Genomic DNA, 115,343 nt, shown 5'->3' with positions numbered 1-115,343 from the left:
CCGGGCCGCAGCTACCCCACGGGACCACCATCGTCGCGCTGAAATATCCCGGCGGCGCGGTGCTCGCCGGCGACCGGCGCTCGACGCAGGGCAACATGATCGCCGGGCGTGACGTCAAGAAGGTGTACATCACCGATGACTACACCGCCACCGGCATCGCCGGCACCGCCGCGATCGCCGTGGAGTTCGCCCGCCTCTACGCCGTGGAACTCGAGCACTACGAGAAACTCGAAGGCGTCCCGCTCACGTTTGCCGGCAAGGTGAACCGGCTGGCGATCATGGTGCGCGGCAACCTGGCCGCCGCCATGCAGGGGCTGGTGGCGTTGCCGTTGCTGGCGGGCTACGACATCCACGCGGCCGATCCGGAAAGCGCCGGCCGTATCGTCTCGTTCGACGCGGCCGGTGGCTGGAACTTGGAGGAGGAGGGCTACCAGTCGGTGGGCTCGGGCTCGATTTTCGCCAAGTCGTCGATGAAGAAGTTGTACTCGCAGGTCACCGATGCCGATTCGGCGGTGCGCGTTGCGATCGAGGCGCTCTACGACGCGGCCGATGATGATTCCGCGACCGGCGGGCCGGATCTGGTCCGCGGTATCTATCCCACGGCGGTCACCATCGGCGCCGAGGGGGCGCTCGAAGTGCCGGAGAGTCGCATCGCGGAACTGGCTCGCGAAGTAATCGAAAGCCGTTCGCGCGTTGACACTTTCGGCCCCGATGGTGGTGAGAAGTGAGTTTCCCGTATTTCATCTCGCCCGAACAGGCGATGCGCGAGCGCAGCGAACTCGCGCGTAAGGGCATCGCGCGGGGCAAGAGCGTGGTCGCCCTGGTCTACGCCGGCGGCGTGCTCTTTGTCGCGGAGAACCCGTCGCGGTCGTTGCAGAAGATCAGCGAACTCTACGATCGCGTGGGCTTTGCCGCCGCGGGCAAGTTCAACGAATTCGACAATTTGCGCCGTGGCGGAATCCAATTCGCCGACACCCGCGGCTACGCCTACGACCGCCGCGACGTCACCGGGCGCCAGCTGGCCAACGTCTACGCGCAGACGCTGGGCACCATCTTCACCGAACAGGCCAAGCCCTACGAGGTGGAATTGTGCGTCGCCGAGGTGGCGCACTACGGCGAGACGAAACCGCCTGAGTTGTACCGGATTACCTATGACGGATCGATCGCCGACGAGCCGCACTTCGTGGTGATGGGCGGCACGACCGAGCCGATCACCACCGCGCTCAAGGAGTCTTACGCCGAAAACGCCAATCTGCGCGAGGCCACACGCATCGCGGTGAAGGCGTTGCGGGCCGGCAGCGAATCCTCGAACGGGGACCAGTCCACCCTGGACGTGGGCAGCCTGGAGGTCGCGATCTTGGACGTCAACCGGCCGCGACGGGCCTTTCGGCGGATCAACCGCGCCACCCTGGAAAATTTGCTGCGCGAGCTGGATTCGAATGGGTCCGAAGGCGAGGGCGAACAGTCGGATTCGGACGGCGGACCGTCCGGCTAGACCCGGCCCGAAGTGGATCGGCGGCTTCCCGCCGCCGGTACTGGTGGGCTTGGTGGTGCTCAAGGTGCTGGTGAGCTCTCAAGTCGTCAGTGTGTGCGCCGGATCCTCCGTTGCCGCAATGGTCCCGGGGCGGCCCGGAAAAGGGCGTGCGAAAAACTTCGTCGGATCGATACGCGCGGCTTGCCCACCGCCGCGCTCGCACAACCAGTACGCTCGATTACGTGCAGCGGCGAATCATGGGCATCGAGACCGAGTTCGGGGTCACCTGCACATTCCACGGCCATCGGCGGCTCAGCCCGGACGAGGTGGCCCGCTACTTGTTTCGCCGCGTCGTGTCCTGGGGCCGCAGCTCCAACGTCTTCCTGCGTAACGGCGCCCGGCTCTACCTCGACGTGGGAAGCCACCCCGAGTACGCCACCGCCGAGTGCGACAGCCTGGTGCAGCTGGTCACCCATGACCGCGCCGGCGAATGGGTGCTCGAAGACCTGCTCATCGACGCCGAGCAGCGGCTCGCCGATGAGGGCATCGGCGGCGACATCTACCTGTTCAAGAACAACACCGATTCGGCGGGCAACTCATACGGTTGCCACGAGAACTACTTGATCGTGCGGGCCGGCGAGTTCTCCCGGATCTCCGATGTCCTGCTGCCGTTTCTGGTCACGCGCCAGCTGATCTGCGGCGCCGGCAAGGTGCTGCAGACCCCCAAGGCCGCAACGTTCTGCCTTTCCCAACGCGCCGAGCACATTTGGGAGGGTGTTTCCTCGGCCACCACCCGCAGCCGGCCGATCATCAATACCCGCGACGAGCCGCACGCCGACGCCGAGAAGTACCGGCGGCTGCACGTGATCGTCGGCGACTCCAACATGTGCGAAACCTCCACCATGCTCAAGGTGGGCACCGCCGCGCTGGTGCTCGAGATGATCGAAGCCGGGGTGCCGTTCCGGGATTTCTCGCTGGACAACCCCATCCGCGCCATCCGTGAGGTCAGCCACGACATCAGCGGCCGCCGGCCGGTGCGGCTGGCGGGCGGGCGTCAGGCCAGCGCGCTGGACATCCAGCGGGAGTACTACGGCCGCGCGGTCGAACACCTGCAGACCCGGGAGCCCAACGCCCAGATCGAGCAGATCGTCGACCTGTGGGGCCGCCAGCTCGACGCGGTCGAGAGCCAGGACTTCGCCAAGGTGGACACCGAGATCGACTGGGTGATCAAGCGCAAGCTGTTCCAGCGCTACCAGGATCGCTACAACATGGAGCTGTCCGACCCGAAGATCGCCCAGCTGGACCTGGCCTACCACGACATCAAACGCGGGCGCGGCGTCTTCGATCTGCTGCAGCGCAAGGGGCTTGCGACCCGCGTCACCACTGACGAGGACATCGCGGAGGCGGTTGACAATCCGCCGCAGACCACCCGGGCGCGGCTGCGTGGTGAGTTCATCAGCGCCGCCCAGGCGGCCGGCCGCGACTTCACCGTCGACTGGGTGCACCTCAAGCTCAACGACCAGGCGCAGCGGACCGTGCTGTGCAAGGACCCCTTCCGCGCGGTCGACGAGCGGGTCAAGCGGCTGATCGCGAGCATGTAGCCGCCGTCGGCTCACCGCCCGCCACGCCGGCCCTACGGCACGTCTTGGCGCTGAAGTGCGCATCGCAAACGCGCCAGCGCGGGCGCTTGCAGGTTTGCGAATCGGTGTTGCCCTCCCAACTCGAGACTGAGGTGGTGATGGGGAATAGTGCGACGCGGTGCGCCGGTGGAAGCGCCGGGCGCCGACCATCGAATAATCTGGTCCCGATGGCGACGTCAAAAGTCGAACGGTTGGTGAACCTGGTCATCGCCCTGCTGTCCACCCGCGGGTACATCACGGCGGAAAAGATCAGGTCGAGCGTGGCGGGTTATTCGGACAGCGCTAGTGCCGAGGCGTTCTCCCGCATGTTCGAACGCGACAAGAACGAGCTGCGCGACCTCGGCATCCCGCTCGAGGTCGGCAGGGTCTCGGCCTGGGACGCATGTGAGGGCTACCGGATCAACCGCGACGCCTATTCGCTCGCACCCGTCGACCTGACCCCCGACGAGGCGGCCGCGGTGGCCGTCGCGACCCAGCTGTGGGAGTCGCCCGAACTGATCACCGCCACCCAGGGCGCCCTGCTCAAACTCCGCGCGGCCGGGGTCGACGTCGATCCGGACGCGCCGGTCGCGATCGCGTCGCCGGTCGGAGTGCCGGGTCTGCGTGGCTCGGAGGACGTTCTCGGAATCCTGTTGTCCGCGATCGACTCCCGACAGGCCGTGCAGTTTCCGCACCGGCCGTCGCGGGCCGAGTCGTACGCCACCCGAACCGTCGAGCCGTGGGGCGTCGTCACCGAGAAAGGCCGCTGGTATCTGGTGGGCCACGACCGCGACCGCGACGCCACCCGCACCTTCCGGCTCTCCCGGATCGGTCCCGACGTCATGCCGATCGGCCCGCCGGGCGCCGTCACCGTGCCCGAAGGGATTGACCTGCGCAAGATCGTGGCCCAGACGGTCACCGACGTTTCAGCGGCGCCGGCCGGCGGGCCCGCCCGGGTATGGGTGGCCGACGGGCGGGCCACCGCATTGCGCCGCGCCGGCAGGCCCGTTGGCGAACGGCGGCTGGGTGGGCGCGACGGCGAGGTGATCGAACTCGACATCCGATCCACCGACCAGCTGGCCCGTGACATCGCCGGTTACGGCGCCGACGCCCTGGCGCTCGAGCCGCAGTCGCTGCGCGACGACGTGCTGGCCCGGTTGCGGGCCCATGCGGGCGTGTCCGCATGACCCCCATCTCCACCCGCCTGGTGCGGCTGCTGAACATGGTCCCGTACTTTCAGGCCAACCCGCGCGTGACCCGGGCCAAGGCCGCCGCCGATCTCGGGGTATCGGCCAAGCAACTCGAGGACGACCTCAACCAGCTCTGGATGTGCGGCCTTCCCGGCTACTTCCCGGGGGACCTCATCGATTTCCAGTTCTCCGGGGACACCATCGAGGTGGCGTTCTCCGCCGGTATCGACCGCCCACTCAAGCTCACCTCTCCGGAGGCCACCGGCCTGCTGGTGGCGCTGCGGGCGCTGGCCGACATTCCCGGTGTCGTCGACCCCGAAGCCGCGCGCAGTGCGATCGCCAAGATCGAGGACGCCGCGGGGGCCGTCGGATACGACGCCACGCACGCCGCGACGGTCGTCGACGAGCCCGCGCCGGCGGAGAGTCGGGCCGCCGCCGCGGTGCGCGCGGCCGTGCAGTCCAAACACGCGCTGGCCATCGATTACTACTCCGCCTCGCACGACACGCTCACCAGCCGCGTCGTCGATCCCATTCGGGTGCTGCTGATCGGCGGCCACAGCTACCTGGAGGCCTGGTCCCGCGAGGCCGAAGGGGTCCGGCTGTTCCGCTTCGACCGGATCGTGGACGCCAGCGAGCTCAACGAGCCCGCCGCGCCGCCGGAGCCGGTGCTGCACGCGCCGCCCGACACCTCGCTGTTCGACGGGGATCCGTCGCTGCCGTTCGCCACGCTGCGGGTGGCGCCCGCGGCGTCCTGGATGTTCGAGTACTACCCGATGCGCGACGTGCGCGAGTTGCCGGACGGATCCTGCGAGGCGGTCATGACCTACGCCTCCGAGGACTGGATGACGCGGCTGGTGCTGGGGTTGGGGCCCGCCGTGCAGGTTCTGGCGCCGGGGTCGCTGGTGCGGCGGGTGCGGGATGCCGCGGCGGCCGCCGTGACGTCCTATGAAGCCCTCAGCTCATAAAAGTCCAGGCGATATGGCCCACCGCGGCGTGGCGCGGGCCCACCGCCGCGTGGCGCTACTGCGGTAGCATCGGGTGAACGTCTGGAGGTAATCAAAGTGGGCAGTCTTAGTCCGTGGCACTGGGCGATCCTCGCGGTCGTGGTGATCCTGCTGTTCGGCGCCAAGAAGCTCCCCGATGCGGCGCGTTCCTTGGGCAAATCGATGCGGATCTTCAAGTCGGAGATCCGGGAAATGCAGAGCGAGACCAAGGCGGAAACGTCGGCCCTGGGCACCCCGGGTGACGCGTCCGCGGCGAACCCGACGCCCGTGCAGTCGCAGCGGGTCGATCCCCCGGCGCCCAGCGAGCAGGGGCACAGCGAAGCACGCCCGGCGTAGCCGCCATCATCGTCGCGGTGCCCGAGCGCCCCTGACCGAGCCCTAGACGAGCATCGTGAAAACATTCAAGGTTTCAGCGCGCACTTCCGGCGTGCTGAAACGCCTCAACCCACGTAACCGACGCAGTCGCACCAACCCGGACGCGACCATGTCGCTGGTCGACCACCTCACCGAGCTGCGCACCCGGCTGTTGATTTCCCTGGCGGCGATCGTGCTGACCACGATTTTCGGGTTCGTCTGGTATTCGCATTCGATCTTCGGGCTGGAAAGCCTCGGTGAATGGCTGCGTCATCCCTACTGTTCGCTGCCGCAGTCGGCGCGCGCGGACATCAGCGCCAACGGGCAATGCCGGCTGCTGGCTACCGCGCCGTTCGACCAGTTCATGCTGCGGCTGAAGGTGGGGCTGACGGCCGGGGTGGTGCTGGCCTGCCCGGTGTGGTTCTACCAGCTGTGGGCGTTCATCACGCCCGGGCTCTACCAGAAGGAGCGCCGCTTCGCGATCGCATTCGTGGTCCCGGCCGTCGTGCTCTTCGGCGCGGGCGCGGCGCTGGCCTACTACGTGCTGTCCAAGGCGCTGGGCTTCTTGTTGACCGTCGGCAGCGACGTGCAGGTGACCGCCCTGTCCGGCGACCGGTATTTCGGGTTCCTGATCAATCTGCTGGTGGTGTTCGGCGTCAGCTTCGAATTCCCGCTGCTGATCGTCATGCTCAACACGGTGGGGCTACTGACCTACCAGCGGCTCAAGTCGTGGCGGCGTGGTCTGATCTTCGCGATGTTCGTGTTCGCGGCCGTATTCACGCCAGGATCCGATCCGTTTTCGATGACCGCGCTCGGGTTGGCGCTGTCCGTGCTGCTCGAGTTCGCCATCCAGATCACCCGGCTTCACGACAAGCGGAAGGCCAAACGCGAAGCCCAGGCGGTGATCCCCGACGACGAAGCATCGGTCATCGATCGGCCCACCGCGATACCGGAGCCCTCGGTCACCGCCGGGCAACACGACGATGTCACCTGAACCGTCGATACCGCACGAGGTGGCGGAGCTGGTCGAGCTCACCCGGTTCACCGCGGACCTGCCCTTCGCGCTCGACGGCTTTCAGCGTCGGGCGTGCGCGGCGCTCGAACGCGGCCACGGGGTGCTGGTCTGCGCGCCGACCGGGGCCGGCAAGACGGTGGTCGGCGAATTCGCGGTGCACTTGGCGCTGGCGGCCGGTGGCAAGTGCTTCTACACCACGCCGTTGAAAGCGCTGAGCAACCAGAAGCACACCGACCTGACGGCGCGCTACGGCCGCGACCGCATCGGCCTGCTCACCGGGGACATGTCGGTAAACGCCGATGCGCCCGTGGTGGTCATGACGACCGAAGTGCTGCGCAACATGCTCTACGCGGATTCTCCTGCGCTGCGGGGACTTTCGTACGTAGTGATGGACGAGGTGCATTTCCTGGCCGACCGGATGCGGGGGCCGGTGTGGGAAGAAGTGATCCTGCACCTGCCCGACGAGGTGCGGGTGGTCAGCCTGTCGGCGACGGTGAGCAACGCCGAGGAGTTCGGCGGCTGGATCCAGACCGTGCGCGGCGATACGACGGTCGTGGTCGACGAGCACCGACCGGTGCCACTGTGGCAACACGTGTTGGTGGGCAAGCGGCTTTTCGACCTCTTCGACTACCGGAATTCGGAAGCCCCCGCGCAACCGGGTGCCGCTCGCGAGCCGCGCGTTAACCCGGATCTGTCGCGGCACATCGCGCATCGCCGCGAGGCCGATCGCATGTCGGACTGGCAGCCGCGGCGAAGCGCCGGACGCGGGCGTTCGTCAGCGGGGTCCGGCAGGCCCCGCTTCTACCGCACACCGGGGCGCCCGGACGTGATCGCGACCCTGGATTCCGAGGGGCTGCTGCCGGCGATCACGTTCGTGTTCTCGCGGGCCGGCTGTGACGCCGCCGTCCAGCAATGCCTGCGTTCGCCCTTGCAGCTGACCACTCAGGAGGAGCGCGCGCAGATCGCCGAGGTGATCGAGCATCGCTGCGGCGATCTCGCCGACTCCGACCTGGCCGTGCTCGGCTATTACGAGTGGCGGGAGGGGCTGCTGCGTGGTTTGGCCGCCCACCACGCCGGCATGTTGCCCGCCTTCCGGCACACGGTCGAAGAGCTCTTCACCGCCGGGCTCGTCAGGGCCGTGTTCGCCACCGAGACCCTGGCGCTCGGGATCAATATGCCCGCCCGCACCGTGGTGCTCGAGCGGCTGGTCAAGTTCAACGGCGAGCAGCACATGGCGCTGACGCCGGGGGAGTACACCCAGCTGACCGGGCGCGCCGGGCGGCGCGGCATCGATGTCGAGGGCCATGCGGTGGTGCTCTGGAATCCCAACGAAGAAACCACCGAACCCGCCGCGGTGGCCGGGCTGGCCTCCACCCGCACCTTCCCGCTGCGCAGTTCGTTCGCCCCGTCGTACAACATGACGATCAACCTGGTACGCCAGATGGGGCCCGAGCAGGCACATCGGTTGCTCGAGCAGTCATTTGCGCAGTATCAGGCCGACCGCTCCGTCGTCGGGCTGGTGCGTGGGATCGAGCGGGGCAGCGCGATGCTCGGCGAGATCGCCGCCGAGCTGGGCGGACCCAAGGCGCCGATCCTGGAATACGCCCGGATGCGTGCGCGCATCTCCGAGATGGAGCGGGCGCAGTCACGTGCCTCGCGGTTGCAGCGACGGCAGGCGGCCACCGATGCGCTGGCCGCGCTGCGCCGGGGCGACATCATCAACATCACCCAGGGCCGGCGCGGTGGACTGGCCGTGGTGCTGGAATCGGCCCGCGACAGTTCCGACCCGCGCCCGTTGGTGCTGACCGAAAACCGCTGGGCGGGAAGGATTTCCTCGGCCGACTATTCGGGCGTGTCCGCACCGGTCGGTTCGATGTCACTGCCCAAGCGGGTCGAGCACCGGCAGCCACGGGTCCGACGTGATCTGGCCTCGGCACTGCGGTCGGCGGCCGCCGGGCTGACCATTCCGGCCAGGCACCGCGGCGGCCGCGGGGACACCGACGGCGCCTTTCATGACCCGGAGCTGGCGTCCCTGCGCGAACAGCTGCGCCGACACCCGTCGCACAACACGGCCGGCCTGGAAGCGCAGGTCCGGCAGGCCGAGCGTTACCTGCGGATCGAACGCGACAACGCGCAACTGGAGAAAAAAGTTGCGGCGGAGACCAATTCGCTGGCCCGAACCTTCGATCGGATCGTCGGGCTGCTCACCGAGCGGGGGTTCATCGAGGGGCGTGACGGTGATCCCCGCGTCACCGACGACGGGCGCCTGCTGGCGCGCATCTACAGCGAAAGCGACCTGCTGGTCGCCGAATGCCTGCGCAGCGGCGCATGGTCGGGGTTGAAGCCGGCCGAGCTGGCGGCGGTGGTCTCCTCGGTTCTGTACGAAAGCCGAGGCGGGGACGGGCCGGGTGCGGGGTTCGCGGCCGACGCCCCCACCCAGCAATTGCGGCGGGCGCTGCAGCAGACGTCGAGGCTGTCGATGGCGCTGCGCGCCGATGAGCAGACGCACCGGATCGCCCCGAGTCGCGAACCCGACGACGGCTTCGTCAATGTCATCTACCGCTGGGCCAGGACCGGTGATCTGGCCGCGTCGCTGGCGGCGGCCGATCCGGCCGGCACCGGCTCACCCCTGCTGGCGGGCGATTTCGTGCGCTGGTGTCGGCAGGCGCTTGACCTGCTGGATCAGGTGCGCAACGCCGCCCCGGATGCCGAGTTGCGGGCCACCGCGAAGCGGGCGATCACCGACATTCGGCGCGGCGTCGTCGCAGTTGACGCCGGGTAGGCTGGGCCGCAGCTACCGTTAAGCGCTGATAGTTCATGCCGAGATACAAGGGGCTGAGGAGAAAGATGAGCGGACCGCAGGGATCGGACCAGCAGTGGCAACCGCCCGGCCAAGGTCAAGGCGGCGACCACTCGTCGGACCCGGCCCAGGTGGCGCCGACCTGGCAGGACCAGTCGACCCAGGAGGCGTCGTGGCAGGCCCCCGCCTACACCCCGCCCGCCGAGTACCCGCAGTACCAACAGCCGGCTGAGCAGCCCTATCCGCAGCAGTACCCCCAGCAGCCGGGCTACGCGCAGCCCGGGCAGTACGGTCAGCCGGGCCAATACGCCCAGCCGGGCCAGTACGGTCAGCCGGGGCAGTACGCGCAGCCCGGCCAATACCCGCAGCCCGGCCAGTATCCACAGCCGGGCCAATACGGTCAGTACGGCCAGTACGGTCAGCCGGGCCAGTACCCGCAGCAGTACCCGCCCTATGAGCAGCCCGGCAAGAAGCGACCGGCCGGGCTGATCGCCGGTGTGGGCGGCGCGATCGCGTTGCTGCTCATCATCGTCGTGCTGGTGCTCGGTTTCTGGCAGCCCGGATTCTTCGTCACCACCAAGCTGGACGTCAGCAAGGCGCAGACCGGGGTCCTGCAGGTCCTCAGCGACGAAACCAACGGCTACGGCGCGAAGAACGTCAAAGACGTCAAGTGCAACCACGGTCAAAACCCGACCGTCAAGAAGGGCGCCACGTTCGACTGCGACGTCAGCATCGACGGTGCGTCGAAGCACGTGACAGTGACCTTTCAGGACAACAAGGGCACCTACGAGGTCGGCCGTCCCCAGTAGCGTCCCGGGTTCGCCGGGTTCCTCAGGTCGGCAGCGCGTCGAGCGCTTTCTGCAAGCGGGCGATCGACGAGCCCACGCCGAGTTCGGTTGCCAGCGTGGCGGTTCGTTGCGGGTCGGCGGCGACCAGCGGTAGCTCGTCGCTGGCGGTCGAGAAGGTGACGGGCGCGTCGGTGGCCACGCGCACCACCTGGCAGGCCGCCTCGATGTAGTCCAGTGCGCCCAGCAGTTTCGCCCGCAGGCCCTTCGCCATCTTCGACTTCGGGTCGTGGGCGACGGCCAGGATCTGATCCAGCGAACCGTGCTGGGCCAGCAGCGTCGCCGCGGTCTTCTCACCGACGCCCGGGACCCCCGGCAGCCCGTCGGACGGATCGCCGCGCAGCAGCGCGAGTTCGGCGTAGGCGGGCCCGGCCCGCCCCACCGGCACGCCGTAGTGTTCGGCCACCTCGGCGGGCCCGAACAGCGTGGCTTTGCTCAGCCCGCGGCCGAGGTAGAGCACCCGCACCGGGACCGGATCGTCGGACACCACCTGCATCAGGTCGCGGTCACCGCTGACCACCACCACCGGGTCGTCGCGTTCCCGCGCCGCCAGCGTGCCCAGCACGTCGTCGGCCTCGAAGCCCTCCGCCCCCGCCGTCGGAATCCCGAAGGCGTCAAGCAGTTCGGCGATCATGTCGATCTGGGGCGTCAGGCCGTCCGGGACCTCCTCGACGTCCGGTTCGCCCCGCGGCTCCGCCTCGGCCACGCGGTGGGCCTTGTAGGACGGCACGAGGTCAACCCGGAACTGCGGCCGCCAATCCAGGTCCAGGCAGACCACCAGCCGGCCGGGCCGCTGCTGGGTGATCACCACGGCGACGGAGTCGATGAATCCCCGAACGGCGTTGACGGGCCGGCCGTCGGGGGCGGTGATCGAGGACGGGACCCCGAAATACGAGCGGAACCACATGCTGGCGCCATCGAGCAGCACGAGCGGTGGGCGCATGCGGACTATGGTCTCATGTCGCCGCCGGGCAATCCCGCGTCGCTGCCGGGTAATCCCACGTCGCCGAACGTCGACTCGTTGTCGACCAACGGGCCAAATCGGCACAACAAGTCGACGTTGGATCCACCCGGTTAGCCTGGCTGCCATGGAGTCGCATCGCTTCGACGCAGCTGTGTATGCCCGCCGACTGGCCGCGGCCGCCGCGGCGGCGACGGCCGCGGATCTGGCGGGGCTGGTGATCACGCCCGGGTATGACCTGCGCTACCTGGTGGGGTCGCGCGCCCAGACGCTGGAGAGGTTCACCGCCCTGGTGTTGCCCGCATCCGGTGACCCGACGGTTGTGGTGCCGCGGCTGGAATTGGCCTCGCTCAAGGGGTCGGTCATCGCCGAACTCGGTCTGGCCGTGCGTGATTGGGTCGACGGCGACAATCCCTACGATCTGGTGGGCGCCGCGCTGGGCGGTGCCCCCGTCGCGACCGCCGTGACCGATTCCATGCCGGCGCTGCACTTGTTGCCGCTGGCCGGTGTGCTCGGCGTATTGCCCGTTCTGGCCACCGACGTGTTGCGCACGCTGCGGATGGTCAAGGAGGAATGCGAAGTCGACGCGCTACGCAAAGCGGGGGCGGCCATCGATCGAGTGCACGCCCGGGTGCCGGAGTTTTTGGTGGCCGGCCGCACCGAGGCCGACGTCGCCGCCGACATCGCGGACGCCATTGTGGCCGAAGGACATTCGGAGGTGGCATTCATCATCGTCGGGTCCGGGCCGCACGGCGCCGACCCGCACCACGGGTATTCGGATCGCGAACTACAGGTAGGTGACATCGTCGTTGTCGATATCGGCGGCGCCTATGAACCCGGCTACAACTCTGACTCGACGCGCACCTACAGCATCGGTGAGCCGAATCCCGAGGTATCCCAACATTATTCGGTCCTCCAGCGCGCTCAGCGTGCGGCTTACGAGGCGGTCCGCCCCGGAGTGACGGCCGAGCAGGTCGACGCCGCCGCCCGCGATGTGTTGGCCGCGGAAGGGCTCGCCGAGTATTTCGTGCACCGCACCGGGCACGGGATCGGCCTGTCGGTTCACGAAGAGCCCTACATCGTCGCCGGAAACGACCTGCCGCTGACGGCGGGCATGGCGTTTTCTATCGAGCCGGGCATCTACTTCCCGGGCCGTTGGGGAGCGCGCATCGAGGACATCGTCGTCGTGACCGACGACGGCGCCCTGGCCGTCAACAACCGGCCGCACGAACTGATCGTGGTGCCCGTGGCCTGAGGCTGTGGCCGAACGAATTGTGACGGCGAGGTGACCGTGGCTAGCTTGGCGGCACCGATCATGGGGTGAGTAGCGGCCACGTGCGGGCCTGCGCGAAAATTCCGCACGTGGCTCCCTTGGCCGTTGATCCGGAGGCGATGTACGCCGCGGGTAGTGCCGTGGTTGCGGCCGGTGATGGTCTGGCCGCGAGTCTGACGGTGTTGACGGCGGGCTTTTCGGCGCATACGGGCTTGGATGCCGCCGGTACGACGTTCGGTCTGGCATATCAGGATGCCGCAGAGCAGCTCTTGAAGGCGGCGGCGGCGGGCGTCAACGCGTGCCGACAATGTGGGGCCCGCATACGGCAAGGCGCAGCGAACTATTCGAGGGTCGAAGCGGCCTCGACGCTGGGTGGCGGTGCCGGCGTCCTGCAGGCACCGTCCGAACCGCCCAATTTCACGCCGCCCGGACCCCCAGGGACGTGGGGTAAAGGGGAGCCGCCGCCATTGCTTTGGGCGGTAGTGGAATCCTTCGTCGACGATGTGTGGCCGGACGGCGACGTCGCCGCGCTGCATGCGGCCGCGGCCCGGTGGCGCAGTTTCGGCGCGACGGTGAGCGGCATGAAGAATGCACTCAGCGCTTCGAAGTCGCTATTCGATGGGCAACACATACCCGAAGGCGACAAGATCGATGATGCTCTGTCGAAGGTCGGCGACTGCCTTGCGCAAATCGGCGAGCAGTCCGGAAAGCTCGCGACGAATCTCGACAAGTTCGCCGACGAGGTCAATCAAGCTCACCACCATATTCGCGATCTGCTGAACCGGCTGGGGTCATTATCCGACCTGGGACATGACCTGATGTTGATCGTCAAAGGCGACGCGCTCGACGAGATCAAAAAGATCGCCCAAGACATCGACGGCGTGCTGCACGACTTGGGGCGCGAAGCCCGCGCCGGTGAGCAGATGGTGAAAGGCGGGATGCAGGTCGTCGACGGCCTCATCGTCAAACTCGAAAAATATACGCGGGGCCAGCTCAAGGATTTTCTGGGTGAGGCGGTCGGAAACCAGGTGGCGACAGTGTTCGACACGTGGCTGAACGCGAACGAGGGTGTCCTCAAGGGCGCGGTCGGTATGGCGGTCAGCATGGGCGACCTCCTCCCGGTGTGGGGTGCGGTCGATCCCGACGGGTATGCCGCCACCTGGACGGGGTTGGCGAAAAACGTGTGGAAGGGAAGTCTGTTCAACGCCGTTCTCAACCCCAAGGAGGCCGGGGATACAGAACTGCAGCAAATCAAATCCCTTCTGCATCTTGAAGATTGGAGAAGAGACCGGCCGGGGTTAGGCGCTGGTGAAAACCTCTTCGACTTGGCCACGTTGCTTATACCCGGGGCCGGCGAAGCGGGCGCTGCGGTGGACGGTGCTGGGGCCGCCACTCGTGGCGCCGAGGCGGAGGCTGCGGCCGGGCGTGCCGGTGCGGCCGAAGGGCTTGGCGGGCTCGCCCGCGCACGCGCTGGGTTGACCGACATCACCAGGGCGGGCGGCGATCTGACCAAGAACCTCGAAGGAGTCACCAAGGACCTGCCGAAGGTTGAGCCTCCCAGTGGGACTCCGGTGGCAGTGCCAACCGGTAAGCCGATTGAGGCGCCGGTCGAGTCGGCACCGCGCCCGGCGGATGCGGCGCCGGACGTACCTCAAACGTCGGCGAAGGCACCGCATGAACCCGCATCGGTACCGGCGGAGGGTCCGCGTGAGCCGGCATCGGTGCCTGCTGGCGCCCCGCACGAACCCGCGTCGGCACCGGCCGTCGGTTCGCCCGCCGCTGCCGGCGAGCGCTTGCCATCGGCACTTTCGCAACCGTTCGACCATTCGCCGTCGGTATCGCCCAGCGGATCTCCCAGTGAGGCCGCGCCTTTGACTGCCCACGCACCGGCGCCTTCGCCGGCATCCCCCCATTTCGCGGCTCCCGAAGGTCATCCGGCCGAAGTGCCGATGTCGGGCAATGGCTGGCACGGACCTGGCGAGGGTGGCCCTCCGGGTGAACACGCGCCCGGGGAGCCACACGGCGGAGATCCAAGCGGACATGGCGATGGTGATGCGCCGGGCGATCGGTCAAACGGCGAAGGTTCGCCTGGCCAGGACGTAGATGACGGCGGCACAGGTGAAACACCCGACGGAAATGGCGGTGCTCATGAACAGCCAACGCCAGTAAAGATCCCCGGTGTCGACTACCCCTTACCCACGTCGGGTGCCTTGGGCGTGTTGGACCATCCCGGGGCTGAGCTTCAGCGGTTGGCTGACGGTGGTATTCCGCGCAGCATCCTTGACGGTTATGAACCGTTAGCTGGCCGGACCGTAGAAGAATTCAATCGAGAATTCACAATCAAGAGTGTAAGCGGCGAAAGAATTTGGGACTGGGACGTTCAAGCACCAAAGAACGGATTCGCAGGAATCCCGTTTGAGAGTAATCATATTCCAGTCGATCTCCACTTGGACCGCGTAGGCCCTAACGGGGGAGGTTTCCTGTCACCTGAAGGCGTTCCATTGGCAGAGCGTGCGACGCCGCCCGGATTGGCTGCCCAATACCATGCATTCGAGGGCACTGGCCGCGAAATACCTCCAGGCAAAGATTGGGTAGTGCAACATGGCCCGGCTAAAGAAGCATTTGGGCAACCTGGTGGTGGCGACCAGTGGATCGTATTTGACAAATCAACTGGACGGCCAGTGCCAGTTGATGAGTTGATTCAGAGGCGACTTCTGAAAGAAATAACGCCGCCGAAATGATACGCTATTTATCGACGCCAAGGAGCTACGGGTGACTTTAGAAAAAGACGACCCTGATATTGCCGAACTGATTGCCCGGTACAACGCTTGGCGGCGTATATATGGGTACGCAGGGGAAGCGTCTCCCGATGAAGCAGCTTGGGAAGACGGCCGCTTATCTTTTCGCTTCGGCTTTCCCTACCCGGACTGGTGGGCGTACATACTTGAAGGTACTGGTGGCGACTACAGAGTGCTCCGGGCGTCGACTGAACGTAGTGAAGTTCCCGTCGAAACCCCCAAAGGAAGCTTTTCACAAGTTCGCGATGCCGGAAAATTCCTGATTTATGAAATAGCGGAGTCGCTCCGAATTAGTTGCAGATTGGAACCGCTCAGCTGGAAATGGGATGACGAAGGCCTTGATCCGCAGGTAGACGCACAGATTGCAAGTGATCGAGTGGTCAAGTATGTGCTCCGAAGTAATCCAGATGCATACTTTATTATGACGCGCGGTGATATGCCCTACAGTCACATCCTTCCGCTTTCTTATGATGAGCTAAACGCGTATCTTCTTGATGGCTTTCCGGACAGTGTTATCACACGAGTAAACGCCGAAATGGGCTGACAGGTGCGTACTACTCGCCCCGGTCCAACAGATCCGACGACCCCAGCAGCCGCTCCACCTGAACCTCGATGACTACCCGTCGCGGGTTGGGGCGGGGCGTGCGGTAGCGCTGGGCGTAGCGCAGCTCGGCGTCGCGCACCGCGTCGACGTCGCTATTGACCTTGGATCGGCCCTCCAGCGACAGCCACCGCGCGCCGTCGACCTGGCTCAGCACGGCCAGCCCGCCACGATCGGCGTTGACCGCCTTCTGTGAACCGCCGGTGGTGATGACCCGCGCGATGTGCGTCCTGGGGTCGAAGGTGAAACCTACCGCCACCACGTGCGGCGAATTGTCGGCTCGCAGCGTGGTCAGCATGGCCAGATGGCGTTCCGACAGAAACGCCAGGGCCTCGTCGGTGAGCCGGGTAGTGGTATTCGCCATCATCGCTCACGCTAGCGCAGGTAATAATCGCAGCCGTGGACGACACGAGCGCGGGCCCGATACTAATCCTGGGTGGGCGCAGCGAGATCGGGGTGGAGCTGGCGCGACGCCTCGCGCCGGGGGCGACGGTCGTGCTGGCCGCGCGGAACGCCGATCGGCTCGCCGACCAGGTCAGCGCGCTCAAAGCCGCCGGTGCGACCGCGGTCGACACCAGGGAGTTCGATGCCGACGACCTGGCCTCGCACGCCCCGCTGGTCGCCTCGGTCATCGCCGACCACGGACCCATCGGCACCGCGGTCCTGGCCTTCGGAATCCTGGGCGACCAGCCCCGCGCCGAGACCGACGCCGCACACGCGGTCGCCGTCGTGCACACCGACTACGTCGCCCAGGTCAGCATGCTCACCCACCTGGCCGCCGCGATGCGTGCGGCCGGGCGCGGCCAACTGGTGGTGTTCTCCTCGATCGCCGGTGCGCGCGTGCGCCGGGCCAACTACGTCTACGGCTCGGCCAAGGCCGGCCTGGACGGTTTCGCGAGCGGCCTGGCCGACGCGCTGCACGGCACCGGGGTGCGGCTGCTGATTGCGCGCCCGGGATTTGTCATCGGGCGTATGACGGAAGGCATGACGCCCGCGCCGCTGCCCAGCACGCCCGCGCGGGTGGCCGCCGCGACCGCGCGTGCGCTGGCCAAAGGCCGACGCACCGTGTGGATCCCGTGGGCGCTGGGGCCCGCGGCCGCCGTGATGCGATTGCTGCCGCAGTTCGTGTGGCGCAGGATGCCGCGATGATCGGCGCCGGCGACGATGCGGTGCGAAGCGACGAGGAGTGGCGCTCATGATCGTCGTGGTCGGCATCGGCGCAGACGGGATGGCCGGGCTCGTCGAAGCATCGCGAGACGAACTCCGAAGGGCCACGGTAATTTACGGCTCCAAGCGGCAACTCGACCTTCTCGACGACACGGTGCCGGCGCCCCGACGGCAGTGGCCTTCACCCATGCTGCCCGCCCTGCAGACCCTGCTCGACGACCACGCGGGCGACGTCCACGTAGTGGCCAGCGGCGATCCGCTGTTGCACGGCATCGGCGGCACACTGACCCGGCTGTACGGCCCCGAGAAGGTGCGGGTGCTGCCGCACGTGTCCTCGGTGACGCTGGCGTGCGCGCGGATGGGCTGGAGCGTCCACGACACCGAAGTGATCAGCCTGGTCACCGCGCAGCCGCACACCGCCGTGCGCCGCGGCGGCCAAGCGATCGTGCTGTCGCAAAGCAAATCCACACCCGCCGAGCTGGCCGCGCTGCTCAACGCACACGGCCGCGGCGATTCGCGGTTCACCGTTCTCGAAAGACTCGGCGGCCCAGACGAACATCGCCGCGACGGCACCGCCCGCGACTGGGCCGACGGCGCCCCGCGAGGCATCGACGACCTCAACGTGATCGCCGTGCGCTACCTGCCCGACGAACGCGTTTCGCCCGCGCCCGACGACGCATTCACCCACGACGGCCAAATCACCAAACAGGGAATGCGCGCGGTGACGCTGGCCGCGCTGGCACCGCGCCCCGGTGAGCGGTTGTGGGACGTCGGCGCGGGCTCGGGCAGCATCAGCGTCGAGTGGTGCCTCAGCGGACAGGGTTGCGCCGCGGTCGCTTTCGAACGCGACGAACGACGCCGTCACAACGTCGAATTCAACGCCGCGGCTTTCGGCGTCGGCATCGACGTACGCGGCGACGCCCCCGACGCTTTCGATGGCGCCGAGCCGCCGTCGGCCATCTTCATCGGCGGCGGACTGACCCGGCCCGGTCTGCTCGACGCCTGCCTCGACAAGCTGCCCCCCGGCGGGCGGCTTGTCGCCAATGTGGTCACCACCGAGTCGGAAGCCGTGCTTACACAAGCGTATACGCGTTTAGGCGGAAAGCTGCGACGTTTCCAGCACTATCACGGCGCGGCGCTGGGCGGCTTCACGGGCTGGCACTCGCATTACCCGGTCACCCAGTGGGCGGTGACCAAATGACGGTGTACTTCATCGGCGCGGGCCCGGGCGCCGCCGACCTGATCACCGTCCGCGGCCAACGGCTCCTGCAATCGTGCCCCGTGTGCCTGTACGCCGGGTCGATCATGCCGGACGACCTGCTTACCTTCTGCCCGGAGAACGCGAAAATCGTTGACACCGGCCCGTTGACGTTGGAGCAGATCATCACCGAACTCAGCCAGGCGCACGCCGCCGGGCATGACGTGGCGCGACTGCACTCCGGTGACCCGTCGCTCTACAGCGCGCTGGCCGAGCAGTGCCGCCGCCTCGACTCGCTGGGTATCGACTACGAAATCGTGCCCGGCGTACCGGCTTTCGCCGCGGCCGCGGCCGCCCTGAAACGTGAGCTCACCGTCCCCGGGGTTGCGCAGACGGTGACGCTGACCCGGGTGGCGACCCTGTCCACAGCCATGCCCCCCGGCGAGGAGCTGGCTGCGCTCGCCCGGTCCGCCGCCACGCTGGTCCTGCATTTGGCGGCCGCCCAGATCGACGCCATCATCCCGCAGCTTCTCGCGGGCGGCTACCGGCCCGAAACGCCGGCCGCCGTCGTGGCTTTCGCGAGCTGGCCGCGGGAGACGGTGCTGCGCGGCACACTCGCCGACCTCGCCGCGCAGATGCATGAGGCCAACATCACCAAGACCGCCGTCATCGTGGTCGGCGACGTTCTGACCGCAGGGGAATTCACCGACAGTTACCTGTATTCGGCGGGGCGAGCCCGGGGGAGCAGGCACTGATGCGGGTCTTGCTGCTCGGCGGCACCGGCGAGGCGCGCGCACTGGCGAAAGCCCTGCACCCCCGCATCGACGTCATCAGCTCCCTGGCGGGCCGGGTACCGGATCCGGCCTTGCCCGTCGGAGCGGTGCGCAGCGGCGGCTTCGGCGGCGTGGATGGCCTGCGGCGCTGGCTGCACGACGAACGCATCGACGCCGTCGTCGACGCCACCCACCCGTTCGCGGCCACCATGACCGCACACGCCGCCGCCGTGTGTGGCGAATTACGGATCCCTCATCTAATCCTGGCGCGCCCGGCGTGGGATCCCGGCGCCGCCACCGTCGTCGAGTCGGATGTTTATGCAGCTGAAACCGTTGCACGGCAAGGCTATCCGCGTGTGTTTCTCACCACGGGGCGTTCGGGAGTTCCGGCGTTCGCTGACAGCGACGCGTGGTTTTTGATCCGGGCGGTCACCGAACCGGACAGCTCCTCGCTGCCGCGTCATCACCGGCTGGTGCTCTCGCGCGGCCCGTATGGCTACGACGACGAATTCGCGCTGCTGCGCGGGCACCGCATCGACGCGCTGGTCACCAAGAACAGCGGCGGGCAGATGACGCGGGCGAAGCTGGATGCGGCTGCGGCGCTGAATGTTCCGGTGGTGATGGTGGCGCGTCCACCGTTGCCGGCCGGCGTGTCGACCGTCGGCACCGTGGCCGAGGCCGCCGAATGGGTTGGCGCGCTAGCCCGTTAGGTCGCCGAGCTCGCCATCGGCCAGCAGCGCATCGCGGGCACGCGCGACCCGCGACCGGATGGTGCCCACCGGGCAGCCGCACACCGCGGCGGCGTCGGCATAGGGCAACCCGAGCAACTGGGTGAGCAGAAGCGCTTCCCGCTGTTCGGGGTTGAGGCCGGCGATCATCGTCGTCACCTCAACCAGGTCTTCGAATCCGCGGGCGTGGCGGTCGCCGCGCACGACGTGTTCGGGATCGGCGCCCAGCGCAGTGCGCGGCCGCGATTGCAGGTGGCGGATGTGATCGGCCACCACCCGGCGCGCGATGGAGAGCAGCCACGTCCGGGCGCTCGAGCGTCCGGAGAACCGCTCGACGGCGCCGATGGCGCGCAGGAAAGTCTCCTGGGTCAGATCGTCGGCGTTGCCGGCATCGGACAGGTAGGCGACGAACCGCCACACGTCTTGCTGGGTGGCTTTGATGAACGCCTCGAGCGCTCGCGCGTTCCCGCGTGCGGCTGACAACGCGAGCTCGGTCACGGCCTCGTCGTCGCTCGGCGCGATCATGCTCAACCACCTTAGTGCCGCGGGTTTCCCGATCCTACGACGGGTCGTCGTAGACGATGCGGTGTGGTCGAGGGCCGCGTGATTGATCGGCCGCAGATGTCCGCGTCGCCGACCGCTGGGGGAGTCGGCCGCCCAAGCTGGGAAGTCGGCGTCGGCCGAGCCGTCGGAGCCGTGCCGTCGGTGCGAACCCACCCGCTCGCGCGCCACCAGCAACGCGAATGCCAGGCCCAACAGCAGGGGCATGTGGCTGGCGATCCTGGTGGCCGTGACCTGTCCCGCGAAGGCATCGACGAGCACATAACTCAGTAGCGCAACGGAATACACGCCCGTGATCGCCGCCACCCCCGACGCGGAGGCGGGCCAGACGCCGGCAGCGACCATCGCCAAACCCAACGCCAGCAACCACGCCGTGGACTCATGCATCAAGTGCTCGCCCGACATCGCGCCGTGCATGTGACCGGACACCATGCCGAAATCGACCCCGCTGATCTGGGCGGCGGCGACCGCCACCTGGAACAGACCCACACCGATCAACCCCCACCGCCGGTAGTGCGACCGCAGCCAGCGCATCCAGGCATGGTGTCCGGAGGGCTGCTCGCCGATGCTGGCCATAATTTTGTCGACCAGGTCGGGTCCCTCGCCGGGCGTAACCGAGGCCAGCCGACGCGTCTGTGCCGCCGCCCCGATCAGCCAGGAGCGGCAACTGCGGCAGGATTCAAGATGGGCATCGACCTGCTGCGCGAGCACCTGGGGGCGCTCACCATCCAATCGAGCCGACAGCGCTTCACGCGCAACGTCACACCGCATCCCTGCATCGTTGCGCATGGCCCGTCCGCGCGCAAAGACTCCCCGGATTTGGCGCCGAACGAAATGGCGGGGAACTAAACGACGGCGGCAACCGACCTCTGGCCGTAAGCATCGCCAGCCCATCCACGAGATTCACCGAAGAGGTAGTCGTGTTCCTGCCCGAAGGCCCCCGACGATGATCGCCCCGATCTGGGCCGCGTTTCCGCCCGAAGTGCACTCGACGTTGCTCAGCAGCGGCCCCGGCCCCGCCCCACTGCTGGCCGCCGCGACGGCATGGTCGTCGATGAGCACCGACTATGCGACCGCGGCATCCGAACTCAGCGGGTTACTGGGCACCGTGCAGGCCGGGGCGTGGGACGGCCCCAGCGCCGAGCAGTACGTGGCCGCGCACGTCCCCTACCAGGCCTGGCTGCTGGAGAGCGCGGCCAAAAGCTCAGCCGCGGCGAGCCTGCACGAGACCGCGGCCACCGCCTACACCACCGCGCTGGTCGCCATGCCGACGCTGGGCGAACTCGCGGCCAACCACGCGGTGCACGGCGCGTTGGTCGCCACGAACTTCTTCGGCATCAACACCGTTCCCATCGCCGTCAACGAAGCCGACTACGCGCGCATGTGGGTCCAGGCCGCCACGACGATGACGACCTACCAGGCCGTCAGTGAATCCGCGCTGGCGGCGGTCCCGCAGAGCACACCCGCGCCGCAGATCATGGTGGCGGGCGCGGAGGCAAACAATGCGACGACCGCGGCCGCGGATTCGCCACCGCAGCAGACTTACCCGTCCTGGATGGACCAGCTCACGGCGTGGCTGAAGCAATACACCCAGAACTTCGCCTGGCCGGTTTCCAAGGACCTCAACCCCGGGGGATGGCCGTTTCCGCCGGTGCCGTGGGTCAACAGTCTCGCCGCGTTCTTCGGGCAGCTGGGACTGTCACCGGCCCTGTCGACCGCGCTCGGCTGGGCCATCTTCCACACCCTGATGATCTTCTGGCCGTTCATTCAGCTTGCGATCCAAATGGCGGTGGTGCTCGCGCCGGTCGTCGTTGCCGCCATCGGCGCGGCCGCGGCCGGCGGGGCGGCCGCCGCGATCACCGCGATCAGTGTCGGGATCCCGCTGGCAACGGCCCCGCCCCTGCCGGCCGTGGCAGCGGCACCGGCACCCGTGGCCGCTCCGGCGCCGATCATCAGCAGCGCGCCCGCGACTGTGAGCCACGTGCCGACACCGTCCACCGCCCCCGCGACGACGGTCGCCGGTTCGGCCGGCGGCGGACCGGTCGATGGGGGACCCGGCGTCGGCTTCGGCCCGACGGCGACCGACGGAATCGGCGCGAACCTGTCCAACGCCCTCTATGCGGTGGGGCTGTCGGGACTCTCGGCGCGCGGCAGCGCGAGCAGTCGATCGCGTCGTAAGTCCGAGGAGCCGTCGCCCGACGACGTCGACGCGCCCGCCGCCGCAGCCGGGGCCGCCGAGGCCAAGAGGAAGGCGCGGGCCCGTCGGCGCCGCGGCGGAACCGCCACCGAACGCGCCTATCGCTACGAATTCATGGACCTCGACGAGGACCCGGATCCGGGCGTCGGCACCGACGACCCGCACGCCGCCCGGCCCTCCGAGGACAGCGCGGGTCCGCTCGGATTCGCCGGTGCCGCGGCCAAATCCGGTGCCGCCCAGGCCGCCGGGTTGGCAACGCTGACCCGTGACGGGCTGGGCGACGGCTCCAGCGTGCCGATGATGCCGAGCACCTGGGACCGCCACTAAGCCCTACGACGATGCAGCCCGCGTAGCGGGGTGTGGAGGAATAGGGCAATCAGGCTAAGCCCTACGACGATGCAGCCCGCGTAGCGGGGTGCGGAGGAATAGGGCAATCAGGCTAAGCCCTACGACGATGCAGCCCGCGTAGCGGGGTGCGGAGGAATAGGGCAATCAGGCTAAGCCCTGGTTCAGGTCTGGTAGCGCCGGGGCGTGAAGACCCGGTCACTGGAATCGTCTGAGTACCACTGGGTTTGCGAGGACCCAACGATCAGCAGGCAGCGCATGTCGATCTCAGCCGGATCGAGATCGGCCAGCCGGACCACGCGGACGTCTTCGTCGGCGCCCGACACATTGCGGCCGATCACCACCGGCGTGCCCGGTTCGCGGTGCGCCAGCAGAATGTCGCGCATCGCGCCGACCTGCCAGGTCCGCGTCTTCGACGCCGGGTTATAGATCGCCAGCACCAGATCGGCGGCCGCGGCGGCCTGTAGCCGCGCGGAGATCACCTCCCACGGCTTGAGCCGGTCGGACAGCGAGATCACCGCGTAGTCGTGGCCCAGGGGCGCGCCGACCCGGCTGGCCACCGCCTGGGCGGCGGTCATGGCCGGAATCACCCGAATCTGTACGCCCGGCCATTGTTTGGCCTCTTCCAGCACCGCGGTCGCCATCGCGAACACCCCCGGGTCGCCCGACGACACCACCGCCACGGCCCGCCCCTGCTCGGCCAGCACGCAGGCCAGCCGCGCGCGCTCGGGTTCGTCGCGGTTGTCGCTGGGGTGATGCTGCTGGCCCTCGCGAGCCGGGACGCGGTCCAGGTAGCCGCCGTAGCCGATCAGGTCGGTCGCCGTGGCCAGCTCCCGCCGGCTCTGCGGCGTCATCCAATCCATGTCGCCGGGGCCCAGGCCCACCACCGCGACGCTGCCGGCCGCCGGCTCTTTCGGGGACCGCCCCGGCAGCCGGCGGCCGCCCGGCAGTATGGCCAGCGAGAAGTACGGCACGCTGGTCTCATCGACCTCCGCCGCGGGCAGGATACGCTGGCCGGCGCTGCTGGCGCGCTCGACGTAAAACGCGTCGCCGAGCTGTCCGGATGCCGAAAGTGCTTCCCGTACATCGTGATACGAACGCCCCAACTTGAGGACCACGGCGGCGTCGGCGTCGGCGAGCCGGCGGGTCAGTTCGGCGACCGGCAAGGTGCCCGGCAACACCGACAGCACCTCGTCGCCGGCCACCAACGGTGTCGCGATGGCCGCCGAGGCGGCGCTCACCGACGTCACTCCCGGGACGATGACCGCGTTGAACCGCTCCGTCAGCCGGGTGTGCAGATGCATGTACGAGCTGTAGAACAGCGGGTCGCCCTCGGCCAGCAGCGCCACGTTGCGCCCGGCGTCCAGGTGCGCGGCGATGCGTCGCGTGGCCTCGGCGTAGAAGTCTTCGAGCGCGCCGGCATAGCCGCCCGGGTGGTCGGTGACCTCGGTGGTCACCGGATACACCAGGTGCTCCTCGATCTGGCCGGGTCGCAGATACCGTTCGGCGATCCCGCGCGCGATGCTGCGGCCGTGCCGGGCGCTGTGATAGGCGACCACGTCGGCCTCGCCGATCACCCGCGCGGCTTTGACGGTCACCAGCTCCGGGTCGCCCGGCCCCAGCCCGACGCCCCACAGTGTCCCCCTTTGGGCGCTTCGCGCGGTCCCTTGTGCGCTCATTCGGTGTCGCTCGCGATCGCGTTGACGGCGGCGGCGGCCATGGCGCTGCCGCCGCGGCGGCCCTGCACCACCAGATACGACATTCCGCGTGGGCGGTCGACGAGCTCCTGCTTGGACTGGGCCGACCCGACGAATCCCACCGGCCCGCCCAGCACCCCGGCCGGCGGGGAAAGCCCTTCGTCGATCAGTTCGAGCAGCCGGAACAGCGCGGTCGGCGCGTTGCCGATGGCCAGCACGGCGCCGTCCAGCCGGTCCGCCCACAGCTCTACCCCGGCGGCCGAGCGGGTGGTGTGTCGCCGTGTGGCCAGGTCGGCCGCCCGCGGGTCCGCCACCAGCGACACCACCTCGTTGCCCGCCGGCAGCCGAGCGGTGGTGATCCCGGCGGCCACCATCGACGAATCGCACAACACCGGGGCACCACGCCGCAGGGCCGCGCCGACGCGCTCGACGACATCGTCGGTGAACGCGACGTGCTCGGCGACGTCGACCTGGCCGCAGGTGTGGATCAACCGGACGACAACCCGCGCCACCTCGGGGGGGAATCGAGCCAGATCGGCTTCGGCGCGGATGGTCGCGAACGACTGGCGATAGATCTCCGCGGCATCGCGGATGTAGTCGAGCACCCGCTCACCCTAAGGGTTGTCAGGTTCGCAGCATCCGGTATCCGTCGCCGGTGGCGACCAGCACCTGACCGGCGGGTGGGCTGCCGCAGGCGCGTTCGCAGCCCACGAAGTGCCGATGCACCACAACGTCGGCATTCAACGCCTGTGCCGCGTCCGCGCGCACATCCGCGGCCGAGCGCACGCAACCGGGGCTGCCGGTGCAGGCGCTGACGGTCAGCCAGGGGGAGTTCTCGTCGAACACCAGTCCCAATGGCGCCAGCACGCGTAGCGCGGTGTCGGCGACGGCTTCGTCGAGATCGCATACCAGCACCGATCGCCACGGTGTGACCACCAGTGGCGCCTCGATGGCCGCCAGGTATTCCGCGACGCGCGCGGGCAGGACACCCAGCGGCACCGCGGCGCCCAGCGTGACGCGGCCGTCGTCCTGATCGATCCAGCCCACGGGGGCCTTGGTGACGGCGGGAAACGGTGTCGCGCCCGGTTCGGCATCAGGTAACAGTCGGCGGAGGTCATCCAATTCCTGTACCCGCCAAGCTGTTTCGCGCACATCCACGAAGCGGGTCGCCAGGGTGATCAGCGTCTCGACCACCTCGCCGGCGGCCAGCCGGACGCCGGTGTCGCGTCCGGCCAGCAACAGGGCGTAACCGCCCGCCGACGCGTGCACGCCGATATCGGCGCGCAGCCCCGACACGTCGGCGCGCCCGTCGTCGAGGCCGAACAGGAAGCGGCCGCCCAGGTCCGCGAGTCGCGGCGCGGCGCAGATCGCGGCGTCCAGCTCGCCGACCCGGCTCCGCACGTCGACGTCGCCCCCGGCGCGCCCCGACAGCGGTGACGCGACGATGTTGCGGACGCGCTCATGGGTGGTCGACGGCAACAGGCCCGCGGCCGCGAGCGCCTCGGCGACCGCGGTCACGTCGGTGAGCCCGCGCAACTGGACGTTGCCCCGCGCGGTGAGTTCGAGCGTTCCCGACCCACACCGGGTGGCCGCGGCGCTCAAGGCCGCCAGCTGGGCGGCGGTGATCATGCCCCCGGGCAACCGCACCCGGGCCAGGGCGCCGTCGGCGGCCTGGTGCACCTGCAGCGCACCCGGGCAAGCGTCGGTGTCGCGCGTCCTGGCCACCCGTCCACGGTACGGCTACCGGCCGGACACGGCGGCCGGCTGCGGGGATGCGCGTCGACACCGCAGTACTAATTGAGGCGGCAAGCGCTAGCGGATACGCGATCGCTGTCGCGGTTCACGGCATGCTGCGGGATCGGCGCGGCGCGGGCACACTCGTGCCCGTGGACACGGTGGAATACGCGCCCGGACGCTTGGCCGACGTCTTCGGCGACTCCCGACGACCCACCGTCCTGCTGTGGCACGGCATGCAGACCGATGCCCGCGCGGCCTTCAGGCCCCTGGCTGGCATGCTCAGCGAGCGCGGTGCGGCCGTGGTGGCGCCGGACTGGAATTCCCACGCCGACGACGGGGGCAGGGCGGATCTGTTGGGATCGCTCAACTTCACCCGCGACTTCGCGGGCGCGGGCAACGGCATCGTGCTCGTCGGGTGGTCCATGGGCGGTTGCGCCGCAGCGGGTCTGACGCTCAACGCGGCGCGGTTCGACGTCACCCTCGTCCACACCGTGTGCCTGGCCGGCGCGTTCATGGTGCCCGACCCGCTCTCCGGTCAGGCGCCGGCCGACACGCTATCGGCCGGCCGCGCGGGCACGCCGTTCACCCTGCTGCACGGGTTGGCCGACGACGCCGTCCCGGTGAGTGTCAGCAGGGAGTTCGCTGCCGGCCTGAAAAGGGTTGGGTGGCCGGTCGGGTTGGTGGAGCTCGACGCCGACCACGGTTCCATCGCCGGTGCCGACTACGACCCGGTGGCGGATCGCTACGAACCCGGGACGAGCGGGGAGGCGCTGCGGATCGCCGGGGAAGTCGCCACGCGGGTTGCGGCTCTGATCGGTCGCTGATCGCCGACGCGATCACGCGCCCGCGAGGCTCAAACCCGGCGCGGGACGCTACCCAGTTCGCGTAACCAGCCCTGGCGGGCCGCCTCATGGACTTTGGCGTTGAACTACCTGAGGATTCACGACGACCCGATGCGTTGTGCGTAAGTCTGGCGCCTCTCGCGTTCCCGACAGTCGTGCGCGACCCCACCCGTGCTAGGTGCCACCGGCGCTGTGCCGCAAGAGTTTTGCGGCGTCGAGAAAAAGCGCGAGTAAAGTGACTTCGGTGGCCGTGGCTTCGTCGAATGACCGGATGATCGCCGGGGTCGCCGCTGCCTCCGTTGCGCTTGGTGTCGCCCAACTGGCCGGCATCCCGTTCGGCGCGCGGGCTGATGCCCGCGCCGCCGTGGGTTCCGCGGTCGTCGACCTGACACCGGGCCCCGTCAAAGAGTGGGCCATCCAAACACTCGGTCCGCTCGACAAACCCTTCCTGGCCGTCGTCGTGCTCGTGGTGATCGCGACGATCGCGGCGATCGCCGGGACCCTCGAGACGCGGCGCCGCCCGTTGGGCAGCGCCGTGATCGCCGCGGCGGGCGTCCTTGGCTGCATTGCCGTGCTGTCCCGACCAGGCGGCACCGCACTCGACACGATCCCCGCCGTCGCCGGCGCCGCGTGCGGCGTAGGGGTGCTGCGGGTGCTCAGCCGGCGGTTCGGGCCCGAGCCGGACGACGACGCGGACGACCGGGAGCAGGCAGATCCCGGCCGGCGCAGGTTGGTCATGTACGGGTTGCTCGGACTTGGCGTCGTCAGCGGGGTAGTGGGGGTACTCGTCGCGCGGCTGGCGCATTCGGTGGAAGCCGACCGTGAGAGGTTCGCCCTGCCCCGACCGCGGTCCTCGGCGCGCCCGATACCCGCCGACGTGCAGCCGAAAGGCGTTGCGTTGCCAAGTTTTATCACTTCAAGTGCTGACTTCTACCGGGTCGACACCGCGCTGAGCGTTCCCCAGCTCAGCCGCGGTGACTGGCGCCTCCGTATCCACGGGATGGTGGATCGCGAGACCACCTACAGCTTCGACGACCTCGCCCGCTTCGACATCGTCGAGACGGTGACCACGCTGACATGTGTATCCAATCCCGTTGGCGGAGAACTTATTTCAACGGGCATCTGGACGGGCTACCGGCTGGCGGACCTGCTGGCGGCGGCCGGTGTGCACCGGGACGCGGACATGGTGCTCTCCACCTCGATCGAGGGATTCACCGTCGGCACCCCCGTGCAGGCTCTCACGGATGGCCGCGACGCGCTGCTGGCGGTCGGCCTCAACGGTCAACCGCTGCCGGTCGAGCACGGCTACCCGGCCCGCATGGTGGTGCCCGGACTCTATGGCTACGTGTCGGCCACCAAGTGGGTGGTGGATTTGGAGCTGACCCGGTTCGACAGGGCCAGGGCCTACTGGACGCGGCAGGGCTGGGCGGCGCAGGCGCCGATCAAGACGGAGTCGCGGATCGACGTGCCCAGGGGCGGCCAGAAGGTGCCGGTGGGGCCGGTGGTGTTCGGCGGCGTTGCGTGGGCACAAAATCGTGGTGTGCGGGCGGTCGAAGTCCGCATCGGCGACGGCGGTTGGGAACCGGCCGAACTGGGTGCGAGTTATTCCAATGAGACATGGCGATTGTGGAGCTTCCCGTGGCAGGCGAAAAGTCCCGGAAGCGAAACCATCACCGTGCGGGCGATCGACAATACCGGTGCCGTCCAAACCGAAGAGCGCGCCAATCCCGTCCCCGACGGTGCCACCGGCTGGCACACGGCAAACTTCGCCGTCGTGCCGGCGTAGCACCCTATTTCGACCTTAGTTTCCGCCAACTGATCACGGCGATCGTTACCCCTACGAGCGCGGTGATCGGCCCGATGACGGACCAGGTGGTGGTGTTGCTCATCGGGCTGCCGCCGAGCACCCCGAATCCCTGCAGTGCCCAGATCACACCAAACAACGCGACGATCAGCCCGACCGCGAAGGCGACGACGAATCCTCTGCTCATAGGGGGACCCTACGTGCCGATTCGGCCGTTCGATGCCGCTGCGGTACGAATGACAGGTGGCTGAGCCGACCATCCTGCTGCTGTCGACATCCGATACGGACCTGATCAGTGCCCGCTCCAGCGGGAAGAACTATCGGTGGGCCAACCCATCGCGGCTGTCGGAGGACGAACTGCCCGACCTGCTGGCCGACGTCGCCATCGTGGTGGTGCGGATCCTGGGCGGTTACCGGGCCTGGCAGAGCGGCATCGACACCGTGATCGCCAGCGGCGTGCCCACGGTGCTGGTCAGCGGCGAGCAGGCCGCCGACGCCGAGCTGACCGGCCTGTCGACACCGGCGGCCGGCATCGCGGTACAGGCGCATATCTATCTGGCCCACGGCGGCGTCGATAACCTACGCCAGCTGCACGCCTTCCTCTCCGACACCGTGCTGATGACTGGGTTCGGGTTCAGCCCGCCGGTGGTGACGCCGACGTGGGGCGAGCTGGCGCGGCCGAAGGCCAGCGATACCGGGGGCCCGACGATCGCGGTGCTGTACTACCGCGCTCAGCACCTGGCCGGCAACACCGGCTATGTCGAGTCGCTGTGTCGGGCTATCGAGCATGCCGGCGCGCGGCCGGTACCCGTCTACTGCGCGTCGCTGCGCACCGCCGAACCCGAACTGCTGCAACGACTGAGGGACGCCGACGCGATGGTGGTGACCGTCCTGGCCGCCGGCGGACTGAAAGCCGCGACGGCGTCCGCTGGCGGCGATGACGACAGCTGGAACGTCGAACACCTTGCCGCCCTGGATATTCCGATCCTGCAGGGACTGTGCGTGACCAGTCCGCGTGCCCAGTGGTGCGCAAATGACGACGGGCTGAGCCCGCTTGACGTCGCCAGCCAGGTCGCGGTGCCCGAGTTCGACGGCCGCATCATCACGGTTCCGTTCTCCTTCAAGGAGATTGACGAGGACGGCCTGATCTCCTACGTCGCGGACGCCGAACGATGCGCCCGTGTCGCGGGGCTGGCGGTGCGGCACGCTCAGTTGCGCCACGTCGCCCCCGCCGACAAACGGGTCGCCCTGGTGTTCTCGGCCTATCCCACCAAGCACGCCCGGATCGGCAACGCGGTGGGGCTGGACACGCCCGCGAGCGCCGTCGCGCTGCTGCAGGCGATGCGCGACCGCGGGTACCGGGTCGGTGACCTGCCGGGCGTCGAGGCGAACGACGGCGACGCTCTGATACACGCGCTGATCGAGCGGGGCGGCCAAGACCCGGACTGGCTCACCGAGGGGCAATTGGCGGGCAACCCGATCCGGATGTCCGCCACGGACTACCGCGCGTGGTTCGCGACCCTGCCCCCGGAATTCACCGACGCCGTCGAGACGCACTGGGGACCGCCGCCGGGGGAGCTGTTCATCGATCGCAGCAACGATCCCGATGGTGAAATCGTCATCGCCGCAATCCAATCGGACAACCTTGTGCTGATGGTGCAGCCGCCCCGGGGCTTCGGGGAAAACCCGGTCGCCATCTACCATGACCCCGACCTGCCGCCCAGCCACCACTACCTGGCCGCCTACCACTGGCTGGACGCCGGATTCGGGTCGCACGCGGTGGTGCATCTGGGCAAACACGGCAACCTGGAATGGCTGCCGGGCAAGACGCTGGGCATGTCAGCGGCCTGCGGACCCGATGCCGCGCTGGGCAGCCTGCCGCTGATCTACCCGTTCCTGGTCAACGACCCCGGCGAGGGCACCCAGGCCAAGCGGCGCGCGCACGCCGTGCTCGTCGACCATCTCATCCCGCCGATGGCGCGCGCCGAAAGCTACGGCGACATCGCGCGTTTGGAGCAGCTGCTCGACGAGCACGCCAACGTCGCCGCGCTGGATCCGGGCAAGCTACCCGCCATCCGCCAGCAGATCTGGACTCTCATCCGGGCCGCGAAGATGGACCACGATCTCGGGCTGACCGAGCGTCCCGCCGAGGATTCGTTCGACGACATGCTGCTGCACGTCGACGGCTGGCTATGCGAGATCAAGGATGTCCAGATCCGTGATGGCCTGCACATCCTGGGCCAGAAGCCAACGGGGGAGGCCGAACTGGACCTCGTGCTGGCGATCCTGCGCGCCCGCCAGCTGTTCGGCGGCGAGCACGTCCTTCCCGGCTTGCGGCAGGCGTTGGGTCTGGCCGAGGACGGCACCGACGAACGGTCGGCGGTCGACCGGGCCGAGGCCGCCGCACGGGAGTTGGTTGCCGCGCTACAGGCCTCCGGCTGGGATCCCGATGCGGCCGAGCGGCTCACCGACAACACGGAGGTCGCGTCGGTGCTCCAGTTCGCCGCGACCGAAGTGGTGCCCCGGCTGGCCGGCACCTCCGCCGAGATCGACCAGGTACTGCGCGCCCTGGACGGACGGTTCATCCCGGCCGGCCCCTCGGGGTCACCGCTGCGCGGGCTGGTCAACGTGCTGCCCACCGGGCGCAACTTCTACTCCGTCGACCCCAAGGCGGTGCCGTCCCGTCTGGCCTGGGAAGCCGGTGTGGCACTGGCGGATTCGCTGATCACCCGCTACCGCGAGGACCACGGGCGGTGGCCGCAATCGGTAGGGCTGTCGGTGTGGGGCACCTCGGCGATGCGCACCGCCGGTGACGACATCGCCGAAGTCCTTGCGCTGCTGGGTGTTCGGCCGGTGTGGGATGACGCGTCGCGCCGGGTTGTCGACCTCGCCGCGATTCCCTTGGCCGAGCTGGGCCGCCCGCGCATCGACGTGACGGTGCGGATCTCCGGCTTCTTCCGGGATGCCTTCCCGCATGTGGTGACGATGCTCGACGACGCGGTGCGGCTGGTCGCCGGCCTCGACGAGCCCGCCGACGACAACTACGTACGGGCCCACGCCCAGGCTGATCTGGCTCAGCACGGCGATCAGCGCCGTTCGACCACAAGGATTTTCGGCTCCAAACCGGGCACCTACGGCGCCGGGTTGCTGCAGCTCATCGACAGCCGCAACTGGCGTGATGACGCCGACCTCGCCGCGGTGTACACCGCGTGGGGCGGGTTCGCCTACGGTCGCGACCTGGACGGACGCGAGGCGGTCGACGACATGAACCGCCAGTACCGGCGTATCGCGGTGGCCGCCAAGAACACCGACACCCGCGAACACGACATCGCCGACTCCGACGACTACTTCCAATACCACGGCGGCATGGTGGCCACCGTGCGGGCGCTGACCGGCCAAGCGCCGGCGGCCTACATCGGCGACAACACCCGGCCCGATGCGATCCGCACCCGAACCCTGTCGGAGGAGACCACGCGCGTGTTCCGGGCCCGGGTGGTCAATCCGCGCTGGATGGCGGCGATGCGCCGGCACGGATACAAGGGCGCGTTCGAGATGGCCGCGACCGTGGACTATCTGTTCGGCTACGACGCGACGGCTCAGGTCATGGCCGACTGGATGTACGAACAGCTCACCGAGCGCTACGTGTTGGACCCGGAGAACCGGAAATTCATGGCGGAGTCGAATCCCTGGGCGCTGCACGGCATGGCCGAACGACTGCTGGAGGCGGCCGGCCGCGGCATGTGGGCGCAGCCACAACCGGAGACCCTCGACGGGCTGCGCCGGGCGCTGTTGGAAACCGAGGGCGATCTGGAAGGCTGATCGACACGTGTTCGAAGCCCGGCACCGAACGTGCGGCTGGCCGCACCCTCGGCACCGAACGTGCGGCTGGCCGCACATTCGGCACCGCTGAAACGTCAGATGAAGTCCGACCCGCCGTCCACGTTGACCGTCGCGCCGGTGACATAGCCATTTCGCCGTGATGCCAGGTAGGCGGTGATGGAGGCGACCTCTTCGGGAAGGCCGGCACGGCCGAGGTCGCAGGGCTGGTGAAAATTGTCGTCGATCCAGGTCATGACGTCGACCGGATTGGTGGCGTCCAGACCGTCGGCGGCGAGGATGTCTTTGAGCACCTCGGTGAAGCTGGCGGTCACAATGGTCCCCGGGCACACGCAGTTGACGAGGATACCGTCCTTGGCAAGGCTTTTCGACAGATTCTTGGTGACGCTGGCCAGCGCCGCCTTCGATGCTGTGTAGGCAACGATCCGGGGGTTCTGGCGCTGAATCGAATGCGCGGACAGCGTCACGATGCGGGCCCAGTCCGCGGAGCGCAGCAGCGGCAACGAGGCGCGAATCGATCGAACAGCCGACATCGTGCCGAGGGCGAACGCCTCGTCCCATTGTGTGTCGTCCATGTCCTCGAAATAGCCGTCGCCCGGCCCAATGGTGTGGACGAGGCTGTTGAGTTGCCCCCAACGGTCGGCGACTGCGGCGAAACCGTCGGCGATGGATGCGGGATCAGCCATATCCACGCTGATTCCCACGGCATCCGGGGCACCGGCCTCGCGGAGCGACGTCACGGCGGCATCGAGCGCACCTTGGCTCCTGGCCATCACCGCCACCCTGGCCCCTTCGGCCGCAAGGGTTTCGGCGATCGCCAGCCCCATTCCCTTACTGCCGCCGGTGACCACGGCCGTCGATCCCGCAAGACCCAGATCCATCGCCAATCCCTTTCGATCACGTCAACACAACTGGTCGATCACCTCAGCCGCCACGCCTAGCCCGCGCAGGCAGAACCGTTGAATGCTCCGGCGTAGATCGTCGCGATCACCAGCGCCCTTCGCCCATTGCTGGTCGATTCCCGCCCACACCACCCCGTGGATGAACTGGGCGTGGTTCACCGGATCGACCTGGTGAAAGGCGCCGTCCAGTAGGCCGCGTCGAATTGCGTCGCGCAGCGGTGCGAGCATCTGGGCGTATGCGGGCTGAACCACACCGGGGGACGCGAAGATCTGCGATTGAGCCTCCAGCGACAGGCGCCGCAGATCGTTTCCGATGCCCTCGTCGAATGCCAGGTCGAGTCTTCCATCGATCCATGCCGCGACTGCCTCGACTTGTGTTGCGGCACCGGCCATTCGACGCCTGAGCCGCCGCATTTCGGTGCGCGCGCTCTCCAAGAAGACCGCGGCAACCAGTTCGTCCTTGGAGCCGAAATGCCGATAGAACGCTCGCGTGCTCAACGCGGCCCGTGTCAGGACCGCGGCGATGCTGAGCCCTTCGACTCCATGCTCGCGCAGCGTTGTCGATGCCGCGGCCAGGATCTGGCGGCGAACCGTCGGATCAGGACCCAGCTTCTCGCGTCGCCGCGTGCGGGGAGCGCTCACCCAATCACGCCGTCGCGTCGTAGCAGGCCAGATAGTCCGCAAACCGCTCGCGAACGCCTTCGGGTGTCAGGCCGTAGTCGGCCAGGTCATAGTCATGTGCGCCGCGGGAGCCCGGTCGGTGCTCCGCGGCCCAACGCTCGACGGAAGAAAGGGTGCCGTCGGTGAAAGGCAAGCCCAGGGCGTCATAACTGGTTTGCAACGTGCCTACCGGATCGGACTGCAGATCGGCGAACGAGACGTCGGCGAAACGGTCGTCGCCCATCCGGCCGCGGAAATCCATAGCACGCCGCACGCCTTCCGCCCAGCTGTCGACTTGCTCGGCGCCGAGTTCTTTGTCATCGGTGCGGTCGCTGCTCCAGCTGCGCACATATCGGATGAGGCTGCACACGGATCCCATCACCATGGCCGGATCGCGATGGCTCCAAAGGAATTTTGCGTTCGGGTACGCCTCGACCAGTGCATCGAGGGCGAACATGTGCACCGGAGTCTTCAAGTGCCACAGCACCGGCGGGCAATGCCATTGCAACAGCTTGAGCACTCGCCGATGGAAGGTGTAGGTCCCGCGCATGTCACAGCCCATCAGCCACGCGAGGTATCCGGGCGCGCGAACGGCGCCGTCGAAGTGGAAGGTGCGGAAGCTCATTCCCATGAGGTCTTGGCATTCGGTCGGGGCAGTGGGCTCGGAGTTATACAACGTCTTCATCAACGGGAACATGTCGTCGAGCATCTTCAGGCCGGCCTCGGCCTGTGCGATCCTGGGGTCGCTGTGCTGGGTCGCGGCCTCCGGCGGCGGGGCTGGTGCCTGGGATTCCCACATCCGAAGTGAGCGGAACTGGGGATCGGCGGCCACCAGTTGGCTCAGGGCTGTGGTTCCGGTGCGGGGCAACCCGATGACAAAGACGGGGCCACCGACCACCTGGTCGTCGATCTCGGGATGTTGCCGGTAGGTGTCCTCTACCTTGAGCCGCTGGATCAGGGCGTTGCTGACGGTGGCGTGCTGGATGACCCGGCCCATCTCGTTGAGACCGGCCTCGACGTTCAGCGCCTCGACGATGCGCTCGAGTCCCTCGCGGTAGTAGGGCGAGCCGAAGTTGTCGAGACCCGTTGCCGCGCGGGCCCCATCCTCCAACTCGTCGGCGTCGAATGTCATCTCCCGAACCTTTCGTGCACGGCCCAGGCACGTGCCGCGAGGGCCGATCTGCGCTCTTCGCGACTGACTCTTTTTGTATCCGAGGGCAATTCCGTGTCGAGATCGGGGAAGGGCACGAGTCGCGTCGTCGGTGTCGGCGCCGTCTCGGTCCGCACGCAACGAAGGATGATCGGGCCGTTACTGTGGCCGGCGGTGTCGAGCCAATTCGCCACACCGGGATCGCGTTCACAGAGCACCACACGCACCAAACCATCGGAATCCACCACGGCCTGATGGGCATTCAGGCTCGACTGGTGGCGCCCGTAGTGAATCGTCTCCCACCACGGATTGCCGATGGAAAAGCTCCAGTAAATGCCCTCTGGCGGTTCCACTTCCACGATGAGCGCCTCGTCCGGCCGCAGCTCCCAGCGGCCGATCACCGGCCTGTTCTCCGCCGCCGCCCCCATATCGGAGCGGTCGATGGGGGGCAGGAAACCGTTGGGCGGTGCGGCGGCGCCAAATTGCAGAAAGAATGTCAGGTTGTCGCGAACGAAGTCACCGAGGGCGACCAGCTGCCTGGACGCCGCGACGTCCGCTTCGACCGGACGGATGGTGGCCGCCATTGCGTCACCGAGCCGCTCGATGCGCAGTGACGATGCCACCTCGACATCCCAGTCGTAGAAAAAGTGCCGCACGGTCAACGTGGGGTGCTCACCGTCGATGCGCATCCAATTGCCCGCTCGCCCCGTCTGTTCCGAGGCCGACAGCACCACCTCGAAGTTCCCGTCGGCATCCGTCTCGAGTTCGTCGACCAGCTCGTTCGCCGTTGCCGCGATGCCGTTCATCGTCTGTAGCCCGACGTAGCGTGCGGTGCCGCGGTTGCCGAACAGTCGATAACTTTCCCCGCCGCGAAGCACGGCACGGGTGTAAAGGCAGTCCGGGCACTCCATTCCCCAAGTCACGATGTCATCGGTGCTGGTGCGTTGAACGCGCAACATCGGATCCGGATCGAACCGCAACACTTCGTCTATGCCGGCGGCGAGCAGAACCAACAGATGCCGGATTCCGGCGGCGCGGTCGACCCGATTGTGATTCACCGGGTCGGATTCGACGATCTGTGCTGCTTCGCGCAGCCGAGTGAGCAGATGTGACCATGCCTGGCTCAGGTTGGCGCTATCGGATTCGGTCGACAACGCCGCCTCGGCGATGGAGAACGGCAGCCACGCCAGCGGCTTGTTGGGATCGCTCACGACTCCTGCTTCGATCGGTGTTCGAAAGCTCTTAAGTGAAAATATTATTTTCGTTTAAGGTGTCATGACTATGTCAGCTGGGTGCTGAGAATGTCAACGTTGAGTCCGCGCAGCGGTAGGTTGACACCGTGACACCGACCTTCGCCGATCTCGCCAAGGCGCAATACATCCTGCTGACCACGTTCACCAAGGACGGCAAGCCCAAGCCGACGCCGATCTGGGCGGCCTTGGACCAAGACCGACTCCTGGTCATCACCCAGGAAAAATCGTGGAAGGTCAAGCGAATCCGCAACACGCCCCGCGTCACGCTGGCCACCTGCACCATGAACGGCCGCCCGACCAGTGAGGCCGTCGAGGGGACCGCCGTCATCCTCGACAAGTCGCAGAACGCCGCCGTCTACGACGCGGTCGGCAAGCGTTACGGCGTCGTGGGAAAAGTGTTCAACTTCTTCAGCAAGCTGCGCGGAGGCATGGAGAACAACGTGGGGCTCGAGCTGAAAGCGGTTTGAACCCAGGGCGCCACGGCCACCTTCCTCATCCCGACCCCACACCGCGACTTCGACCCGACCGAGGTCGCGGTCAGCTGGAGCATGCTGACCCCTTCGCTCGCGCAGTCGACGCAGTTGGCTACTAGTGTCGGCGCCGAGCCTCCGCAATCAGCAATAGAGGTAAATCTCGATCATCGGTACCGGATTGTTCGGTGTTCTACCCTCGGTTGGATATGCGTTCGCCCGCAATGGCGCAGGGTAAGCCCGTGTAGGCCACCGCCTTCGCCGTTGCTGCAGCGCTGTGGCGCATAGTCGTGCCGTATCACGCCCCAAAGCTTTTTCTCCACGTTGCTGCCGAAGGCCTCTGACGAGACTGTCAGCTGAACGTTCAGTGGCCGGGCGGATGCGGGGCCGCTGCGCACCTTGGTTGCCTAGATTCAGGGAGCCGCTGGGGCGCTTCAGCTTCGCGTTGAGCGCCCGCGAGTGGTATGGGGGGCGCCCAGATCGCCCGCCCTCGACGAGCCCACCTCCGCTGGCGTCCCACCTAGCGTCGCGGGCTGCCGGCGGGTGTGCCTGTGGAATCGAAAGGCTCCGTGCGGCAAGGGCTCAGTGGGCGTGGAGACGCCGAGATGGCCCCGGGGGGTTGCCCGAGATGGCATCCCTTGCTGGGCATCGCCCTGTCCACTAACCCCCATCGCAGGCCGGCCGTTCTATCGAGCGCGGCTCGGAGCCAGGCTGCGGGAGATCGCCGCATCCAGTGAGAAGGCGACGTCGAATTGGAATCACATTGATCTCGATGGCCAAGCTGTCGCACTGGCGACGTTCGGCATCCACCCCGCGTACGCCCTCCATGCCTTGATCGGCGGCAACTCGGAGGAGAACGTTCCCGAGCGGATCACCAAACTGCTGTGGTCCGGCTTCGCCGGAACGATGGCCAACTGAAACGGCGGGTGCCCAGGAGTGCCCAACCGCGTTCAAGCGCTAACTGCGGCCTGCTTTGAACTAAGGACATGAGCGATGCGGGAGATCAACATCTGGTGGTTTCGCCATCACCACGGAGTTGTCGCCACCCCCTTCGTTGCCATGAGCTGGCATCCAAACGGCCATCGGAGAAAACAATGCCCCATTTGACGGGCGGCGCCACTCACTTTCGCGCATTATCACCGTTGCAATGGTCGTTGCCGATCGCTGCCAACAGCCAATCGAGTCCGGTTTCGAAGTGCTTTTCCGTGGTCCACGCACCGAAATCGGCCGCGAGTTCATGGATATGAGGGAAGTCGGATTCGGGCAGTGCCTGCAACGCGGTCAGGTGATTACTGGGGTTCGCAGCCGTGCGCGCTCGCTGCTGCACGGTGAAGCCGAATGTGTAACTCTGCAGTGCCGCGACGGCCGCGATGGCTGTGTCAGGCGCGAATCCTGCTCCACGCAAGACCGCGAGCATCTGCTCGGCTGACCGCATCGCGCGGACGGTGCTGACAGGCTGAGTGGATAGCACAGCAGTCAGCCCCGGGTGGCCGAGTAGGGCGCGATGGATCGCCAGGAAAGCGTGCCGCAGTTGCGTATCCCACGGCTGACCGGAGTCAGTATCGGTCGTGACCGACCCCAGTGCCCGGTCAATCAGTCCGTCCACGATCTCCTCACGGGTGTTCACGTGTCGGTAGAGACCGGTGGCAGATGCGCCGAGTTCCTCGCCGATGCGGCGCATCGTGACAGCTTCCAGCCCATGTGCGTCGGCCACGCGCAGCGCCGCGTCGATGATCAGCTTCTTGTTGAGTTCGCCCCGCCGAAGGGCACGGCTTGACTTGGCCACCAAGCTAGCGTACACATGTTCGCGTGGCGCACTTGCGTACACCTGTTCGCAACGACAGAGAGGTGTCCGGGATGGCCGAGGTGCATGCGGCGGGCGAGCGCGATGCACTGGTCACCGGCGCCAATACCGGGATCGGGTTGGCGTGTGCCCTGCGGCTGGCGCGTTCGGGATTTGCGGTTACGGCAACCGTGCGATCCGAGGATAAGGCGCGTGCGGTCCACGACGCGGCCCGTGGCGTCGGAGTCGAAGTTGATACCGAGCTGCTAGAAGTGACTGATACTGCGGCCTGCGCGCGGCTCATCGCACATCGGCGACCGTCGGTTCTGGTTAACAACGCCGGTATCAACGCAGTCGCCGCCATCGAGGAGACTTCTGATGAGGACCTGCTGTCCATCCTGGCGGTCAACACGGTGGCGCCAATACGTCTAGCCCGGCTTGCGGTGCCGCACATGCGGGCGCGCGGCGGTGGACGGATCGTCAACGTGTCCTCAGCCGAAGGCCGGATCATGCTGCCGTTGCTGGGCGGCTACCAAGCATCCAAACATGCGCTCGAAGCGATGACTGCAGCGCTGCGGGTAGAGACCGCACGAGATGGAATCCGTGTCAGTTCGGTTCAACCGGGCAACGTCGATACCGCCATCTACGACAAGGGTTTCTGGGTCGATGAGCACTTCCATCAAGGCTCGCGCTACGCATGTGCCTATGAACGGCTCAAGAACCTGATGCGTGCTAACGGTCGGACGCAGTCGTCTCCGGACGCGGTAGCGGAAGTCATTGTCAAAGTTGTCACGACCCCGCACCCGAAGGCTCGGTACCTGGTGGGGCTCGATGCTCGGGCGCTCACCGCAACACACCAGCTCGTCCCCGCCCTATTACGAGAGCGGTTATACCGAAAAGTATTCGCGCTCTAAAGGATCTAGGTAGGAGAAATCGCGTATGAGTCGGTTTTCGTTTGTCGACGAAGGTGCCCACATTCCAGGGGACGACCACCTGTGGCAGGAAAGCCAAATCTTTATCTGGTGGGACGAGCGCCAGCAGATCGGCGGACTCCAGCGAGTTGGCCATATACCCAACCAACACAAGGCGAACTACTGGCACGGGCTGATGACTGGGGAAGGGTACCGCTACCTCACCGACGTACACGGATTGCCGCTTACAGCCGACGACCGTGATGCACGTGGCCTCGCATCCGGCGGACAAAGCATGCGGGCGCTCGATGAGCGGAGAGGTTCAATCGATTTCGCCGACGACAACACGGAGCTACACCTGCGGTACCAGGACTTCTACCCGATGGACGAGGTATGGGAGCAAGGCACAGGTGGGCACGTCGAAGCCGAGATGGCGGCAGCGCACTTTGAGACTTCCGGCCGAGTTACTGGCAACGTACGGATAGGCGAGCAAATCATCGATGTTGACGGGATGTTCCACCGCGACCATTCATGGGGACCTCGAGATTGGGAGTACCTGACCGGGCACCGGTGGGTAGTCGGAACAGCCGGTCCCCAATTCTCATTCTCATCGGCGACCATGCTGGGTAACCAGGACCTGGTTTCTGGCGGCTACGTCATCCGAAACGGCAAACGATACCAAGCAGAACTCCTCGATATCGTGATCGGGATCGAGCCCGACAACGTCACGGCGCGCAACGCCACGGTCACCTGGCAGCTCGCCGGCGGCGAGACAGTCATCATCGATTGCGAGCCAGTCGGCGGCTGGATGTTCGGTCACGGCAACTACCTGGAATCCGATCAACTTGGTCATTTCCAGGTCCGCGGCGAGGATATCACCGGATGGTGTGATATCGAGATGTCGATGAACCACCGGTTGCACAACCAGCCGGTGCGGCTCGCGGTCGCCGCGGCGCTGAAGCAGGGCGTCACCCAGGCAAGGGACCGCGTCGGCCTTTTCGAGGTGCTGGCTCGATGAGCAAGACTATGGCCGCCCCGGCAATGGTGGATTCGACGGAACATCTGACCGCCGAGTGGTTCACCGCGGCACTGCGAACCGGGGAAGTGATAGACACCGTGACGTCTGTGTCCAAGGCACGCGCAGAGGTGTTCGGCACCGGGCAGTTTGGGCTAGTCGTGCGCGCTGAGCTAGATTATCGGCCGACCGCGCACGACGCTCCCCGGTCGCTGATCGTCAAGTTGCCGTCATCGGATAGCGGCAGTCGGCAGCTGGGGACCGCCATGGGAGCCTATGAGGCCGAGGTCCGGTTTTACCAAAAGATCCTTCCGCGGGTTGCAGTTAGTGCACCGCGGCTGTATTGGGGTGACATCGATCCCGCTACCGGGCGTTTCACGTTGTTGATCGAGGATCTCTCCGCGGATTGGCGAGTCGGCGACGTGGTGCATGGCGGCACGTTCGAGCAGGCCCGTGCCGGGGTGGCCGAGCTGGTAAATCTGCACGCACCATTCTGGGGCGATCAGCGACTTGCTGCCTACGGCTGGCTTGCCGATCCTGGCCGCACACAATTTCTCTTCGATCAGATGCCAGCTGCACTGGCGCCGTTCCGGGAACGGTTTGGGCCGCGAATCAGTTCCGAGCATCTGCGGTTGGTGGAGCAGCTCCTGCCGCAGGCCCCCGAGTATCCCGTCCGCGCTTGGACCCGGCCGCACTCACTTATGCACGGTGACTACCGGCTGGACAACCTGCTATTTCAAGATACTGGCACCGGCTTGCGTGCCGCAGTCCTAGATTGGCAGGCGGTACGGTTGGGTCCGCCTCTGATCGACCTGTGCATGTTCTTAGGTAGCTGCTTTACTTCGGTTACTCGGCGCGAACACCAGGACGAGCTACTGCATCAGTACCACGATGGCCTGCTCAGCGCTGGCATCACGGACTTCTCGTTCGCTCAGTGCTTGGGCGCCTTGCGTGCAGGCTCGCTATATCCGTTCCTACTGCTTGCTGGTGCGTCCGTCATGATCGAGCAGACGGAGCGTGGCGATGCCATGTTCGCTGCCATGATCGAATCTAGTGCCGACCTGGTTCAGGACCTCGACGCTGCCACCGTACTCGGCGAATGAAACCACAATCCACATGACGAATCGACCCCGACCGATTAGGTGCTCGTGAAAAATATCGTTTCCAATCAACGCCGTGCTGACGGCATCCTCCACGGCCTCGATCCGAATGTGTCGCGCAGTTCCCTGCAGGGCTGGCTCGCCCGGATCCACCCTAGCGGGTGCGCACCGGCGGCCGGTCCTGTCCGAGTTCCGGCAGCATCCGGATCCACCAAAACAACTTTGCTGGTCGATGCCTCGATGCCTCGTGGCCCGGGGATACTCGGGAACTGGTGGTCCCGATCAAAAACGAGCCCGCGGGCCACTACCACTGCGACCTGTGCGAGGCCGAGTACCGGATCCTGCTCGACGACGGCGAGACATTATTCATCGACTGCGAGCGGTGGGGTGGGTGGATCGGCCATCGTCAGTGTCTGGGGTCCGACCAGATCGCTCGCCTTGAGGTTCGTGGTACCGACATTCAGGGCTGGTGCGACATTGAGGTGTCGATGAACCATCGCCTGCACAACCAGCCCGTCCGGCTCGCCGTCGCCGCTGCGCTGCAGCACGGGTTCTCCCAGGTGCGCAACAACATCGACCTCTTCGAGAAACTCGTCACGCAATGATCGACCTGGGCAAGGTCGGTGTATGGGCGGCCGGGCTGCGGTTCGCCGACCCCGGCGCGACCCGCGCGTGCGCAGCCGAACTCGAGGAACTTGGCTTCACTGCTCTGTGGCTTCCGGGCGGGGCTAATCCCGGCACTCTCGACGCGGCGCAGACGCTGCTCGATGCGACGCGCTCGATACCCATCGCCACCGGCATCGTGAACATCTGGATGGAAGACGCCACCGATCTCGCTGCGCAGGCCGCGAGGATCCAAACCACCCATCCGAGCCGACTCCTGCTCGGCGTCGGCGTCAGCCACGGACCCGTGGTGGGCGAGCAGTACCATCGCCCGCTCGCAGCAATGCGCGACTACCTCGACCGCCTCGATGGCGCGCCGGTACCTGTCCCGATCGAGCGCCGAATCATCGCTGCGATCGGCCAGCGAATGCTCGCGCTTGCCCGCGAGCGTGCCGGCGGGTCGCACCCCTACCTCATGCCCCCCGAGCACACCCATCGCGCCCGCGAGGCATTGGGTTCTGGCAAACTACTGGCCCCTGAGCAGACGGTGGTCCTCGAGACTGATTCAAACACCGCCCGCGCCGCCGGCCGGCAGTTCCTCGCCACCTATATGCAACTACCCAACTACGCAGACAACTGGCGTCGCGTCCTCGGATTCGACGACACCGATTTCGCCGATGGCGGCAGCGACCGGCTCGTGGACGCCCTTATCGCCTGGGGCGACGAGGAGACAGTCCTGCGTCGTGTCGAAGCCCACCTGCACGCCGGTGCAGACCACGTGTGCATTCAGGTGGCCGCACCGTGGGACCACGTGCCCATGGAGGAACTGCGCCGACTATCGGCGGCGCTCGTAGCCAAAGGAGCTGACTGATGTTTACCTCGGGAGACGCCATTCGCGCGATGTACGAAGCGGCTCTGGCCGGCGACACGGACGGTTTCTTCGGATACGTCCATGACGACCTCGAACTCTTCGAACCACCCTGCCTGCCCTACGGCAAGACCTACCGAGGCAAGGCCGGATTCGCTGAGTTGTTCCACGCCGCGACGCAGGTCCTCGACCTGCCCACGATGACCATCGAGAGCGTCATAAGCGAAGGCGAGTCCGTCGCAGCGGTCATCTCATGCAACCTACTGCACACCGGAGCCACCGCAACGATCCTCGAACAGTGGACAGTCCGCGACGGTCAGGTGATCTGGGGTCGGGTTTACTGGCACGACCCCACCCTTGCCACCGGGATCAGTGCCTGATGGGGTCCCGGCTAGCAGGAAAGGTCGCTCTGATCACCGGGGCGGCTGGCGGCCTGGGTCACGCGATGGCTCGCGCGTTCGCCGGCGAAGGCGCCAGCGTCGCGGTAGCCGACATCACCGGCGGCGAACGCGAGGTCGTCGCCGAACTCGGCGATGCCGCCCTCGCGATCCACTGCGACGTCAGTATCGAGGAAGACGTAGCTGCCATGGTCCAAGCGACGATCAACCGGTTCGGACGACTCGACATTCTGTGCAACAACGCAGGAATGGACGGCACCCTGGTGGGTACCGCTGAGATGTGCAGTGACAACTTCGATCGCGTTGTCGCGGTGAACTTGCGCGGCGTGTTCCTCGGCCACCGGTACAGCATTCCGGCCATGATGGCCGGTGGCGGCGGTTCGATCATCAACACCGCCTCGATCGCTGCACTCGGCGGCGTACCAGGCGCCGCCGCCTACAGCGCCACGAAGACAGGAATTCTCGGTCTGACGCGGGTCGCAGCGGTCGAGTATGCGGGTTCGGGAGTTCGCGTCAACGCGATCTGCCCCGGCCTGATCGAGACCGCCATGGTTGCCGGAGTCGGGTTGGACCACCCCATCATGAAAGCCGCCATCGCCGCGACCCCGATTGGACGCCTGGGCCGCCCCGAAGAAGTTGCTGCCACTGCGCTCTTCCTGGCCAGCGACGAGTCATCGTTCATCACCGGTATTGCAATGCCGGTCGACGGCGGATATGGGGCCATCTGACGACCGACAGTGAGTCATCCGAGAGCGCCGTGGCACACGCGAACGATCGGACGACGCCTCCTACAGCGTGGTCCGTCAGAGCGGAGGGGTCGACGCCGCGGACCTTTGGAAGTAGCCATACCGCTCCCGCGGTGAGTGCCAGTTTCAAACGGTAGGAGACCACCGGATCACGTGCCTGCCGGTACGGTTTGCGGCGATCGAGTGTGTGGGCCTTGCGGTACCGCAGGAAGGCGACGACAGTGCTGCTTCGGACCAAATCGCCACCGAGCCCGACCTCCCGGGAGGGGGACCCGCTTGGTGGTCGCTATGCGACTTGGGGCTGGTGGGTCGTGGTCCACTGTAGAGCGAACTCGGCCCGGGGTGAGTTCTCCGTGGGCGGAGTGGGGTCGGTTGATGTTGTAGTCGCATCGCCGGTCTTCGATGATCACGCGGGCTTCGAGCAGCGAGTCGAAGCGCCACGAGTTGAGCAGTTCATCACGGAGCCTGCCGTTGAATGACCCGATTCAGGCGTTCTGCCACGGCGAGCCGGGATCGATGAAAAGTGAACCGGCGCTATTGAATCGGCACCAATCACTGATCACGTGGGCCACGAACTCGGGACCGTTGTCGAAACGCACGTAGCGCGGCGCCCCATGTTTGAGGGCTAGGCGATCCAAGGCATCGACGACACCGTCGGCGTCGCTGGATCGATCAATGTGGATCAGGAGGGCTTCGCGGGTGAACTCGTCGATCACGTTCAACATTTTCACGGTGCGGCCGTCGGCGGTGGTGTCGAACTGAAAGTCCATCGCCCAGATGACGTTCGGACGGATCGGTGACATCGCGCCGACGGCGACACCGACACACCGGCGACGGTTTCAGGCGCATCGTGGAGCGGTGGATGCCCACCACAGGCTCGGCGTTGCGAGACCCCGAACCGGTCGCGCCGCACCTGCACGGCGCAGCGCTTGCGGTTCGGGGTTAGAAGTTTCCCGCCGAGATGCCCTTGAGCATGTCGATGTCGAGGGCCTGGTTGGCGACGAGCTTTTCGACGGCCTCGAGTTCCTTGAGCCGTTTGGCGTCGTTGGCCTTCAGGCCGCCGTACCGGGCAAGCCAGCGATCCCACGTCGACTCGGCGACTTTCGGACGTCGGCACACCTCATTGAGCTTCTGGCCGGCCGCGAGGAGTTCGTTGCCCTCGGCGAGCTCGCGGATGATCTGATCCGGCGTATGCCGCCGGCGCTTGTTCGATGCCATGTCGTTGTCGATTCTTCCCGCCCAAACACGTGGGCAACAGAGTGCACGACAACTGGACCACTAAGACGGACTCACCTCACCGCCTCCTGTGCTGTTGGCCGTTCCGTCCGGCCGCTGCCGTGGTCAGGGCGCGTGTCCTGGGGGGAACCCCAACTTGTCGTCGCGCGTCATGTACGCGGACCTGTTGGTGGCGAACGGAACTCGCGGGCCACTACACGCCCGGTCGGTGCCGTCACCGCAGAGGCCGCTGGTGAAGTAGGAGCGGTTCATGGTGTCTTGCGGCCATGTGACCGGGTGCGTCACCCACCACGCTGCGGGGACCGTATAGAGCAGGAAGGTGAGAGCGTGCACCGCGAACAGTACAGCCAGGACACGCGTTGCCGCGATGCGGCGCGGCGTGCCCCTCAGGCGCTCGGCACCCCGTTCGGCGAGGGTGTATCCGCGGTCATCGCGAAAGTAACGCAGTGCCGACAGGCCGGTGAACATCAGCCCGATCGGGACCATCTCTTCCACGGCGAACTTGTGGTAGGTGTTCGGGAACAAGACCCCGTGCCCGCCGGGGTAGGACCAGAAGCCCAACGGCATCCAGATCAAGCCTTCGGCAACCAAATCGACAAGGCACATCGCTGCGAAGCAGACGATGATCTGCTGCCAGACCTGGATGTTCTGCCAACGCTTTTTGACGGTTCGCATCACCCACGTTCCGAATACGACGCTGACGAATAGAAAGTAGACGTAGGAGGCGCCAATGAATACGATCGGCTCGGCGATCGTGTGGCCCGGGCCGCCGTAGGAGACCCATCCCGGAACGTCCTGCACCCACGAGCCGAAGTTGATCAGGTTCGTGTTGTAAGTGAACCAGTTGACGTAGTACGTCGAGAACGGGTCCTGGAACCACACCGTCGCGAATCCGATGATCAGCAACCCGTCGGTGGACGGCCTTCCATCACGCCGCCACGGCCGCACGACGAAGCGCCAGATGACGAACGCGGCCAGCAGAATGCCACCGACCTCGAACGCCCGCAGCGCGACGATCATCCAGCCCGGAGCCGGGGTCGGCCCCGGAGGGACTCGCTTGAAGTTCGGGCCAGTAATCCACCTCCCCCAAACATAAACCATGAGCAGGGCGACCAGCAGCCCGCCGAATGCCATCAGCTTGATCGGCGGTGTTCGCGCAGCATCGGCCGGAAGCCTGCCCCGCGGGGGCGAGCCCTTGCCTGTGGACGTGCCGCCTCTCGGCCGCGCCAAACGCTCGGTTGTCATGCAGATCACAATAATGCATTTACTATGTGCGTAACAACTATGTTTTAGGCGCTGCCCGGTGCGCGCGGTGGCGAGAGAATTCCACACTCGTGACCACAAATGTGTGAATGAGACACTGGTATGCGTGTCCGACGACTCCACGCCGCGCCGTCGTCGTACCCAGCGTGAACGCGTCGCCGAGTCCACCAGCCGGCTTGTTGCGGCCGCTATCCAACTGATCGCCGAGAAGGGCTTCTCCAACACAAGCATCGCTGAGATCGGCGAGCGGGCAGGCTACAGCCGCTCGATGGTGCAGTCTCGGTACCGGACCAAGGAGATGTTGCTCGAGTCGCTGCTTCGCGAGGAGTACGAGAGCCGGCTGCTGGATGCGCAGTCGACTGCGGGCACCGGACTCGAACAGTTATTAGGCCAGGTGGACCGCCTCCACAACGAAGTGGTGATCAATCCCGAACTAATGCGAGGCTTCTACGCCCTGTGCTTCGAATCCATCACACCGGTCCCCAGCCTGCGCGCCTGGATCACCGACTGGCTGGAACGCTACGAAGCCGCCACCGAGCAGGCGATCCAGACCGGCATTGCCGACGGATCGATCCGCCCTGACATCGACCCCCGCAGCGAGGCCCGCGCGTTCGTCGCCTCCGGGCTCGGTTACGCGTTCCGGTGGATGGTGGCTCCGACGATCGGCTACGAAGCACTGCTGCGCCAATGGCAAGGCGACGTCCGTAAAAACCTCCAGGCAGCTCCGAGCAGCCCTGCGGGTTAGCCGGCGGGGCAGGCATCGCGACGGCAGGGGACTCAGCCGCACTGAAGTGAGCGAGTATATGACCGTCGCACGAGCGCAGCGACGCTACGCCTTTGCTTCCGTTGCCAGATGCTCGCCGAAGAACGCGAAAACACGGTGCCAGGCGTCCTCGGTCGCGGCCTGGTCGTAGCCGAAACCGGTGATTCGAAGCAGGCCCTGGGCGGGCAGCTCGTTGGCGAAGCTGTGCCCGGCGCCGGGATAGACCTTCACATCGGCGGTGATGTTCTTGTTGGCGATGGTCTCGCGCAGCTTCTCGGGCGCGCCCCGTCCCAGCGGGTCACGGCCGCCGAGGCTGGCCACAATCGGGCATGCTCCGTCGAGCGTCTTGTCGAGGTTGCGGGGCAGGGGAGTGCTGTAGAACGGCGCGGAGGCTCCGAAACCCTTGGGAGACATCACAAGTGCGAACTGGCCGCCCATACAAAAGCCCGCGATGCCGACCTGGCCGGAACATTGCGGCATGCCTTTGAGGTGGTCGCGGGCGGCCAGGATGTCGTCGATAGCTCGGCCGCGCTGTGTCTGCAGCTCCTTCATGACCCGGGTGATGCAGCGGATGCGGCCGCCGCGGGCGTACATGTTCGGGGTGAGCGCCAGATAGCCCGCCCGGGCGATGCGGTCGTTTGTCGACTGCTTGTCGCGGCCGTAGCCGAACGCGTCGTGGATCACCACCACTCCCGGCCATGGGCCTTCTCCCGCAGGAGTACTCAGTAACGCATCGATCGGTCCGCCGGGGGTATCGATCTGAATCGTCGTCATAGCGTCATCTAACTGCAATCGCGAGGGATCGCACCACGGGAACTTGGGCGCGGTCCGCGGACGTTGGCCTGGCATGGTGTCGCGGCTGTTGCTCATTTATGCCGTCGTCGAACTCGCGGTGATCTTCGCGTTGGTGTCGACGATCGGATGGGGTTGGACCCTGCTGGTGCTGTTGGCGACGTTCGTGCTCGGGTGGGGCATCGTGGCCCCGATGGCGGGCTCGCACCTCATCCGCCGGATCGGCCAATTGCGTTCCGGGTTGACCGAACCACGCAACGCGGCCGGCGATAGCGCGCTGGTCAGTTTGGCCGCGCTTCTCGTTCTCGTTCCCGGGCTGGTGAGCACGGCGTTCGGCTTGTTGCTGCTCATCCCGCCGGTACGGTCGGCCGCCGCTCCCGGATTGGGCGCCATGGCGGTGCGCACGCTGCAGCGGCGAATGCCGGGGATCAGCTACGCGACCGCTTTTCGCGCCGACTCCCATCCGGCGTCCTCTCCGACCGGGGCTTACCCGGGTGATGGACGCGGCCACGGCGACTACATCGACGGCGAGGTCATCGATGTCCAGGACGTCGAGCCGCCCGTTCGGGCCCGACGCTTCGACGGGCGCTGAGCCGCCGGTCGGGCCGCACCGTGCACACCCGCTGACCGTTATCGCCATCCGAACAGTTGCACGTAGTTTTGGCGTGTGTCCCATAGTCCCGCTCGCCCCCTCGCCGCTGCGCGGCTGGGAGGTACCTCCTCCTCAGGCCGCTTCACGGCCTGCATCGTCGCGGGACGTGACCGATAGCCCCGCCCCGGTGACCCTGCTGGTCAACGGCCGGGTGCACAGTCCCGCCCAACCCGATGCGACCGCGATGGCGGTCCGCGGCGGCGTCATCGCGTGGCTGGGTAGCGACGAGGTCGGCCGCAGCATGTTCCCCGATGCCGAAATCGAAGACGTCGACGGTGGTTTCGTGGCGCCGGGATTCGTGGACAGCCACATCCATCTGACCGCCACCGGGCTGACCCTGAGCGGGCTGGACCTGCGCCCGGCCGGATCGCGTGCGCAATGCGTCCAGATGGTTGCCGACTACGCCGCCGCCCACCCGGGCCAACCGGTGTGGGGGCATGGCTGGGATGAGACGTCGTGGCCGGAGAACGCGCCGCCCAGTACCGGTGACCTGGACGCCGTCCTCGGTGATCGGCCCGCCTACCTGGCCCGCGTGGACGTGCACTCCGCGCTGGCTTCGACGGGGCTGCGACAGCTCGTTGCGGAACTCCCGACGGCGGCCGGTTTCAGCGCCGTGCGGCCGCTTGTCGGCGACGCACACCATCTGGTCCGGGCCGTCGCCCGGGACTTGCTGACGGCCGAACAGCTCACCGAAGCCCAAGCCGCGGCACTCGAGGCCGCCGCGGCGGCCGGCATTGTCGCGGTGCACGAATGCGCCGGACCCGAGATCGGCGGGCTCGACGACTGGCTGCGGCTGCGTGCCGTCGATCACGGTGTCGAGGTCATCGGATACTGGGGTGAGCCGGTGAGCACCGCCGCCGAGGCTCGGGAGTTGATGGACGCGACCGGAGCCCGCGGGCTGGCGGGTGACCTGTTCGTCGACGGGGCACTCGGATCGCGCACCGCCTGGCTGCACGAGCCGTATGCCGACTCGCCGGACCACACGGGAACCTGCTATCGGGACCTCGGCGCCGTCGAGGCGCACCTGCGGGCATGCACCGAGGCCCAGATCACCGCCGGATTCCACGTCATCGGCGACGCAGCCGTCGCCACGGTGGTGAATGCCTTCGAGCGGGTCGCCGCGGATCTCGGGCCGGTTGCCGTCGCCCGCTGCGGGCACCGCCTCGAGCACGTCGAGATGGTCAACGCCGATCAAGCCGCCAAACTGGGTCGGTGGGGCGTCATCGCCAGCGTGCAGCCCAATTTTGATGCGCTATGGGGCGGCCCCGACGGCATGTATGCGCGGCGGCTCGGCGCCGAGCGAGGCAGTCGGCTCAACCCCTTTGCGCTGTTAGCATCCCAAGGCGTGCCCCTCGCGCTAGGTTCCGACGCCCCGGTGACGGGCTTCGACCCGTGGGTGAGCGTGCGCGCCGCGGTCAACCATCGCACCACGGGCAGCGCGATCTCGGCGCGGGCCGCGTTTGCTGCGGCCACCCGCGGCGGGTGGCGGGCGGCCGGTGTCCGCGACGGTGACGCGGGCACATTGGTGCCGGGTGCGCCGGCGTCGTACGTCATCTGGGATGCCGGCGAGCTGGAGGTGCATGCGCCGCGCGACACCGTGCAGCGCTGGTCCACCGATCCGCGTTCCCGAGTGCCCGCATTGCCCCGCGTGGGCCCCGACGATGCCCCACCGCGGTGCCGGCGGACCGTGCATCGGGGCGCTGTCATCCATGGCTAGGCACTGGCGCGGCGGCGAACCCCCGGACCAAGACGAATCCCCGGACCAAGACGAATCCCCGGACCACACCGCTGCGGCCGACCCGATCAGCGACGAGGCCGAATCGGAGCGCGACGAAGAACCCGCCGCCGTTCACGCCGCGGAACCGGAACGGCCCGACGAGCGCGCGCGGCTGACCGATCGAGCGGAGACCGCGCCGCGGCGGGCGGTGACGGGGCTGACGGCCGCACTGATCGGCAGGCTGCCCGCCGCCCAGGCCGCGCTGCTGCCCCGGCTGACCCGGTTGATCTGCGCCGTGGTGGGCGGCCTGCTGCTGTGCGCCAGCTTCCCGACGCTGAACTGGTGGTGGGGAGCCGTCGTCGCCGCGGCGTTGCTGGGGTGGGTGCTGACTCACCGCGCCACGACGCCGGCGGGTGGGCTGGGCTATGCGTTCCTCTTCGGGCTGGCGTTCTACCTGCCGCTGCTGCCGTGGGTCGGGCTCCTGGTCGGGTCCGTCCCGTGGATCGCGCTGGCGACCGTGTCGGCGCTGTTTTCCGCCGTCTTCGGTCTGTTGGCCGTCCTCGTGCGCCGCCTCCCCGGCTGGCCCATCTGGTTCGCGCTGGTGTGGGCGGCCGGGGAGTGGCTGAAGTCGGTGTTCCCGTTCGGTGGCTTCCCGTGGGGTTCGGTGGCCTTCGGCCAGACGCACGGGCCGTTCCTGCCGCTGGTGCAGCTCGGCGGCGTCGCGCTGCTGTCGATGGCGATCATGCTGGTGGGTTTCAGCGCGACCGCCATCGCGCTGGAGATCCTGAAGTGGTGGCGCTCGGGTCATCCGGTGCGCGGCGACGCCGACCGGGCCGAAGCCGAGCCGCCACCGCCCGCGGTGGTGCTGCCCGGCGTCTGCATCTGTCTGGTGTTGTTCGCGTCGGTCATCGTCTGGCCGCAGGTGCGGCACGCCGGCACCGGCTCGGGTGGCGAACCCTCGGTAACCGTCGCGGCGGTACAAGGCAACGTGCCGAGGCTGGGCTTCGAGTTCAACGAACAGCGACGAGCGGTGCTCGACAACCACGTCCGGGAGACGCTGGCGCTGGCCGACGACGTGCGCGCCGGGGCCGCCCCACAACCGCAATTCGTGATCTGGCCGGAGGACTCATCGGACATCGACCCGCTCGTCAACCCGGATGCGGCGCTCGAGATATCGCAGGCCGCGGCGGCGATCGGCGCCCCGATCCTGATCGGCAGCGTGCTCGAAGTCCCGGGGCGCCCTCCGGAGGATCCCCGCTACACCAACACCATGATCGTGTGGAATCCGGCCACCGGCCCGGCCGAACGCCACGACAAGGAAATCGTGCAGCCATTCGGTGAGTACCTGCCGATGCCGTGGCTGTTCAAACACCTGTCGGGGTACGCCGGCCGCGCCGGAAGCATGGTGCCCCGCCCGGGTAGCGATGTGGTGCACATGGCAGGGGTGCCGGTCGGGGTCGCCACCTGCTGGGAAGTGATCTTCGACCGAGTCCCGCGACACGCTGTCCTGGGCGGCGCCCAGCTGCTGGCTGTGCCGGCCAACAACGCCACCTTCAACAAGACGATGAGTGAACAGCAGCTGGCATTCGCCAAGGTCAGGGCCGTCGAGCACGATCGCTATGTGGTGGTCGCCGGCACGACGGGGATCAGCGCCGTGATCGCGCCGGACGGTGCCGAGTTGGCGCGCACCGACTTCTTCCAGCCCGCGTATCTGGACATGCAGGTGCGTCTCAAGACCAAGTTGACGCCGGCAACCCGCTGGGGGCCGTTGGTGCAGTGGATCATGGTCGCGGCGGCCGGGGCGGTCATTTTGGCCGGGATACGGCACAATGGATGGTTCCCGCGTCCGATTCGTCTCAGGTCCAGATCCTCGGGTCGATCGACACGTCCTTCCGAAAAGGCCGGTGCGACCCCGGGCACACACCCGCCCGACGAGCACGACTCAGACACCGCCGCCGACGAGGGCGGGGATCGCACGCCGGCAGCTGACGGCGGGTGACGACACTCCGTCCCGCCGGGACGGCCGACTTTCTTTTTGATTTCGGGCCACACAGAGGAGCTACATGACCACCGGCCAGCCGGCGCCCCACGCCCCGGGCAATCGTCCCAGCCAGCGTGTCTTGGTGATCATCCCGACCTACAACGAGCTGGAGAACCTGCCGGTGATCCACCGGCGGCTCAAAGACGCCTGCCCGCAGGTGCACCTGCTCATCGTGGACGACAGCAGCCCCGACGGCACCGGCCGGCTGGCCGAGGAGCTGGCGGCAGCGGACTCCGGCCGCACCCACGTCATGCACCGCACCGCCAAGGACGGCCTGGGCGCGGCGTATCTGGCGGGCTTCGCCTGGGGATTGAGCCGTGACTACTCGGTGCTGGTCGAAATGGACGCCGACGGCAGCCACGCGCCCGAACAGCTGCACCGCCTGTTAGACGCCGTCGACGACGGCGCCGATCTGGCCATCGGCTCGCGCTACGTCGACGGCGGGACGGTGCGTAACTGGCCGTGGCGCCGCTGGGCGCTGTCCTGGACCGCCAACACCTATGCACGGCTGGCGCTGGGCATCGGGGTGCACGACATCACCGCCGGTTACCGCGCCTACCGCCGCGAGGTCCTCGAGGCGATCGACCTCGACGGCGTCGACTCCAAGGGTTACTGCTTCCAGATCGATCTGACCTGGCGCACCATCTGCAACGGCTTCACCATCGTCGAAGCGCCCATCACGTTCACCGAGCGCGAACTCGGCGTGTCCAAGATGAGCGGTTCGAATATCCGCGAAGCGCTGGTCAAGGTCACCCGATGGGGTGTCGAGGGCCGCAGGTCAGGTGCGCGGGCCACTCCGGCCACCGGGGCCGACAACCGCACCTGAATCGCGGGTCAGCCCCGACGGCGGGTCTTGATGATCTCGAGGCGCTCCTTGAGCAGCTCTTCGAGTTCTTCGACCGAGCGGCGTTCCAGCAGCATGTCCCAGTGCGTGCGCGGTGGCTTCACCTTCTTCGGCTCGGGCAGGTCGCCCTCAATCAGGGTGCCTTCCAAGCCGTTGCGGCACAGCCAGGTGCCGGGGATTTCGGCGTCGTCGGCGAAGGGGACCTCGAACTCCTCGCCGTTCTCGGTGCGGTACTTCGCGAGCTGACGTGGCGCCAAGTCGTGGTTGCGGTCGGTCTCGTAGCTCACGGCCCCGAGGCGACTGCCTCTCAGTACGCGATCAGCCATGTGTGCTACTCCTTTAAGTCGTTTCGGAGCGCTGCGGCTCCTGTAGTGCAATTCTCTCTCGATCAGCAACGCTGTGGCGATCTGCGCAGTTCCCCGGCGAAAAGCCGGTATACGCGACGCGACCCTCAATGATACCGGGATCACCAAACAATCCCGACTAAAGTCGGCAGTCGTGAGCCGCCGTACCCACCCGCAGCCCTGCCGCTGGTGCGGTCGAGACGTCACCGACGTGGCAATGGGCCGTCGCCGCCAGTACTGCCGGCAGTCGTGCCGGCAGCGGGCCTACGAGCAACGGGCCTCGTTGAACCGGCACGGCGCCGCAGCCGTCCCCGACGATGCGGTGGTGCTGTCGGCCGACGACGCGGCCGACCTCTCGGATCGCGTCTACCAGGTGCGGTGCGCGGCCGAGGACGTCGCCACCGCACTCGAGGAAGGCGCCGAGGCCACCGAACTCCGCCAGTTGTGCGACGTGCTGATCCACGCCGCCCGGGCCGCCGACGGCTGGCGCCGAGCGGGTGTCTGACGGCGTCGCTCGGCCCCCGCGCCCGGACCCGACCGGCCAGCCGGAAACTTCCACGACATGCGCCTGACCACCAGCTATGGCTAGCCGGGTACAGTCGCGCCATGGACCATGGGGCACGTCGACGGCGGACCCGTGTCCAGCGAGCTCACTGGGCGCCCCGCGCCGCGACTTGCCTGCGCGGGGCGCCGCGCATGTCCAAGCCGGTCCTTCTGTAGCGGCCGGGAACAGCGGACGTTTTGAAATCCAGTCGGAGTTGGCCATACTCACCAGCAATATTCTTGGGTCGGAGAGCAGCACGACGCTGGTCGAACGAAACACGGCGTCGCCTCGTGCAGCAAATCCCGTGAATCGGCGACAACCGCATCCGGCGGGACAAGACGGCCAGACACTAGGTGAGGGTTAGGGCGAGGTTTAGTGATGGTGGACCAACTCCAGCATGCGACCGAAGCGCTGAGGAAAGCGCTGGTCCAGGTTGAACGCCTGAAGCGCACCAACCGCGCGCTACTGGAGCGCTCGAGCGAGCCGATCGCGATCGTCGGTATGTCCTGCCGCTTCCCCGGTGGTGTGGACAGTCCTGAGTCGCTGTGGCAAATGGTCGCCGACGGCCGCGACGTGGTCTCGGATTTTCCCACCGATCGTGGCTGGGACCTCGGGGCGCTGTACGACCCGGATCCCGACGCGCGCCACAAGTGCTATGTGAACACCGGAGGTTTCGTCGACAACGTCGCGGACTTCGACCCCGCCTTCTTCGGGATTGCGCCCAGTGAAGCCCTGGCGATGGATCCCCAGCACCGGATGTTGCTCGAGCTGTCGTGGGAAGCGTTGGAACGCGCCGGGATTGACCCCACCGGGTTGCGCGGCAGCGCCACGGGGGTGTTCGCGGGGCTCATCGTCCAGGGCTACGGCATGCTCGCCGAAGAGATCGAGGGCTACCGGCTGACCGGCATGACCTCCAGCGTCGCCTCGGGGCGGGTGTCGTATGTGTTGGGGCTGGAGGGTCCGGCGGTGTCGGTGGACACTGCGTGTTCATCGTCGTTGGTGGCGTTGCACATGGCGGCGCAGTCGCTGCGCTCGGGGGAGTGCGATCTGGCGCTGGCCGGCGGCGCGACCGTCAACGCCACGCCGACGGTCTTCGTGGAATTCAGCCGGCACCGGGGATTGGCCCCCAACGGGCGGTCCAAGGCGTACGCGGGTGCGGCCGATGGCGTCGGGTGGTCCGAGGGCGGGGCGATCCTGGTCGTCGAGCGGCTCTCGGATGCGCGGCGGCTGGGTCATCCGGTGTTGGCTGTGGTGCGGGGCTCGGCTGTCAATCAGGATGGTGCCTCCAACGGGCTGACCGCGCCCAATGGTCCTTCGCAGCAGCGGGTGGTGCGTGCGGCGTTGGCCAATGCGGGGCTTGCGGCGGCCGAGGTGGACGTCGTTGAGGGGCATGGCACCGGAACCACTTTGGGCGACCCGATCGAGGCGCAGGCGTTACTGGCGACGTACGGGCAAGAGAGGGGTTCGAGCGAGCCGCTGTGGCTGGGTTCGATCAAGTCGAATATGGGCCACACGCAGGCCGCGGCGGGTGTGGCCGGTGTGATCAAGATAGTGCAGGCGATGCGCCACGAGGTGTTGCCGGCGACGTTGCATGTGGATGTGCCGAGTCCGCATGTGGATTGGTCGGTGGGTTCGGTGTCGTTGCTGACTGAGGCTCGGCCCTGGAAGTCTGAGCGCCCGCGCCGGGCCGGGGTGTCGTCGTTCGGGATCAGTGGCACCAACGCGCACGTGATCATCGAGGCAGTTCCCGTCGAGCCGGTGCGGGAAACCGGACCCAAAGCGCCGGTGCTGCCGTGGGCGGTCTCGGCGAAGACGGCCACGGCGCTGTCGGCGCAGGCGGCGCGGGTGGCCGAATATCTGCGCGCCCATGATGAATTGGACGTAGCGGATGTGGGCTGGACGCTGGCCGGCCGCTCGACGTTCGAGCACCGGGCCGTCGTGGTGGCCGGCGACCGGGAACGGTTACTGGCCGGCCTGGACGAGCTGGCCAACGACGACCCGGCCGGGTCCGTTATCCGGGGTACCGCGACGCCGGCCGGCAAGATCGTCTTCGTATTCCCCGGCCAGGGCACGCAATGGCTGGGCATGGGTATCGAATTACTCGATACCGCACCGGTTTTCGCGCAGCAGATCCAGGCATGCGAAGAGGCCTTCTCGGAATTCGTCGACTGGTCGCTGATCGAGGTACTGCGTGGCGCACCCGGTGCCCCGGGGATGGACCGCGTCGACGTCGTGCAGCCGGTGCTCTTCGCGGTGATGGTGTCGCTGGCCGAACTATGGAAATCGGTCGGGGTCAGTCCGGATGCCGTGATCGGCCACTCGCAAGGCGAAATCGCCGCGGCCTATGTCGCCGGCGCGTTGTCGTTGCGGGATGCCACCCGGGTGGTCACGCTGCGTAGCAAGCTGCTGCGGTCACTGGCCGGACCCGGGGGCATGCTCTCGATCGCCTGCAGCACCGAGCGGGCCCGGGAGTTGTTGGCGCCCTACGGTACTCGAGCCAGCATCGCCGCCGTCAACGGCCGGTCGGCCGTCGTGGTCTCGGGTGACGTGGCGGCGCTCGACGAGCTCGTCGGTTTCTGCACAGATCTCGAACTGCGGACCCGGCGGATCGACGTGGACTACGCCTCGCATTCGGTCGAGGTCGAGGCGATCCGCGGTGACCTCGCCGAGGTGCTCTCCGGCATCGAGCCGCATTCCTCGCGCATCGCGTTCTTTTCCACCGTGACCGGAAGCCGCTTGGACACAGCGGGATTGGACGCCGACTACTGGTACCGCAACATCCGGCAGACCGTGCAGTTCGACCAGGCGGTGCGCAGCGCGAGCGAGCACGGATACCGGGCGTTCATCGAGTCCAGCCCGCATCCGGCCTTGGTGGCGGGGATCGAGGACACCGTCAACGACCAGGCCGGCGGTGGCGCCGAGGCATCTGAAGCCAAAGTCATTCCCACCCTGGGCCGCGACGACGGCGGACTCGACAGGTTCCTGACCTCGGCTGCCACCGCGTTCGTCGCTGGCGTCACCGTGCAGTGGCGCGGCGCGCTGGACGGAGCCGGCTTCGTGGAGCTGCCCACGTATGCCTTTGACCGCCGCCGGTTTTGGCTGTCCGGCGAAGGCGTCGCGGGCGACGCCACCGGCCTCGGGCTGGGAACCAGCGAGCACCCGCTGCTGAGTGCGGTCGTCGAACTGCCCGCCTCGGGTGGGGTGGTGCTGACCGGCCGCTTGTCGCCCAGTCTGCAGGGCTGGCTGACCGATCATGCCGTGTCCGGTACGGTCGTGTTCCCCGGCGCCGGGTTCGTAGAGTTGGCGATCCGCGCCGGTGACGAAGTCGGGTGTTCGACGGTCGACGAACTGACTCTGCAAGCACCATTGATGTTGCCCGCCAAAGGCTCCGGGTCGGGATCGGTTGCCGTGCAAGTCGTGGTGGGTGCCGCCGAAGAATCCGGTCAGCGGGCGGTGTCGATCTTCTCGCGCCCCGACACCGGGTCCGGCTGGATGTGCCACGCCGAGGGAACGCTGAGCACCGGCTCGGTCGAGCCGAGCGCGGATTTGTCGGCGTGGCCGCCGTCGGGCGCCGTCGCGGTCGACCCGGCAGACGGCTACGAGCAATTGGCGGCGCGCGGTTACGGATACGGCCCGGCCTTCCAGGGTTTGACCGCGGCATGGGTACGCGGCGACGAGGTGTTCGCCGAGGTGCGGCTGCCCGACGCCGCCGGAAGCGTCAACGGGTTCGGTGTGCACCCGGCATTGCTCGACGCGGCGATGCACGCGCTGATCGTCGGCCAGCAAATCACCGCGCACACCGACGAAGTCGTGTTGCCGTTCTCGTGGCAGGGCGTGTCGTTGCACGCCGCCGGCGCGTCGGCGGTGCGTGCGCGCATCGCGCCGGCGGCGGCAGCGTCGGCGGCCACCAGTGCAGTGTCGATCGAGCTGGCCGACGGGCTGGGATTGCCGGTCCTGTCGGTGCGCGCGATGGTGGCGCGCTCGGTGAGCGAGCGGCAGCTGCGCGCGGCGGTGTCGGCCTCGGGCCCGGACCGGCTCTTCGAGGTGGCGTGGTCGCCGGCGACAACGACCACCGGCGGTACGCCCGCTCACGAAGTATTCGAATCCGTTGCCGGCGAAGATGATCCGGTCACCGGGTCGTATCGACGTACACGTGAGGCGCTGGCCGCCGTGCAGTCGTGGCTGACCGAGCGTGACTCCGGTGTACTGGTCGTCGCGACCCGGGGCGCAATGGGATTGGCGGGCGAGGACGTTCCCGATCTGGCCGGCGCGGCCGTGTGGGGGCTGGTGCGGTCGGCGCAGACCGAGTATCCCGGCCGGATCGTGCTGGTGGATTCCGATGGCGCGCTGGACGATAGCGCGATGGCAACCGTTCTCGGGGTCGGTGAGCCGCAGGTGCTGCTGCGGGACGGCAAGGCCTACACCGCACGAGTGCACGGCAGCCGGGCGGTCGACGGCATCATGACGCCACCCGAAGACCGACCCTGGCGGCTGGGAATCAGCAGCGCGGGCACCTTCGAAAACCTGCAACTCGAACCGGTTCCCAACGCGGACGCTCCGCTGGAGCCGGGCCAGGTTCGAGTGGCCATGCGCGCCATCGCCACCAACTTCCGCGACGTCATGATCACCCTGGGCATGTTCACCCACGAGGCGCTGCTCGGTGGCGAAGGCGCCGGCGTGGTGGTCGAGGTCGGGCCGGGAGTCACCGAATTCGCGGTGGGCGATTCGGTATACGGATTCTTCCCCGACGGCAGCGGCACGCTGGTGCCCGGTGACGTCCGCCTGCTGCAGCACAAGCCCGCCGACTGGTCCTACGCCGAAGCCGCCGGTATCTCAGCGGTTTTCACCACCGCATACATGGCGTTCATCCACCTGGCCGAGGCCAAGCCCGGGCAGCGCGTGTTGGTGCACGCCGCCGCCGGTGGCGTCGGGATGGCCGCGGTTCAGCTGGCCAGACATCTGGGCCTGGAGGTGTTCGCCACCGCGAGCCGCGGCAAGTGGGACACGTTGCGGGCCATGGGCTTCGACGATGACCACATCTCGGATTCGCGCAGTCTCGAGTTCGAGGACAAGTTCCGCTCGTTCACCGGCAGGACCGGCGTGGCTGGGATGGATATCGTGCTGGACTCGCTGGCCGGGGAGTTCGTCGACGCCTCACTGCGCCTGGTCGCTCCCGGCGGCATGTTCCTGGAGATGGGCAAGACCGACATCCGCGACCCTGGCGCGGTGGCCCAGGAATACCCGGGTGTCCGCTACCGCGCGTTCGACCTCTTCGAGCCCGGCCGGCCCCGGATGCATCAGTGGATGCTCGAGCTCGCCGGACTGTTCGACGCGGGGGTTCTGAAACCCTTGCCGGTGACAACATTTGACGTGCGACGCGGTCGCGCGGCGTTGCGGTATTTGAGCCAGGCCCGCCACGTCGGCAAGGTGGTCATGACTATGCCTTCTGGGCCCGGTGCCGGCCCAAGTGCCGGGCTGGCCTCGGGCACGGTGCTGATCACCGGCGGGACCGGCATGGCGGGCTCGACGTTGGCCCGTCACCTGGTGGCGCACCACGGCGTCGAGGACCTGGCGCTGCTGAGCCGGCGCGGGCCTGGCGCGCCGGGATCCGCCGCGCTGATCACCGAGCTGGAAGCGGCCGGAGCCCGGGTGCGAGTGATCGCCTGCGATGCGGCCGACCGGGCCGCACTGGCCGCGGTGATCGCCGAACTTTCGGCGCGACGGCCGTTGTCGGGCGTGATCCACGCGGCAGGCGTGCTCGACGACGCGATGGTCACCTCGCTGACACCCGAGCGAGTCGACGCGGTATTGCGGGCCAAGGTCGACGGGGCCTGGAACCTGCACGAGCTGACCCGTGATCTGAATCTGTCGGCGTTCGTGATGTTTTCGTCGATGGCCGGGCTGGTGGGCTCGTCGGGGCAGGGCAACTACGGGGCGGCGAACACGTTCCTCGACGGCTTGGCTGCGCATCGGCGCGCGCACGGGCTGCCGGCGATATCGCTCGCGTGGGGGCTGTGGGACCAGGCCAGCGCCATGACCGGCGGACTCGACGCCGCCGACCTCGCCCGGCTGGGCCGCGACGGCATCTTGGCGTTGTCCTCGGACGAGGCGATGGAACTGTTCGACACCGCGTTGATCGTCGACCAACCCTTCCTCGCGCCCGCCCGCATCGATCTCGGCGCGCTGCGCGCCCACGCGGTCGCGGTACCGCCGATGTTCACCGACCTGGTCAACGCGCCGACCCGCCGCCGGGTCGACGACTCGCTGGCGGCCGCGAAATCGAAATCGGCTCTGGCGCACCGCCTGGACGGACTGCCCGAATCCGAGCAGCACGCCGTGCTCCTGGATCTGGTGCGCTCCCACATCGCCACCGTGCTGGGCAACACCACCGCCGAGGCGATCGACCCGGACAAGGCTTTCCAAGAGCTGGGCTTTGACTCGCTGACCGCGGTCGAGATGCGTAACCGGCTCAAAACCGCGACCGGACTGGCGCTTTCGCCCACACTGATCTTCGACTACCCGACGCCCAATGGCCTGGCGGGCTACATCCGCACCGAGCTCGCCGGGGTCCCGCACGAGATCAAGCAGGCCCCGGTCGCCCGCGCCACCGAGGACGATCCGATCGTGATCGTGGGCATGGCGTGCCGCTATCCGGGCGGGGTGAATTCCCCCGAGGATCTCTGGCAGATGCTGGCCGAGGGGCGCGACGTGCTCTCGGAATTCCCGAGCGATCGCGGCTGGGATCTGGTCGGCGTGTACAACCCCGATCCCGACGTTCCGGGCACCTGCTACACCCGCACAGGCGGCTTCGTCGATGGCGTCGCGGACTTCGACCCCGCCTTCTTCGGGATACCGCCGAGCGAGGCGCTCGCCATGGACCCGCAGCAACGCATGTTCCTCGAGCTCTCCTGGGAAGCGTTGGAGCAGACCGGAATTGAACCCGGTGCGTTGCGCGGCAGCGCCACCGGCATGTTTGCCGGCGTGTACACGCAGGGCTACGGCATGGACGCCGCGCCCACTGCGGAGGGCTTCCGGCTCACCGGCCAATCGTCGAGCGTCGCCTCGGGGCGGGTGTCGTATGTGTTGGGGCTGGAGGGTCCGGCGGTGTCGGTGGACACTGCGTGTTCGTCGTCGTTGGTGGCGTTGCACATGGCGGCGCAGTCGCTGCGCTCGGGGGAGTGCGATCTGGCGCTGGCCGGCGGCGTCACGGTCAATGCCACGCCCGACATCTTCGTCGAATTCAGCCGGATGCGCGGGTTGTCCGTCGATGGCCGGTGCAAGGCGTATGCGGGGGCCGCCGATGGCACCGGGTTCTCCGAAGGTGGCGGCATGCTCGTGGTGGAGCGGCTGTCGGATGCGCGGCGCCTGGGTCATCCGGTGTTGGCCGTGGTGCGGGGCTCGGCTGTCAATCAGGATGGTGCCTCCAACGGGCTGACCGCGCCCAATGGTCCTTCGCAGCAGCGGGTGGTGCGTGCGGCGTTGGCCAATGCCGGGCTTGCGGCGGCCGAGGTGGATGTCGTTGAGGGGCATGGCACTGGGACCACGTTGGGTGATCCGATCGAGGCGCAGGCGTTGTTGGCGACTTATGGGCAAGAGAGGGGTTCGAGCGAGCCGCTGTGGCTGGGTTCGATCAAGTCGAATATGGGCCACACGCAGGCCGCGGCGGGTGTGGCCGGTGTGATCAAGATGGTCCTGGCGATGCGCCACGAGATATTGCCGGCGACACTGCATGTCGATGAACCCAGCCCCCACGTCGATTGGTCGTCGGGTTCGGTGTCGTTGCTGACCGAGGCGCGTCCTTGGAGCGCAGCGCGCCCGCGGCGCGCCGGGGTGTCGTCGTTCGGGATCAGTGGCACCAACGCGCACGTGATCATCGAGGCAGTTCCCGTCGAGCCGACGCCAGAAACCGGACCCAAAGTGCCGGTGCTGCCGTGGGCCGTGTCGGCGAAATCGCCGTCCGCGTTGAGGTCTCAGGCCGCCCGGGTGGCGGCCCACCTGCGAACCCACCCCGAACTGGATATCGCCGATGTGGGGTGGACGCTGGCGGGCCGGTCGATCTTCGAACAGCGGGCCGTCGTCGTCGGCGGCGACCGGGAGAGCCTGTTGACTGGGCTGGACGAGTTGGCCGGGGACGACCTGGCCCCCTCGATCGCTCGCGGCGCCGCGACGCTCGGCGGCAGGACCGTTTTCGTCTTCCCCGGCCAGGGCTCCCAACTACTCGGTATGGGTAAGGGATTGCACGGCGCGTATCCGGTGTTCGCCGAGGCCTTCGACGCCGTCCTGGCCGAACTCGATCAGCACCTGCTGCGGCCCCTGCGCGACGTCATGTGGGGCCAGGACGAAAGCCTGCTGAATACCACCGAATTCGCGCAGCCGGCGCTGTTCGCGGTGGAGGTTGCGCTGTTCCGCTTGCTCGAATCGTGGGGCGTGCGCCCCGACTTCGTGATGGGCCACTCGATCGGCGAGCTGTCCGCCGCCCACGCCGCCGGAGTCCTGTCGCTGAAGAACGCCGCGGTCCTGGTGGCCGCGCGGGGCCGATTCATGCAGGCGCTGCCGGCGGGCGGGGCGATGATTGCCGTGCAGGCTACCGAGGAAGAGGTACGGCCACTGCTGGTGCCTGAGGTCGGCATCGCGGCCGTCAACGGGCCTGCCTCGGTAGTGATTTCGGGAACTGAAGGCGCGGTGACCGCGATCGCGGACCGGCTTCGCGCCGACGGACGCCGCGTCCACCAACTCGCCGTCTCGCACGCGTTCCACTCTCCGCTGATGGACGCGATGATCGACGAATTCGGAACTGTCGCAGCGGGGCTCGCCATCGGCAAGCCCGTCATCCCGATCGTGTCGAACGTGACCGGGGGATTGGCCACCGATGACTTCGGAACCGCGGCGTACTGGAAGCGGCACGTCCGCGAGGCAGTGCGATTCGCCGACAGCGTGCGTTTCGTCCATTCGGCCGGCGCCACCCGCTTTCTCGAAGTCGGGCCCAGCAGCGGCCTGACCGCGTCGATCGAAGAGACGCTGGCCGACAACCCGGTGACGACGATGTCGGCTCTGCGCAAGGACCGCCCGGAGCCGGTAGCCCTGGTCGACGCCCTGGCGCAGGGGTTCGTCTCCGGGATGGACGTGGACTGGCGCGGTGCGATCGGCAAGGCAAATCTCGTTCAGTTGCCCACGTATGCCTTTGACCGGCGGCGCTTTTGGCTCGCGCGTGACGGCGCCCCGGCCGATGCCGCGGGGTTGGGCCTGGCGGCCGGCGAACACGCCTTGCTGGGCGCGGTGGTGGAACTGCCCGCGTCGGGCGGTGTGGTGTTGACCGGCCGGTTGTCGCCGAGCACCCAGGGCTGGCTGGCGGATCATGCCGTCGGCGGTGTCGTGCTGTTCCCCGGGGCGGGGTTCGTCGAGTTGGCGATCCGCGCCGGCGACGAGGTGGGCTGCGGAGTTGTCGAGGAGCTGAATCTGGCGGCGCCGCTGGTATTGCCGACCGGTGGCTCGGTCGCGGTTCAGGTGGTGGTCGGCGGCCCTGACGATTCGGGTGCGCGTGCGGTGTCGGTGTTCTCGCGGGCCGAAGGCGGCTCGGGCTGGTCGTTACACGCCGAAGGCGTGCTGCGCGCCGGGTCGGTGCAGCCAAGCGCGGATCTGTCGGTGTGGCCGCCGGTGGGTGCGGTCGCGTTGGATGTCGGCGACGGGTACGAGCAACTGGCCGAGCGCGGCTACGGATACGGGCCCGCATTCCGTGGCCTGACGTCGATGTGGCGCCGTGGCGATGAAATCTTCGCCGAAGTCACCCTGCCCGCCGACGCCGGGGTGTCGGTGTCCGGGTTCGGGGTCCACCCGGTGCTGCTCGACGCGGCGTTGCACGCGGTCATCTTGGCGTCCAACGAATCCGACGGCTTGGGCGTCGACCAGGGCTCGATGCTGGTCCCGTTCTCCTGGCAGCAGGTGTCATTGCATGCAGCGGGAGCGGCGGCGGTGCGCGCGCGGATTGTGCCGGTGAGCCCCGCCGGATCGTCAGCGGTGTCGATCGAATTGGCCGACGGGTTGGGGCTGCCGGTGCTCTCGGTGGCTTCGATGGTGGCGCGTCCGGTGACCGATCAGCAGCTACTGGCCGCGGTGTCGCAGTCGGGTCCGGACCGGCTCTTCGAGTTGATCTGGTCCGCGCAGCCGTCGTCGGCGGTGCAGCCGGTATCGGTGTCCGCTTGGGGCGCACCGGTATCCGGCGAGCCCGACAACGCCGAGGGCGAACGATCGGCGGTGCTGTTCGAATCCGCCCCGGTGGCCGGTGACGTCGTGACGGAGGTCTATGCGGCGACGCGCGCGATGCTGCCGGTGCTGCAGTCGTGGTTGGCCAGCGACGAGTCGGGAACCTTGGTGGTGTCAACCCGGGGCGCGATGGCGTTGCCGGGGGAGGACGTCACCGATTTGGCCGGCGCGGCGGTGTGGGGGCTGGTGCGGTCGGCGCAGACCGAGCATCCCGGTCGGATCGTGCTCGTCGACACCGATGCGCCCCTGGATCCGGACACGATCGCAGCCGTTTTGGCGGTCGGCGAGCCGCAGGCCTTGCTGCGCAACGGGATGGTCTACACCGCCCGGGTGCTCGGCAGCCGCGCGGTGGGCGGTCTCCTGCTGCCACCCGACGACGGGCCATGGCGGCTCGGCATGAGTAGTTACGGCACCATCGAGAACCTGCGGCTGGAGCGGATTCCCGATGCCGACGCGCCGTTGGAGCCCGGTCAGGTGCGGGTTTCGCTGTCGGCAATCGCAGCCAACTTCCGTGACGTCATGATCGCGTTGGGTCTCTATCCCGATCCAGACGCGATCATGGGCATCGAGGCCGCGGGTGTGGTCATCGAAACTACTCCCGAAACTGCCTCGCAGGGCAGACGTTTCGCGGTCGGCGACCGCGTCATGGGGCTGTTCCCGGACGGTACGGGAACGATCGCCAAGACCGACCAGCGACTGCTCGTCAAGGTGCCCACCGGATGGTCACACACCGCCGCCGCGACGGCCTCGGTGGTGTTCGCCACGGCGCGCTACGCGCTGGTGGACCTGGCCGACGCCAAGCCCGGTCAGCGGGTGCTGGTGCACGCCGCCGCCGGTGGCGTGGGAATGGCCGCCGTCCAGCTGGCCCGCCAGATTGGTCTGGAAGTGTTCGCGACGGCCAGCCACGGTAAGTGGGACACGTTGTGGGCCATGGGCTTTGACGATGACCACATCTCCGATTCGCGCAGCTTGGAGTTCGAGGACAAGTTCCGGGCGGTCACCGCCAGGACGGGCACGGCTGGGATGGATATCGTGCTCGACTCGCTGTCCGGTGATTTCGTCGATGCCTCCCTGCGGCTCGTCGCCCCCGGCGGGGTGTTCCTGGAGATGGGCAAGACCGACATCCGTGACCCCGAGGTTGTCGCCCGGGACCACTCCGGTGTGCGCTACCGCGCCTTCGATCTCTTCGAAGCCGGGCCGGACCGGATTGCGCAGATGCTCGACGAGCTGGCGACGCTGTTCGGCGACGACGTGCTACATCCGTTGCCGGTGACCAGGTTTGACGTACGCCGCGCGCCGGCGGCGTTGCGGTACCTGAGCCAGGCCCGCCACGTCGGCAAGGTCGTGATGACTCTGCCGTTTGGCCCGGGTGGTGAGCTGGGTGAGGGCACGGTGCTGATCACCGGTGCGACCGGGATGGCCGGTTCGGCGTTGGCACGCCACGTGGTGGCCCGCCACGGCGCGCGCAACCTGGTGCTGGTGAGTCGGCGCGGTCTGGATGCGCCGGGGGCCGCGGAGCTGATGACCGAGCTGTCGGCCGGCGGGGCGCAGGTACAGGTAGTCGCCTGTGACGCGGCCGACCGTGAAGCGCTGGCCAAGGTGCTCGCCGATATCCCGGTGCAGCGGCCGCTATCCGGCGTGTTTCACGCGGCAGGGGTGCTCGATGACGCGGTGATCTCGTCGCTGACGCCGGAGCGCATCGAGGCGGTGCTGCGTGCCAAGGTCGATACCGCCTGGAATCTGCACGAGCTGACCCGCGACCTCGATGTGTCGGCGTTCGTCATGTTTTCCTCGATGGCCGGGCTGGCCGGAGCGTCAGGGCAGGCCAACTACGCGGCCGCGAACTCGTTCCTGGACGGGTTGGCCGTGCACCGGCGAAGGCAAGGGCTACCCGCGGTGTCGCTGGCCTGGGGGCTGTGGGATCAGGCCAGCGCCATGACCGGTGCGCTTGGCGCGGCCGATCGTGCCCGTTTTGGCCGCGACGGGATTGTCGCGATGTCTTCCGATGAGGCGCTGGAGTTGATGGACACCGCGCTGATCGTCGACGAGCCGTTCATGCTGCCCGCCCATATCGACCTGGCGGCGCTGCGGGTCAAGTTCGACAGCGGAACCCTGCCGCCGATGTTCGTCGATTTGATCAACGCGCCGACCCGGCGTCAGGTCGACGACTCACTGGCGGCGGCGAAATCCAAATCCGCTCTGCTGCAGCGCCTCGAAGGGCTTCCGGAAGATGAGCAGCAGGCCGTGCTGCTGGATCTGGTGCGCTCCAACATCGCCACCGTGCTGGGCAGCGCCAGCCCGGAGTCGATTCACCCGGACCGGGCCTTCCAGGAACTCGGATTCGACTCACTGACCGCGGTCGAGATGCGCAACCGGCTGAAATCCGCTACGGGACTGCCCCTTTCACCGACGCTGATCTTCGATTACCCGAACTCGGCCGCGCTGGCCGGCTACATGTATTCCGAACTCGTCGGATCGTCGGAGCAGCAGACACCGGCCGCCGCACCCGGGGAGGCCGAAATCCAGCGGGTGGTGGGATCCATTCCGGTCAAGCGGCTGCGCCAAGCCGGTGTGCTGGAACTGTTGCTCGCGCTGGCAAGCGAGGCCGAGGGCGCCACGCAGCCGGCGGCCGCCGCGATGACCACCGAAAAGGACATCGCGGACATGGACCTCGACGCTTTGGTCAATGCTGCGCTGCTGGATGACGACGACGAATGACCATTTGCCGCGCCGGCGACGATGCAGAGCGTAGCGATGAGGAGGAGCGGCGCAATTGGGGGCGCCGGCGACGATGCAGAGCGTAGCGATGAGGAGGAGCGGCGCAATTGAGTGAGGCCATGCAGTGAGGATCGCGGTCACCGGGGCCAGCGGCGTGCTCGGCCGCGGCCTCGCCGCCCGGCTGCTCAGCGAGGGCCACGATGTCACCGGGCTCGCCCGCCACCGTCCCGAAAGCTGGCCGAGTGCAGCGGAGTTCGTCGGCGGCGACATCCGGGACACCGCCGCCGTCAAGCGCGCCCTCGTCGGCGCGGACGTCGTCGCGCACTGCGCCTGGGCGAGAAGTCGCGACCGGGACGAGCGGATCGGCCACGAGGTCAACATCGCCGGCACCCGCAACGTGCTCGACGCGATGGCCGAGACCGGTGCCAGGCGGATCGTTTTCGCCTCCTCGGCGCACGTCTACGGCGGGGGAGGCACGCCGAAGACCGAACGCGACGCTATGACCCCGTTCGCCGCCGACGGCCACTTCAAGGCCCGCGTCGAACAGATGCTTGCGGAATCGGCAACGGAATGGGTCGCGATCCGCAGCGCGCTGATCCTCGGCCGAAGCGTCGACAACTGGGTGCGCCGCCTGCTCGCATTGCCGGTGCTGTCCGACCGGACGGGCGGTCGCCCCATGCAGGTTGTCCACCTCGATGACGCGCTGAGGCTGTTCAACCGCGCGATCGTGGAGGATGGAATCGGCAGCGGCCCAGTGAATCTCGCCGCCCCCGGCGAACTGACCTTCCGCCAGATCGCTGCAGCCCTCCACCGCCCGGTTGCGTCGCTGGGCTTTGAATCGGCGAAGCTGCGCCTGGTACAGGATGCTCCACTCATGGACATCTCGCGGCTGCGCGAAGGGTGGGGATTTCGGCCGGCCTGGGAATCCACCGAATGCGTCGAGGATTTCGCGCTGGCGGTGCGCGGGCGGGTCACAGTGGGGAAGCGGGTGCTAGCGCTGCCCTGGCGGCTCGCCAACATCCAGGACCTCCCCTCGGTCGACACGCCCAGCGACGACGGGGTGAAGCCCGATTGGGCCGGCGCGCCAGGGGATAACGGGGAGTTCGACACGCCGATCGACCCTCGGTTCCCCACGTTTTTGGCCACGAACCTGTCCGAGGCGCTACCCGGCCCGTTCTCGCCGGCGTCGGCATCGGCGACGGTGCGCGGGCTACGCGCCAGCGCCGTGTGCGTCGCCGAGCGGTTGCGGCCCGGGGGCATGATCCAGCGCGAGATCGCCATGCGCATGGTGGCGGTGTTCGCCCACCGGCTCTACGGCGCCATCACGACCGCCCATTTCATGGCCGAAACGGTGCCTTTCGTCAAGCCGTCGACGGTCGTGAGCAACAGCGGGTTCTTCGGCCCGAGCATGGCGGCCCTGCCGATCTTCGGCGAGGAGCGCCCGCACTCCGAAACCAGCCGCATCCGCAAGCGACTCCGGACCGTTCGCAACATCGGGGTGTTCGGCATCAACCTGCTCGGCCTGTCCGCCGGCGCGCCGTTGGACACCCGCGATTTCGTTGCCGACGTCGATCGCCTGGAACGTCTGGCCGACGGCGATCTCACTCGGCTCGACGATCGCCGGCTGCTGAGCCTGATCTCGTTGGCGCGCGACCAGGTGGTGCACGGCTGGGTGCTGGCGGCGGGCTCATTCCTGTTGTGCGCGGCGTTCAATGTGCTGCTGCGCGGTTTGTGCGGGCGAGACATCACCGCGCCCGGCGGGCCGGAATTGGTCAGCGCGCGTTCGGTGGAGGCAATGCAGAGATTGGTGGCCGCCGCGCAGCGCGATCCCAAAGTCACAGCGTTGCTTGCTGAACCGGGGGACCGGCTGGACAAGCTGGCCGTGGAGGCACCGGAATTCCATGCCGCGCTGCTGGCCGAGCTGGCGCTCATCGGACACCGAGGTCCGGCCGAGCTCGAGATGCTGTCGACCAGTTATGCGGACGACCCCGAGTTGTTGGTCCGGATGGTGACCAGGGCGATGAGCGCGCCGACGGCACCGGAGCCGCGGCACCCTCGGATTCCTTTGCGGGCCAAGCCCGTTGCGGCTCTGGCCACGCAGCAACTGCGAGACCGCGAAGTCCGCCGCGACAAGGTGGTGCGGGCGAACTGGGTGCTGCGCACGCTGCTGCGCGAATACGGGCGTAGGGCGGTCGAAGCCGGGATCTTCGGAGCCCCCGAAGATGTCTTCTATCTGCTCGTCGACGAACTCGACGCGCTACCCGCAGACGTCGGCGGTGTGGTGGCCCGCCGCCGGGCCGAGCAACGCCGCCTGGCCACGGTCGTCCCACCGACGGTGTTCAGCGGAAGCTGGCGGCCGAGCGCGACCTCGTCGCCGACGCTCAGCAGCGGGGGCACGCTGCGGGGTGTCGGCGTGTGCGGGGGACGGGTGCGCGGCCGGGTGCGGGTCGTGCGGCCGGAAACCATCGACGACCTCCAACCCGGTGAGATTCTCGTCGCGGAGGTCACCGACGTCGGGTACACGGCGGCGTTCTGCTATGCCGCCGCCGTCGTGACCGAACTCGGCGGCCCGATGTCACACGCCGCGGTGGTGGCCCGCGAATTCGGATTCCCTTGCGTGGTGGACGTTCAGGGGGCCACCAAGTCATTGCCGTCGGGGGCTCTCGTCGAGGTCGACGGGGCGACGGGCGAGATCCACGTGCTGGAACTGGCCCCACACGACGGTGCCTCGTCGCCGGGCGGCGGTCGCGACGTCTAAGAGCCGGCCGCAGCGTCGAATTCGATCAGCAGATCGAGCGGTCCGCTCAGCCCCAGCATCGGTTTCCAGCGTGATTCGGTGACCCGGTGCGGGTTGGTCATGCGCCGGGCAAGGACTTTGAGGGCTCCGGCAAGTTCGGTTCGGGCCAGATTGGCGCCAAGGCAATAGTGGGCGCCGCCACCGAAGGTCAAGATGGGCGGCGGGTCGACGCGGGAGATGTCGAAGCGGTCCGGGTGGGAATAGACCTCCGGATCACAGTTCGCCGCATAGGTATTCACCGAGATGAAGGTCCCGGCCGGAAAGGTGTGATCGGCGAAGGTGACGTCGTCGAGGACCGTGCGGAGCGTGGTGCATACCGCCGGCGAATGCCGCATGCATTCCTCGACGGCTTGCATCGCGAGGCCGGGATTGTCGCGGAGCATCGCGAGCTGGTCGGGATGATCGCACAGCGCATGCATGGACGCGGCCAGCTGATTGCGTGTGGTGTCGGTGCCGGCGCTCAGGATGCTGAACGCCAGTATGCGCATCTCCGCGTTGCTGAGTCGGTCACCGTCATCCTGGGCCCGAATCAGTTCGGAGATCAGGTCGTCGGTCAGCCGACTACGCCGCTCGGCGATCATGTCGTCGATGTAGGCGTCGAACTCGTCCCAGGCCCGCATGACGACGTCCTGTTCGTCGAGCAGGTTGGAGTCCAACCGCACGATCTTGAAGATGTCCTCCGCCCACAGTGAAAAACGCTCCCAGTCCTGGGGAGGTGCGCCCAACAGCGCGCAGATGATCGGGATCGGGTAGGGCCGGGCGATGTCGGTGACGAAATCACACCGGCCGGCGTCGGCGACGCGATCGACCAACTCGTTGATCACCGTGTCGATGGTGCCTTCCATGCGCGCGGACGCCCGCGGCGTGAAGGCCTTGGACACGAGGCCGCGCAGCCGGCGATGCTCCTCGCCCTCCATGCCCAGGATGGTGCCGAGCACCCTGTCATAGAGCGGGCCGGAGGTTATCCCGCGAGCGGTCATGTGCATGCCGGGCGGAAACACGAACCGGGGATCGCGAAGTATCGCGCGGGCGAGCTGGTAGCCGAGCACCTCCGGTCCCAACGGCCCGAGGGCGATCGGCGACCGCTTGCGCGCCTCGTGGATGCGCGGGGCGACCTCGTGCACCGTCTCGGTGAGGTCGTAGTCCAGCGTCGGGAGTCCCGCGTCGAAGACGCTGGGCGCCATCGGCAGGTCGGCCAGATCGAGCTCGGGAATTCCCCGCGAGTCACGAGGTTGGGCCATGTCGTCTCCAATCACGGAATGTTGGTCGCCAGGAATGTCAGTGGCAGTCCCAGGATCGACACGTCGTTTTCGTCGAGATAGGTGCCCTCGCCCTCCATGCGCTGCCGGAAACGCGTTGTCGCACCGTAGCGCTCGGCGACGGCGTCGGCCCCGGAGGCTTCCGGGACTCCGATGACCACGGTGAACACGCCGTCGCCGTGGCGTTCGAGGAACTCGGTCACCGAAACGGCGACCTCCCCGGTCGACCCCGGGATCGGGCTGATCAGCTCGATGCCCCGATTCCAGTCGAGGTGGATGTCCAGGCCGAGCTCGGCCAGCTGCAGCGGCTCGAAGACGAAGCCCAGATCGCTGAACATTTGTGCTACGGCCGCATGTCGGTGCGGTGCCACGGCGAACACGACGTGATGGAGCGAGGGTTCGTGTGGTGTCGTCATGTTGTCAGGACTCCGCGCGGAAGTAGCAGCGGCAGGTCGGTGTAGGTGACGATGCCGGGGGGCGCGGCGACCACGGCCGGTATCGCGGTGATCGCCGGCACGGCGGTGATGGTGAGGCCCAACATGATGTAGTCGTCCAAGGTCGTGCCCTCGAAGTCCGGCGGCGGCAGGAAGCTCAGCGTGGTCTTGATCGTCGGCCGGCCCCGCACCTCGACGGTGTAGCCCATGTCCAGCGGCCAATCCGGTTCCAGCGCTTGTCCCTTGCGCCATTGCCCGCCGATCTCGATGATCTCTCGGCCGGCCACAATCCCTTTCCAGCGAACGTGGATTCCCGCGACGCAGCCCTTCGCGATGATCCAGTCCCCGGGCAGGTGCAGATCCTCGGTGGTCTGGGCGTACTCCGCTTCACAACGGACCTCGTCGAGCTCGACGCCGAGGGCGTCGGCGAGCAGCAACACGCCGTCGCCGAAGATGCCGGATCCTTTCTCGGTGACAGCCGGTAGGTCCGGATGGTCGACGGGATAGCCGAATCCCATGGGGATTTCGGTCGCCGGCGAGTTATAGATCGTGGTATCAAAGGACTCCAGTACCGACACCTTGTCCACCCGCTCCGAGAGGCCCGCCGACACGATGGCGAAGAGCTGGATGAAACCGGGGTTGATGCCGCTGCCGAAGATGCTCGATCCACCCATGTCGCACGCCCGCGCGATGCGCTCCCGTCCCGCACCCAGGAAGTGACCGGTGATGAACCCGGCCGTGCCCACGACGTTGATGCCCGCGCCGAGGATGTGGACCAGCTCGTCGACGTCGGCGAACATCGGGTTGTAGACAATACAGTCCGGCTTGAGTGCGAGCAGCCCCTCAATATCGTTGGTGGCCTTCACCTCCAGGGATTCGATCCCGCACAGCTCGCCGACGTCGCACCCGGCCTTCTCCGGCGACCAGGCATAGCATCCGACGAGCTCGAGCGTCGGGTTTGCGGCGATCGCCTTGACCGAACTCTTGCCGACGTTACCGGTCGTCCACTGGACGACCCGATAGGTCAACGGGCCGGCCCCGTCATGGGTGCGGCACCGCCTGCTGTGGCGAAGCTTGCCGAGCCAGCCTTTCGTCGTGGATCCTGACGAGCTCGCGGAATCCCAGCCGGTGGTACTTCGGTATCGGCTGGATGCCCCAGACGTCCTGTGCGGTGGCCTTGCCTTCGGCGCCCTCCGGCGGCCCGAACGGCGGGTAGGGGTACTTGCACTCCAAAGTGTCGTTGGAGTATCTGATCTTCAGCAGCTCACTACAGATCTCGGTGAGGCTCAGCGTCGGATACCCGTAGTACACCGCCATGAACGGCAGCGTGAAGGCGCCCTCGACCACCAGAGCCACCAGGCACACCAACACGGCGCGCTTGATCCATTTATGCATTCGCGCGTAGTACGGCGTGGTCCCCGGCTCGAGATCGGTGGGCGCGTCTTTGTCTTCGGTGGTTGGTGCGGTCATGGCGCTGTTCCTTTTAGTCGGAGAAGATTTCGCGATTGACGGTGTGCAAGTACGGGATGGCGAGGAACGGGGTGATGTAGAAGATGTCGTAGAGCCACCAGCCGATGACCGGGAACACGACGCCGGCGTAGCGCACGTCGGCGAACATCGTCATGTTGAACACGTAGGCGGACCAGATCACCACGCCCATCCAGCAGGTGACGACCATCCACTGATGACCCCAGCGCTTCATCTGTAAAAACCCGATGGCCGCGGCCACCCGCATCGAGAAGACGGTGAGGATCAGGCCTGCCACATAGGCTTTCTCGCCCGGGCCCGCCGCGCCGCCGACCCACAGCTCGTTGTAATGCCAGAAATAGCCGGCGTCGAACATGTTGCCCCACCCGACCATCAGCACTCTGTTGATCAACGTGTGGTTGGCGACCAAATCCAGCGCCCAACCCAGGCTGTTGAGCATTCCGTCGATCAGGACCAGATAGCCGATCAGCGTCACGATCATGGGCCGAACCGACAGGCCGGCGCGCAGGGCTTGGCGCTGCAGCCATACCCCGCGCATGAAAATGGGAAATCCGATGAGGCCCGGCGCCCACATGCCCATCAGGGCGGCGCCGACGATCATCCACTTGTCGGCGTGGCGCTGAGCCCGGCGTGATGCGTCGTGGTGGTCGTCGAGGCTGGGCGAGCCGTTGGGTCGGTCCGGTGCAGCTCCCGAATTCCGTTTCAGCAACGGCACATTCACAGGTCCCACCACCCCCGCGCAAACGACATGTAGAGCTGGATTCCGAACATCACCAGCAGGTAGCCGTAGATGAAAATTTGGAAGACGATGAGCGCCCTTTTGCGCTTCTCCTCCTGTCGGTCCATGCCGGTTGCTCCTTTCTAAGAAGTGCTCGAGGTGTTCGAGGTGGCCAGGCTGGCCGCCGCGACTTCACGCAGACCATCGGTGACGGCGCCGTCTGTGCTCAGCGGCGCGAGTATGCAAGCGTCGGCCGCTTCCAATTCGGTTGCGCCGGCGGCGATCAATTGAGCGGTGGTGACCAGCACCCTGGTCGACGGCGGTTCGAAGTGGAAGGCGTCGTCGGCGGTGCGGATCGCCACCGCGCAGCCGACGAGCCGCCGGGCGGCGGCCAAGGGGATTCCGGATTCGGCGACGATCACGTCGGCCTCGCGGTCCGGCGGCAGGTACTGCATCGTCAGCGTGACGAACCGCTGGCGGAACGACGGTTTGAGCTCCTTGAGTGAGCTGCGATAGGCCGGATTGTACGAGCACACCAGCATGAACTCCTCGGGCGCGCGCACCACCTCGCCGGCGCGGTCGAGGTACAACGAACGGCGGTGATCGGTGAGCGAATGCAGGATCGCCAACGAGTCATGGCGAGCTTCGACGACTTCGTCGAGATAGCAGATCGCGCCGGCCTTGACCGCCCGGGTCAGCGGGCCATCGGTCCAGACGACGTCGCCGCCGGTGACCATGAAGCGGCCGACGAGGTCGGAGCTGGTGAGGTCGTCGTGGCAGCTGATCGTGACGACGGGTCGTTGCAGCAGTGAGCCCATGTGTTCGACGAACCGGGTCTTGCCGCACCCGGTCGGTCCGGTGAGCATCACCGGTATGCGTCGCCGGAAGGCCTGCTCGAACAGCTGAACTTCGTTGGCGTTGGCGAAATATGTGTCGGTGGTCATCTCTTCCTCAGATGGTCGGCGTTCACGCGGCGACCAGTTCCCGATGGACATGGGCCAGTACCCGGGGCAACTCCTCGATGCGCCGGATTCGTTGCGATCGGCGGGGCCCGAATACCTCGGGAAGGGGATCGACTCGGGTCGGTCCCACACCCACGTAATACATCGACACACCGGCGTCGTTGGCCTCCTCGACGGCGTGTGCGGCATCGGCCCAGGCGTACCGGCCCTCGTAGCCTTCGTCGGAGATCAGCCCGTCACCGATGACGATCACCAGGCGTCGCTCGGAGGGCTGGGTGAGCAGCCGGTTGGTCAAATGACGAAGTGGCGCACCGAGTCTGGTGTAGCCGCGGGTGGACAGGCCCAGCCCGCTCGGCGGCACGAACCGGCGGTCTTCGAAGTCCTTGAGGCACCGCACTTCGACCCGATGTCGGGTGTTGCCGGTGAACACGAACACACCGTGGCGTTCGCGGGCGAGCGTCATGGCGCGCGAAAGCGCGTCGGCGCAGGCCAATTCGAGCTGGAACACGCGACCGCCGTGCACCCCCAACGACGAGCTGCCGTCGAGCAGCAGTGCGGTGGTGACGTCGCGGCTGCTGGGCAACAGGTCGCGGAATACCCTCGGCTCCTTGGCCGCACCGGTCGTCAGGTCGATGTAGTGGTTGACGTATTGGTCGACGTCGAGGTCGGAGCCGTCTTCGAGACGGTTGGTCATCGCCCGGTGGGTGTGTTCTTCGAACCACTTGCGGACGTCGACGGCCACCGGCACAGGACGGCGGGTGTGTCGGGTGTCGGCGTGCTCGATGACGGCGACGTGATCGTGCATGAATCGCTGTGTCCACATGTTCCATTCGGGATAGGGAATCCCGGGCCGATGCTGAGGTGTGACGTCGAGATCGTTGTCCTGCGGCCGGCTCGGCGGCGGCAGGTTGGGATTGCGGACGCCGCCATCACCGCCGACCGGAACCGAGTACGGCCGGGGGAGGCGCTTCTGCGTGGTGGTCCACGGCATCCTGCCAAAGCTGCGCCGCAACTTATCGGTCAGCCCCTGCGGCGCCGTGTGGGCCAGCGGCAAGGCGCCCAGCAGCGGATGGACCGTCAATTCCCGGCCGGTGGTCGCCAATGCGATTGCCCGGCTGAGCATCTGCGTGGCATCCATGTCGGCGGCTTCGGTGCCGACCTCGGGGAGCAGCCGTTGGATCTCGGGTAGCAGGCCGGGCCACCGCGAGGCTATCCAGCCGACGGCGACGCCGGCCTCGATCAGCGTGAGCGCACGCAGTTCGCGAGCGGATAGCTCGTTCAGGCGATATTCGGTGACGCGTTCCTTTGATGGCGAACATTGCAGGGCCACACCGCAGGTCATGGTCCTGCGTGTCCAATCGGACTTGGCGGGATCGGGCGCGGGATAGGGGACATGAACGAACGTGAGCGCCGCGTTCAGCCCGAAGCTGCGCCGGTCACCGGTGACGAGCCGGACGCCTTCGCGGCGTTGCTCGCTCAGCGCGACCGCCGTCACGGAACAGCTGCGTTCCAGCGCCATCGCGTGGCCGTCGGAATGCTCGGTCATCGGGCGAATCCCGCGTCGCGCCTACCCGGCCGGTTCAGAACGTGCCGATGTTGGAGAACAGCCAATACCAGAACCAGATGATCAGTCCGGTGCCGCCCCACGCGGCGACATAACGAAGGATTTCCCATAGATACCCCATGATGTGACTTCCTTGGTGACGTAATGGATTTCGGCTCGCGCATTTCAGTCGGAGAAGAGCTCGCGGTTGACGGTGTGCAGATAGGGGATGGCCAGGAACGGGGTGATGTAGAAGATGTCGTAGAGCCACCAGCCGACGACCGGCAGCACGACACCGGCGAAGCGCACGTCGGCGAACATGGTCATGTTGAACACGTAGGTAATCCAGATCACCACGCCCATCCAGCACGTGATGACCATCCACTGGTGGCCCCACCGCTTCATCTGCAGGAAGCCGATGGCGGCGGCGATCCGCATGGTGAAGACGGTCAGGATCAGGCCGACCTCCAGCGCCTTTTCGCCGGGGCCGGCCGCGCCCCCGACCCACAGCTCGTTGTAGTGCCAGAAGTAGCCGGCGTCGAACATGTTGCCCCACCCGTTGAGCAGGACGCGGGCCAGCAGCGTGTGGTTCGCCACCAGGTCGAGCGCCCATCCGACGGTGTTGATGGCGGCGTCGATGATGACGAGGTAGCCGAGCAGCGTGACCAGCATCGGCCGAACGGAGAGACCTTCTCGTTGGGCCCGGCGCAGCAACCGCACTCCCCAGAGAAACAGCGGCAGCCCGAAGACGCCCAGCGCCGCGGTGCCGATCAGCAGGCTGCCCGAGATAAGCCATTTGTCGGCCTGACGCTGCGCGACGTGTGAGCGCTCCATGTGCTCGTCGATCGTCAGACCCGGTGGGGCCGCGCCCGCCGATGGGGTGGCCGCGGCGCCTCCGGCATCACGCTGGCCCAGCTTCGGCAGATTCACGCACCCTCCCCGGCGGCGACACTGATTGGATCGGCTTGAGCACTATAACAGGCTGACTGTAGTCAGCAGAAGAAGCCGATGAAGTTCCCGCCTCGATTGCGGGGAATCCGCCATGATCCCTGTGTTTAATGTACCGCGCAACGTAATGCCTGCGGTACGCGTGCCGTCTCGCACCCGATAAGCGGTGCGTTCGTACTGACGAAAGTCAGCCTGAAAGCCGTTGACACACCCGCCGGGAGACGCCTACGCTCATCCAGCGCTCAGGCGTTCTGGCCACGCAAAGGAGTAGCGATGAAGCTCAAGTCGCCGGCCGAGCAGAAATATCGCGTAATCCAGTGGGGCGTCGGCAATGTCGGAACGGTCGCGCTCCGTCATTTCGTGCACAACCCTGCCTACGAACTGGTCGGAGTGCTGTGCAATCGTCCGGAGAAGGTGGGCAAGGACGCCGGTGAACTGTGCGGCAAACCGCCGACCGGCGTGCGGGCGACCACCGACAAGGCCGCCATCGAGGCGCTCGACGCCGACTGCGTGTTCTATGCGCCGTTGTGGTCGGACCCCGACGAGGTCTGCCGATTACTGCGCGGCGGCAAGAATGTCGTCGCGTCGGGTGGTGCATGGTGGTATCGAACCGAGCACAGTCAGGCGGACATCGACAAGATCGACGCCGCGTGCCACGAGGGCGGCACGTCGTTTCACGCCGGTGGCGTCAACCCGGGGTTTGCCGGAGACCTGCTCGTCCTGACGCTGGCCCGAATCGTCAGTCAGATCGACACCATTCATATCTACGAGGTGGTGAATTTCGGGCGGGACACCCTGAAGTACCTCCATGAGATGGGGATGGGCAGCGATCCGGCCGGGTTCGAGGATGGCCCGAACCTGTTGGGGCAGGCATGGCCGTTGTTCGCCCAGTCGATGGCGATGGTCGTCGAGGGGATGGGTAAAACGGTCGAGAAATACACGACCGAGGTGGAGCTCGGGACCGCCACTCGCGACATCCCCTTCGAAGGAGGGGAGACCAGCGACATGCCGGGCTTCACGGGCGTGATCAAGAAGGGCACCGTCGCTCGCCAGCATCACAAGTGGACGGCGTGGGTGGAGGGTAAGCCCCTCATCGTTTTTCACGAGATATACACGATGGATACCTTCGATGCCATTGAACCGCAGGAGGATTGGCCTCAGCATTATCACTACCGGATAGTGATCGAGGGTGATTCATCGACGGAACTGATCTTGCAGGGGGCGCAGGACCCGAATGGGGGCTACGCGCTGCCCGGTTACACCTGGACCGCGATGGGCCCGGCGAACGCCATTCCGGCCGTCTGCGATGCTCCGCCGGGGTTCATGTCCCACAAGGAACTCGGGCTCATGCCGCTGCGGGGCGTCATACGGCCCTAGCGTCAGGGCTTCAAACTTCGCAGCGTCCTCGCGACGTAGTCTTCCAGCAGGGTGTGGCCGGTCGGCCAGTGATTGGTGGTGATCAGCAGGGCGTAGAGGCCCAGCAGGAAGAACACCGCGCTGTTCATCGGATCGACTTCCGGATCCGCCTCGCCGCGTTCTTGCGCCTGCGCGATTTCCTGGGCGACCAGGACGATCAGAGGGTGGTCCCTGCCGTCCTCGGTTTGCGGGCGGGTCTGGGAGAAGTGCAGCGCGAGAAAGTCATTGAACAGCCGGTCGCCCAGTCGGCGTTCCAGCCCGATCACCAGGCGGACGGCCTCGTTCAATGCGGAGGCAAGGTCGTGCTTGGACTTCAAGAATTGCGCGAACTGCTTGGCGATGCGGTCCTCTTCGCGGCGCTCGAGCTCGAGCAGCACATGTTCCTTGGTGGGGAAGTGGAAGAAGAAGGTCCCGTGCGCGACGCCCGCAGCGGCCACGATGGCACTGACATCGGCCTCGGCCATGCCGGCGCGGGCGAACTCCGCGATGGCGGCGCCCATCAACCGCTCCCTCGTCTGCAGGCGCTTCGCTTCGCGTGCCGACAGGCGATCCGTCACAGCCATTTCTTTCCTCACGGTTGACCCGGCTCATGTGAGAGTCGCGGGGCTCACCGACCCATTATGCCGTGTCCGCACCAGAAAGGCTTGCATTACTTGATCATTGTCAGATAGTCGCCGCTAGCGCGGCCATCGACCACAATGATTCGTTGACTTTAGTCAGCAATGTTCATAGATTGAACGGCGCACCACACCACGCGCGATCGAAGGAGCTCGGCATGGCGTTGGAACAGTTCCAGCTGGACGGACAGGTCGCGATCGTCACGGGCGCCGGGAAGGGTGTCGGGGCGGGCATCGCGCGGGTGCTGGCGGAGGCGGGCGCCACGGTGGTCGGGACCGCACGCACCGAGGCGGATATCGTTGGCACGATTGAGGGTATCGAGGCCGCGGGCGGCAAGGGGTTAGCGCTCGTCGCGGACGCGATGAGCCGCGCCGATTCGGAGCGTGTCGTGAACACCGCGATGGAGCGGTTCGGCCGCCTCGACATCCTCGTCAACAATGTTGGCGGTTCCACCTATGCCCGGTTTTTGGACATCACCGACGAGGATTTTCGGCACACCTTCGACTGGTGCGTGACGTCCGCGTTCATCATGAGCCAGCTGGTGGCCCCGCACATACTCAGTGCCGGGCACGGTTCTATCGTCAACATCTCGTCGGGCTCCGCGCGGTTCGGCATCCGCGCGCTGACCGCCTACTGCGTTGCGAAGGGCGGCCTCGAGGCGCTAACCCGCGCCATGGCACAAGAACTCGCCCCCAAGATTCGCGTCAACGCCATCGCCCTCGGTTCGTTCGCCACCGATGGCCTGAAGGGCAGCCTGGATCTGATGCCCGGGTCGCTGGAGAAGATGCAAGAGGCCACACCGCTGCATCGCCTGGGCGATGTCGAGGATCTCGGGCGGCTCACGGTGTATCTGTGCACGCGCGACTGCTACGCGACGAATGCGATCTTCCACGTCGACGGCGGCATCGACTCGAACAATTCGCCGCTGCCGATACCCGATTACTGACCTGGACCGCGATTCGACGCGGCATGATGGGTCATCTCCGACCGCTGGAAGGATGAGGGTAAGTGCGCAGAGTCATTCAGTTCTCCACCGGAAATGTGGGCCGGCATTCGTTGCGGGCGATCATCGGCAGACCGGATCTGGAACTGGTCGGAGTGCACGCCGCCGGCGCCGACAAGATCGGTAAGGACGCGGCTCAGCTCTGCGGGCTGGACGAGCCGACCGGCGTCATCGCCACCGACGATGTCGACGCGCTGCTGAGCCTCGGCGCCGATTGCGTCGTCTACACATCGCAGGGTGAGACCCGGCCGATGGAGGCCATCGATCAGATGGCCAAGTTCCTCGCTGCGGGCGTCAACGTCGTTGGCACGTCGATGGTCTGGCTGGTCACGCCCCGCCATGCCGACGAGTGGTTGCGCGAGCCCTTGGAGCGCGCCTGTAAGGCCGGCAATACCTCGCTGTATGTCAACGGCATCGACCCCGGCTTCTCCGGCGATACGCTGGTGCACTCGGCGGCCAGCCTGACCACACGGATCTCGTCGATCACCGTGCAGGAGATCTTCGACTACGGGAACTACGACGATGCCGAGTTCACCGGTGCAGCAATGGGTTTCGGATCAACTGAGGACGACGATTCGCCGATGATGTTCCTGCCCGGGGTGATCGTGTCGATGTGGGGCGGTCAGGTCCGGAGTCTGGCTGACAACCTGGACATCAAGCTCGACGAGGTGCGCCAGCGCGTCCAACCGTGGTACACCCCAGAACGCATTGAATGCACGATGATGACGGTGGAGCCGGGACAGATGGGGGCGGTGCGCTTCGCCACCGAGGGTGTGCGCGACGGCAAACCGGTGATCACTCTCGAACACGTCACCAGGCTCACCACCGCCGCGGCGCCCGACTGGGAATTCCCGCCCGAGGGTCACACCGGGGTGCACCGGGTCGTCGTGGAGGGCGAACCACGGGTGGAGATCAACACCCACGTCTCCCACCCGGTGCTGGATTCCACTGACGCAGGGTGTATCTCGACGGCCGGCCGGGCGGTCAACGCGATCGACTGGGTGTGCAACGCGCCCCCGGGACTCGTCGCGGTCGAGGACATCCCGCTCTCGGCGACGATGCGCGGCCTGATGTGGAACGAGCGGTAGCGGACCCGAGGTGAGCGCACTCCCGGGACGCGTCGCCGGTAAACGCGTACTGATCACCGGCGCCGCCCGCGGTATGGGTCGCAGCCATGCGCTACGGCTTGCCGAAGAAGGCGCGGACCTCATCCTGCTCGACATCTGCGAATCCTTGCCCCAGATCGAATACCCCTTGGCCACAAGGCAAGAGCTCGACGAAACAGCACGATTGGTGACCGACCTCGGCCGCCGCTGCGTGTGCTATGTCGTCGACGTCCGTGACGGCGAGCGCGTGCGTGACGCGGTCGACGACGGCGTCTGGGTGCTGGGCGGGCTGGACGGCGCGGTGGCGAACGCCGGTGTGCTGACGGTGGCGTCGTGGGACAAGACGACTGCCGATCAGTGGCGCACGGTGGTCGACGTGAATCTGATCGGAGTGTGGAACACGTGTGCGGCCGCGGTACCGCACCTGCTCGAGCAGGGCGGAGGCAGCCTGGTCAACGTCAGCTCCGCCGGCGCCATCAAAGGCTTTCCGCTGCAGACGCCCTACACGGCGGCCAAGCACGGCGTCGTCGGCTTGACGCTGGCCTTGGCCAACGAACTGGCGGCACAGAACGTGCGCGTCAACACCGTACTTCCCACGGGTGTGCCCACCGGGATGGTTCCGCCGTCGTTCGGGCCTCTCCTGGGCGAGCAGCGGTCCGATCTCATTCCCATCTTTGTCAATGCGATGCCCACGCCTGCCGTCGAGCCCGCCGACGTCAGCAGCGCAGTGCTGTTCCTGCTCTCGGACGAGTCCAGATACGTGACGGGGCTCGAGTTCAAGGTCGACGCGGGCGTGACCATCAACTGAAGGTTCGAGCGAAACGCGGCCACGCCGGCCCCGAAGGCAGTTTGCGCGTTCGTGCTGCGGGTGGGTGGGGTAAGCGATAGAAATAGCTGACCTCAAAAAGGAGGGCTTATGACTAAGGTCCGGACGTCCGCGCTTGGCCTGACGGCCACCGCACTGCTGCTCGGCGCCACGATGGTGGGCTGCGGCGAGGACAAGAGTTCGACGGGGTCATCGGGTTCGACCTCGTCGTCGAGCGCGGCCATCTCGTCGAGCCCTTCGCCCTCACCGGGGGCGCCGGCGGACTACAGCTCCTTGCTGATCAAGCCCGCCGACATCGGGCCCAACGCCACCGCTGACGGGCCGCCGACTCAGAATCCCGGCGGGATTGTCGGCGTGGGACAGGTCTTCAAGAACCCCGACGGCAAGCGCACCATCGTCGATACCGTCGCGGTGTTTCCCGACGCGGCCACGGCCGACCAGACGGCCGCGAACATGCGAGACGTCGTCGGCAAAAAGGTCAACGGCCAGCAGCAGCCCATCGACATCGGCTCCAACGGGTTCATGGTGATCGGGCAGGGAACCGATCCCGCCAACCCGATGGAGATCTCCGAGGTGGTATTCATCGAGGGCAGGGCCATGGTCGACCTGGAATCCGACTGTGTCATCGGCAATCCCACGCCGGCCGACATCCTGCTTGATCTCGCCCGCAAACAGGACGCCGCGATCAAAGCGGGCCTGCCGGCCAGCTGAGCGGTCGCCCCTTCACAACGGCCAGCCGTCCGGTGGCAGCGTGTAGCGCAGGGTGGCGGCCGGGGGCAATGGCCGTCGTTCATCGACCGATATCGCGTCGACAACGAGGGCGACGTAGCGTCGCCAGCCGTCGCTGTTCGAATCCATCGTCGACAGCACGCCGAAGAGCATCGCGATCAGGCGAGGAAGGTCGTCGCTGACCAGATCCGCGCGGATGCTGCCGACTCGTTGTCCTTCGCGGGCAAGCTCGGCGAGCGCCGCGTTGAGCGACACCGAGATGTCCGACGTGAGGGACCCGGCCCGGCGTGCGGCGGCGAGCAGGCTGTGTTCCCGGGCGCCCAGCGATATCGCCGCCTCGATCAGTTGGGTGAGCCCACGTAGTGGATCCTTCGCGAGCCGGGCACTGCCGATCACCGGGGTGAGATCCTCGGCGATGCTTTGTTCCAGCGCCGCCAGGACGAGGTCCGCCTTGGTGGGGAACCTGCGGTAGAGGGTTCGTTCACCGACGCCCGCCCGGCGGGCGACCGCCTCGACCGGGGCGTCGGGGCCCAACTCGCCATAAACCTCGCGCGCCGCGCGCAGAATGCGCTCGACGTTGCGTGCCGCGTCCGCCCGTAACGGCCGGTCTTCCACCGCGGTCATTGTGACAGCGTAACTGACAGTTGACTACCGACTATCCTCCCTTTACGCTCTACAACTGGCAGATAACTGACACTTAATGGGAAACATAGGTCATGTCAATATCTTTCGAGACGTCCGGTTCCTGCTCTGACGCCGAACTCCCGGTGCTGCCGGTGCCGCGGCTCGCGCAGTGCCCGCTGGCGCCCCCGGCTGAGTTCGCGGACTGGCGGGAGGGGGACGGGCTACGAAAGGCGATGTTCCAGGGCAACCCGGTATGGGTGGTGAGCCGCTACCAGGACATCAGAGCGGCGCTGGTCGATCCGCGATTGTCCGCGAAGACCATTCCGGACTCCATCATGCCGACCGACGCCGAGAACAAGGTCCCGGTGATGTTCGCGCGGACCGACGATCCCGAACATCAGCGATTGCGGCGCATGATGACGAGCAACTTCACCTTCAGGCGGTGCGAATCGATGCGGCCGCACATCCAGGACATGGTCGACCACTATCTCGGCCAGATGATCGACAATGGTGCGCCGGCCGATCTGGTGCGTGAATTCGCCTTGCCGGTGCCATCAATGGTGATCGCGCTGCTGCTGGGAGTGCCGCCCGACGATCTCGAACTTTTTCAGCACAACACCACCAAGGGGCTCGACCAGAAATCCACCGACGCGGAAAAGGGACAGGCGTTCGGGGCGATGTACGCCTACATCCAGGAGTTGGTGCAACGCAAGGAGCGCGAACCCGGCGACGATCTGATCAGCCGTCTGATCACCGACTACGTCGCGACGGGCCAACTCGATCACGCGACCACGGCGATGAACAGTGTGATCATGATGCAGGCCGGTCACGAGACCACCGCCAACATGATCTCGCTGGGAACGGTTGCGCTGCTGCAGCATCCCGGTGCGTACGAGCGGTTGGGCCAAACCGAGGATCCCGCCGTCATCGCGAATTTCGTCGAGGAACTGATGCGTTATCTCAGCATCGTGCACAGCCAGGTCGACCGCGTGGCGACCGAAGATCTTGTGATCGGCGGCCAGTTGATCCGCGCCGGAGAGTTCGTGATGATGAACCTGCCCGCCGGGAACTGGGACACCGAATTCGTCGACGATCCGGAGAGCTTCGACATCGATCGAAACGCGCGCGGACACTTGGGCTTCGGATACGGCGCGCATCAATGCATCGGGGCGAACCTGGCCCGCGTCGAGATGCAGGTCGCGTTCGCCACGCTGGCGCGTCGCCTACCCGGGCTCAAAGTGGCGGTACCGCGGGAGGAGATGAGGTTCAAGGACGCCAACATCTATGGCATGAAAGAACTTCCGGTGAGTTGGTGACGAAGGCGACGAACGAGCTGCGGTTCGACCGGCAGGTCGCCGTGATCACGGGCGCCGCCGGGGGATTGGGCAAGGAATACGCGCTGCTGCTGGCGTCGCGCGGGGCCCGCGTCGTGGTCAACGACACGGGCGGGTCGGTGACCGGTGACGGCTCGAACGCCGAGGCGGCAAGCGCCGTCGTCGAAGACATCCAACAGCGGGGCGGTGAGGCGATCGCCGACGGTCACAGCGTGACGAATCCCGAAGGTGCAGCGGCCATTATCGACGCCGCCGTGAGCGCCTGGGGGCGCGTGGACATCGTGATCAACAACGCGGGCATCGTCGGTGACGCTCCGTTCGAGGAGATGACAGCCGAGCGGCTCGAACCCCTGGTGGACGTGCACCTCAAGGGCGCGTTCTATGTGATTCGTCCCGCGTGGAAGGTCATGCGCGAACAGCGGTACGGTCGCGTGCTCAACACCTGCTCGGCCGCGGGAATCCTTGGTGCCGAACGCATGAGCAACTACGGTGCGGCCAAAACGGGGTTACTGGGCCTGACGCGTGTGCTCGCCGCCGAAGGGGCCGCACACGGCATCAAGGTCAATGCCATTTCCCCGATCGCTTACACGCGGATGTTGACGCATTCGCTCGACGGGGCAACCGGGCAGCAGACCGTCGAAAATGATGCGGCGTCGCGAGCGGTGTTGAACGACCTTGTGGGCCAATACCTCCAGAAACTGGACCCCGCGCAGGTCGCGCCCGTCGCGGCCTTCCTCACCCACCGGGATTGCCCGGTTTCGGGTGAGATCTACACGGTGGGCGCGGGCCACGTCGCGCGGTTCTTCATCGGCAGGACAAGGGGTTTCTACCGTCGCGGGCTATCCATCGAGGACGTGCGCGACCACCTCGACGAGATCCGCGACGAGGACGGATACACCGTTCCGGGCGGCCCCGGTGACGAGATGAGCGAGCTCTTCGCGAGCATCGCGGGGGACCTCAGCAGCTGAACGCCGTGCCGACCCCGTCGGGCGGCGGCACCGGCCGTAGACAGCCGAACGGCTCGATGCCGGCAGGGCTGAATTTGGCCGCCGACTGGTGCGCGTAGTTCACGCAATACAGGCCGGCTTGATCGGCGCGGCACCGATAGTCACCGAACGACAGCGAATCCCCGTTGGCCAGCTCGGGCCCGTTGCCGTTGACGAACGGACCGGGGTCGGCCCGCGCGGCTCCGACCTGCAGATTCACCCCGTCGAACGTCACCCAACCGGCCTGCCATTCGCCGTAGGCCGTCGCGGGCGCCGGTGCTGGAGTGGTCAGCTTCGCCAGGCAGACCAGGGCGCCGCCGGTGTGTTGGGAATCCGTCGTACAGGAGACTTTGCCGGCCGCGCCCACCCACGCGATGTCGTCGCCCAGCGGTGTGGCCACGCCGTCGCGGGTGGCCGTGTGATAGCGCCCCGGATCGGCGGGGTGGCCCGCCTCTATCCACGCGATGACGTCGGAGATCGCGGCACCGTTGGCCGGCGCGGCGGATGTTCCCGGCGATTTGCTCCCCGACGGCCCGGCGGATGTCTGGGTGGTGCTGGGCGTCGGCTCGGAATGGCTGCCCGTGGTGTGTGAGCACCCGGCGACCAGTAACGACGCGGCGATCATCGCAGCAATCCGCATGCAGCCAGGCTAGCCGCCGCGCCGGGTAATTAAGACGCTGTGCGCGCGTTACGGACGGCATGTCGGTTACGGTCGGGTTATGCATGACCGGACTGTCCGCGCACGCACGGCCCTCGGCACCGTCGAAGGCTTCACCCGCGACGGGGTCAATCGGTGGCGGTCGATCCCGTATGCCCGTCCACCGGTGGGAAACCTGCGCTTGCGGGCGCCGCAGCCGGCGGCGCCGTGGTCGGGGGTCCGGCACTGTCACGGCTTCGCTAATTGCGCGCCCCAGCAGCGCCGTTACACCCTGCTCGGCCTGTCGGGTATCGGAGGCCGTTATCAGCCCATGAGCGAGGACTGCCTCACCCTCAATGTGGTGGCGCCCGAGGCCGCCGAGGGGCCGCTACCCGTCATGGTGTTCATCCACGGTGGCGGGTATTTCCTGGGCAGTTCGGCAACACCGCTGTACGACGGGGCGGCGCTGGCGCGGCGGGGGTGCGTGTACGTATCGGTGAACTATCGGCTGGGCGCGCTCGGGTGTGTGGACTTTTCGTCGCTGTCGACGCCGGAGATCACCATCGACAGCAACCTGTACCTGCGCGATCTGGTGCTGGCGTTGCAGTGGGTTCGCGACAACATCGCCGGATTCGGCGGCGACCCCGACAATGTGACGATTTTCGGCGAGAGCGCGGGCGCCTGTATCACCGCCTCCTTGGTGGCGGTGCCCGCCGCCGAAGGCCTGTTCGCACGGGCGATCTCGGAAAGCCCCGCCTCGGGTCTGGTGCGGTCGAAGGAGGTCGCCGCCGAATTCGCGAACCGCTTCGCCGGCCTGCTCGGGGCGCGCAGGCAGGATGCCGCCGACGCGCTGATGCGGGTGTCCGCGGCCCAACTGGTGAAAGCCCAACATGCATTGATTGACGAGGGCATGCAGAACAGGCTGGGCGCCTTCCCGATTGGCCCGGTGGTCGGTGACGACATGCTGCCGATGGATCCCGTCGAGGCGATGCGGCGCGGCGAGGCGCACCGGGTGCCTCTCATCGTGGGCACCAACGCCGAAGAAGGGCGGCTGTTCACCCGGTTCCTGGCGATGTTGCCGACCAACGAGGCGATGGTCGAGGAGCTGCTGGCCGAGGCGGAACCCGCTATCCGCGAACGCATTACCGCCGCCTACCCCGACTATCCCGAGCGGGCGGCGTGCATCCAGCTCGGCGGTGATTTCGCGTTCGGCTCGGCGGCCTGGCAGATCGCCGAAGCCCACGGCACGCACGCGCCGACCTACCTCTACCGGTATGACTACGCCCCGCGCACGCTGCGCTGGTCGGGTTTCGGCGCCACCCATGCCACCGAGTTGCTGGCGGTTTTCGACGTCTACCGCACCAGATTCGGTGCGTTGTTGACGGCGGCAGCGGATCGCCGCGCCGCGTTGCGGGTGAGCAACCAGGTGCAACGACGCTGGCGCACCTTCAGCCGCACGGGTGTCCCGGGGGAGGACTGGCCTCGCTACAACGCCGCCGATCGCGCCGTGCTGGTCTTCGACCGGAAATCCCGCGTCGAGTTCGATCCGCACCCGCACCGCCGGATGGCATGGGACGGCTTCTCACTTGCGCGCTGACCTGGCACGCTAACCCCATGCATGCCGAGACCGAGCAAGTCATCGAACGACCCAGTGACCTCACCGCCGCCTGGTTGGCCGCGGTGATCGGCACCGGACCCATCGCCGATTTCTCGGTCGAGCGCATCGGCACCGGCCAGATGAGCGAGTGCTATCGCATCCGGCTCAGCTATGCCGACGCCGACGGCGGGGAGCCGTTCAAACCTGGCGATGGCCCCGAGTCGGTGGTGCTCAAGGTCGCGGCCACCGACCCGGTGAGCCGGCAGACCGGGCTGGCTCTGGGACTCTACGAGCGGGAGGTCCGCTTCTACGGCGACATCGCGCCGCGGCTGGGTGGACCGATCGCGCCCTGCTACCACGCGGCGGTCGACACCTCGACGGGCGTGTTCGATCTGCTGCTGGGCGATGCCGGGCCGGCCGTGGTCGGCGACGAAATCGCCGGTGCCACAATCGAACAGGCCCGCCTCGGCGCCGTCGAATTGGGACGGCTGCACGGCCCGCTACTCGGCGACGCGTCGCTGGCCGAAGCACCCTGGCTCAACCGCGAGGCGCCGCTGAACCAGGCCATGATCACCCCGCTCTACGCGGGCTTCGTCGACCGCTACGGCGACCAGATCGCGCCGGAGCATCGCGTGGTGTGCGAACGCCTGGTGGCCTCCTTCGACGGCTACCTCGCGCAGGAGGCCGAGGCGTCCGGGCAGGGCCGCATCCAGGGCCTGGTGCACGGCGATTACCGACTGGACAACATGTTGTTCGGTACCGCGGGCGCCGACCGCGCGTTGACGGTGGTCGACTGGCAGACCGTGTCCTGGGGTCCGGCATTGACCGACCTGTCCTATTTCCTTGGGTGTGCGCTGCCCACCGAGGACCGCCGGGAGCACTACGACGCGCTGCTGCGGGCATACCACGAGGCGCTCGGCCCCGGCGCGCCCATCACCCTGGACGACGTCGCCGACGGTGTCCGCCGGCAGAGTTTTTTCGGCGTGATGATGGCGATCGTCTCCTCGATGCTGGTGGAGCGCACCGACCGTGGCGACCAGATGTTCATGACGATGCTGCGCCGGCACTGCGATCATGTGCTCGACACCGACGCGCTGTCGACGCTGCCGGCGGCGGTGGCGGCCGAGCCGCTGCGACCGTCGCCCGAGGACGAACTCGCCCACGATCCCACCGCCGAACCGTTGTGGAGCGAGAGCTGGTACGCCGACTTCGCCGACACCGCACAGGGATTGGGTGGCTGGTTCCGCCTCGGTCTGGTGGCCAACGAGCAGACCGCGTGGGTTCACGTGCTGTTGTGCGGCCCCGAGATGCCAACCGTCGCCGTCGACGCGCAGGTTGCGCTGCCGCCGGATCCGTGGGCGGTGCGCACCGACGAGTTCGAGCTCGCCCATTCCGCCGACGCACCATTACGGAGCTACCGCGTCGACGTGCGCGCGCGGGCCCAGGCCTACGCCGACCCCGCGGCGTTGCTGCGCGGCGAGACCGGCACGCCAGTCGAGATGACCATGAACCTGGTGTGGGACACCGACGGCACCCCGTATAAGTACGGGCTGACGACGCGGTACGAAATTCCGTGCACCGTCTCGGGCACCGTCACGATCGGCGACACCAGCTATCGCGTCGACTCGGTGCCCGGCCAGCGTGATCACTCCTGGGGCGTGCGCGATTGGTGGAGCATGGATTGGATTTGGAGCGCGCTGCACCTGGATGACGGCACCCATCTGCACGGTGTCAACATCCGCATCCCCGGCGCGCCCGCGTTCAGCATCGGCTACGCGCAGGACGCCGACGGCCGGCTCACCGAGCTGCAAACCGTCGACTCACGAGAATCCTTCGACGGCAACGGGTTACCGCTGGACGCGACGGTGACGCTCAACCCGGGCGAGATCACCGCCGACGTGAACGTGCGCGGCCAGGCGCCGGTGCGGCTCACCGCCGCCGACGGACGGGTCAGCCAGTTCCCCCGCGTCTGGGCCACGATCACCACCGCCGACGGGCGCAGCGGCGTCGGTTGGCTGGAATGGAATCGCAACCTCGGCGAACAAACTTAGGTGAGCCGATCGGCCCCCGTCGTGGTGATGGGTGTATCCGGATCGGGCAAGTCGACGGTCGGGGCGGCGCTGGCGCAACGTACACGGGTTCCGTTCGTCGATGCCGACACCCTGCATCCGGCCGCCAACGTTGCCAAGATGGCGGCCGGCGAACCGCTCGACGACGAGGACCGCTATCCCTGGCTGGAAAAAATCGGCGAATGGCTGGCCGGCCACCGCGACGGCGGTGTGGTGAGTTGTTCGGCGCTCAAAAGGAAGTACCGCGACCAGCTGCGCGCGCACTGCCCGGGCGTCGAGTTCCTGCATCTGTCCGGTTCGGCGGACCTGATCGCCGGCCGGCTGGCGGCCCGGCCCGGCCACTTCATGCCGGCGGCGCTGTTGCGGTCGCAATTGGACACCCTGGAGCCGCTCGGCCCCGACGAGGCCGGCGCGACCGTGGACATCGACCAAGACGTTGAGGCGATCATCGACGCTGTCTTGAAGGTGGGGCGCTAGGAGGGGCTGACGCGTGGTGTAGCATTATGCTACAGCTTGTAACGGTGTGCTGCATCATGGAGGAAGTCATGGCGGAGGCTCTCGATCGTGTCACCCGCGTCGCGTCCGACCTGATGGACAGCGCGGCGGCCGAGGGCGCCCGCCAGAGTCGTTCGGCCAAGCAGCAACTCGACCACTGGGCGCGGGTCGGACGCGCGGTGTCCAGCCAGCACACCGCGTCTCGGCGGCGGGTCGAAGCGGCGCTCGCCGGCCAGCTGGCGACCAGCGAACTCGCCGTGGAGGAAGGCGTGGTGTTCAACGCCGAGATCTCCGCGGCGATCGAAGAAAGCCTGGCCCGCACCAATTACGGGGCGACGCTGGCCGCCCAAGGGGTCACCACCGTCGCCCTCAACGAGGACGGCGACATCGTCGAGCACCGGCCCGACGGCGCCGCCGTGGTGCTCGCGGGCGAGCGCTGACCCGGGGTTCGCGGGCGCGGCCCGATGGATCGACTTGACTTGGTGGTCGGGCCGAACGGCGCCGGCAAGTCGACCTTCATCGCGTTCACCCTGGCGCCGCTGTTGCCCGGAAGCCTCGTGGTCAACGCCGACGAAATCGCGCGGCAGCACTGGCCGAAGGATCCGGCATCGCACGCCTACGACGCCGCGCAGATCGCCGCGGACACCCGCGCGAAGCTGATCGACCTGGGCCGGTCGTTCATCGCGGAGACCGTGTTTTCCCACCCGTCGAAGCTGGACCTCGTCCACACCGCCCACCGCGCGGGCTTCACCGTCGTCCTGCATGCGCTGCTCATCCCGGAAGACCTTGCCGTCGAACGTGTCCGGCACCGGGTGCGTGCCGGCGGCCATGACGTACCGGAAGCCAAGGTCCGCGAGCGTCATCGCCGCTTGTGGACACCGGTCACCGAGGCCGTCGCGCTATCCGACATCGCCACCGTCTACGACAACAGCCGCCTGCGCGGGCCCCGGATCGCCGCCCGGCTCAGCGGCGGCCTGACGATCGGTTCCCCCGACTGGCCCGCATGGACGCCGGAGATCTTGCGGTCGCGCTGGCCGGTCTAGTTCACGTGTGCGGTCGTCATCACCAGGGCAGCTTGCGGCGGCCGGTCTCGGCGAGCCCTTCGCCACGCACCCGTGCCGTGTCGGCCAGCTTTTCGCTGCGGTTGCGTGCCTGCTTCGCCAGTTTCTCGCTGCGCTTGCGCGCCTTCTTGGCCAGTGGTGCGGCGCGGTCGGCGGCCTCGTCGGCCAGTTCTTCGCTGCGCTTACGCGCCCTCTCGGCGAGATAGGCGGCCCGGTCGGCGGCTTCGTCAGCCCATTCCTCCCCGCGCTTGCGCGCCTTCTTCGCCAGCGGCTTGCTGCGCTCGGCCGCGGTGCTGGCTAGCTCGCGGCCGCGTTCGAGCGCGGTTTCGGCGTAGGGTGCACCGCGTTGTGCAGCCGTGCTGGCCAATTCGCGGCCGCGTTCGAGCGCGGCTTCGGCGTAGGGCGCACCCCGTTCCGCCGCCGTGCTGGCCAATTCGCGGCCGCGTTCGGCGCCGACCTGCAGGCCGTGTGCGATCCGATCACCCAGCTCGGAAAAATCGGCATCGAAAGCCGAATCGTCGGATCCGGGCCACGCCGACGACACCCGCTCCGAGAGCCGCTCGGCCGCCCGGCGACCACGCCACCCCAGCGACGGCTTGCCCGCGGTGTCCGCGGAGGCGATGAGAAGTCCACCCAGCAGGCTGAGGTCGGTCAGAAATTGCTGGCGTTTCTGAGCTTTGGCAGCCGGGTCGCTTTCATTCCAGAACGAGTGCGCCCCAAGGTTGGCCGGTAACACCGTCACCGCGAGTGCGGCCGAGGCGATGCGCGGGAGCTTGCCGGTGGCGAGCAGCAGACCGCCGCCGATTTGGACGGCCGCGGTGATTTGGGCGACCGTCTCGGGGTCGCTCGGAATGTTGCCGCTCACCGAATCCGGCAACGCTTGCAAGCCGTCCACTGCCGGCGCCGCCGCCTGGGCCGCCGATTTGGGATTGAGCAGTGAATTGACTCCTTGCCCGATGAACGCCACTGATAACAGGGGTCGCGCGATTCTCCTGATCACCATGGCCCGTGTATTACCCGACAGCTTGTCGAGCAAACCGTAACGCCGATATGCGCAGCTAGGGCGACGCAGCGGCGCACCCGGATAGGCTGGAGCATGTGCGAGCGTTGATCATCGTCGACGTGCAAAACGATTTCTGCGAGGGCGGCTCCGTACCGGTGTCGGGCGGGGCCGCCGTCGCGCCCGCCGTCAACGCTTATCTGGCCGGCGCGCCGGGCTACCGGTACGTCGTGGCGACCCAGGACTTCCATATCGACCCGGGCGACCATTTCTCCGAACGGCCGGACTATTCCTCGTCCTGGCCCCCGCACTGCGTCGCGGGAAGCGCGGGCGCGGAGTTTCGGCCCGACTTGGACACCACGCGCATCGATGCCGTCTTCCGTAAGGGCGCCCACTCTGCGGGATACAGCGGCTTTGAGGGTGCCGACGAGGACGGGACCCCGCTCCTGGAGTGGTTGCGGCAGCGGGGGGTTGACGACGTGGACGTGGTCGGCATCGCCACCGACCATTGCGTCCGGCGGACCGCGGAGGACGCGGTGCGCGCGGGTCTGACCACCAGGGTGCTGGTGGACCTGACCGCGGCCGCGGCGGCGGATTCAGCCGCCGCGGCGCTGGCGGAAATGGAATCCCTCGGCGTCGAGCTGGTGGGGGGACCGTAATGGTGGTGCCGGTGGACCGGGAACGTCTGCTCGCGGCGGTGGAGCGCTCGCCGCAGGCGGCCGGCGCGCACGATCATGCCGGGTGGGTGGGGTTGTTCACCTGCGACGGCCGGGTCGAGGACCCCGTGGGTTCGCGACCCCACGTGGGGCATGAGCAGATCGGCCGCTTTTACGACACTTTCATCGGCCCGCGTGACATCAAATTTCATCGCGACGTCGACATCGTCTTCGGCACGACGGTTCTGCGCGATCTCGAGCTCGAGGTGGCGATGGGTCCGGCCGTGACGATGTACATTCCCGCGTTTCTGCGCTACGACCTCCGAGAGGCCAACGGCCAGTGGCTCATTGGTGAACTGCGGGCGTATTGGGAGTTGCCCGCCATGATGGCGCAGTTCCTGCGAACCGGCCCGGGCGCGCTGAGCCCCGCCCTGCACCTGTCCAAAGGGCTCGTGACGAATCAAGGATGGCGGGGGACCGCCGGTTTCATGGCCGGATTCCGCCGGGTGGGTGCGCTCCACCAGCGGTTGGTGCGGAGTTTTTTCGCCGCCGTCGCGCGGGGAGACACGTTCGCTGGCGCGCGGGCGTTGTCATCCAGAGCCACAATAACTTTGGGTGATCGCAGCCCCCTTGAGCTGGCCGAACTGGTGGAGCAACTGGACGGGGCCGCCGCGACCAAGATAAACAGTGCGGGCTCGACGGTCGCGGTCTCCATCAACTCGGGCCACGGGCGCGCCATCATGTTCGCCGACGTGGCGTGGCGCGGCGACGCGATCAACCGGATCCGGTACTTTCCCGGCTGATCCACCCCTGTTCAGCGCACGACCATCAGCGCCAGCGCCGCCGCGGACAGGCACAAGAAGGCCCCGGGAAACGCGATGTTGTACAGCACGCGGGCTCTCAGATGGGTCAACACCGCACCGACGAAAAACAGAACCAGGCCGGCGGCGGCCGCGATTCCCAACTCGCGTGGGCCTAGCAGCCCGACCACGATCCCGGCGGCCCCGGCCAGCTTCACCGCGCCCAGCGCCGGTAACCACGAACGCGGCACCCCGACCCGCGCGGAGTTGGCCAGCACGAATCGCGCCGGAACGAAATCGGCGATAGCGATTGCGGCGGTGATCGTCGCGGTGAGCAGCGTGATCACGACAAGTGCGGTGTGCACGTCGATCAATCCCTTGTCGCGCAGCGATTTCCGCAGCAGCGAGTTGCGAGGTTGCCGAGCACACCGCGGGGCGCAAACGGTAAGGTCATGGTGTTGGTCTCCTTCGCAACAGGAAGTCCCTTGGATGCGGTCATCTCCTTGACGATTTCCGTGCAGAAAAGGTGACCCATGGGCGCAACAACGGATTTGGTGGCTCTCGCGCAGCGTTTTGACGCGGATCGACGACACCTGAGGTCGGTCGCGTTCGGACTGCTGGGCTCGGTGGCGGACGCGGACGATGCGGTGCAGTCGGCGTGGCTGAAGGCCAGTCGCGCGGACTTCGGGGCGGTCGACAACCTCTCCGGCTGGTTCACGACGATCACCGCGCGCGAGGCGCTGGACCAGCTTCGGGCCCGCAAGCGGCGCGCGGAGCGGCCACTCGCCGAACCCGACGAACTGGACCGGCTGGCCGGGACGGCGTCCGCGCCGGCCGAGGATGACGCGCTGCTGGCGGAGTCGGTGAGCAACGCGCTGCTCGTCGTGCTCGACCGGCTCTCACCGGCACAGCGCGTGGCTTTCGTGCTGCACGACATGTTCGCCATCCCGTTCGAAACGATCGCCGCGTTGTTGAACCGGTCGCCGGATGCCGCGAAGAAGCTCGCCAGCCGGGCCCGCGGTCGACTGCACGCCGGTCCGGTAGCCGAACCCCGCCGCACGACCCGCCACCTCGAGGTGGTGGAGGCGTTTCTGGCGGCCTCCCGCGGCGGCGATATCGCCGGTCTGCTCGAGTTGCTGGCTCCCGACATGGTGCGCACGGTCGACCGGGGCCTGGTCCCCGACGACGTGCCGACGACGTTGCGCGGCGCCGGGCAGGTCGCCGGGGAGACCCGCCGGTTCGCTCGGCGGGCACGCGCCGGTGCTGTCATGCTCATCGACGGGACACCGGGCATCGTGGTCGCCGCCCGGGGGCGCGCTCAGATCCTGCTGGTGATCGGCATCGGAGCCGACGATCGCATCAACACGATCGACATCACCGGCGATGCCGAGCGCATCCGCCGGGCGGTGCTGGCGCTGCCACGTTGGCCGATCCAGGAACATGACAACCTCATCGGGTACCAAGGACCTCAGACAGAGCCGGTCACGGGCCGGCGACGCGGCTAGACCGGGAGAGCCATGCTCGACAAGCCGTTCGGACGGCGCAGCCTGCTGCGGGGTGCCGGCGCGCTTTCCGCCGTGGCGCTGGCACCGTGGTCCGCCGGTTGCGCCCCCGACGACGACGCGCTGACCTTCTTCTTCGCGGCCAATCCGGACGAGCGTGACGCCCGGATGCGCATCGTCGACGAGTTTGCGCGCCGCCATCCCGACATCAAGGTTCGCGCGGTGCTGTCCGGGCCGGGCGTCATGCAACAGCTTTCGACGTTTTGCGTCGGCGGCAGATGCCCGGACGTGCTGATGACGTGGGAACTGTCCTACGCCGAACTCGCCGACCGCGATGTGCTGCTGGACCTGAACGCCCTGTTGGAGCGGGACAAAACGTTCGCCCGGCAGCTCAAGGCGGACAGCATCCCGGCGCTGTACGAAACCTTCACGTTCGACGGAGGACAGTACGCGCTTCCCGAACAATGGTCGGGTAACTACCTGTTCTACAACAAGCGCCTGTTCGCCGAGGCCGGGGTGCCGGCGCCGCCCACAACGTGGGAACGGCCTTGGGATTTCGCCGAATTCCTGGACACGGCCCGCGCGCTGACCAAGCGTGACGCATCCGGGCGCGCCGCGCAGTACGGATTCGTCAACACCTGGGTCTCGAACTACACGGCCGGCCTGTTCGCGATGAACAACGGCGTCCCGTGGTCGGACCCGCGGGTGAATCCGACCCACCTCAATTTCGACAACGAGGCCTTCCAGGAGGCCGTGCAGTTCTACGCCGACCTAGCCAACAAGCACCGGGTCGCGCCGAATGCATCGGAGACGCAGTCGATGTCCACGCCTAACCTGTTCGCGGTGGGACGGGCGGCGATCGCACTCGGCGGGCACTGGCGCTACCAGACCTATACGCGCGCCGAGGACCTTGACTTCGATGTCGCGCCGTTGCCGATCGGCCCGGCGCTGGCAACGGGACATGCGGCGTGTTCCGGCATCGGCGCCACCGGGCTGGGTATCTCGTCGACCAGTCGACGCAAGGAGCAGGCCTGGGAGTTCGTGAAATTCGCGACCGGACCGGTCGGGCAAGCGTTGATCGGCGAATCCTGTCTGTTCGTTCCCGTGTTGCGGTCCGCGCTCAACTCGGAAGGATTCGCCAACGCCCATCGAAGAATCGGCAATCTCAGTGTGCTCACCGAAGGGCCGGCCTTTTCGGAAGGCTTGCCGATCACCCCCGCCTGGGAGAAGGTCAAGGCCTTGATGGACCGCAACTTTGGTCCCATCCTGCGAGGTCGCCGGCCGGCGACGTCATTGGCCGGGCTGTCCCGTTCCGTCGACGAAGTGCTGCGCAGCCCATGATCTCGATGCGCTCGGGTGGTGCGGCCGCCCCGGTGGGGAAGGCGACCGAAAGGACCCCGAAAAACCCGAGCCCGTGGCGTCGGCACGCATGGGCGGGCCGGTTGTTCGTCGCCCCCAACCTGGTGGCGGTCGCGGTGTTCATGCTTTTTCCGCTGGGCTTCTCCCTGTACATGAGCTTTCAGCGGTGGGATGTGTTCACACCGCCGAAATTCGTGGGCCTGAAGAACTTCGGAGATCTCTTCACCTCGGATCCGCTCTTCCTGATCGCGATCCGCAACACGGTGATCTTCACCCTCGGGACGGTGGTGCCGACGGTCGTCATCAGTTTGGCCGTCGCCGGTGTGCTGAACCAGAAAGTCAGGGGCATCGGTATTTTCCGCACCATCGTCTTCCTGCCACTGGCTATCTCGTCGGTCGTGATGGCGGTGGTGTGGCAGTTCGTGTTCAACACCGACAATGGTCTGTTGAACATCATGCTCGGCTGGGTCGGGCTCGGTCCGGTCCCGTGGTTGGTCGAGCCCCGATGGGCCATGGCCTCGCTGTGCATCGTCAGTGTATGGCGCAGCGTGCCGTTTGCCGCGGTCGTCTTGCTGGCCGCGATGCAGGGCGTTCCGGAGACGGTTTACGAGGCGGCCAAAATCGACGGAGCCAGCGAGATAAGGCAATTCGTCTCCATCACGGTGCCGTTGATCCGGGGGTCGATCTCGTTCGTGGTGATCATCTCGGTCATCCACGCCTTCCAGGCGTTTGACATGGTCTACGTCCTCACCGGCCCCAGCGGCGGGCCGGAATCGGCGACCTACGTCCTGGGCATCATGCTGTTCCAGCGCGCCTTTTCGTTCCTCGAGTTCGGATATGCATCCGCGCTGGCGTGGGTGATGTTCGCCGTCCTGCTGGTGCTGACGGTGGTGCAGTTGAAGGTCAGCCATCGACGTTCTATGGAGACTTCGCGTGGGCTTAAGTGAGGGTGTCATCAGGCGCACCGCGGTGCGTGGCGGCATGGTCTATGCCGCGCTGCTCGGCATCGCCTGGTGCGCGCTGTTCCCGATCGCGTGGGCGGTGTCGGGCTCGCTGAAAACCGAGGGCGAGGTCAGTGAGCCCACGCTGCTGCCGGCGCACCCGCGATGGTCCAACTACACCGACGTGTTCGCGTTGCTGCCGTTCGGGCGGATGTTCTTCAACACCGTGGTGTACGCGGGATGCGTCACCGCCGGGCACGTCTTCTTTTGCTCGCTGGCCGGATATGCCTTCGCGCGACTGGACTTCCGCGGCCGCGATGCACTGTTCGTCGTGTATTTGGGCACGTTGATGGTGCCGCTGACGGTGACGGTGATCCCGCAGTTTCTCGTCATGCGGGCCCTGGGCTGGGTCGATACGCCATGGGCGATGATCGTGCCGGGCTTCTTCGGTAGCGCCTTTGGCACGTACCTGATGCGGCAATTCTTCCGCACCCTCCCCACCGATCTGGAGGAAGCGGCGATACTCGACGGCTGTTCACCGTGGCAGGTCTATTGGCGCATCCTGCTGCCCCATGCCAGGCCGGCGGTCATGGTGCTCGCGGTCCTCACCTGGGTCAATGTCTGGAACGATTTTCTCTGGCCGCTGTTGATGATTCAGCGCAACAGCCTGGCAACCCTGACCCTGGGTCTGGTCCGGATGAAGGGCGAATACGTTGCCCGGTGGCCCGTCCTGATGGCGACCTCGATGCTCATCATGCTGCCCCTGGTCATCATTTACGCGATCGCGCAACGCTCGTTCGTCCGCGGCATCGCGGTCACCGGGATGGGTGGGTGATCAATGGCCTCGGTGAGCTTCGAGCGGGCGACCCGGCGCTATCCGGGAGCGGATCGCCCGGCCCTGGACAACCTGGACCTCGTTGTCGGCGACGGCGAGTTCGTCGTTCTGGTGGGGCCATCCGGATGTGGCAAGACCACATCGTTGCGGATGGTGGCCGGACTGGAAACCGTGGACTCCGGACGCATCCGGATCGGCGACCGAGACGTCACCAATGTCGATCCCAAGGATCGAGACGTCGCGATGGTGTTTCAGAACTATGCGCTCTACCCGCACATGACGGTGGCCGAGAATATGGGTTTTGCCATGAAGATCGCCAAAATACCGAAGGCGCAGATCCGTGACCGGGTGTTGGACGCGGCGAAATTGCTTGACCTGCAACAGTATCTCGATCGCAAGCCGAAAGAACTGTCCGGTGGACAGCGCCAGCGAGTGGCGATGGGTCGCGCGATCGTGCGCCGGCCGCACGTGTTCCTGATGGACGAACCGCTGTCCAATCTCGACGCCAAATTGCGGGTGCAAACCCGCAACCAGATCGCCGCATTGCAACGGCGGCTGGGCACCACCACCGTCTACGTCACCCACGACCAGGTCGAGGCGATGACCATGGGTGACCGTGTCGCGGTGCTGCGCGACGGCGTGCTACAGCAGTTCGCCCCGCCTCGCGAGCTCTACCGAAACCCGGACAACGTCTTCGTGGCGGGTTTCATCGGGTCGCCGGCGATGAACCTGTTCACCCTGCCCATTGTGGATTCGGCTGTGTCGCTTGGTGATTGGCCCATCACACTGCCGCGGGAGATCGCCAGTGCCGCAAGCGAGGTCGTCGTCGGAGTCCGGCCCGAACATTTCGAGCTGGGCGGCTTCGGTGTCGAGATGGAGGTCGACGTGGTGGAGGAGTTGGGTGCCGACGCCTATGTGTATGGGCGAATCGCCGGCTCCGGCAAGGTAACCGATGCGCCCGTCGTCGCGCGCGCCGACGGGCGCCATCCACCGGAAAGAGGCAGCAGGGTGCGCCTGCATCCGGAGCCGGGACACCTGCACTTCTTCGGCGTGGATGGCCGCAGACTGTGTTGACCATGCTCACGGTGTTCGGCGTGCCATACGTGCGCGGCCCGGCCCGGTCCCATTAGGCTGGCGGCAGTGAGCGATGTGCGTGCCGACCTGGTGTGCGAAGGCGGCGGTGTCAGGGGTATCGGCCTGGTCGGAGCGGTGGATGCGCTCGACCAGGCCGGGTACCGATTTCCCCGTGTCGCGGGAAGCAGTGCGGGCGCGATCGTCGCAGCGCTGGTGGCGGCTCTACAGGTGGCCGGTGAGCCGGTTAGCCGGCTGGCCGACATCATGCGCGACATCGACTACCGGAAGTTCCTTGACCGCAATCTGATCGGACGAGTTCCGCTGATCGGCGGGGCGCTGTCCTTGCTGACGTCGGACGGCGTGTACCGCGGGGCCTACCTCGAACAGCTTCTCGGCGGCGTGCTCGGGGATCTGGGCGTGCGGACGTTCGGCGATCTGCGCACCGGCGAAGAGCCCGAACAGTTCGCGTGGTCACTCGTGGTGACGGCCAGCGATCTATCGCGGCGCCGGCTGGTGCGGATCCCCTGGGACCTCAGCACCTACGGCATCGACCCCGATGACTTCCCGGTGGCACGCGCGGTACACGCCTCGTCGGCCATTCCGTATGTGTTCGAGCCCGTCCGGGTCGGCGGAGCCACATGGGTGGACGGTGGATTGCTGTCGGACTTTCCGGTCGAGTTGTTCGACCGGCCGGATGCCGAGCCACGATGGCCCACATTCGGAATTCGTCTGTCCGCACGTCCCGGCATCCCGCCCACGCACCCCGTCCAAGGGCCGGTGTCGTTGGGGCTCGCCGCGATAGAGACGCTGGTGAGCAACCAGGACAACGCCTACATCGACGATCCCTGCACCGTCCGGCGCAGCATCTTCGTGCCCGCCGACGAGGTCAGCCCGATCGACTTCGACATCACCGCGCAGCAGCGCGAGGCGCTCTACCAACGAGGATTGCAAGCGGGCCAACAGTTTCTGCAGACCTGGAATTACCCGGACTATCTGGCGGCCTGCGGCGGCCCGGTGCGTAAATCACCGTGACGGACGGCGGTGGACCGTGCGGCGCCGCCTAACCGCGCGAACAACGAATCGCATGAACGCATCGCTGGACACGCTCGACATCATCCGGTGACGGTAGTTGGTTGGTGGCCCGGGTGATCTCCACCCCGATATCGACGGGGCTGATCGGCCAGACTCGACGCGCGATGAGATCGGTTGCGATGGCGGTGATGTCGTGACTGCACAGTCGGCGGCGGGTCAAAGCCACCAGCGGCACGTGATCGGGGGCCGGCACGCCGGTGGGGTAGCCGGCCCGCACGAACGCCACGATGCTGGTCACCCAATGCGACAAGTCCATACGTCCACCTCGCTAACCACCGCAAGTTGCGCATAAGCGGCAGTGCTTGCCATGGCTAGCAACGTACCATCGACGACGCGATCAGCCAGGCAACGCCACACAGTTAAAGGTATTTTTTATGGGCCGCCCGCGCCGGTGCGCCGAGAGTGATTTCGCCGACCATCGGCAGACCGTGGCGCGCCGTAACGCTGTTTGGCCGCAAGGCTTTCTAGTATTGCCGCGTGGTGGATCGCTATGGAACCGATGTTTTGGCCGCGGGGCGGCGCAAGCCCCGCTCGACCGAACACCCCGCCGAACTGGGTCTGGTCGTCGAGGACGTCGAAACCGGCTACGTCGGCGCGGTAGTTCGCGTCGAATACGGTCGAGTGGACCTGGAAGACCGCCGCGGTCATGTGCGTGGCTTTCCTTTGGGCCCTGGGTATTTGCTCGAGGGACGCCCGGTGATCCTCACCGCGCCGCGTCGGGCGGCACCGGTCGCCGCGACCAGGACGGCGTCGGGCTCGGTCGCGGTGCCAGGTGTCCGCGCGCGGGTCGCCCGCGCCAGCCGGATCTATGTCGAGGGCCGCCACGACGCCGAACTGATCGCGCAGGTGTGGGGAGAGGATTTGCGGATCGAAGGTGTCGTTGTCGAGCAACTCGGTGGCGTCGACGATTTGGTGGACATCGTCGCCGAGTTCGCACCCGGCCCGGGACGACGCCTCGGTGTGCTCGTCGATCACCTCGTCACGGGTTCCAAGGAAGCGCGGATCGCCGATGCGGTGCGACGGGGTCCGGGCGGCGCCGACACACTCGTCGTCGGTCACCCCTACGTCGACATCTGGCAGGCCGTGAAGCCGCAGCGGCTGGGGCTGGCGGTCTGGCCGCACGTGCCGCGGCAGGTGGAGTGGAAACGCGGCGCGTGTCAGGCGCTTGGGTTGCCCCATGCCGATCAGGTGGACATCGCCGGGGCCTGGCGACATATCCGTTCGCGGGTGCGCGACTGGAACGATCTGGAGCCGGCGCTGATCAGTCGGGTCGAAGAACTCATCGACTTCGTGACCCAGCCGGCCCGCTGACATCGCGGGCAGCGGACCAGGGCTAATGCCCGTCGTTTAGTTAGGCTACGCTAAGCCGGAAGTCCCGATGGGCGGGACAGAAATCGGGCTTATGCAGGGCGTATTCGGCGTATTCATCGGCACATTTCTCATCGGCCTTCGCGAGGGCCTAGAGGCCTCGCTCATCGTGAGCATCGTCGGTGCCTTCCTCAAGCGCAACGGCCAGACGATCCGTCCGATGTTTGCCGGTGTTGCCCTTGCCGTGGTGCTCAGCGTCGCCGTGGGCGTCGGCCTCGACCTGTTCGCCACGAGCCTGCCGCAGGCCCAGCAAGAGATGATGGAGACCGTCATCAACGCCATCGCCGTGGTGTTCGTGACGACGATGATCCTCTGGATGAACGGCAACGCCGCGCAACTCAAGGGTGAACTCGAGCGGGAGGCCCGGCAGGCCGTCAACCGCGGTAGCGCGTTCGCGTTGGCTACCATGGCCTTCCTTGCCGTCCTCAAGGAGGGCTTCGAGACGTCGGTGTTCTTGCTGGCGGCCGCCCAGACGTCGCACGGCAACAGGTGGTTCGCGGTGCTGGGGGGCGCCGTGGGGATCGTGGCGTCGGTCGGGCTTGGGGTGGGTCTGTACTACGGCGGCCTGAAGCTCAACCTCGGCCGGTTCTTCCGGGTCACGGGAGTCTTTTTGGTGTTCATCGCCGCGGGGCTGGTCCTGGGTGCGCTGCGCACCGCACACGAGGCGGGCTGGGTGAGCATCGGCCAGCAACAGGTGCTGGATCTGTCCGGGTGGATACCCGGCAACTCGGTGCTGGGCGCGGTGACGACGGGGGTGCTGGGCATACCCGCCGACCCTCGCCTCATCGAAGTGCTGGGCTGGCTGCTGTACGCCGTGCCGGTGCTCATCGTCTTTCTGTGGCCGGCTGGGCTCGCCGCCGCACCGCGAGCCCGCAGCCGGCTGCTGGCGGCGGCCTCGGCGCTGCTGCTCGTCGTCGCTGCCGTGCTGGCGACCATGACGCCCGCCGATAGCGCGTCGCCGAGCGCACGGGTACGCACCGTCACCGACCGCTCCGGCCACATCGCTGCGGTGTCGATGGTGAACGGGCCGCACGGGCGCGAGCTGAACGTCGCCCCCGAGGGCACCTCGCCGGTCCGCAGCGTCCCGCTTATCCCGGCAGGCGTCCAAACCGTGGACGGCCTGCCGGTACAGGTATGGCAGGCTCCCGAGGCTGCTGGGGCCGATGGTGCGCCGGCGGTCACGCTGGATCAGTTGCTCAGCATGACTGGGGGCCGGCTGCCGGTCGGTCTCGCGGTGGGCCGCACTCCGGGGCCGTTTCAGGGACAATGGTCAACGATTACCGTGTATACCGTGCTCGCGCAGGGTGATTCCGTGGTAAGCGCGCACGCGACGAGCAACCGTACGGCGATCCTGACCGGTGGTGGGCTGACCGGGGCCAAGACCGTCAGCCTTGGCGGGCTCCCGACGGACTGGTCCACATCCGGCGCCGAAGACCACTCGACTGCGGCCGAGATCGTCGCGAGCGACCGGAATCGTGGAGAGCGGCAGCTCTGGAATGTCTGGCTACCACTGGTGCTGGGCGGTTTTGCCCTGGTTTGCGGCCTTGGGGCTATAGCCTCGACGCGGCAGCGGCACGCCGGACGAACGTGAAAGGAACCGATCAACCGTGAATCGTACCGCCTGGGCCGGGCGCCGGACCTGCAGGATATGGTCGGCCGCAACGGCTTTGGCCGCCGTCGCGGCGTTGTCTGCGACCGCATGCAGCCACTCGGGTAATGACTCGAGCCATGCCCAACAACCGAAACCCGGCGCCACCAACGCGGTCAAGGTCACCATGGCCAACAATGCCGGCGCAGACGGCTGCGCGCTGGACACCACCAACGTGCCCGCCGGGCCGGTGACCTTCACGGTCGCCAACACGAATGCGCCCGGGATCAGTGAAGTCGAATTGCTCAGGGACCAGCGGATCGTCGGCGAGAAAGAGAATCTGGCGCCCGGCCTGGACCCGGTGTCGTTCACGGTCACGCTGGACGGCGGTTCCTACCAGCTCTACTGTCCCGGCGCGAGCACCGAATACCAGACTCTGACGGTGACGGGTCAGGCACCGGCAACGCCGACGGGCACCGTGGCCGGCATCCTCGGTCAGGGCACCAAGGACTACGCGGCATACATCGTCAAGCAGCTCGGTCAGCTCAACGATGGTACGAAGGCACTCGATGCCGCCGTGCAGTCGGGCAACGTCGACGCCGCCAAGGCGGCCTACGCCAAAGCCCGGTTGTTCTGGGAGCGTTCGGAGTCCACCGTGGAGGGCTTCGTGCTACCGGGCTTCGCGGTCGGTGACAATTCGGGCAGCCTCGACTATCTGATCGACATGCGTGAGTCCACGCCGGTCGACGCCAAGGTCGGGTGGAAGGGCTTCCACGCCATCGAGCGCGATCTGTGGCAGGGCGGCGCGATCACTGCCTCAACGAAGGCTTTCAGCACCGAATTGGTCGGCGACGTCGGCAAATTGAAAGGCATTGTCGCCACCTTGCAGTACAAGCCCGAGGACTTGGCCAACGGCGCCAGCGACCTGATCGAAGAGATCCAAAACACCAAGATCACCGGCGAGGAAGAGGCGTTCAGCCACATTGACCTGGTCGACTTTTCCGGCAACGTCGAGGGCGCCCAGCAGGCGTACGCGTCGCTGCGGCCGGGCCTGGAAAAGATCGACGGCAATCTGGTCCACCAGATCGATCAGCAATTCCAAAGCGTGCTCGCCACCCTGGACGGATATCGCGACCCGAGCGCGCTCGGCGGCTACCGGACCTACACCGCGGCGCTGAAGGCCAGCGACGCACCGAAGCTCACCGCGGTCATCCAGCCGCTCCATCAGAGCCTGTCCACGGTCGCCCAAAAAGTCGTCTCGGCCGGCTGATCGTGACCGACGACATCACCCAACCACCCGACAGCGATCCGAACGACGCCGGCGCACCGGCAGACTCCACCGCTGTATCGCGCCGGCGCGCGCTTGGCGGTGCCATGTTGGCCGGGCTCGGCGGCGCCGCAATCGGGGCCGTCGGTGGCGGCTTCGCCGGACATGCGATGGCGGCGGGACAACGCGGCGATGACGATGACACCGTCGACCTGCGGCGCAGTTATCGCTTCTACGGCCAGGCGCACCAGGGTGGAATCGACACGCCGCCACAGCGTTACGCGATGTTCATGTCGTTCTCGCTGGCCGCGGGCGCCGGCCGCACCGAATTGCAGACCCTATTGGCACGATGGTCGGCAGCTGCCGCAATCCTGCAGCAGGGAAAGCCGGTCGGCACCGTCCAACCGCAGGTCGAGGTGCAGCCCCCCGCTGACACGGGGGAGGCCTACGGGCTGAGTCCCGCCGGCCTCACTGTCACCGTCGGGCTGGGTCCGTCGCTGTTCGGTGACCGTTTCGGACTGGCCGCCCGCCGGCCCGTCGTGTTCACCGACCTGCCAACGCTGAACGGAGACAACCTCGATCCCCGCCTGCGCGGCGGCGACCTGTCCGTGCAGGCGTGCGCCGACGACCCCCAGGTCTGCTACCACGCCGTGCGCAACTTGGCCCGGCTCGGCCGCAACATCGTCTCGCCGTTCTGGGCGGTATTGGGTTTCGGTCGCGCCTCGGCCGGCCCCGGCCAGAACACTCCGCGAAACCTGTTGGGATTCAAAGACGGAACCCGCAACATCGCCACCGATGCGGAGTACGAACGGTTCGTCTGGGTCGACGGCAGCGACCAGCCCTGGATGAAGGGCGGGACCTACCAGGTCGTCCGCAAGATCCGGATGCTGATGGAGACATGGGATGTCGACCGGATCGGCAATCAGCAGAGGATCTTCGGCCGCACCAAAGAGGAAGGGGCGCCGCTGAGCGGCAAGGCAGAGTTCGATACACCGGACTTCGCCGCCAAAGGCGCCGACGGTAGCCCGCTCATCGATCCGATGTCGCACATCGGCCTGGCCGCCCGGGAAAACAACGACGGCATCATGATCCGCCGGAGGTCCTACAACTACACCGACGGCCTCGACGCCAACGGCCAGCTCAATGCCGGTCTGCTGTTCATCTCGTATCAAAATGATCCGCACGCTTTCATCCGCCTGCAGAACCGCTTGGGCGCCCACGACCTGCTCAACGAATACATCCGCCACATCGGATCAGCGATCTTCGCGGTGCCGCCCCCACCGGGTGAAGGCCACTACATCGGACAAGGCTTGTTCGGCTGAGCGCTGATCACTGCGCGACTGCAGCAGCGCCGGCTCTAGCGATCGCGCCAGACCGCAGGCCCGAGGGTTGATGACCAAAGCCTCACGACCGATACACCTATCTCCGATAGCATCGTTCGTGATGGAGGGAGAACGAAATGTCCGCACCCGTCAAACAACTCGGTATCGTCGTCGCGGTCGACGGTTCGCCGGCGTCAACGGCCGCCGCACGCTGGGCGGCCCAGGAAGCCGCGATGAGAAACATTCCGTTGACCGTCGTGCACGCGGTGACGACGCCCACCACGACATACCCGCCGGTCCCGTACCCTGAATCCCTCGTCACGAATCTCGAAGACGAAGGCAAGAAGGCGATCATGCACGCGATGAAGGTCGCCGAAGACGCGATGCCGGGTGGTCGCAAGGTGCCCATCGACAGAAAACTGGTCTACGCGGCCCCGGTCCCGGCACTGCTCGAGGCGTCCGATACCGCGGAGATGATCGTCATGGGCAGCTCCGGTCGGGGAGCGCTGGCCCGTGGTCTGCTCGGATCGGTCAGCTCGACCGTGGTACGGCACGCGAATTGCCCGGTCGCAGTCATCCGTGACGAAGAGTTGCCGGATTTGCGGAATGCTCCCGTCCTACTGGGCACCGATGGATCGCCGGCTTCCGAACTCGCCACGGAAATCGCGTTCGACGAGGCGTCACGTCGCGGCGTCGATCTGGTGGCCATCCATGCCTGGAGCGACGCGGCGGTGAGTGAAGTTTTCGAAATCGAGTGGCCGGCGGTGGAAGGCGAAGCGCAACGCAGCCTCGCCGAGAGCCTGGCGGGTTGGGAAGAACGCTATCCGGATGTCACCGTTCATCGATTCATTGCCCGCGATCGGGCGGCGCGACATCTCATCGACAAGTCGGAAACGGCACAGCTGGTGGTCGTTGGCAGTCACGGTCGGGGTGGGCTGGCGAGGATGCTGTTGGGCTCGGTCAGTAACGCGGTCCTGCATTCGGTCCGGATACCGGTAATCGTCGCTCGCCCGCCGGCGTCTTCATAAATCCTTCACCGATTGCGCGCCTCGAATTGTGCACCAGCGCAGCGGAATGCAGGTGCGACGTGATCGCTTCGACGGCCTGGCCGGAGACGCAGTGCGGCCCCTCGGTCCCGCCGAGGCGGGCTGCGATCTGCCGGCGCCCGCTACCCGACGGCGGATTCTTCGAGGGTTAGCGACTTCGCGTCGGCGGAGACGATGCGGGCAACCAGCTTGCCGCCACGGATGACCTCGATCGTCTGCCCCGCCGCGACCCGATCGAAATAGCGTCCCGCACGCTTTCGCAGTTCGTCGAGCTCGATCCCCCCACCAGGGTCCGCCGGAATCGGGGTTCTTTCCGATGCTTCGGCCGACACGATCCGCGCCAGTAACCTGCCGCCACGAACAACACTGATCGTTTCCCCGGCCGCGACCCGGTCGAAGCACCGGCCGGCCCGCGTTCGCAGTTCGTCGAGCCCGACCCATCCACCGGAGTCCTGCGCAGCGGGTGCGACGGATCGTGCAGGGATCGGCGCCGGCCTCCATTCCCCGACCGACACGATCCGCGCCACCAGTTTGCCGCGACGGACGACGTCGATGGTTTCCCCGGCCGCAACCCGCTCGAGATAGGCACACGTATCACTCCGAAGTTGCCCTAGACCAATGGCTTTCCGCATGTCGCTCCGATCCTTGCGTTCACTGGTTGATATCGGTGGGTTGAACCCCCCGAGCCGCGGTGGCGGTGGGGGGTTCACCTCGGTGGCGCCAACATGTCCTTCCATCCGTCGTCGCCCGTTTTCCTCGAATTCTCGACCGCGTACTTGACCCCGTCGGGCCCCACCAGTTCGCCGCTCTGAGGAACGTAGACGGCCGGGGGAGGACCGGCGGGGGTATAGACGCACGGGTTTGGCTGTTGCCCATTGCATTCGACGGTTCCCGATCCCGGGCGCTGCAGCGGATCGCTGACGGGGGGTGGCGTCCCCGCCACCCTGTCGGAGGGCGCCGGGTTGAGGCCGGTGTTCACCGATGGCGCGGGTATCACCTGACCCGGCTTGACCGGCTGGTCGCAGCGCGCCGCGGCCGCCGGGCAGGTCAGGATCTGGTTGGGGTCGCCGTACCAGGGGTTGGTGCCCAGCGGAACGTACGGCTTCGTGTCTCGACACTCCCGCGGCGTGGCGGCCCGCTTCCCGGGTACGTCGACACACGGGAGATTGCGTGCCCCACGTACGGCGTTGGCCGGATGGTCCTGCGGGATCTTGCAATACGTTCCGGACGGCATCGGCGCCAGGCTGGTATCCGCGGGAGACCGCCACTGAGGTGCCGGGAGAAACCCGGTCAGGCACGGCGGGGGCTGGTTGATCGTCAGCGACGTCCCGAGAGCGGCGTAGCCCGGGAAGGCCGCCGTCACCGTCTCGCCTTCCGATATGCCCTGCGGATAGGCCACCAGCAGTTGCTCGACGCCCTTGTGGTATCGCTTGAGCATGTCCAGCACGATCTCGACGTTCGCCAGTGTCTGCGGCAGTGACTCGCGGACGTCGCCGAACACCTCGTTGACCTGATCGGCGGTTGGGGCCGCCTGAGACAGAATGCTTTTGACGTGCTGGTCGTTTTCCGCGCCCTGCGCGGCGAGGGTGTTCAAGTTGTGCGACCAGCGTTTAATCGCGTCACCGGAGTCGACCTGGCTGTCGATGACCGGCCCCGAGTTTTGGATGATGTCGTTGACATCGTTGATGTTGGTCTTGAAGTCGCCGGCGATCGCCTGCGTTGCGTCGACCAGACGTTGCAACGCAGGGCCCAATCCGCCGACCGCTTGGGCTGTTTCGTCAAGCAGCGAAGCGATCTTGTCCTTGGGCAGCACCGCCAGCCCGCGGTTGGCGGCGTCCAGCGCCGGTCCGATCTCGGTGGGCACGGTACCCTTCGTGATGGTCTGTCCGGGCGAGAAGTATTGGCCCGAGTTGCCTACGGACGCCAGGTCCACATACTGCTCACCAACCGCCGACACCGAATGCACGCTCGCCGACGCGTCGATCGGGATCCTGTAGCGATCGGAGATGCGCATGGTCACATGCGCGCCCCGCTCGGTCGGCTCGACGGAGGTGACCGTGCCGATGGTTTCACCGCGATAGGTCACGTTGGCCGTCTTGTACAGGCCGCCCGACGCGGGCAGGTCCGCCTTCAGCGTGTACTGGCCGATCCCCACCGCGGCGGGAATGCGCAAGTAGTACCCGCCCAACACGATCGCCGTGACCACGCTCAGGATCGTGAACGAGATAATCTGGCGCCAGATGAAGCGGGTCAGCATTGCCGGTCCGCCCTTTCGACCAGCGGTCCGCCCGGCGCGTCGTTGGGGTTCGGCGTATAGCGCACATCGGGGATCATCGTTTCGGGGTCACGGCCCCAGGACTGCTCGAGGGCGCGCAGCGCCCCGGAGAACCCGGTCCCGGTGAGGACCGCGTTGTCGACGGCGCTGAGGGTCAGGTCGAGGGTGAGTGACAGGTTGAAGTAGTCGCCGCGGAACGCCTTCGGCACGGCGTCGATGTCGAATGGCCGCACGATGATCAGCTTGAGCGCGCGGATCAGGTACGGCGATGCGCGGCCGAGTTCCCGCAACGGGCACTGCAGCGACAGCAGATCCTGGTGGAGGTCGCTCCGCGAGGCGGACAGGTATTGATCGGCGACCTGGCTGAGCCGTCCGGTCGCGTTGACCGCGTCGATCAAGAGGTTCTGCTTATCCGCGAAATGCTTGATCAGTGGCGGGAATTCGGTGAGGACGCGATCCAACACGTCCGATCGGGTGCCCACGTAGGCCAGCAACCGGTTGGTGGAGTCGATAGCTCGGGTGATGTCCTCGCGTTGCTCGTTGAGCCGGGCGGTGAACGTGTCCAGCTTGCCGAGGAAGGCGCGGATCTGGTCGGCGCGCCCGTTCACGATGTTGTAGATCTCGTTCTGCAGCACCTCGATGTTGGGGATGCCGCCGCCACGCAAGATCATGGCGAGGCTGGCCAGCGTCTGCTCGGTGGTGGGGTACGCGGACGAATTCTTCAGCGGGATGGTGTCGCCGTCCCCCAGTCGCTGCGGGGACGGGTCGGGGGGCGCGGTCAGTTCTATGTGCTGAGACCCGAGGAGGCTGGTCTGCCCGATCTTGGCGGTGGCGTTCTTGGGTAACTTGACGCCCTTGTCCAGCCGCAGCGTCAGCGTGGCGACCCAGTTCTTCAATTGGATCGCGCGCACGGTGCCGACGAAGACGTCGGCCACCCGGACCCGGCTGTTCGTGTTCAGGGCCAGCGTGTCGGGCATCTGTACGTAGACGGTGTAGGAGCCGTGTCCGGTGCCCGGGCCACCGGGCATCGGCACATTCGCGATTCCGTGCCACTTCGCGCACGACGTCAGCACCGCCGCTGCGCTCACTATAGCCAGCCCCTGCCAGGTGCGGTGCCGGATGCGAGAACCCCACGCGCACAGCGCGTTTACCGTTACCATCACGACCCCGGCCCTGTGGGCGCCGCCACCGGCGTGGGCGCGACCGGTCCGGGGACCACTCCCGGCGCGGGCGCCGGCGGCGGGATCGGCACCTGTGGGGCCTGCAGGCCGATGGGTGGCGACACCGGATATTCGTCGTAGGCGTTCGGCGGTCCCGGCGGGGTTTGCAGCCCCGGCGGCGGGGGTGCGGTGTCCGGGCCGCCCATCAGTTCGGCCAACGAGTCGGGGGTCAGCAGGCCGCCCGTGACCGGTCCCACCTGTGTACCTTGCATGCCCGGCGCGACTACCCAGCCGGGCTGGGTGTTGCGGTGCGAGAGCGGGGTGTCGGGCACCCAGATCCCGGGCACCGTGGTGTCCTTGTATCCGTTGGGCGGCTGTAGGCGCGGCTCCGAGTAGGCGATTTCCTTGGGCAGCGTCTCGGCGGTGCTGAAGAGATTCAGCCCGAACGGTAGGTAGTTGAACTTGATCGCATCGAGAATTGGCGCCAGGTATTGCGCACACAGCTCGGCGGACTCTTGATACCCCAGGCGGCTACCGGCCTGAATCATGCTGCAGAAGAACTGCATTGGGTTCGCGAAGTTAGGGATTGCCGGGATCGACATGACCGCGCCATGCGACGGGTGATAAATCTGGCTGAGGTTCGTCTCCAGCGTCGGCAGGACGTGCAGGGCCGTCTCCAAACCGTTCAGCGGCTCGGGTTGGACCAGCGTGGTGGTCAGGCTGGCGAGGTTGTCGACGTCGTGCGCGAACACCTCGCGGTTCTTGGCCAGGAACGGGCGCAAGGTGGCGAGCAGGCCGTCGAATTGCTGTAGCGCATTGGCGAGATCGTGGTCAGACCCGGTCAGGTTGCCGGTGAACTGGGCCAGGTTGTGGTTCAGCGCGACGAACTGCTGGTCGTCTTTGTGCAGGGCGTTGACGAACAGTGCCAGGCTGTGCGCCACCGCGAAGAAGTCACCCCGGCCCTGGTTCAGCGCGGTGAAGGCTTGCGACAGGCTGTTCAGCGTGGTGTTGATCTGCTTGCCCTTGCCGGCCAGCCCGTCGGCGAAAGATTCGATGAGGTCACCGAAGGGACCCTTGGGCTGCTCGGGCGTCGGGCCGAGTTTGCTGATGATGTTGGCGACGCTGTCGCGCAGTTCGTCGAATTCGGTTGGCACCTGCGTGCGCTCGATGGGAATCACCGCGTTGTCGGCCATCACCGGGCCACCCTTGTAGGGGGGCTCCAACTGGATGCTGCGCGACGCCACCAGCGTGGGGTTGACGATCACGGCGGACGCGTTGGCGGGCACCTTGTACTTGTTGTCGTAGTGAAACGTCACCTTCATCTTGTTGCCGGCCGGCTCGACCTTGTCGACCGAGCCCACACGAACACCCATGATCTGGACTTTGTCCCCGGAATAAAGCGCGTTCGCCGTTGGGAGGTAGGCGATTACGGTGTTGTTGGTCAACTTCTGGTAGATCCGCCAGCCGGCGAACCCCGCGATGACGGCCAGCACCACCACCAGTGCTCCGATGGCTCGGCGAAGCCACGGATTGCGGATGTCGAAGACGGCGCTCAATTCTGGTTACCTCCCGTTATGCCGCTGCCTCCCGTGCCGCCCGGCGAGATGAACGGGGCGGGCAGCTGCAGCCCGGGCCCCGGCGGCGCGGGTGGCCCCGGCGGAAAGCCCGGCGCGAACGTGGATGGCGGTGGGGTGGGGCCGGCCGGTTGCAGGTTCTCCGTGCGCGCCCCCGGCGGTGCCTGGGTGGGCAACGGCACCGGTGTGCCCGGAACATCCGGGGGCGCCTCACCGGGCCGCCCGGCGATCGGGATCCCCGGCGTCGGTGGCAGGCCGTTGGGGTTCGGCGGCGACGTCTGCACGTCGATCGGTGCCGGGAAATTGCCGCCGAACGCACCGACGTCTACGCCCGTGCAGGGCAACGGGTTCCACGGCCGCGGCAGCGAGTCAGCCGGTGGGGTGTACGAACACGCCGTTCCCGGCGGGACGGCGGGTCCCGGATGGTCCGGGGTGCCTTCCAGCACCGGGGGTGCGGGCGGTGGCGCGCCGTTGGGGAACCGGGTGCCGTTCGGGTCGGGCCAGCGGAACTCGGGCAGGCCGGCGCTGCGCCAGAAGTTCTCCGGGTCGATACCACGCTTCTTGAAGGCGGCGTCGACCCACGGCTGCAAGACCCAGTACGGCAGCAGGTTGGACAGGACTATCTTGAAGTACGGTCCGGAGGCGACGGATTCCCCTAACGATGCGGCGAATTGGCTGACATACGTGAAGGTTTGAGCCAGGTCATCTTTGCGCGCCACCAGTACGTCGCTGATGGCGTGCAACTGCTCCAGCACGGGATTCAGGTTCGGGTTGTCATTGATGAACCCCTGCACCTGGGCCGAAAAGGCCGAAACGTTCTGCAGCAGAGTGCTGATTGCCCGTCCGCGCTCGTTGAATGCGGCCAGCAGCGTCTTCGTGTTGACCAGCAGCCGGTTGATTTGTTCGCTGCGGTCGCCGAGGACGCTGGCCACCTGGGTGGCCTGGGCGAGCAGGTGCTTGATCTGTTCGTCCCGTTTGCCGATCGTGTCGGAGAATTTGGCCAATCCGTCGAGGGTGGGGCTCAGGTGCGGATAGGTCTGATCGATGGTCTGGGACAAGACGTTCAGCGATTGCTTGACGCTGTCGATGTCCCAGCCCGCGGCGGCCTTGGTGACGTCGAAGACCGCATCGTAGAGCTGATACGGGGTCGTGCTTTGGCCCAGCGGCAAGACACCCCCCGGCCGCAACGCCCTGGCTCCCCGTGGCTCGATCTCGAGCACCTTTTTACCCAGGATGGTGTCGGTTTTGATCGCGAGTCGGCTCTCGGTGCCGATGGTGTTGCCGCCGATGGAGAACTTGATCACGACGTGGTCCCCGTCGATGTCGAGCGACTGCACCGCACCGACGTTCACGCCGGAGATGCGCACCTTGTCGTTCTTGTTCAGTTGACCCGTGTCGGTGAACTGCCCGTAGTAACTCGGGCTGGCGAAAAGCATTGGGACACTGGTGAAACTTTGGCCGACGACGACGACGAGCGCCAGCACACCGGCGCCCATGAGCCCGACACGGCCGCGGTTGAATTCCGTGAGTGTTCTCATTGCGGCGTGCACCTGCCCGTGGGCTGCTGCCAGAGCCGGACAGTGCGGACGGGGCCGCCGGCCTGTAGCCCGTTCCACTTGATCGTGAGGTCGCACACGTAGAAATTGACCCAGTCTCCGTAGAGGCCGATGCTGCGTCCGATCAGGTTGAGGGCGGTCGGCGTCTTGTGGATGAGATCACCGAGCTGATCTCGTTGGTCGACCAGCGGCTGCTGCAGGGCCTGCAGGTAGTTGATCTCCTTGTGCAGCAGAGCGCGGTCCTCGCCTAGCAGGTCGGCCACCGTTCCGGCGGCGTTGCTGATGTTCGCGGTGCCGGCGGCCAGGGGGTCGGCGTGGTTCTGCAATCCGGTGATCAATCTCTCGAAATTGTCGACGGTCTGGTCGAATTCCTTGCGATGCCGAACCGTGGTGTCCAGCAACACGTTCAGGTTCTTGATCACCTC

General features: G+C 67.0%; 97 protein-coding genes and 3 pseudogenes (2 of these 100 running past the window's edge). 62 read left to right on the top strand and 38 right to left on the bottom strand.

The window, feature by feature from the left end:
* From prcB to EPN51_RS15200, 9 genes are all read left to right on the top strand, one after another.
* A protein-coding gene (gene prcB, locus EPN51_RS15240) for a proteasome subunit beta (protein WP_293043968.1) crosses the window boundary here: on the top strand, positions 1 to 728 show its 3' portion. Its footprint begins 148 nt before the window's first position; only the last 728 of its 876 coding nucleotides appear in the window; its start codon lies beyond the left edge, outside the window; the stop codon is at positions 726 to 728.
* Positions 725 to 1,495, top strand: coding sequence for a proteasome subunit alpha (gene prcA / locus EPN51_RS15235; RefSeq protein WP_293043966.1), 771 nt, complete (start codon positions 725 to 727; stop codon positions 1,493 to 1,495). Before prcB ends, prcA begins: the two co-directional genes overlap by 4 nt.
* Positions 1,496 to 1,716: 221 nt before the next feature.
* Positions 1,717 to 3,075, top strand: coding sequence for a Pup--protein ligase (pafA, locus tag EPN51_RS15230; protein WP_293043964.1), 1,359 nt, complete (start codon positions 1,717 to 1,719; stop codon positions 3,073 to 3,075).
* A 206-nt stretch (positions 3,076 to 3,281) separates the two neighbouring features.
* Complete coding sequence (locus tag EPN51_RS15225) at positions 3,282 to 4,280, top strand: YafY family protein (RefSeq protein WP_293043962.1); 999 nt, start codon at positions 3,282 to 3,284, stop codon at positions 4,278 to 4,280.
* The gene (locus EPN51_RS15220; RefSeq protein WP_293043960.1) at positions 4,277 to 5,248 is read left to right on the top strand and encodes a YafY family protein; all 972 of its coding nucleotides are present in this window, start codon (positions 4,277 to 4,279) and stop codon (positions 5,246 to 5,248) included. The genes EPN51_RS15225 and EPN51_RS15220 overlap by 4 nt, the downstream gene beginning before the upstream one ends.
* Positions 5,249 to 5,344: 96 nt before the next feature.
* Positions 5,345 to 5,623, top strand: coding sequence for a Sec-independent protein translocase subunit TatA (gene tatA / locus EPN51_RS15215; protein WP_293043958.1), 279 nt, complete (start codon positions 5,345 to 5,347; stop codon positions 5,621 to 5,623).
* A gap of 55 nt (positions 5,624 to 5,678) precedes the next feature.
* The gene (tatC, locus tag EPN51_RS15210; protein WP_293043956.1) at positions 5,679 to 6,635 is read left to right on the top strand and encodes a twin-arginine translocase subunit TatC; all 957 of its coding nucleotides are present in this window, start codon (positions 5,679 to 5,681) and stop codon (positions 6,633 to 6,635) included.
* A gap of 19 nt (positions 6,636 to 6,654) precedes the next feature.
* Positions 6,655 to 9,438 (top strand): RNA helicase, encoded by a 2,784-nt coding sequence (locus EPN51_RS15205; protein WP_293044098.1) that lies wholly within the window; start codon positions 6,655 to 6,657, stop codon positions 9,436 to 9,438.
* 65 nt (positions 9,439 to 9,503) lie between these two features.
* A complete protein-coding gene (locus EPN51_RS15200) occupies positions 9,504 to 10,265 on the top strand; it encodes a DUF4333 domain-containing protein (RefSeq protein ID WP_293043954.1) in 762 nt (253 codons plus the stop codon).
* Positions 10,266 to 10,287: 22 nt separating this feature from the next.
* On the opposite strand, the gene EPN51_RS15195 is transcribed toward EPN51_RS15200, so the two are convergent.
* Positions 10,288 to 11,244: a 5'-3' exonuclease gene (locus EPN51_RS15195; RefSeq protein ID WP_293043952.1), complete on the bottom strand. Its 957-nt coding sequence runs from the start codon at positions 11,242 to 11,244 to the stop codon at positions 10,288 to 10,290.
* Between the two features lie 145 nt (positions 11,245 to 11,389).
* On the opposite strand from EPN51_RS15195, the gene EPN51_RS15190 reads away from it, so the two are divergent.
* From EPN51_RS15190 to EPN51_RS15180, 3 genes are all read left to right on the top strand, one after another.
* The gene (locus EPN51_RS15190; RefSeq protein ID WP_293043950.1) at positions 11,390 to 12,517 is read left to right on the top strand and encodes a Xaa-Pro peptidase family protein; all 1,128 of its coding nucleotides are present in this window, start codon (positions 11,390 to 11,392) and stop codon (positions 12,515 to 12,517) included.
* Between the two features lie 107 nt (positions 12,518 to 12,624).
* The gene (locus EPN51_RS15185; RefSeq protein ID WP_293043948.1) at positions 12,625 to 15,276 is read left to right on the top strand and encodes a glycohydrolase toxin TNT-related protein; all 2,652 of its coding nucleotides are present in this window, start codon (positions 12,625 to 12,627) and stop codon (positions 15,274 to 15,276) included.
* A gap of 31 nt (positions 15,277 to 15,307) precedes the next feature.
* The gene (locus EPN51_RS15180) at positions 15,308 to 15,877 is read left to right on the top strand and encodes a hypothetical protein (RefSeq protein ID WP_293043946.1); all 570 of its coding nucleotides are present in this window, start codon (positions 15,308 to 15,310) and stop codon (positions 15,875 to 15,877) included.
* A gap of 10 nt (positions 15,878 to 15,887) precedes the next feature.
* On the opposite strand, the gene EPN51_RS15175 is transcribed toward EPN51_RS15180, so the two are convergent.
* On the bottom strand, positions 15,888 to 16,298 hold the full coding sequence (locus EPN51_RS15175) for a F420-dependent biliverdin reductase (RefSeq protein ID WP_293043945.1): 411 nt from the start codon (positions 16,296 to 16,298) through the stop codon (positions 15,888 to 15,890).
* Between the two features lie 35 nt (positions 16,299 to 16,333).
* Here EPN51_RS15175 and EPN51_RS15170 point away from each other — a divergent pair, with 35 nt between their 5' ends.
* The 4 genes from EPN51_RS15170 to EPN51_RS15155 are packed head-to-tail and all read left to right on the top strand — an operon-like array spanning position 16,334 to position 19,782.
* Positions 16,334 to 17,083, top strand: coding sequence for an SDR family NAD(P)-dependent oxidoreductase (locus tag EPN51_RS15170; RefSeq protein WP_293043943.1), 750 nt, complete (start codon positions 16,334 to 16,336; stop codon positions 17,081 to 17,083).
* Positions 17,084 to 17,129: 46 nt separating this feature from the next.
* A complete protein-coding gene (gene cbiE / locus EPN51_RS15165) occupies positions 17,130 to 18,302 on the top strand; it encodes a precorrin-6y C5,15-methyltransferase (decarboxylating) subunit CbiE (RefSeq protein WP_293043942.1) in 1,173 nt (390 codons plus the stop codon).
* A complete protein-coding gene (cobM, locus tag EPN51_RS15160; protein ID WP_293043941.1) occupies positions 18,299 to 19,054 on the top strand; it encodes a precorrin-4 C(11)-methyltransferase in 756 nt (251 codons plus the stop codon). Before cbiE ends, cobM begins: the two co-directional genes overlap by 4 nt.
* A complete protein-coding gene (locus EPN51_RS15155; protein WP_293043939.1) occupies positions 19,054 to 19,782 on the top strand; it encodes a cobalt-precorrin-6A reductase in 729 nt (242 codons plus the stop codon). Before cobM ends, EPN51_RS15155 begins: the two co-directional genes overlap by 1 nt.
* Here EPN51_RS15155 and sigC read toward each other — a convergent pair.
* Complete coding sequence (sigC, locus tag EPN51_RS15150; RefSeq protein WP_293044096.1) at positions 19,771 to 20,325, bottom strand: RNA polymerase sigma factor SigC; 555 nt, start codon at positions 20,323 to 20,325, stop codon at positions 19,771 to 19,773. The two genes, EPN51_RS15155 and sigC, sit on opposite strands and share 12 nt — an antisense overlap.
* Positions 20,326 to 20,439: 114 nt before the next feature.
* Positions 20,440 to 21,093 (bottom strand): annotated as a pseudogene (locus tag EPN51_RS15145) (DUF2275 domain-containing protein); the annotation flags it as partial.
* On the opposite strand from EPN51_RS15145, the gene EPN51_RS15140 reads away from it, so the two are divergent.
* Complete coding sequence (locus EPN51_RS15140; protein WP_293044108.1) at positions 21,046 to 21,210, top strand: hypothetical protein; 165 nt, start codon at positions 21,046 to 21,048, stop codon at positions 21,208 to 21,210. The pseudogene EPN51_RS15145 and the gene EPN51_RS15140 sit on opposite strands and share 48 nt — an antisense overlap.
* Positions 21,211 to 21,307: 97 nt before the next feature.
* Positions 21,308 to 22,885 carry a PPE domain-containing protein gene (locus EPN51_RS15135; protein WP_293043937.1) on the top strand — a complete coding sequence of 526 codons (1,578 nt, stop codon included), beginning with the start codon at positions 21,308 to 21,310 and terminating at the stop codon, positions 22,883 to 22,885.
* A gap of 182 nt (positions 22,886 to 23,067) precedes the next feature.
* Here EPN51_RS15135 and EPN51_RS15130 read toward each other — a convergent pair whose 3' ends face one another.
* Genes EPN51_RS15130 through cobG form a run of 3 tightly spaced genes read right to left on the bottom strand, consistent with a single transcriptional unit; the run spans position 23,068 to position 26,325 of the window.
* Positions 23,068 to 24,582: a precorrin-2 C(20)-methyltransferase gene (locus EPN51_RS15130; protein ID WP_293043935.1), complete on the bottom strand. Its 1,515-nt coding sequence runs from the start codon at positions 24,580 to 24,582 to the stop codon at positions 23,068 to 23,070.
* Positions 24,579 to 25,205, bottom strand: a complete 627-nt coding sequence (locus EPN51_RS15125; RefSeq protein WP_293043933.1) for a precorrin-8X methylmutase — start codon at positions 25,203 to 25,205, stop codon at positions 24,579 to 24,581. Before EPN51_RS15125 ends, EPN51_RS15130 begins: the two co-directional genes overlap by 4 nt.
* A gap of 19 nt (positions 25,206 to 25,224) precedes the next feature.
* Positions 25,225 to 26,325 (bottom strand): precorrin-3B synthase, encoded by a 1,101-nt coding sequence (gene cobG / locus EPN51_RS15120; protein ID WP_293043931.1) that lies wholly within the window; start codon positions 26,323 to 26,325, stop codon positions 25,225 to 25,227.
* A gap of 161 nt (positions 26,326 to 26,486) precedes the next feature.
* Between cobG and EPN51_RS15115 the strand changes: the two genes are divergently transcribed.
* Both EPN51_RS15115 and EPN51_RS15110 read left to right on the top strand, forming a co-directional pair.
* Complete coding sequence (locus EPN51_RS15115; protein WP_293043929.1) at positions 26,487 to 27,161, top strand: alpha/beta fold hydrolase; 675 nt, start codon at positions 26,487 to 26,489, stop codon at positions 27,159 to 27,161.
* 289 nt (positions 27,162 to 27,450) lie between these two features.
* Positions 27,451 to 28,965 carry a molybdopterin-dependent oxidoreductase gene (locus EPN51_RS15110; protein WP_293044094.1) on the top strand — a complete coding sequence of 505 codons (1,515 nt, stop codon included), beginning with the start codon at positions 27,451 to 27,453 and terminating at the stop codon, positions 28,963 to 28,965.
* 4 nt (positions 28,966 to 28,969) lie between these two features.
* On the opposite strand, the gene EPN51_RS15105 is transcribed toward EPN51_RS15110, so the two are convergent.
* A complete protein-coding gene (locus EPN51_RS15105) occupies positions 28,970 to 29,170 on the bottom strand; it encodes a hypothetical protein (protein ID WP_293043927.1) in 201 nt (66 codons plus the stop codon).
* A gap of 56 nt (positions 29,171 to 29,226) precedes the next feature.
* Between EPN51_RS15105 and cobN the strand changes: the two genes are divergently transcribed.
* Positions 29,227 to 32,802: a cobaltochelatase subunit CobN gene (cobN, locus tag EPN51_RS15100; RefSeq protein WP_293043925.1), complete on the top strand. Its 3,576-nt coding sequence runs from the start codon at positions 29,227 to 29,229 to the stop codon at positions 32,800 to 32,802.
* 95 nt (positions 32,803 to 32,897) lie between these two features.
* Here the strand turns inward: cobN and EPN51_RS15095 are convergent, their stop codons facing one another.
* The 4 genes from EPN51_RS15095 to EPN51_RS15080 are packed head-to-tail and all read right to left on the bottom strand — an operon-like array spanning position 32,898 to position 36,743.
* A complete protein-coding gene (locus EPN51_RS15095) occupies positions 32,898 to 33,701 on the bottom strand; it encodes an SDR family NAD(P)-dependent oxidoreductase (RefSeq protein ID WP_293043923.1) in 804 nt (267 codons plus the stop codon).
* A gap of 21 nt (positions 33,702 to 33,722) precedes the next feature.
* A complete protein-coding gene (locus EPN51_RS15090; protein WP_293043921.1) occupies positions 33,723 to 34,364 on the bottom strand; it encodes a TetR/AcrR family transcriptional regulator in 642 nt (213 codons plus the stop codon).
* A 4-nt stretch (positions 34,365 to 34,368) separates the two neighbouring features.
* Positions 34,369 to 35,514 (bottom strand): sulfotransferase, encoded by a 1,146-nt coding sequence (locus EPN51_RS15085; RefSeq protein ID WP_293043919.1) that lies wholly within the window; start codon positions 35,512 to 35,514, stop codon positions 34,369 to 34,371.
* Entirely contained in the window at positions 35,511 to 36,743 is a 1,233-nt protein-coding gene (locus tag EPN51_RS15080) for a DUF1214 domain-containing protein (RefSeq protein ID WP_293043917.1), read from the bottom strand. The genes EPN51_RS15085 and EPN51_RS15080 overlap by 4 nt, the downstream gene beginning before the upstream one ends.
* Before the next feature lie 128 nt (positions 36,744 to 36,871).
* On the opposite strand from EPN51_RS15080, the gene EPN51_RS15075 reads away from it, so the two are divergent.
* Together EPN51_RS15075 and EPN51_RS15070 are read left to right on the top strand one after the other, a co-directional pair.
* Positions 36,872 to 37,252 (top strand): PPOX class F420-dependent oxidoreductase, encoded by a 381-nt coding sequence (locus EPN51_RS15075; RefSeq protein ID WP_293043915.1) that lies wholly within the window; start codon positions 36,872 to 36,874, stop codon positions 37,250 to 37,252.
* A 594-nt stretch (positions 37,253 to 37,846) separates the two neighbouring features.
* Complete coding sequence (locus EPN51_RS15070) at positions 37,847 to 38,173, top strand: hypothetical protein (protein ID WP_293043913.1); 327 nt, start codon at positions 37,847 to 37,849, stop codon at positions 38,171 to 38,173.
* A 202-nt stretch (positions 38,174 to 38,375) separates the two neighbouring features.
* On the opposite strand, the gene EPN51_RS15065 is transcribed toward EPN51_RS15070, so the two are convergent.
* A complete protein-coding gene (locus EPN51_RS15065) occupies positions 38,376 to 39,083 on the bottom strand; it encodes a TetR/AcrR family transcriptional regulator C-terminal domain-containing protein (protein WP_293043911.1) in 708 nt (235 codons plus the stop codon).
* A gap of 29 nt (positions 39,084 to 39,112) precedes the next feature.
* On the opposite strand from EPN51_RS15065, the gene EPN51_RS15060 reads away from it, so the two are divergent.
* From EPN51_RS15060 to EPN51_RS15030, 7 genes are all read left to right on the top strand, one after another.
* Positions 39,113 to 39,952, top strand: a complete 840-nt coding sequence (locus tag EPN51_RS15060) for an SDR family oxidoreductase (protein WP_293043909.1) — start codon at positions 39,113 to 39,115, stop codon at positions 39,950 to 39,952.
* Positions 39,953 to 39,977: 25 nt separating this feature from the next.
* The gene (locus tag EPN51_RS15055) at positions 39,978 to 40,967 is read left to right on the top strand and encodes a hypothetical protein (protein WP_293043907.1); all 990 of its coding nucleotides are present in this window, start codon (positions 39,978 to 39,980) and stop codon (positions 40,965 to 40,967) included.
* Entirely contained in the window at positions 40,964 to 42,067 is a 1,104-nt protein-coding gene (locus EPN51_RS15050; RefSeq protein WP_293043906.1) for a phosphotransferase, read from the top strand. Before EPN51_RS15055 ends, EPN51_RS15050 begins: the two co-directional genes overlap by 4 nt.
* A 269-nt stretch (positions 42,068 to 42,336) precedes the next feature.
* Positions 42,337 to 42,669 carry a hypothetical protein gene (locus EPN51_RS15045; protein WP_293043905.1) on the top strand — a complete coding sequence of 111 codons (333 nt, stop codon included), beginning with the start codon at positions 42,337 to 42,339 and terminating at the stop codon, positions 42,667 to 42,669.
* The gene (locus tag EPN51_RS15040; RefSeq protein ID WP_366509441.1) at positions 42,666 to 43,538 is read left to right on the top strand and encodes an LLM class F420-dependent oxidoreductase; all 873 of its coding nucleotides are present in this window, start codon (positions 42,666 to 42,668) and stop codon (positions 43,536 to 43,538) included. The genes EPN51_RS15045 and EPN51_RS15040 overlap by 4 nt, the downstream gene beginning before the upstream one ends.
* Complete coding sequence (locus tag EPN51_RS15035) at positions 43,538 to 43,915, top strand: nuclear transport factor 2 family protein (RefSeq protein ID WP_293043904.1); 378 nt, start codon at positions 43,538 to 43,540, stop codon at positions 43,913 to 43,915. The genes EPN51_RS15040 and EPN51_RS15035 overlap by 1 nt, the downstream gene beginning before the upstream one ends.
* Entirely contained in the window at positions 43,915 to 44,661 is a 747-nt protein-coding gene (locus tag EPN51_RS15030; RefSeq protein ID WP_293043902.1) for a glucose 1-dehydrogenase, read from the top strand. The genes EPN51_RS15035 and EPN51_RS15030 overlap by 1 nt, the downstream gene beginning before the upstream one ends.
* A 304-nt stretch (positions 44,662 to 44,965) precedes the next feature.
* Here EPN51_RS15030 and EPN51_RS15025 read toward each other — a convergent pair.
* Both EPN51_RS15025 and EPN51_RS15020 read right to left on the bottom strand, forming a co-directional pair.
* Positions 44,966 to 45,897: pseudogene (locus EPN51_RS15025) on the bottom strand (integrase core domain-containing protein).
* A 123-nt stretch (positions 45,898 to 46,020) separates the two neighbouring features.
* Positions 46,021 to 47,160 carry a spirocyclase AveC family protein gene (locus EPN51_RS15020; protein WP_293043900.1) on the bottom strand — a complete coding sequence of 380 codons (1,140 nt, stop codon included), beginning with the start codon at positions 47,158 to 47,160 and terminating at the stop codon, positions 46,021 to 46,023.
* A 124-nt stretch (positions 47,161 to 47,284) separates the two neighbouring features.
* Here EPN51_RS15020 and EPN51_RS15015 point away from each other — a divergent pair, with 124 nt between their 5' ends.
* Positions 47,285 to 47,923, top strand: coding sequence for a TetR/AcrR family transcriptional regulator (locus EPN51_RS15015; protein ID WP_293043898.1), 639 nt, complete (start codon positions 47,285 to 47,287; stop codon positions 47,921 to 47,923).
* 84 nt (positions 47,924 to 48,007) lie between these two features.
* Here EPN51_RS15015 and EPN51_RS15010 read toward each other — a convergent pair whose 3' ends face one another.
* Positions 48,008 to 48,715, bottom strand: coding sequence for a dienelactone hydrolase family protein (locus tag EPN51_RS15010; protein WP_293043896.1), 708 nt, complete (start codon positions 48,713 to 48,715; stop codon positions 48,008 to 48,010).
* Between the two features lie 73 nt (positions 48,716 to 48,788).
* Here EPN51_RS15010 and EPN51_RS15005 point away from each other — a divergent pair, with 73 nt between their 5' ends.
* From EPN51_RS15005 to lnt, 3 genes and pseudogenes are all read left to right on the top strand, one after another.
* A complete protein-coding gene (locus tag EPN51_RS15005; protein WP_293043894.1) occupies positions 48,789 to 49,325 on the top strand; it encodes an FxsA family protein in 537 nt (178 codons plus the stop codon).
* A 244-nt stretch (positions 49,326 to 49,569) separates the two neighbouring features.
* Positions 49,570 to 51,102 carry an amidohydrolase gene (locus tag EPN51_RS15000; RefSeq protein WP_293044091.1) on the top strand — a complete coding sequence of 511 codons (1,533 nt, stop codon included), beginning with the start codon at positions 49,570 to 49,572 and terminating at the stop codon, positions 51,100 to 51,102.
* Between the two features lie 217 nt (positions 51,103 to 51,319).
* Positions 51,320 to 53,918 (top strand): annotated as a pseudogene (gene lnt / locus EPN51_RS14995) (apolipoprotein N-acyltransferase); the annotation flags it as partial.
* Positions 53,919 to 53,977: 59 nt separating this feature from the next.
* Here the strand turns inward: lnt and EPN51_RS14990 are convergent.
* On the bottom strand, positions 53,978 to 54,313 hold the full coding sequence (locus EPN51_RS14990; RefSeq protein ID WP_007770897.1) for an RNA polymerase-binding protein RbpA: 336 nt from the start codon (positions 54,311 to 54,313) through the stop codon (positions 53,978 to 53,980).
* A gap of 172 nt (positions 54,314 to 54,485) precedes the next feature.
* Between EPN51_RS14990 and EPN51_RS14985 the strand changes: the two genes are divergently transcribed.
* From EPN51_RS14985 to EPN51_RS14975, 3 genes are all read left to right on the top strand, one after another.
* Entirely contained in the window at positions 54,486 to 54,836 is a 351-nt protein-coding gene (locus EPN51_RS14985; RefSeq protein WP_293043875.1) for a hypothetical protein, read from the top strand.
* 417 nt (positions 54,837 to 55,253) lie between these two features.
* On the top strand, positions 55,254 to 67,853 hold the full coding sequence (locus tag EPN51_RS14980) for a type I polyketide synthase (protein ID WP_293043873.1): 12,600 nt from the start codon (positions 55,254 to 55,256) through the stop codon (positions 67,851 to 67,853).
* Between the two features lie 124 nt (positions 67,854 to 67,977).
* Complete coding sequence (locus EPN51_RS14975; RefSeq protein ID WP_293043871.1) at positions 67,978 to 70,611, top strand: sugar epimerase family protein; 2,634 nt, start codon at positions 67,978 to 67,980, stop codon at positions 70,609 to 70,611.
* Here EPN51_RS14975 and EPN51_RS14970 read toward each other — a convergent pair.
* The 9 genes from EPN51_RS14970 to EPN51_RS14930 form a co-directional block, all read right to left on the bottom strand.
* Complete coding sequence (locus EPN51_RS14970; RefSeq protein WP_293044089.1) at positions 70,608 to 71,834, bottom strand: cytochrome P450; 1,227 nt, start codon at positions 71,832 to 71,834, stop codon at positions 70,608 to 70,610. The genes EPN51_RS14975 and EPN51_RS14970 overlap by 4 nt on opposite strands.
* 68 nt (positions 71,835 to 71,902) lie before the next feature.
* Positions 71,903 to 72,325 (bottom strand): hypothetical protein, encoded by a 423-nt coding sequence (locus tag EPN51_RS14965; protein WP_293043869.1) that lies wholly within the window; start codon positions 72,323 to 72,325, stop codon positions 71,903 to 71,905.
* Positions 72,322 to 73,371 carry a dihydrodipicolinate reductase gene (locus EPN51_RS14960; RefSeq protein WP_293043867.1) on the bottom strand — a complete coding sequence of 350 codons (1,050 nt, stop codon included), beginning with the start codon at positions 73,369 to 73,371 and terminating at the stop codon, positions 72,322 to 72,324. The genes EPN51_RS14965 and EPN51_RS14960 overlap by 4 nt, the downstream gene beginning before the upstream one ends.
* A 13-nt stretch (positions 73,372 to 73,384) precedes the next feature.
* On the bottom strand, positions 73,385 to 73,813 hold the full coding sequence (locus EPN51_RS14955; RefSeq protein ID WP_293043865.1) for a hypothetical protein: 429 nt from the start codon (positions 73,811 to 73,813) through the stop codon (positions 73,385 to 73,387).
* Between the two features lie 13 nt (positions 73,814 to 73,826).
* A complete protein-coding gene (locus tag EPN51_RS14950; RefSeq protein WP_293043863.1) occupies positions 73,827 to 74,552 on the bottom strand; it encodes a hypothetical protein in 726 nt (241 codons plus the stop codon).
* A complete protein-coding gene (locus EPN51_RS14945; protein WP_255353594.1) occupies positions 74,549 to 74,677 on the bottom strand; it encodes a hypothetical protein in 129 nt (42 codons plus the stop codon). Before EPN51_RS14945 ends, EPN51_RS14950 begins: the two co-directional genes overlap by 4 nt.
* 15 nt (positions 74,678 to 74,692) lie before the next feature.
* On the bottom strand, positions 74,693 to 75,493 hold the full coding sequence (locus EPN51_RS14940; RefSeq protein ID WP_293043860.1) for a CbbQ/NirQ/NorQ/GpvN family protein: 801 nt from the start codon (positions 75,491 to 75,493) through the stop codon (positions 74,693 to 74,695).
* Between the two features lie 22 nt (positions 75,494 to 75,515).
* On the bottom strand, positions 75,516 to 77,057 hold the full coding sequence (locus tag EPN51_RS14935) for a MorD protein (RefSeq protein WP_293043859.1): 1,542 nt from the start codon (positions 77,055 to 77,057) through the stop codon (positions 75,516 to 75,518).
* Between the two features lie 183 nt (positions 77,058 to 77,240).
* Positions 77,241 to 77,888 carry a hypothetical protein gene (locus tag EPN51_RS14930; protein WP_293044087.1) on the bottom strand — a complete coding sequence of 216 codons (648 nt, stop codon included), beginning with the start codon at positions 77,886 to 77,888 and terminating at the stop codon, positions 77,241 to 77,243.
* A gap of 387 nt (positions 77,889 to 78,275) precedes the next feature.
* Here EPN51_RS14930 and EPN51_RS14925 point away from each other — a divergent pair, with 387 nt between their 5' ends.
* Positions 78,276 to 79,379, top strand: coding sequence for a dihydrodipicolinate reductase (locus EPN51_RS14925; RefSeq protein ID WP_293043857.1), 1,104 nt, complete (start codon positions 78,276 to 78,278; stop codon positions 79,377 to 79,379).
* Positions 79,380 to 79,381: 2 nt separating this feature from the next.
* On the opposite strand, the gene EPN51_RS14920 is transcribed toward EPN51_RS14925, so the two are convergent.
* Positions 79,382 to 79,981 (bottom strand): TetR/AcrR family transcriptional regulator, encoded by a 600-nt coding sequence (locus EPN51_RS14920; RefSeq protein ID WP_293043855.1) that lies wholly within the window; start codon positions 79,979 to 79,981, stop codon positions 79,382 to 79,384.
* Between the two features lie 212 nt (positions 79,982 to 80,193).
* Here EPN51_RS14920 and EPN51_RS14915 point away from each other — a divergent pair, with 212 nt between their 5' ends.
* The 4 genes from EPN51_RS14915 to EPN51_RS14900 all read left to right on the top strand — a co-directional run bounded on the left by EPN51_RS14915 (position 80,194) and on the right by EPN51_RS14900 (position 83,682).
* A complete protein-coding gene (locus EPN51_RS14915; protein WP_293043854.1) occupies positions 80,194 to 80,982 on the top strand; it encodes an SDR family oxidoreductase in 789 nt (262 codons plus the stop codon).
* A gap of 62 nt (positions 80,983 to 81,044) precedes the next feature.
* Entirely contained in the window at positions 81,045 to 82,127 is a 1,083-nt protein-coding gene (locus EPN51_RS14910) for a dihydrodipicolinate reductase (RefSeq protein WP_293043853.1), read from the top strand.
* 10 nt (positions 82,128 to 82,137) lie between these two features.
* Entirely contained in the window at positions 82,138 to 82,953 is an 816-nt protein-coding gene (locus EPN51_RS14905) for a mycofactocin-coupled SDR family oxidoreductase (RefSeq protein WP_293043852.1), read from the top strand.
* A 108-nt stretch (positions 82,954 to 83,061) separates the two neighbouring features.
* The gene (locus tag EPN51_RS14900) at positions 83,062 to 83,682 is read left to right on the top strand and encodes a hypothetical protein (RefSeq protein ID WP_293043851.1); all 621 of its coding nucleotides are present in this window, start codon (positions 83,062 to 83,064) and stop codon (positions 83,680 to 83,682) included.
* Between the two features lie 12 nt (positions 83,683 to 83,694).
* Here EPN51_RS14900 and EPN51_RS14895 read toward each other — a convergent pair whose 3' ends face one another.
* Positions 83,695 to 84,324 (bottom strand): TetR/AcrR family transcriptional regulator, encoded by a 630-nt coding sequence (locus EPN51_RS14895; protein ID WP_293043850.1) that lies wholly within the window; start codon positions 84,322 to 84,324, stop codon positions 83,695 to 83,697.
* Positions 84,325 to 84,416: 92 nt separating this feature from the next.
* Here EPN51_RS14895 and EPN51_RS14890 point away from each other — a divergent pair, with 92 nt between their 5' ends.
* Positions 84,417 to 85,640, top strand: a complete 1,224-nt coding sequence (locus EPN51_RS14890; protein WP_293043848.1) for a cytochrome P450 — start codon at positions 84,417 to 84,419, stop codon at positions 85,638 to 85,640.
* Positions 85,637 to 86,626 carry an SDR family NAD(P)-dependent oxidoreductase gene (locus tag EPN51_RS14885; protein ID WP_293043846.1) on the top strand — a complete coding sequence of 330 codons (990 nt, stop codon included), beginning with the start codon at positions 85,637 to 85,639 and terminating at the stop codon, positions 86,624 to 86,626. Before EPN51_RS14890 ends, EPN51_RS14885 begins: the two co-directional genes overlap by 4 nt.
* Here EPN51_RS14885 and EPN51_RS14880 read toward each other — a convergent pair.
* Positions 86,616 to 87,284, bottom strand: a complete 669-nt coding sequence (locus EPN51_RS14880; RefSeq protein WP_293043844.1) for a hypothetical protein — start codon at positions 87,282 to 87,284, stop codon at positions 86,616 to 86,618. The genes EPN51_RS14885 and EPN51_RS14880 overlap by 11 nt on opposite strands.
* Before the next feature lie 79 nt (positions 87,285 to 87,363).
* On the opposite strand from EPN51_RS14880, the gene EPN51_RS14875 reads away from it, so the two are divergent.
* The 5 genes from EPN51_RS14875 (at position 87,364) to EPN51_RS14855 (ending at position 92,485) form a co-directional block, all read left to right on the top strand.
* Complete coding sequence (locus tag EPN51_RS14875; RefSeq protein WP_293043842.1) at positions 87,364 to 88,878, top strand: carboxylesterase/lipase family protein; 1,515 nt, start codon at positions 87,364 to 87,366, stop codon at positions 88,876 to 88,878.
* A gap of 17 nt (positions 88,879 to 88,895) precedes the next feature.
* The gene (locus EPN51_RS14870; protein WP_293043840.1) at positions 88,896 to 90,929 is read left to right on the top strand and encodes a phosphotransferase; all 2,034 of its coding nucleotides are present in this window, start codon (positions 88,896 to 88,898) and stop codon (positions 90,927 to 90,929) included.
* On the top strand, positions 90,930 to 91,424 hold the full coding sequence (locus EPN51_RS14865; RefSeq protein ID WP_293043838.1) for a gluconokinase: 495 nt from the start codon (positions 90,930 to 90,932) through the stop codon (positions 91,422 to 91,424).
* 68 nt (positions 91,425 to 91,492) lie between these two features.
* Positions 91,493 to 91,882, top strand: a complete 390-nt coding sequence (locus EPN51_RS14860) for a hypothetical protein (RefSeq protein WP_293043836.1) — start codon at positions 91,493 to 91,495, stop codon at positions 91,880 to 91,882.
* 24 nt (positions 91,883 to 91,906) lie between these two features.
* A complete protein-coding gene (locus tag EPN51_RS14855) occupies positions 91,907 to 92,485 on the top strand; it encodes an AAA family ATPase (protein ID WP_293043834.1) in 579 nt (192 codons plus the stop codon).
* 19 nt (positions 92,486 to 92,504) lie between these two features.
* Here EPN51_RS14855 and EPN51_RS14850 read toward each other — a convergent pair whose 3' ends face one another.
* Positions 92,505 to 93,506: a DoxX family membrane protein gene (locus tag EPN51_RS14850; protein WP_293043832.1), complete on the bottom strand. Its 1,002-nt coding sequence runs from the start codon at positions 93,504 to 93,506 to the stop codon at positions 92,505 to 92,507.
* 95 nt (positions 93,507 to 93,601) lie between these two features.
* Between EPN51_RS14850 and pncA the strand changes: the two genes are divergently transcribed.
* On the top strand, positions 93,602 to 94,162 hold the full coding sequence (pncA, locus tag EPN51_RS14845) for a pyrazinamidase PncA (protein ID WP_293043830.1): 561 nt from the start codon (positions 93,602 to 93,604) through the stop codon (positions 94,160 to 94,162).
* Positions 94,162 to 94,962 (top strand): ketosteroid isomerase family protein, encoded by an 801-nt coding sequence (locus tag EPN51_RS14840; RefSeq protein ID WP_293043828.1) that lies wholly within the window; start codon positions 94,162 to 94,164, stop codon positions 94,960 to 94,962. The genes pncA and EPN51_RS14840 overlap by 1 nt, the downstream gene beginning before the upstream one ends.
* 11 nt (positions 94,963 to 94,973) lie before the next feature.
* On the opposite strand, the gene EPN51_RS14835 is transcribed toward EPN51_RS14840, so the two are convergent.
* Positions 94,974 to 95,324, bottom strand: a complete 351-nt coding sequence (locus EPN51_RS14835) for a DoxX family protein (RefSeq protein ID WP_293043826.1) — start codon at positions 95,322 to 95,324, stop codon at positions 94,974 to 94,976.
* A gap of 168 nt (positions 95,325 to 95,492) precedes the next feature.
* Here EPN51_RS14835 and EPN51_RS14830 point away from each other — a divergent pair, with 168 nt between their 5' ends.
* The 6 genes from EPN51_RS14830 to EPN51_RS14805 are packed head-to-tail and all read left to right on the top strand — an operon-like array spanning position 95,493 to position 101,702.
* The gene (locus EPN51_RS14830) at positions 95,493 to 96,464 is read left to right on the top strand and encodes a sigma-70 family RNA polymerase sigma factor (RefSeq protein WP_293043824.1); all 972 of its coding nucleotides are present in this window, start codon (positions 95,493 to 95,495) and stop codon (positions 96,462 to 96,464) included.
* 12 nt (positions 96,465 to 96,476) lie between these two features.
* A complete protein-coding gene (locus EPN51_RS14825) occupies positions 96,477 to 97,802 on the top strand; it encodes a sugar ABC transporter substrate-binding protein (protein ID WP_293043822.1) in 1,326 nt (441 codons plus the stop codon).
* A complete protein-coding gene (locus EPN51_RS14820; protein WP_293043820.1) occupies positions 97,799 to 98,767 on the top strand; it encodes a sugar ABC transporter permease in 969 nt (322 codons plus the stop codon). Before EPN51_RS14825 ends, EPN51_RS14820 begins: the two co-directional genes overlap by 4 nt.
* Positions 98,754 to 99,596, top strand: coding sequence for a carbohydrate ABC transporter permease (locus EPN51_RS14815; RefSeq protein WP_293043818.1), 843 nt, complete (start codon positions 98,754 to 98,756; stop codon positions 99,594 to 99,596). Before EPN51_RS14820 ends, EPN51_RS14815 begins: the two co-directional genes overlap by 14 nt.
* Before the next feature lie 3 nt (positions 99,597 to 99,599).
* Positions 99,600 to 100,670: a sn-glycerol-3-phosphate ABC transporter ATP-binding protein UgpC gene (gene ugpC / locus EPN51_RS14810; RefSeq protein WP_293043816.1), complete on the top strand. Its 1,071-nt coding sequence runs from the start codon at positions 99,600 to 99,602 to the stop codon at positions 100,668 to 100,670.
* Between the two features lie 57 nt (positions 100,671 to 100,727).
* A complete protein-coding gene (locus EPN51_RS14805) occupies positions 100,728 to 101,702 on the top strand; it encodes a patatin-like phospholipase family protein (RefSeq protein ID WP_293044085.1) in 975 nt (324 codons plus the stop codon).
* Between the two features lie 28 nt (positions 101,703 to 101,730).
* Here the strand turns inward: EPN51_RS14805 and EPN51_RS14800 are convergent, their stop codons facing one another.
* Positions 101,731 to 102,018, bottom strand: a complete 288-nt coding sequence (locus tag EPN51_RS14800; RefSeq protein WP_293043814.1) for a DUF3349 domain-containing protein — start codon at positions 102,016 to 102,018, stop codon at positions 101,731 to 101,733.
* A gap of 221 nt (positions 102,019 to 102,239) precedes the next feature.
* On the opposite strand from EPN51_RS14800, the gene EPN51_RS14795 reads away from it, so the two are divergent.
* The 5 genes from EPN51_RS14795 to EPN51_RS14775 all read left to right on the top strand — a co-directional run bounded on the left by EPN51_RS14795 (position 102,240) and on the right by EPN51_RS14775 (position 108,335).
* Positions 102,240 to 103,073, top strand: a complete 834-nt coding sequence (locus tag EPN51_RS14795; RefSeq protein WP_293043812.1) for a DUF3097 domain-containing protein — start codon at positions 102,240 to 102,242, stop codon at positions 103,071 to 103,073.
* A 91-nt stretch (positions 103,074 to 103,164) separates the two neighbouring features.
* Positions 103,165 to 104,721, top strand: a complete 1,557-nt coding sequence (gene efeU, locus EPN51_RS14790) for an iron uptake transporter permease EfeU (protein WP_366509446.1) — start codon at positions 103,165 to 103,167, stop codon at positions 104,719 to 104,721.
* A 94-nt stretch (positions 104,722 to 104,815) separates the two neighbouring features.
* On the top strand, positions 104,816 to 105,988 hold the full coding sequence (gene efeO / locus EPN51_RS14785; protein WP_293044083.1) for an iron uptake system protein EfeO: 1,173 nt from the start codon (positions 104,816 to 104,818) through the stop codon (positions 105,986 to 105,988).
* A gap of 2 nt (positions 105,989 to 105,990) precedes the next feature.
* Positions 105,991 to 107,307 carry an iron uptake transporter deferrochelatase/peroxidase subunit gene (gene efeB, locus EPN51_RS14780; RefSeq protein WP_293043808.1) on the top strand — a complete coding sequence of 439 codons (1,317 nt, stop codon included), beginning with the start codon at positions 105,991 to 105,993 and terminating at the stop codon, positions 107,305 to 107,307.
* 137 nt (positions 107,308 to 107,444) lie between these two features.
* Complete coding sequence (locus tag EPN51_RS14775; RefSeq protein ID WP_293043806.1) at positions 107,445 to 108,335, top strand: universal stress protein; 891 nt, start codon at positions 107,445 to 107,447, stop codon at positions 108,333 to 108,335.
* A 140-nt stretch (positions 108,336 to 108,475) separates the two neighbouring features.
* Here the strand turns inward: EPN51_RS14775 and EPN51_RS14770 are convergent, their stop codons facing one another.
* From EPN51_RS14770 to EPN51_RS14745, 6 genes are all read right to left on the bottom strand, one after another.
* Positions 108,476 to 108,985 carry a hypothetical protein gene (locus EPN51_RS14770; RefSeq protein ID WP_293043804.1) on the bottom strand — a complete coding sequence of 170 codons (510 nt, stop codon included), beginning with the start codon at positions 108,983 to 108,985 and terminating at the stop codon, positions 108,476 to 108,478.
* Positions 108,986 to 109,059: 74 nt separating this feature from the next.
* Positions 109,060 to 110,610: an MCE family protein gene (locus tag EPN51_RS14765; protein WP_293043803.1), complete on the bottom strand. Its 1,551-nt coding sequence runs from the start codon at positions 110,608 to 110,610 to the stop codon at positions 109,060 to 109,062.
* A complete protein-coding gene (locus EPN51_RS14760; protein ID WP_293044081.1) occupies positions 110,604 to 111,788 on the bottom strand; it encodes a virulence factor Mce family protein in 1,185 nt (394 codons plus the stop codon). Before EPN51_RS14760 ends, EPN51_RS14765 begins: the two co-directional genes overlap by 7 nt.
* Positions 111,788 to 113,344 carry a virulence factor Mce family protein gene (locus tag EPN51_RS14755; protein ID WP_293043801.1) on the bottom strand — a complete coding sequence of 519 codons (1,557 nt, stop codon included), beginning with the start codon at positions 113,342 to 113,344 and terminating at the stop codon, positions 111,788 to 111,790. The genes EPN51_RS14760 and EPN51_RS14755 overlap by 1 nt, the downstream gene beginning before the upstream one ends.
* A complete protein-coding gene (locus tag EPN51_RS14750) occupies positions 113,341 to 114,900 on the bottom strand; it encodes an MCE family protein (protein ID WP_293043799.1) in 1,560 nt (519 codons plus the stop codon). Before EPN51_RS14750 ends, EPN51_RS14755 begins: the two co-directional genes overlap by 4 nt.
* Positions 114,897 to 115,343, bottom strand: partial view of a virulence factor Mce family protein gene (locus tag EPN51_RS14745; protein ID WP_293043797.1) — the 3' portion only. The gene runs 594 nt beyond the window's last position; the window shows 447 of its 1,041 coding nt (coding positions 595–1,041); the start codon falls outside the window, past its right edge; the stop codon is at positions 114,897 to 114,899. The genes EPN51_RS14750 and EPN51_RS14745 overlap by 4 nt, the downstream gene beginning before the upstream one ends.

Origin of the sequence: Mycobacterium sp., from assembly GCF_004298145.1 — a bacterium.
Classification (GTDB): Bacteria; Actinomycetota; Actinomycetes; order Mycobacteriales; family Mycobacteriaceae; genus Mycobacterium.
The sequence above is the reverse complement of the archived record's forward strand: the minus strand, read 5'-3'. Positions and strand labels throughout refer to the sequence as shown.

What these genes read in the sequence shown, in the direction of transcription:
- EPN51_RS14920 (WP_293043855.1), bottom strand. Translation starts at nt 79,981, where the DNA reads ATGGCTGTGACGGATCGCCTGTCGGCACGCGAAGCGAAGCGCCTGCAG.
- EPN51_RS14980 (WP_293043873.1), top strand. Translation starts at nt 55,254, where the DNA reads ATGGTGGACCAACTCCAGCATGCGACCGAAGCGCTGAGGAAAGCGCTG.
- EPN51_RS14915 (WP_293043854.1), top strand. Translation starts at nt 80,194, where the DNA reads ATGGCGTTGGAACAGTTCCAGCTGGACGGACAGGTCGCGATCGTCACG.
- EPN51_RS15055 (WP_293043907.1), top strand. Translation starts at nt 39,978, where the DNA reads ATGAGTCGGTTTTCGTTTGTCGACGAAGGTGCCCACATTCCAGGGGAC.
- EPN51_RS14930 (WP_293044087.1), bottom strand. Translation starts at nt 77,888, where the DNA reads ATGGAGCGCTCACACGTCGCGCAGCGTCAGGCCGACAAATGGCTTATC.
- EPN51_RS15010 (WP_293043896.1), bottom strand. Translation starts at nt 48,715, where the DNA reads ATGACGACGATTCAGATCGATACCCCCGGCGGACCGATCGATGCGTTA.
- EPN51_RS15195 (WP_293043952.1), bottom strand. Translation starts at nt 11,244, where the DNA reads ATGCGCCCACCGCTCGTGCTGCTCGATGGCGCCAGCATGTGGTTCCGC.
- EPN51_RS15190 (WP_293043950.1), top strand. Translation starts at nt 11,390, where the DNA reads ATGGAGTCGCATCGCTTCGACGCAGCTGTGTATGCCCGCCGACTGGCC.
- EPN51_RS15135 (WP_293043937.1), top strand. Translation starts at nt 21,308, where the DNA reads ATGATCGCCCCGATCTGGGCCGCGTTTCCGCCCGAAGTGCACTCGACG.
- ugpC (WP_293043816.1), top strand. Translation starts at nt 99,600, where the DNA reads ATGGCCTCGGTGAGCTTCGAGCGGGCGACCCGGCGCTATCCGGGAGCG.
- EPN51_RS14965 (WP_293043869.1), bottom strand. Translation starts at nt 72,325, where the DNA reads ATGACGACACCACACGAACCCTCGCTCCATCACGTCGTGTTCGCCGTG.
- EPN51_RS15020 (WP_293043900.1), bottom strand. Translation starts at nt 47,160, where the DNA reads ATGACAACCGAGCGTTTGGCGCGGCCGAGAGGCGGCACGTCCACAGGC.
- cobM (WP_293043941.1), top strand. Translation starts at nt 18,299, where the DNA reads ATGACGGTGTACTTCATCGGCGCGGGCCCGGGCGCCGCCGACCTGATC.
- EPN51_RS14935 (WP_293043859.1), bottom strand. Translation starts at nt 77,057, where the DNA reads ATGACCGAGCATTCCGACGGCCACGCGATGGCGCTGGAACGCAGCTGT.
- EPN51_RS15110 (WP_293044094.1), top strand. Translation starts at nt 27,451, where the DNA reads ATGATCGCCGGGGTCGCCGCTGCCTCCGTTGCGCTTGGTGTCGCCCAA.
- EPN51_RS14860 (WP_293043836.1), top strand. Translation starts at nt 91,493, where the DNA reads ATGGCGGAGGCTCTCGATCGTGTCACCCGCGTCGCGTCCGACCTGATG.
- EPN51_RS14970 (WP_293044089.1), bottom strand. Translation starts at nt 71,834, where the DNA reads ATGGCGCCCAGCGTCTTCGACGCGGGACTCCCGACGCTGGACTACGAC.
- EPN51_RS14945 (WP_255353594.1), bottom strand. Translation starts at nt 74,677, where the DNA reads ATGGACCGACAGGAGGAGAAGCGCAAAAGGGCGCTCATCGTCTTCCAA.
- EPN51_RS14870 (WP_293043840.1), top strand. Translation starts at nt 88,896, where the DNA reads ATGCATGCCGAGACCGAGCAAGTCATCGAACGACCCAGTGACCTCACC.
- EPN51_RS14850 (WP_293043832.1), bottom strand. Translation starts at nt 93,506, where the DNA reads ATGGTGATCAGGAGAATCGCGCGACCCCTGTTATCAGTGGCGTTCATC.
- EPN51_RS14895 (WP_293043850.1), bottom strand. Translation starts at nt 84,324, where the DNA reads ATGACCGCGGTGGAAGACCGGCCGTTACGGGCGGACGCGGCACGCAAC.
- EPN51_RS14900 (WP_293043851.1), top strand. Translation starts at nt 83,062, where the DNA reads ATGACTAAGGTCCGGACGTCCGCGCTTGGCCTGACGGCCACCGCACTG.
- EPN51_RS14875 (WP_293043842.1), top strand. Translation starts at nt 87,364, where the DNA reads ATGCATGACCGGACTGTCCGCGCACGCACGGCCCTCGGCACCGTCGAA.
- EPN51_RS15005 (WP_293043894.1), top strand. Translation starts at nt 48,789, where the DNA reads ATGGTGTCGCGGCTGTTGCTCATTTATGCCGTCGTCGAACTCGCGGTG.
- EPN51_RS15060 (WP_293043909.1), top strand. Translation starts at nt 39,113, where the DNA reads ATGGCCGAGGTGCATGCGGCGGGCGAGCGCGATGCACTGGTCACCGGC.
- EPN51_RS15035 (WP_293043904.1), top strand. Translation starts at nt 43,538, where the DNA reads ATGTTTACCTCGGGAGACGCCATTCGCGCGATGTACGAAGCGGCTCTG.
- EPN51_RS14760 (WP_293044081.1), bottom strand. Translation starts at nt 111,788, where the DNA reads ATGGTAACGGTAAACGCGCTGTGCGCGTGGGGTTCTCGCATCCGGCAC.
- EPN51_RS15040 (WP_366509441.1), top strand. Translation starts at nt 42,666, where the DNA reads ATGATCGACCTGGGCAAGGTCGGTGTATGGGCGGCCGGGCTGCGGTTC.
- EPN51_RS14990 (WP_007770897.1), bottom strand. Translation starts at nt 54,313, where the DNA reads ATGGCTGATCGCGTACTGAGAGGCAGTCGCCTCGGGGCCGTGAGCTAC.
- EPN51_RS15105 (WP_293043927.1), bottom strand. Translation starts at nt 29,170, where the DNA reads ATGAGCAGAGGATTCGTCGTCGCCTTCGCGGTCGGGCTGATCGTCGCG.
- EPN51_RS15140 (WP_293044108.1), top strand. Translation starts at nt 21,046, where the DNA reads ATGGGCATCGACCTGCTGCGCGAGCACCTGGGGGCGCTCACCATCCAA.
- EPN51_RS14825 (WP_293043822.1), top strand. Translation starts at nt 96,477, where the DNA reads ATGCTCGACAAGCCGTTCGGACGGCGCAGCCTGCTGCGGGGTGCCGGC.
- EPN51_RS14770 (WP_293043804.1), bottom strand. Translation starts at nt 108,985, where the DNA reads ATGCGGAAAGCCATTGGTCTAGGGCAACTTCGGAGTGATACGTGTGCC.
- EPN51_RS14840 (WP_293043828.1), top strand. Translation starts at nt 94,162, where the DNA reads ATGGTGGTGCCGGTGGACCGGGAACGTCTGCTCGCGGCGGTGGAGCGC.
- EPN51_RS14955 (WP_293043865.1), bottom strand. Translation starts at nt 73,813, where the DNA reads ATGACCGCACCAACCACCGAAGACAAAGACGCGCCCACCGATCTCGAG.
- EPN51_RS15085 (WP_293043919.1), bottom strand. Translation starts at nt 35,514, where the DNA reads ATGACATTCGACGCCGACGAGTTGGAGGATGGGGCCCGCGCGGCAACG.
- EPN51_RS14775 (WP_293043806.1), top strand. Translation starts at nt 107,445, where the DNA reads ATGTCCGCACCCGTCAAACAACTCGGTATCGTCGTCGCGGTCGACGGT.
- EPN51_RS15130 (WP_293043935.1), bottom strand. Translation starts at nt 24,582, where the DNA reads ATGAGCGCACAAGGGACCGCGCGAAGCGCCCAAAGGGGGACACTGTGG.
- EPN51_RS14750 (WP_293043799.1), bottom strand. Translation starts at nt 114,900, where the DNA reads ATGAGAACACTCACGGAATTCAACCGCGGCCGTGTCGGGCTCATGGGC.
- cbiE (WP_293043942.1), top strand. Translation starts at nt 17,130, where the DNA reads ATGATCGTCGTGGTCGGCATCGGCGCAGACGGGATGGCCGGGCTCGTC.
- EPN51_RS15175 (WP_293043945.1), bottom strand. Translation starts at nt 16,298, where the DNA reads ATGGCGAATACCACTACCCGGCTCACCGACGAGGCCCTGGCGTTTCTG.
- EPN51_RS14800 (WP_293043814.1), bottom strand. Translation starts at nt 102,018, where the DNA reads ATGGACTTGTCGCATTGGGTGACCAGCATCGTGGCGTTCGTGCGGGCC.
- EPN51_RS14820 (WP_293043820.1), top strand. Translation starts at nt 97,799, where the DNA reads ATGATCTCGATGCGCTCGGGTGGTGCGGCCGCCCCGGTGGGGAAGGCG.
- EPN51_RS14855 (WP_293043834.1), top strand. Translation starts at nt 91,907, where the DNA reads ATGGATCGACTTGACTTGGTGGTCGGGCCGAACGGCGCCGGCAAGTCG.
- EPN51_RS14880 (WP_293043844.1), bottom strand. Translation starts at nt 87,284, where the DNA reads ATGCGGATTGCTGCGATGATCGCCGCGTCGTTACTGGTCGCCGGGTGC.
- EPN51_RS14830 (WP_293043824.1), top strand. Translation starts at nt 95,493, where the DNA reads ATGGGCGCAACAACGGATTTGGTGGCTCTCGCGCAGCGTTTTGACGCG.
- efeU (WP_366509446.1), top strand. Translation starts at nt 103,165, where the DNA reads ATGCAGGGCGTATTCGGCGTATTCATCGGCACATTTCTCATCGGCCTT.
- EPN51_RS15220 (WP_293043960.1), top strand. Translation starts at nt 4,277, where the DNA reads ATGACCCCCATCTCCACCCGCCTGGTGCGGCTGCTGAACATGGTCCCG.
- EPN51_RS14890 (WP_293043848.1), top strand. Translation starts at nt 84,417, where the DNA reads ATGTCAATATCTTTCGAGACGTCCGGTTCCTGCTCTGACGCCGAACTC.
- EPN51_RS15225 (WP_293043962.1), top strand. Translation starts at nt 3,282, where the DNA reads ATGGCGACGTCAAAAGTCGAACGGTTGGTGAACCTGGTCATCGCCCTG.
- EPN51_RS14765 (WP_293043803.1), bottom strand. Translation starts at nt 110,610, where the DNA reads ATGCTGACCCGCTTCATCTGGCGCCAGATTATCTCGTTCACGATCCTG.
- EPN51_RS14940 (WP_293043860.1), bottom strand. Translation starts at nt 75,493, where the DNA reads ATGACCACCGACACATATTTCGCCAACGCCAACGAAGTTCAGCTGTTC.
- EPN51_RS15000 (WP_293044091.1), top strand. Translation starts at nt 49,570, where the DNA reads ATGGCGGTCCGCGGCGGCGTCATCGCGTGGCTGGGTAGCGACGAGGTC.
- EPN51_RS15030 (WP_293043902.1), top strand. Translation starts at nt 43,915, where the DNA reads ATGGGGTCCCGGCTAGCAGGAAAGGTCGCTCTGATCACCGGGGCGGCT.
- EPN51_RS15155 (WP_293043939.1), top strand. Translation starts at nt 19,054, where the DNA reads ATGCGGGTCTTGCTGCTCGGCGGCACCGGCGAGGCGCGCGCACTGGCG.
- EPN51_RS15095 (WP_293043923.1), bottom strand. Translation starts at nt 33,701, where the DNA reads ATGGATCTGGGTCTTGCGGGATCGACGGCCGTGGTCACCGGCGGCAGT.
- EPN51_RS15050 (WP_293043906.1), top strand. Translation starts at nt 40,964, where the DNA reads ATGAGCAAGACTATGGCCGCCCCGGCAATGGTGGATTCGACGGAACAT.
- EPN51_RS15200 (WP_293043954.1), top strand. Translation starts at nt 9,504, where the DNA reads ATGAGCGGACCGCAGGGATCGGACCAGCAGTGGCAACCGCCCGGCCAA.
- EPN51_RS14925 (WP_293043857.1), top strand. Translation starts at nt 78,276, where the DNA reads ATGAAGCTCAAGTCGCCGGCCGAGCAGAAATATCGCGTAATCCAGTGG.
- sigC (WP_293044096.1), bottom strand. Translation starts at nt 20,325, where the DNA reads ATGATCGCGCCGAGCGACGACGAGGCCGTGACCGAGCTCGCGTTGTCA.